This is a genomic window from Geomicrobium sp. JCM 19039 (assembly GCF_000698145.1).
In the GTDB taxonomy this organism is placed as follows: Bacteria; Bacillota; Bacilli; order Bacillales; family Marinococcaceae; genus Geomicrobium_A.
This window is the reverse complement of sequence record NZ_BAXB01000016.1, coordinates 1-89,647: the sequence shown is the minus strand read 5'-3', so window position 1 is coordinate 89,647 and position 89,647 is coordinate 1. Positions and strand designations below refer to the sequence as shown.

Here is an 89,647-nt window from a genome sequence, read left to right as displayed (position 1 = left end):
TGTCGCTGTTTTGGCGACTTTTCTATCTTATCACTTTCACCGCCCGGTGTCAACGACTTTGTTTAATTCTTTTTTCGTTGTTTTCCACCATTTCTTGCGGGCGTTATCTAATTTATCATGTGTTCCGTTACACCGTCAACTACTTTTTAGAAGTTAAGTTTTGAGTGTTTTTGCGTGCGCTGTTTTAGCGACGCTTAATAATTTACCATGAGCTTCTACAATGAGTCAATGATTTTTTAGAATTAATTTTCAAACGTTCATATTCCTTTCACTCCGTCGCCACACTCTTATATGATATAATCAAATGGACAAATTGTGAATACAAGCCAGGAGGTATTATTGGTGGCGAAGATTAACCGAATTCGTACATTTGCAATGGCGCTTATATTTATTGGGATCTTCATTATGTACATTGCGATTTTTGTGTTTAGAGAAAATCCAATCTTAATGTCGATCGCGATGATTATCGGCTTCTTATCTGTGATGTCGAGTGCTCTTGTTTACTTATGGATTGGCATGCAGTCGATGAAAACCATTCAAGTCACATGCCCTAGCTGTGAAAAAGATACAAAAATACTCGGACGGGTAGATGCCTGTATGCATTGCAATGAACCTCTCACCGTTGACAAGTCTCTTGAAGGCAAAGAGCTCGATCCAAGATATAACCGCAAATCATTTCAACCCAAATAAAAAGAAGGAGCTCGAATCGGGCTCCTTCTTTTTTATTTGCATCTAACTATGAACGACATTCTGCTCACTTCTACATTGCGGGCATTTCCCATATATCTCCATGCGATGAGATTTCACTTCAAAATTCGTCACATGTTCTGCAAGTGTTTCTACTTCATCTAACGCAGGATAGTGGAAGTCTACAATCTTCCCACAATCATTACAGATAATATGGTAATGATTGTTCGTAATTGAATCAAATCGGCTCGAAGAATCTCCATATGTGAGTTCCTTTACGATCCCCGCTTCTTTAAACACTCGCAAATTATTATATACTGTGGCTACACTCATGTTCGGGAACTTGCCCTCAAGCGCCTTGTAGATTTCATCAGCTGTAGGATGCGTCATTGTCTCAAATAAGAATTCTAAAATAGCATGACGCTGCGGTGTCATACGAACTTTTGTCTTCTTTAATGACTCAACCGCGTGCTGAAGGCGTTCGTTTGTCATCGCCTGCACCCACTTTCATAGACCAGTTATTACATTGTAATTCTTATAATTTAGTGTAACGGACACTAAAAAACTTGTCAACACAAGGGTTTTATGCATTATTAAAGCGGGAAGCCCACTCTTCATTTTGAGAAGCATTCATGATAAACGACGTGTAGCGATACTTGCTATTCACATCTATTTTCTTTTTCTTCTCTAACTCTTCGCATGCTTTTTGCATCGTTTTGTTCAGCTCCTGTAAGTCTTGATCTTTAAAACCAATCAGGAACGTTGTATTGCCCTTTCGGAGAATCCACCACTGCTGGCAAGTTCGGTCACTCGATAACCCGCTTTTTGCAATACTTTTTCTAAGTGGTCTCTGTAAACATCATTAATGATGCAAACGAGCAATTTCATAACACAACCTCCATTCTACTGTCCGTCCAATCATTCTTTCTTCTATTATATCAAAAACGCTCATTAATAACCTTCATTAATATTTACTTCATTCCGCCATAATCCTTCTCCGGTTTCAAAGACATGAAGGTTGTGAGTAAAAATCGGCAACAGTCTTTCAACATAATGTTCAGATATGCCTGCTAAGTGTGGGGTAATACGCACTCGTTCATGTTGCCAGAAAGGGTGCTCTTTTGGTAATGGTTCTTCATGAAACACATCCAAATATGCATGCGCAATTGACTGATTGTTAACTGCACTTACCAAATCTTCCTCCACGACAGTCTTTCCCCTACCAAGATTAATAAAGACTGCTGAAGATTTCATCTGAGCAAAAAAGTCATGATCAATTAAACAAGTTGTGTTTTCCGTGAGCGGTAACAAATTAATAACAAAATCTGCTTCGCTTACGAGACGACCCGCTTTATTAAACCTCATAACGTCTTGAAATTCAGTAACTTGTTTACCGCTCGTATTCACACCACTACATGTCATACCAAAAGCGGTTGCACGATGAACAATCGCTTTTGCAATCGCTCCCGTACCGAGAAAAAGAACGTGTTTTCCGTAAAGTTCCATCATGTCAGGTTTTTGCCATAAACCTTCTGTTTGATATTGTACGGTTCTCTTTGCACTTCGTGCATAATCTAACATAGCATGCATCGCATATTCGCCCATCTGAACTTCATGAACTCCCTTGGCGTTTGTAACCTTCACTCCACGCTTTTGGAGTGCACGGAGGGGAAGTTGGTCAACACCTGCTGAAATCGTCATTAACCACTTTAGATTTTCTGCATCTTTAATGACGTCCTCAGACGGCCCCTTGCCTAAGGCAAACAAAACGTCAGCACTCTTCAATTCATTGTCCGCATCTTCTTGACTTTCAAACATAAGAAAATAAACTTCGGGAAACTTGTGTGTTAAATCATCGTACATAGCCTTCGGCAATGTCCCAGTGAGAACAACTTTTGTTTGGCCCCTCATTTTTGCACGGACTCTATAAACGCTTGTACGTCCGCTACATGATTCTTGACACGAACGTTACGCCATTCTTTAAGAATTTCTCCTTCAGGACTAATGACGAACGTGGAGCGCACGATGCCCATGTACTCTTTTCCAAAGTTCTTTTTCAATTGCCATACCCCGTATTTTTCTGCGGCCTGTTTTTCTGGGTCCGCTATTAATAAAAAGGGCAGGTCATGCTTTTGAACAAATTTCACATGCCGATCCACTGAATCAGGTGAGACGCCAAGAACGACAACCCCTGTATCATTTAATGCTGGAAGTGCATCCCTAAAGTCACACGCCTGGGTTGTACATCCTGGTGTCATATCTTTTGGGTAGAAATACAAAACAATGTATTTGCCTTTATAATCACTCAGAGATACACGTGTTCCATCATGTGCTTCAAGTGAAAATTCTGGTGCCGTTTGATTTGTTAAGTCCATGTTCAATCGCTCCATTCTCTATATAGTAACCTCTACCTCATATTATGATCTCGTTTTTCGTGTTTGTCGAATCATTGAATGGTAAACTAACAGTAGAACACATGTGGAGGTTGATCACGATGAACATTGAAACATCAAAAAAACATTATCAAGAAGCGAATGAACATATCGTCGGTGGCGTAAACAGTCCATCACGCTCATTTAAAGGGGTTGGTGGTGGCACACCCATTACGATGGAGCGAGGAGCCGGCGCTTACCTATATGATGTAGACGGAAATCGTTACATTGATTATATTGCCGCTTACGGTCCGCTCGTAACTGGACACGCACACCCTCATATTACAAAGGCGATCCAACTGCAGCGGAAAATGGCGTGTTATACGGGACGCCGACCGCTCTTGAGAACACTTTTGCAAAAAAGCTAAAACAAGCCATCCCTTCTCTTGAGAAAGTACGCTTTGTTAATTCAGGAACGGAAGCTGTAATGACGACGATTCGCGTCTCAAGAGCCTACACAGGAAGAAATAAAATCATTAAATTCGCAGGCTGTTATCACGGCCATTCTGACCTAGTTCTTGTAGCAGCAGGCTCTGGCCCATCAACGTTAGGCTCACCAGATTCGGCTGGTGTTACAGAGAATATTGCTAAAGAAGTCATTACAGTCCCTTTTAATGACAGCGTATCGCTAAAAAAAAGCGCTAGACGCTTTCGGAGATGATATTGCTGCTGTTCTCGTTGAGCCGATTGTAGGAAATTTCGGCATTGTAGAACCAAAAGAAGGTTTTCTAGAAGAAGTGAATCGTCTGGCGCATGATGCAGGTGCACTCGTCATTTATGATGAAGTTATTACGGCCTTTCGCTTTCATTACGGGGCCGCTCAAGACCTTTTAGGTGTAAAACCTGACTTAACCGCTTTTGGCAAAATTATCGGTGGCGGTTTACCGATCGGAGCTTATGGAGGCCGCGTCGATATTATGGAACAAATTGCTCCGAACGGACCTGCATATCAGGCCGGGACAATGGCTGGAAATCCCGCATCAATAAGCGCAGGAATTGCATGCCTTGAAGTATTAGAACTACCAGGGACCTATTCACATTTGGATCATTTGGGTAGACTATTAGAAGAAGGGATTCGAAACGCGGCAAATGATCATGGCGTCAATATCGTTATCAATCGACTCGTCGGGGCACTGACTGTATACTTTACTACCCAAACGAGCATCGAGAATTACGACGATGCTTCCAACACCGATACCGAAAAATTCTCAGCCTTTTTCCACGCTTTACTTAAACGCGGGGTACATCTAGCCCCATCAAAATATGAAGCTTGGTTCTTAACAACCGCTCATACGGAGCAAGACATTCAGGATACAATTGCGGTTGTCCATGAAGCAATGGGTGAATTAAAAACAAACTGAGAAGAGTGTGATGACAATGAACCAGATGACCAACGCCTTGAGTTTGACAAATCACTTCGGATGATGCGCGATCGACTTGTGCCAAAATTGCCTGCCAACATTAAACAAAAAGTGCTTCCAGAGATCGAAAAGCTGGAAGACCTACTCGTCGATACACGGCCTCCAAAGTTTGCAATCGTTGGCCGCAGAGGGGCAGGCAAATCCACACTCATTAATGCAATTTTTCAAGATCAAGTTGCGGATGTAGGCAGTGTAACTGCTGAAACTGAACGTGCTTCTTGGCATACGTATACAGATAAAACGAACGAGACTTTAATGGAAGTTTTAGATACGAGAGGCTTTGGCGAAGGAGCTTCTGACCGCTTTCAAATGAGCGAAGAACGAACGTGGGAAGAAGCGTTAGCAAACAAATATCCAGATGCAATTTTGTTTTTAATTAAAGCAAAAGAAGTTGACAGTCGCATTCAAGAAGACATCGTGCAACTAAAAGCACTACAACAGCAAATTAAAGAAAAGCATGATTACGTTCCACCGATCGTGGGAATTGTAACCCAAGTTGATGAATTAGATCCGATATACGATCATACTCCTCCATTTGGAGAGTCCAAACAGCGAGCGATTCAACAAGCAACAGCCCATTTAGAGAAGTTATTAGCCAATCAGTTTAACGACATCGCTGGCGTATTGCCTGTTTGCGCTTACCTAGCGTTTGAAAATGGAAGGATTGTGTATGACCGTAGATGGAACATTCCCCGTCTTATTGATTTTTTGCTCGAACAGCTGCCCAATAACACGTGGATGGAGTGGGCACGCATTACGAAAGCAAAATCTATACAAGTAAAAATCGCTGAGACGATCGGGAAAAGCGCTTCCGCTATTTCCTTAGGCGTAGGAGCACAACCGATACCCCTTGCTGACTTACCGGTCATTACGAGTATCCAACTGTCTATGGTCGCTTCTATTGCCTATATATCTGGTCGTAAGTTAAACCGAAAAACGCTCGTTGAGTTTCTTGGAGCTGTCGGAGCCAATGTCGGTACTGCCTTTGCTTTTCGACAACTGTCTAGATCCTTGAGTAAACTTGTCTTTCCTGTTGCCGGACACGCAGTGTCAGGAACTTTAGCCGCCACTGCGACTTGGGGGTTATCGAAAGCTGCCATCCTCTACTTCATAGAAAGGCAACCGGCAGAGGAAGCAAAGAAAATGTATGAAAAAAACGCTGAACATCCATTGGATTAGTTACGAAAGGAGCGCCGCTGCCTATGCGATTAGGCGCCCGGATCTTTAAAACAGGTTTAGCCATCATGCTCGCCTTGTATGCGGCGGAGTGGCTAGGGTTGGAACCTGCATTCTTTGCCGGTTTAACGGCAGCTTTTGCAATTCAACCTTCCATATATAAGACGTACCAGACCATCCTTGAACAACTGCAGGCAAATGTAATTGGTGCAATTCTTGCGATTGTATTTGGTTTAGCATTTGGTCACGAACCCTTTGTCATCGGTGTCGTCGTCATGCTTGCCATTGCCATCATTATGAAGATGAATTTGGAGTCCTCAACCATTCCAGTAACGTTAGTCACAATCATTATCATTATGGGCAGTGCTCCTAACGATGAATACGTATTGTATTCTCTCTCTCGCTTTGGTCTCATTATGGTTGGAGTCTTCTCTGCATTTCTCATTAACTTGTTGTTTATACCGCCGAAATACGAAGAGAAGTTGTACAAGAAAGTGTCTTCAATGGCGGAAAATACGTCGAGGTGGATTCGATTAACGACACGACATGACACAAACATTCAATCCAGAAGAAAAGACCTTGAAGCTTCAAAAGAAGAACTCGTTGAAATGGACCAGATGTATTTGCTCTACAAGGAAGAAAGAAACTATTTCCAAAAAAACAAGTTCAATAAAGCACGAAAGCTCGTCCTATTCCGGGAAATGATTAGTGTAAACAAAGAACAAATTGGCATCCTATCGTATTTGGACGACAGAGAGAACGCTTATCATCATTTGCCTGAACAGATGCAGCGACTTATTCAGCAACAATTAGACCATCTGACAAATTACCACGAACGCATATTGATGAGATATGATGGGAAAGTAAACACGCAAATGACTGAGACGATGGCCGAGGAAGTCGATGAAGGTAACATATCACTGACAGACTCTTTTATGGACTCTTACGATTATAAAGAAGTTAGTCGGGATGAATGGTTAAGCCTCCTACCGATTGTGTCTCACATCGTTGAATATAATCAGCGTTTGGAACACTTAGATCGCCTCGTTGAAAGCTTCTTCAGTTATCATAATCCTGATGACAATTAGCGATGCAAAAGAAATTGCTCGTACCAATGCTCAACGAATTGAGCCTGAAATGGTCCTTTACCTTGATATATCCATGATTTTAATTCCCCTACCCCTTCGGCAACTTTCTGTTCAATGTCGAAGGGGTATTTCATCAGTTTTCGATGTTCCTCGTATTCGTCCTCATCAAGGAGCTGCATGCTATTGTCTGGATATACTTTAATATCCAGATCGTAATCGATATATTTCAAAGCTTCTGAATCATAAGCGCAAGGTGTGCCGATATTGCAATAGTAATAAATTCCGTTATTGCGAATCATTGCGATGATATTGAACCACTTTTGATGATGAAAATAGAAAATCGCCGGTTCTCTCGTCCGCCACGCATGGCCACTACCTTCTTGGACAATAATTTTGTCGTTGCCACCGATAATTTCTTGTGATGTACTTTTTAAGACCGTCGATTGCTCCCAAACACGATGGAGACTTCCATTATGTTTATAACTTCTAATTTCTATTGTATCTCCTTCGATTGGCAACATTACATCTCCTCATTTCCAGTACTCTTATACTTCCCGATTATACACGGTCTGTCCCCTCTCATAAACATTAAAAAACGGGAGCCATCCGTAATGGACGCTCCCGTCTTCAACCTTATTGCTGTTGGTTGTTTTGTTGATTTTTTTGCTTAGATTTTTGGTTTTGTTGCTGAACTTCTTGCGCATCTGTTTCATTCGCAAATTCTTGTTGATAGTTTTGATTTTGTTGTTGCTGGTCTTGTTGTTTGTTGGTTTTGTTGTTGGTTTTGTTTCTTTGGCATAGCTATCACCTCCACACGGCTTAAGGTGCCCGTGTAGTAGTGTAATATACACATCTTTTAAAATTACATTAAAAGAGAAATCCCACCGTCGACAATAATCGTTTGGCCGCGAATCATTTCTGCTTCATCAGAAAGAAGGAACATCATCGTGTCGGTCAAGTCTTTTGGCTCAACAATTCGCCCTGCTGGCGTTTTCTCACCAGAACTAGAAAGTAATTCTTCACGATTTGGAAAGTGCTTTAACGCGTCTGTATCAACGACCCCACCTGACACGGCATTCACACGAATATTCATGGATGCAAATTCAGCTGCTAAGTATCTTGTGAGTGACTCCACCGCTGATTTAGATACACCGACGGCGGTATAGTTTTCTAACACTCGAATGGACCCTAATGATGACACGCTAACAATTTTCCCTCCACCTGTTTTCTGCATAAGTGGTGCCGCTTTTTGCGCACAGAATAGCATCGCTTTCGCGTTAATGTTCATCGTCCAGTCCCAGTGGCTTTCAGTAAGTTCCATAGCCGGCTTTAATACCCCTGACGCCGCATTGTTTACGAGCACATCTAACCTACCATAGTGCGCTTCAATTTGGTTAAATAAATCATCAATTTTTGTAGTATCGTTTAGATTCGCTTTCACCATCAAAACATCTTGCCCAATGGACTTTATTTCTTCAGCGGTTTGTTCAGCTTCTTTTTTACTTCTTGCGTAGTGAACGACCACATCGTATCCTGCTTTAGCTAATTGAATGGCTGTATACTTCCCAATTCCTCGACTTGATCCTGTCACAAGTGCTACTTTTTGTTCCATGTCCATCATCCTCCTCAGATTGATTATATATTGATTTTTAGATTAACGACATTCAAATATGGGTATTAGTGAACGAAACAACATTTATTGAGATGGGGTTTTCAACTATGGAACGAGAAAAATTCTACGTCACATTAGACCAAAGCATGTTGACGCTTTCTGACATTAAAGTGGATGATAATACAATTCAATATGAAGTCTTAGTCACTCCTGAAGAACGCCACAAGCTTGAATCAACACTGATTGCCATTCAAAACCACGATCTTGAAGGCGGAGATGTACTCACCTTTTTTAATGAAAGAAAGGCAGATCGTGATAAAGAAGCGACGGAAAACGAAATTGGCTCGTTGTACGCATTGCTCCAACAGTACGGGACGAAGGAAACGAAAGACTTATTAGCCGAGTTGAAAAAATAACCACTCTCGACGGCACATAACCTTCCCTTTTTGTGGCATAGTAACTGCTAATAAAAGGAGTGGTTAGTGTGGAGAAAACAACGTATTATGTGAACTTAAATCCGATTAGTATGGATGATTTAGCTGTCACTCATATTGAAGACAGTGGACTTATACAGTTCGAGATCGAAGCCAGTGACACAGAAGTTCAAGAACTTCGCACACTGTTAAAAGAAGTGCAAGCTCACGATATGGAGTTGCAAGACTTATTTACATTTCGACACTTTAATGAAAAATACACCGTTGATGATGGTGCGGAAATGCAACATGGCTTAAACGAAGTGTACAAGAAGATTTATGCTCTTGGCACCCATGAAACAAGAGAACAAATGGAGAGCATGAAGCCAACCTTAATGAGTAATGACGAATAGTATTATACACCAACGAAATGCTTTTTGATTTTTTGGTGCACGACTGGAAAGCTATACCGATGTAGTTCGTCTTTGTGTACCCACATTGCCTCTTTAGAACTGTAGGGTATATCTCTTTCATCTATATAACCAGTAAAAGGGGTAACCGTCCAGATGAGGTGTGAGAACACGTGCCGAAACGTTTCTTCCTCTTTTTGCAGTTGTGGTTTTAATCCGTAACGCTCTTCTAAAAAAGCGGATAACGATTTTTCTTCCTCAACAGACGGGAACTGCCATAAATCGGCAAGCAACCCTGTAGACGGTCGTTTTTCAATCAACACTCGATCATTCTCGTCAACAAGAATTGCACTATGAATACCGGATTGCCGTGGCTTCGCCTTTTTCGCTTTTACTGGAAGTTCATGAACCGTTCCTGTTTGAAGAGCTCGGCACTCGGTTGCTACTGGGCACACTGTACAATCAGGGTTTCTCGGTTTGCATACGAGTGCTCCTAATTCCATTAATGCTTGATTAAAGTCTGCAGGCGGCGCTGTTTCTAACATTTGCTGAACGATTTCTTCAAATTTCTTACGTGTTTTTTGTTTACTGATGTCCTCATGTATATCAAATACACGAGCGAGCACGCGCATCACATTTCCATCAACTGCCGCCACTTTTAAATCATAAGCGATACTCATGACAGCCCCTTTCGTATAAGGGCCTACGCCTTTGAGTTGCTCAAATTCAACAGGATCGTTTGGAACAACTCCGCCGTAGTTTGTACGGACTTCACGCACTGCTGACTGTAAATTTTTCACTCGAGAATAATAACCGAGCCCTTCCCAAGCTTTGAGTACATCTTCTTCATCAGCATTAGCAAGTTCCGTCACGGTTGGGAATTTAGAGATGAAGTTCTCGTAGTAAGGAATGACAGTATCGACGCGCGTCTGCTGCAACATGATTTCCGAAACCCAAATATGATACGGGTCTCTTCCTTCACGCCACGGTAACGTGCGCTTCTCTCTTTCATACCATGATAACAATGCGTTGTTAAATGCTCCAACATTAAATTCATTCATTCTAAAGCCTCTTTTCATTAAAAGCCCAACAGTTTATCGTTTCTAATGGTTTGTGTATGTGGGCTGCAAGTTGACCAAATACAGGATGATCACGGTCTCTACGTTCGCTTTTTATCCTCTCATAAGTCGCTTTGTTCGCGACTTCTAACCACTCCACGTATAGACCTGGCTGGTCAGCTGCTTGAAACCAACGATGATGACTCGCGTCATATGCCGTTAGTAGCTCCTTAGATATTTGTTGCATCAGTATTTCGTATTGCTCCGGGCGGTTCACGACTTTGTATTCAATAAAAACACTTACATTTTGTTTCATTGTTAGTAAACACTCCTGAATGATAGTTTACGGTTTTCAGTTTTTTTGCTAGTGTAAAATATGATAATGGCTTTCAAAAGGAGGAAATGCCGGGTATGGACTCAGCTACGCACGTGGTCATGGGGGTTGGACTTTGCGGACTTGCCACGCTTGACCCAGTCGTTGCACAAGATCAAGTGACATTTGGAGCTGCCGTTGTCGGCATTATGCTCGGCTCTCAAGCACCTGATTTAGATACCGTCTTAAAGATGAGAAACAATGCAACCTATATAAAAAACCATCGTGGGGCTACCCACTCGTTGCCTGCAGTTTTATTGTGGTCGGTTTTGATCTCGGTTGTGATATTTACTTTTGTACCCGCTGCCAATCTGCTTCATCTTTGGATTTGGACGCTCATTGCTGTAGGTGTTCACGTTTTTGTTGACATCTTTAACGCTTATGGTACGAAAGCACTCGCTCCAATTAAGAATAAGTGGATTGCATTAGGTGCCATTAATATTTTTGATCCATTTTTATTCGGCGCCCATTTGCTAGGAATTATACTGTGGATGTTCGACGCTCACCCAGGCATAACATTCTTAATCATTTATGCGGTACTTGTCATTTATTACATGTGGAGAATTCATGTCCGAAACCGCATTGTACGAACAGCACGGAAACGTCACCCACATGCGAGCCATGTGTTTATCTCCCCGACCATTCGTTGGTCCGAGTATCACTTGGTCATTCGTACGAGAAATCATCTGCATGTTGCTACGTACAAAAACCGCAATATCCGTTATTTAGAAAGTTATCCTTTTGAACCGATCCCTCAAGATCGTGTTCTCGTTGCCGCATTGAAGGACAAAAACCTCATCGCTTTTCTTAGTTTCTCCCCAGCTTATCGCTGGAATGTGAAAGAAAAGCCTTACGGATATGAAGTCGAATTCACAGACCTTCGCTATCGTTCAGGCGGGTATTATCCATTCGTCACGGTTGTAAGATTAAATGAACAACTAAAAATACTTGGCTCATTTACTGGATGGATTTACAACCAGAATAAACTTGAGAACAAGCTGCAACAATCAACGAGAAAGAATCAAAAGAAAGCAGAATTAATTAATGTAACGTGAGTGGCCAAGTGCCACTCACGTTTCGTTTCGTATTAACAAAGAGATGGGAATCGCTGTCATTTCTGTTTCCCCATCACGGTACCCCCACGCAAAAACCCCTTTTAAATACGAAATTAATAAACGACTCTCTTCTTCCCCTTCAATCCGGTAACGTTGTCCAGGTACATATTGCTTTTTATCTAACAAATAAGATTGTGCAATTAGTTTCTTTCGTGCATGGACGGCAAATTCACTAACCATCCCTTTTTGTTCTGCTTTTTGGGCGCGTTCATTTAAGTCTGCCACTTCCCTTAATAATTCTTGACGGGTCATATCTCCATATCTTTGCTCCATGACTATTCCTCCATATCGGTTTGTTTATTTAGATACGCTTGAATCTCTTGATATTGAAATCCTCTTTGCATCAACTGTTGAGTGAATCTTTGCTCCAATTCCCGTCCTTCGTACTTACGTTGTAGCTTTCTTAACTGTTTCTCGGCAATCTTCTCTAGTGCCACTGTTTCGTCGCTTCGGTCCCAGTCAAATTGAGCGAGCGCTTCTTGAATAACATCAAAAGTGAACCCTTGCCTCGTTAGCCGGTCGGTATGCTTCTTCTTGCGCATTTGTATACTATCACGATCGACTCGGTCATTTTTATTTACGACAGTCCGGGCTGTCTCAAGCTGTTGATCGTACGTATAAATTTTCAACGCACGTTGAATCCATTGGTCTTTCACGCCTTTATCTTGGAGATACATCTTAATCCGATTCGGTCCTTTATAGGTTGTACTCATCGTATAGTTCACATAAGAACGGGCATATTCTTCATCGTTAATATACCGCGTTCCTTCATATAGGCGATCGCTTCTCCAATCATTTGCATTGGTACTTCTTGATCAACCAAAACGTTTTCAACTTCTGTTTCCGTACGCATTTTCCGGCTTACGTAAGATAATGCATACGACTTAGCAAATGCTAGTTGATCTTCTTCTTGAATTTCTTTCATCTGTCCATCTGTAAGTGTCGTCCCTTTTTGAAGCCGATGCTTAATAAGTACAGATTCGTGAACCCCAAAAACAAACTGCTCTTGTTGTCCGTTAAGAGAGCCGAAAACATTATAGCGTTCTTTATTGTTTTTTTGGATGGAAATCTTTGTTATTTTCATTTCTTCTCCTTTTTGAGATTAGAGTAGAAGCTATGAAGGGTAAAGGGACATATAACGATTCGTAACGTTTTAACATATGGGAGGTTGAGCATTTTGCACGTAGTCATAAGCGGAGGAACCGGGCTGGCCGGATCAATCCTCACGAGAAAACTAACCGAACAAGGACATGCTGTAACCATTTTAACAAGAAACAGCGAAAACAAACAGAACGAGCCATCCGTTCAATATGTGAACTGGTTAGACGGTTCTCACCCTGAAGAATCGTTGGAAAATGTGGATGCGATTGTAAATCTTGCTGGGGCTTCGATTAGCAAAGCGTGGACAAGGGATCATAAGAAAGCCATTCTTAACAGCCGTATTGACGCTACTCGTGAGTGCGTACGTATTATGAAAGCCTTGCCGAAAGCTCCTTCAGTGTTTTTCAGCACATCAGCCATAGGGTATTATGGCATCTCGGAAACAAAGACTTTTGATGAATCAAGCAGACCAGCGGAACCTTATTTCCTCCAAGAAGTTTGTATGGAGTGGGAGAAAGAAGCCCAAAAAGCGGATGACCTTACGAGGCTAGTTATTGGTCGAATGGGGCTTATCTTAGACAAGTCTACCGGTGCACTGCCGAAGATGATGCTTCCTTATCGTTTAGGTTTCGGGGGACCAATTGGGAATGGAAAACAGTGGTATTCTTGGGTGCATCATGAAGATGCTGCAGAAATGATTTTGTATGCACTTCTGAACGAACAGTGCCGGGGAGTCATGAACCTTACCGCCCCAGAACCCATGCAAATGAAAGATTTCGGGAAAACAATGGGAACAGTGTTAAAACGCCCTCATTGGTTACCGGTTCCTGGATTTATGTTGCGATTAATGCTCGGAGAAATGAGTGACCTTGTCGTTAAAGGGCAACGTGTCGTACCGACACAAACAGAACAATTCGGCTACACATACCATTACCCAACGTTAGAGAGCGCACTGCGAGATATTTTCAAGTGACAAAATGGTGCCTAGAACACGGACTTCTAGGCACCATTAGATTCAGGAAAGATACGCCCCCTAAATGAAAACTATAATCTTTAAAGTTCATTATATTTTTGTTTCACTATTGAGGCTTCGGTATTCGGATATTTTACTAACTGCAAATGCTGAGTACTTATGAATACAAACCGTTCCTCAACAGGCTTACGCTACACCCTCCTTTACCACAAACTACACAGATAAGTATTTCAAAAATCCCCACTTCCTAGATCGAGGCTTAACAATGTTGAAATGCGGATATATACCTTCTCACACTCTTCAATCGCCTCCAAAACGTTGATCAGCACCACAACACCTGGCAAGATCCGCCTTTCACAGCGATTTATTGGTGCATTTTGTCATAATCTTATTATACATATGAGCATTCTGTTCGAATCGGTAGCAATACGTATTGAACCATGAAGCGAGAGCACGCGATTACGCTTAAACGGAATTAATCGCTTCTCAGCACATTTAAAGCCGTTTGATCTTTTATCAGAACATACTTATCATTATAACGTAGGCAATTTGATACGTATCTAACAATACTTTTCCGCAATTGTTATCTAAAAAGTGGTTTAAACGACGCAGATATCGGTTATGGAAGAGCAGGTAGGTAAATTAAATTAGAAGGTGATGATAGAATATGGCTGTAACTCCAATTACGGAGAAAGAAGCCCTGGTTTTTTCTAAACCAACAGTAGAAGATGGCGCACGCATGTGGGAATTGGCTAAGAAGTTAGGGTTGGATTTGAATTCTTCTTATAAGTATCTGATGATGGCTGAATACTTCTCTGAAACATGTGTTGTCGTTAAAGAAAATGATGAACTTGTAGGATTTGTTACAGGTTTTATATTGCCTGAACGTCAAGATACAGTATTTGTTTGGCAAGTCGGCGTTGATGGTTCTCAACGTGGCCGTGGCCTCGCATCTAGAATGCTTAATGAAATGCTTGAACGTACAGCATGCTCAGAAGTTCAATATCTTGAAGCAACTGTAACCCCATCGAACGACGCTTCGCAAAAGCTGTTCCGGCGATTAGCGAGAAAGAACGACACAGCTTGTCACGTGTCGGAATGCTTCTCCGAAGACTTGTTCCCGGGAGACCAACATGAAGCAGAGCTTTCCTTCAAAATTGGTCCGATTTTGCGCGAGAAATAATATTGGTATAACTGAAAGGGGATCATACCCGCAATGACAACAAACACCATGAATGTATTTGAAGAACTAGAATCTGAGGTTAGAAGTTACAGCAGAAGTTTTCCAACAGTATTTCACAAAGCAAAAGGCTACAAACTTTACAACGAAGATAACAAAGAATATATTGATTTTTTCTCCGGTGCAGGTGCATTGAACTACGGTCATAACGATGACTATATGAAAGAGAAATTGATTCAATATATTCAAGAAGATGGAATTAGTCATTCCCTCGATATGGCTTCTAAAGCAAAGCGTGAATTTTTACAGACTTTCCAATCTTCGATTCTAGAGCCTAGAGATCTCTTTTATAAAGTGATGTTTCCTGGACCTACGGGGACGAACGCCGTCGAGAGTGCCCTTAAACTCGCAAGAAAGATTACAGGACGAACAAACGTCGTCAGTTTCACAAATGGCTTCCATGGAATGACACTCGGCTCTCTTGCCGTAACGTCAAATGACTTTAAGCGTAAAGGCGCAGGCGTGCCATTATCTAACGCAACCGTCATGCCATATGACCGTTATGTGGATGAGCCAGTTGAAACGCAAATAAAGTACATTCGTCGTTTCCTCGACACGAATGGGAGTGGCGTAGACGCGCCAGCTGCACTTATTCTAGAGACCGTTCAAGGTGAAGGTGGACTTAATGCGGCCAGCATCGAATGGCTCCAAGAAATTGAGAAAGTCGCAAAAGACATTGGTGCTCTACTCATTGTCGACGACATTCAAGCGGGTGTCGGGCGAGCAGGCTCATTCTTTAGCTTCGAGCCGGCAGGCATTAAACCTGATATTGTTTGTCTTTCCAAATCAATTGGAGGGTACGGCCTACCTCTAGCACTCACCCTCTTCCGCCCTGAACTAGACAAATGGGCACCAGGTGAGCATAACGGTACATTTAGAGGGAACAACTTAGCCTTCGTTACCGCAACAGCAGCGCTAGACTACTGGAAAGATCCAGCGTTCGAACAAGGAATCAAAGAGAAATCTGCGATGATTACAGACTTTTTAAGCGCGATGATAGAGAAATACCCTGCACTTGAAGGGAAGTTAAAAGGTCGAGGATTTATCCAAGGAATTCGAACGGACATTCCAGACCTCGCTTCCAAAGTAGCCGAAATGGCTTTTGAAGAGGGCTTAATTATGGAAACGGCTGGACCGAATGATGAGGTATTTAAGCTGTTCCCACCATTAACTATTGATAAAGAAGGACTTCAAAACGGGCTCGACAAACTAGATGTCGCCATCGAGAAAGCTTTGGCGTAACTCCATCTACTCAAGAAAGAGGAGATGATCTCCTCTTTTTTTTCATTTCTTAAATCGTTAGTTAATCAAGTCAAGGAGGACTCAACATGAAAGTTGTTAAGTTAGAAGATATTCTAGGTACAGATAAAGAAGTAGAAGGTGGGAATTGGGTAAGCCGTCGTCTCATCTCGAAAAAAGATGGCATGGGCTATTCTGTAAATGACACGATTATTCGTGCAGGTACAGAAACTCACATTTGGTACCAAAACCATTTAGAAGCCGTTTATTGCATTGAAGGTCACGCAGAAGTCGTCACGTTAAGCGACAACAAAGTGCATACAATCAAAGCGGGAACACTTTATGCTTTGGACGAGCATGATGAGCATTTACTACGCGGGATTGAAGACGCAAGAATGGTGTGTGTATTTAATCCTCCACTTAGTGGTCGTGAGATTCATGATGAAAACGGAGTCTACCCTGCTGATTTAGACGAATAAGTATTGCTATAAAAAAGGGGCTGTCCCTCAAGATCTCAGAATAGACCTTGGGCACAGCCTCTTTTTAGTCGATGAGAATTTGGAACTGGATAACCGAAATAGGTTGGGCTGTTGTGAACAAGTCGTGTAGATAGCACTACGCTTTTTTAATGACTTGGCGCTTTTCCATAGAAACTTTAGAGTGGCTCCTGACTATAGTAGGATTCTTTCCCTTTAGCAAGCCGAATTAGCTAAAATTTACCATTGTTTGTTCTATGGTGAGATTTCCAGTTTCTATGGTAGGATTTGCAACACTTCGGTGCGGAAAAGAAGAGAGATCTTACCATAGGAAGGTGATATGGTAAGATTTTAGCCCTCCCCCTTGCACTGTGCATAGCAAGGGGGAATTGTAAGGCGTACACTCATAATTTTGCTTGTTAAAAATTTAACATTCCTATCAACGGTTTTTTAATGGGAATTTTCTGCATTCGCACCACCGTAGTTGACGGAATCCCCGTGCGGAATGGACAACCTAGTTCCAAAGAGCACCGATTGGAATCAGATTCACTCATATGTGACCGTTTTGCCTCTTTCTGATTCCAATTGATCGGCATCTACTTCCAAACTTCCGTTAATGGAAGTAGATTCAGCACTTTAAAGAAAATGAACGGCAATCTAGTTCCAAAGCGAAGCTAACATTCGTCCATACAATGCCATGAAAATTGAGTCGCACTCCCTGCCCCGAACCCTGATTTGAAAACCCAAATTTTGTTGGCCCGAGTCACGCCGAATCGAGACCGATCGGTCGCAAGGTGTTGAGTTTAGTCCAAACTGCGCGCAAGTTTTACGAAATGAGCGCTAAAATCGCTAAAAAGCAACCTAGACGAACATTGCGAACCATACCCTGCCCCACCCAGTGTAAAAACCATTGGAGTAATTCCGCTTTTGTCAAACGATCCATTTGTATGAAATCACGATGGAATCTCTGCATCCTAGCATCCAATGAATTTCTTTCATTCATTCTATATAGATTTTATGACCTGCGAAGGCTCGTCCCGCAGAAGACACTACTTTTCGTTCCCATCAGTCGGAATGGCCCACAATGCCTTGCTCGTTAAAACGATATTCAGAAAGAGCATACATACAAAAATCGGAGTACAGATCGCTTTTGATCTATACTCCGATTTTACTTTAGAGACTTTTTAGACAGCCCGTTTTTCTATACTCTTAAACTAATTATTCGTTGAACTCACGCTCAACTCTGGTTTCTCCCAGGAGTCAGATGCGATCTCTTCAACATCCAGGTCGCCTACATCTTCCCATTCTAGACTTTGTAAATGCTCATTAAAAACGGTCATCTTCACAATCGTATCGAAGTCTCCAGGTCCGAATTCTGGTTCATAATAAAAATCCCATTGTAAGTGAATGAGATCAACATCTTCAATTTGAGAAAGCCTTTGAAGTACTCGAGCGGATCGATTGAGTGTTGATGAGCGAATTAAATCTGTCGTTACATTATCTTCGGTCGTTAACGTTGCATATAATTGCGTGAAATCTTCTTCTGAGTTCGTTACATAATCAAGGTCGCGAATCACTTCATTGTTATCTACGGTCACTTGCCCCAGCTCAGAAACGATATGCCATGTTGCCTTTTCTTCTACGGTTGAAAGGGAATCTGGTGTAGCATAAATGGTTTCGGTTGGCATAAATTCAGAACTGTCGGATGTAAAGAAGAACAAAAAGAACAAAGCGACTGCAGAAACAAAACTCACAGAGAAGAACTTCACGTGTTTATAGCGATTTTCTTTACGTTTTGGCCAAGTAACAAACATTAAAAACGTCGTATATGCGGTAAACACCCCTGCAATAAAAAAAGCGGTCAACAAAACAGTTGCCATTGGAAAATCCCCCAATTACAAAATTCCTAAACCCTGTCTGTTCTCTAGTGTACACGATGTGCAGAGCGAACTATACGGAAATATATGAACGTTTTTTGAATATGAGTGTTTTTTTGAACATCATTTCCTAAACTTACTAGCCAAGAACGTGTCCATCCTTTGATAGAATAGAGATTAGCATAATTATTGGAGGGATTTACTTGTCAATTGCTACTGACTTGGCAGCGATTAAAATTGTCGCTGATATTGAAAAAACAAATGACCAACCTAAAATACTAAAAAACACGGTCGATACACTTGTGGAAAGTGTGCAGTATATTCATTACGCCGCTCTTCATGTTTCAAACCACCAACCGTGATTGCATCTGATACGGACGGGGATGAATACATAGGGTCTTTAAGTTTCACACTTGGAAAAGAAGAAGACGACGGTAAGCTCGTCGTCAGAACAAAAGAAAATATTGCATTTGACGTCACGGATTTATCGAGCTACAAACGATTGCTGATCGTCTAAATACGCGCTTGTTCTCGCATTAATTAACGGGGATGATGAACGTTTGCCCGTTAGATCATCTAAACTTTTAAAGGTATACCCTTGTGCTTTTAGATCATCAATGACTCGACCAAGTGCAAGGGCATTATCTTCTGATACAGAATGAAGCAATACAATCGCACCGGGGTGTATGCGGTCCATTATTTTGTCGTACGCATATTGCTCACCTTTTGATCATCTGTATTCCAATCTACGTAAGCAAACGACCAAAAAACGTGTGTGTACCCTAACTTTAAGGCAGCATCAAGTGTACGCTCATTAAATGTTCCTCTCGGTGGCCTTACATAGTGCATGGCATTTCCAGTAAGCTCCGTATACGCATCCTCGACACGCTCGAGCTCAACTTTAATTTGTTCATCCGACAAATCGGGAAAATGGGGATGACTCCACGAATGATTGGCAACGATATGTCCTTCTTTAGCCATACGATTAATAAGATCAGGTTCAGATTGTACATAATGACCGGTAACAAAAAACGCTGCTGGAACGTTGCGCTCTTTCAACACATCCAAAATGGGTTCTGTAAACCCGTTTTCATACCCGTTATCAAACGTTAAATATAACTCTTTTTCGTCTGTATTGCCGATATAGTAACCTTTATATTGATTCAACCACTTTACATACAATGGCTCAGTCGATGGTGGCTCATTGTTTTTTGCAGGGTTAAAATTCCAACCAAAAGATTCTTCTGCGTGAACAGAAGAAGCGAGCATGACAAACCCAAACGCACCTAGAATCACTTGTTTCCATATATCCCGCATGACAAACACCCTCTCTGCCGAAATCACAATCCGCACAAATCTATGCTAAAATAGAACTGCTTTTTCTTTGACTAAAGTTCAAATCGTATAAAGGAGTCTTTTATGGTATTACAGAAAAATATCGCTATTACCCCGGAAAACGATCCGTGGGAAGCGTATCAAGACCGTATTGAATTTGGTAAGCCAACATTAACGAACATCGAGTTTACAACAACAACGTTATGCAATATGCGTTGTGAGCATTGCGCAGTTGGATATATGTTAAGCAAACGGGACCCTAAAGCATTGCCTCTTGACTTGTTGCTTCGTCGACTTGAAGAAGTACCCGATTTACGTGCATTAAGCATTACAGGCGGAGAACCGATGTTATCTAAAAAGTCGGTAGACGAGTACGTAGTTCCTCTGCTTCGTTACGCACATGAGCGTGGGGTGCGCACGCAAATCAATTCGAATTTAACGTTGCCGTTAGCTCAGTATGAACCCATTCTCCCCTACTTAGATGTTTTACATATCTCCCATAACTACGGCAGTGTGGATGACTTCATTTCCATAGGTTTTCAAGAAATGGAGAAACCACCTAGCATCGCTACACGAAAGCTGTTCTTCAACCGGATGGTGGAGAACGCAAAGGCATTGACAGACCGAGGCGTCCTTGTATCCGCTGAGACAATGCTGAATGCTCGCACATTGCCCCACTTAGAAGCCATTCACGATCAGATTGTAAACATGGGTTGCCAGCGACACGAGGTACATCCAATGTATCCGAGTGATTTTGCTTCAAAATTACCGATTGCTTCTCTGTCTGAAATACGAAGTGGCATTCATCGCTTACTGGATCATCGTAATGAAAACACATGGATGCTTTTTGGAACACTGCCTTTTTATGCTTGCAATGATGATAAAGATGACGTTGCACTTATTGAGCGATTGAATAAGAGCCACAATGTATCCGTTCGAAATGACCCTGACGGTAGAAACCGCTTAAACGTGAATATCTTTGACGGCGATATTATCGTCACAGACTTTGGGGATGAACCGACATTAGGGAATGTCCAACATACAAAGCTCGAGGATGCGTTTGATGATTGGCAACAAACCGCCTTGTCTAATTCCGTGTCTTGCCATTGTCCTTCTGTAAAATGTCTCGGTCCAAATGTACTCGTTAAAAATGCGTACTATCCCAATGTTGACTTCACAAAACGCACCAGTCACCTTTAGTTTTATCCGTTATGGTATTTCAACGTCACATAGTCTTTCACTGGAATCCAGCCATCGACTTGTTGTTCTTGAATGTTTTTAATGACAATTGCCGGCTTTGATCCTTTAATAGTCACGTATACTTCTCCGTAAGTGACCGTGCTGATCATGAACTGCGGGAACATAACTTGTGACAACACCTTTTTGATCTGGTTGTACTTGATACATCGGTCCTGCCGTTGTTTGATTTCCGATGTTAGCATGAAATGAAAGCGGTAGTGATGTTTTTTCAGTAGCCTTTATTCTCATCATATTTTGCACATCTTCTTGCTGTGGCACGGGACTAGACAGCTCCCCTTCCACGAGTTTATTTTCTGTCTGGGTATATGATAGCTTGCCGACGGTATCTCCACCGCGATTATCTAACTCGTTCGTGTTGATCAAGTCATACTCCCAGTTCATTGTCGTTTCATCGGACTCGTAAGTGAGCGCCCATGGACCTAAATAGATTGAAGCATTCACACCAAACGCAAGTTAGAGTCTTTAATCGACGATTCATTCAATAACGAAATAAGAGAAGGGTTATCGATGATCACATCACTCGTCTCTTGAAGGCGAGTTGTGAGCTCTGCCGGCTGTAAATATGGCAACTCCCTCGTCATATTTTCGTGCGTATTCTCTCTTGAAATACTGTATACGTACTCCGGTTTATCAAACGACTCGTCCTTTACATCTTCTGCAGCACTTGCAAGAGGTGCCATCACTACTGAACTTAGGATGACTCCAACTGCCGCACATAGAAAAGGTTTCATAGTACCCCTCCAAAAAGCTATATTTATCTATATTGTTTTCGAAGTGGTTTCGTTTTATCCATGAACATGTTTTATTTCTTTCCAAGTTAAAAGCCCCCAGATGCATATCGTAATCTGGGGGCAAAACTCACATTATTTACTTCTTTGCACCGTTATCGTTTCTTTTACTTCGATAGCTGGAGTAACGGATTGCACAATCGGGCAATTTTTTGCGGCAACATGCATCATTTTTTCTAACTGTTCCTCAGACGAATCATCCGTTATGACGGTGAAATGCAAGTGAACTTGTTGAACGTCATTCGGAGGCTCTTCATTCCTCGTTACGTCTGCTTCAACAATAAGATCAGCGAACTCAATCCTTCTTTTACGCAAGATCTTACGGTAAACACTAATGCTACAACCTGCAATTGCTGAGACGAGCAGCTGGTACGGGCGATACCCATACTCATCGTCACCCGATATGACAAGAGGTCCGTAGGGAACGTTTGTTTCAAATGCTTCTTCATCTTTAATTGTAAATTTCATTAGAAAATGCCTCCTCTTTCATCTTGACTCTATTGTAACCAGTGAATCGACGTTCGGACAACGAATTCACCTCTTCCTTTTCTGATTGCAATCCGTTACGATAACGAAGTAATGTTCGTTTAAACCGAGGTGCAACTTATGAAGAATCATCAGAATAATCAACCTGCTTTTCGATTTACGATGCTTATTATTATGGTATTTGTTGCAGGCTTTATCCAAGGCATGCTCTTACCTCTTTTAGCCATTCTTTTAGAAGATGCAGGGTACTCATCAGCGATGAATGGGTTAAATGCAATTGCGCTCTACATCGGTGTACTGATTGCCTCACCATTCATTGAACATCCTGTTCGAAAGTTTGGGTATAAACCGGTCATATCAATTGGTTTGATCTGTGTGATCATCACCCTTCTACTCTTCCCCCTTTGGCAAAGCTTTTGGCTTTGGTTTATTCTACGGTTAATAATAGGAATTGCCGATAACATGGTGCATTTTTCAACCCAAGTATGGATTACATCGACGAGCAGTAAAGCGGTACGGGGACGAAATGTTGCGATCTATGGCTTGGCGTTTAGCGCGGGGTTTGCAGGTGGGCCTCTCATGACTCACGTTCTTTCCATTGATGAGCGACTACCTTTTATTAGTGCGGCACTTTTTTGCGCGATTGTTTGGCTATTCATGTTAAAACTAAAAAACGAATGGCCGGACAATGCAATTGAAACTGCTCAACAATCTGGAACTTTAGGTCGGTATTGGCTCGTCATTAAGTGGGCTTGGTTTGCGTTTTTGCCACCGTTAACATTTGGATTTATGGAAGCTGCGATCCATGGGAGTTATCCTATCTATGCAATGCGGATGAACATCGATATTGAGTGGATATCACTCATATTGCCAGCCTTCGTTATCGGGGGCGTGGTCACGCAAATTCCACTTGGTATGGTGAGTGATCGCCTCGGAAGGAAACGGGTATTACTTATACTCGCTTTTTTAGGTGCGTTAATATTCCTTTCCATGCCTTTTTACGAACAGCACTTAGGAGCGGTCACATTGGCCTTTCTCCTTGCCGGTGGTTTGTTAGGTTCCTTCTATTCGCTTGGTCTCATGTATATGCTGACCTTGTTCCTAAACAACTTCTGCCGACTGGGAATGTGCTAATAGCCATCTCATTTAGTCTAGGCAGTATGCTAGGCCCTGTAACTGGTGGCATACTGATTGACTACGCAGGTCGTGGCAGCATTTATTATGCAATTGGATTTCTTCTCCTAGCGGTCGTTATCGCTGGAGGGGTATTCAAAGGCGTAAACGCCGAATCTTCAACTGGCTAGAAGCCGGTTTGCAATGTGGTTAAAAACTTTCGGAATTTATAAGAGAGTAAAGTTCCTCTCCTACCTCCTATAGGGGAAAGTTCGATAATATTGCCACGCGCGTGGGCGGGGCAGCGTGGGCGGGCAGCGTGGCGAAAATCTAACCATAGGACCATCTATGGTTAGATTTTCCTTTTGTTATGAGGCATTTTTTTAAAATCGTACCATAGAAGCTAGAAATCTTACCATAGGATCACCAATGGTAAGATTCAGCCTAATCCGTAATTAAATTAGAGGAAATCTGCCATTGTGGGTAACCATCCAAATGAAATTTCTTTATAAATCGAGACGCTACTTTTCGGCGCGCTGTGCATATGCTTAGCTACCGATGTCGTCCTTGTGCTCTGGAGTGTATAGAAAACACGGTGGCAGTTGTTTTGCCACCGATGTTGCCCTTATGCTCTGGAGTGTATAGAAAACACGGTGGCAGTTGTTTTGCCACCGATGTTGCCCTTATGCTCTGGAGTGCAAGCATCCGCCTGCAATGGAAAACAACAACAAACTGCGCAATTAGAAAAATGTTAAGTTTATTCTATATAGATCGTTTTTCACGATTTTCAGCACCGACACTCGCGACGGGTGCTCATGTTTGGGAATTTATAGGAGATTAGCGATCTAGATCGCTTTAGAACACCGCAGTTCACCTGGCATTCTCTACTCGTTGAACGTTCGTTTCTATACCTAAAGTTAACCCTGTGTATTCATATAACCTCAAGAGTTAGTAGCCATCGGTACCTCTGGTGCCGAAGATAAATCAATTGGACGTCGGCTCTCTCATGCCGACGTCTCGTTTTCCTTTGTAACAGAAAAGGGTCGTAGAGCTTTTTACACCGAACGAAAGGAACGGAGGTTTGATGCAGTTTCAACATCAAGAACGAATGAATTTCTTTAGTTTAACCTATATAGTAGCCACGCATTTCTAAAAACTCCAATGGCTCGTCTCTCCTTGTTTTGGTATAATTGTGCGTAATACTTCGATTAACGAATTAAAGCATCGGAGGAGAAAACTATGAATGAAAATAACGATAACCAACCACTCCAGTCCAATCGTCATAAATGGGGTGTATTAATTGCTGCATTGTTTGCAGGATTTACTGTCGTCTTAAATAATAGCCTGATGAACGTAGCCCTTCCCCACTTTATGCAGCTTTACACGTTAACTGCCGTAGAGGGCCAATGGATCATTACGGCATTCGCGCTAGGAATGACACTTGTAATGCCGCTAACCGGTTACTTATCAAAGCGAGTAGGGTCTAAGAAAATATTCTTACTCGGCACACTCGTATTTCTCGTCGGGTCTATTGCCGGACCCTTTTCATGGGATTTCAATAGTATGATTGGCTTTCGACTCGTTCAAGGCATAGGTGGCGGAATGATTATGCCGATTGGAATGATGCTCATTTTCAAGCATTTTTCCAAAAATGAACGAGGGTTTGCAATGGGGATTTGGGGAGTCGCCATTATGATTGCACCCACGATCGGTCCAACGGTAGGTGGAATTATTCTTGAGTACGCTTCTTGGGAAATGCTATACATAATGAATGTTCCGACGAGCCTCTTGTCACTCGTTCTTGCTATTTATTTTCTTACGAAAGACGGGGATTCCGAACGTGTAAGCTTCGATTGGCTAGGGTTTCTGCTTGTGAGTGGCGGAATCATTGGTCTGCTCGTCGGCGTAGACGCATTGCAAAGTACCCAAAATGGGTTTGTGTACTTTATGATTGGGTTAGGTTTTGCACTGCTTATTGGGTTTGTGCTTCATGAACTCCGCACCGATGAACCGCTTCTCGACATTCGTGTTTTAAAGAACTTTATTTTTACTTCCAGTTTGTTACTGCTCGCAAACAGTACGATCGCCATGTTTTCTGTACTCTTGCTCATTCCGATTCTTATTCAAGATATTTACGGTTTGTCTGCATTATACGCTGGGTTGCTTCTCTTTCCACAAGCGCTATCCATGGGCATCTCAATGACGATTGGTGGCAGAATTCTCGACAAAAAAGGGCCGTACCCTGTCATCATGACGGGAGTCGTTTTAATTTGTATTGCCACCTTCGGCATCGCTTACTCGTTGGGAGATTTACAACCAGCTTTTCTCATTGCTTTGCTCATCTTGCATGGCTTTGCAAACGGGTTCGTAAACACTCCCGTGACTACCGCAGGACTTAACGCTTTGCAGGCAAGTCATCTTCCTGCCGGAACCGCACTCAACAACGTAAGCCGTCAAATGATGAAAGTCATCAGTGTCGTGCTCTTATCCATGCTCTTTGAAGCTCGAAGGGCACATCACGTTGCCAACGGGAACGATCATCTCCTCTGGGTTACTTGCTGTTCAAGATGCTACATCGTTGTAGGGGTATGTTTGTTATTGTCCATTCCGCTCGTCTATTTACTTAGAAACAAATGGGGTAAAGGTTCATAAGGGTTTGTCGTTGCCAGAATATGCCTAAACTACATATAATGAAAACACTTAAGGAGGCATGGCATGAATGGGAATTGTTAAAACGATGATCCGCACGACTTGGGAGCAACGGTTATTCGATGTTGCCGCGCAGATGGCGTACTATTTTCTTCTCGCCTTCTTTCCATTGTTGCTCGTCATCCTTAGTTTGATTAGTTTTTTTCCAGTGAGTACAGAAGATGTGTTTCAATTTATCGCTCCTTACATTCCTGAGAATCTGTATTCTTTTATCGCAGTTACTCTTAGTGATGTATTGGACCAACAGCGGACGAACACACTTTCTATTAGTACACTAGCAACAATCTGGTTGACGATGCTCGGCTCCTTCGCTGTAATACGGGCTGTGAATAAAGCGTATCAACTTCCCCACCCTTCTCTAAAAAGAATGGTTGCTGTTGGTATTATCGTCGTTCTATCCTTGCTCATTGCATTGATTGTCTCGTTGCTTTTCCCTATATTCGGTGAACCCATTGGGGAATTTATCTTTTCAACATTAGGATTTGAAAGTTGGATTGCACCTGTTTGGTCCTTTGCTCGTTGGTCAATTGGTATTCTCATTGTCGGTATTGTTCTCATCATTTTGTATACGATCGTGCCGAGCAGACGCATAAGTTGGCGAGACACTTGGCCAGGTGCGCTATTCGCAACGGTCGGCTGGCAAGCTGCTTCATTAGGATTTTCTTATTATAACCAGTGGAATGACTACAGCATTATTTACGGAAGCTTAGGTACCATTATTGGCCTTATGATTTGGTTTTATTTAACCGGTCTTATGATCTTACTCGGTGCACAGTTAAACGCCATCCGTATGAATTTTCACGAAGGTGGGCCTGGAGGTGTGCAAGCTGAAAGAAAAACAACAGATTAGAGAAGACGTGTGGGAGGAACTGACGCGCACGAAGTCTGGTCGGTTTCCTTTCCCCCTTCATGGGAGAATCCCGAACTTTAAAGGGGCAGAAAGAGCGGCAGAGCAGCTATTCCAACTAGATATTTATAAAAAAGCAACCGTCGTGAAAGTGAATCCTGATTCGCCACAACTTCCAATTCGAGCGAGAGTCATCGCTGATCAAAAAACGCTACTCGTCCCCACACCTCGCCTAAAAGACGGCTTTATCATCGTCAGGCCAGGCAGTGTTCCAGCGGGCGATGAGCGAAAAGCGGCTAGTTTGAAACATATTAATGCATATGGTGAAATCATCCCTTTGCATCAACTGCCTGACATCGACCTTATGCTTATGGGTTCTGTTGCTGTTGATCATAACGGGCACCGTATTGGTAAAGGGGCTGGTTTTGCTGATCGTGAGTACGGAATCATTCGCGAGCTAGGCAACAGACCGGTGCCAGTCGTGACGACGATTCATCACTTACAACTCATTGATGATACGCTGCCGAGCGAAACGTTTGATGTGCCCGTTGATTGGATCATCACAGAAGAGAAAGCATTACACCTAACTGAACAAGTCAAGCCGTCAGGCATTGAGTGGAGCTCGATCTCAGATGATGACTATGTGAACATGCCCGTGCTACAGGAACTAAAACAATTACTCAAAAACAAAAAGGAGCAGCCGGATCATACGTGACCCGGCTGCTCTCTCTTTATTATCGTAAAGACTCTCCGTACACGGTGTTCAGGATTTCATGAGTCGGTTTCGACCCTAGATTCTTCTGCACTTTGCCACGGATTTTGCTGTCATCAATATGCTGTGTAAGCTCATCTGTCATTTCTTTTGATCCAACAAAATAAGCATCATCCAAATCTCTAGATTTCAGCTCCTTCGTTAAGATCGGGGCTAACTTCTTGTACCAGCGCTGCATATTCTCTTCAAAGCGACGATCAAATTCATCCGCTGCCGTATCCGCTCCGCCAGGCGCACTCGTATGCCCTGCATCACGCTGAACCCAATCATCAGTCTCAAAGTTCCAATGAAACTTCAGTTCATCACGCACTTCTCCTAACGCCGTATCAATGAGTAACACGTCCCGCTTTTGCGTTACGATGACTCCAGTTTCGGATACTCTTTGTAAAGTTCGTGCAGTTGGGTTAGCTCTGGCGTACGTTCCCAATGAAAGGCGCTCTCTACTGGAACTTGAAGCATGTGGCAGACCAGAGAGACGCGTCAGCCGATGCGATGATGACTAAGCTTCGTTGCATTTCTGCTTGCTTATCTTGAATGTACGTCTCGACTTCATCTAATAGGCGCTTTAGTTGCTTTACTTGCTCTTTGTCCTCACTCTTCTCCGCATATTCTACCAACCTTTTGCTACCGTTTTTCAGGCGAATCTTCCACTCACCACGGTGTTGGTTTTGATTGGCAAAATCTGTATTTAGATAAATCGTTAGGACACCTTCATCATTCGTTACCTGTTTTAGTTGTTTCATCTCTTCTGCTAGTGCCAAAAGAAACTCCTCCTTAGCTGCAATTATAGTATGTATTACCGCAGCTAGAGGACATTAAACATTCTTTTTCTCACCATTTTCTTTAGGCAGATCAAGTGGCGTTTCTTCTACTTGCTTTTGATGTTTGAATTCATTCGCAGCCGTTCTTGCTGTATCAATAAAGTCTGTCGCAGTCGTTTTTAAATGGGAGGTGTGTTTGGCTATTTCTTCTACGTCTGCGCTTGCAACGTTTACAAGTGCATTCACTTTATCGGTCGTTTCTCGAATAAGGGTACGAATTTCTTCTTGGTTATCTTTTACAAATCGACTCGTTTCGTCAACGAACTGCGCACCTTCCTTCACATAGGTGACGGTCTTTTCTCTCGTATTCTTATTCAACAGCACATAGCTCAATGCTGCTGAAATCCCTCCGATGATGACCCAAAATGTCCATTGCTTTTTGCTTTTTGTCAAGATGATCCCTCCGATTTAAATGAATTACTCCTATTATACATTACAAAAATTTGATTTAAACCATTCAAGTCTGAAGATTATTTCGTCAAACTTCTGTCATCATATCGCATTTTCTTCAAATTGTAACAATTTATCAATGTTTAAAGTAGAGAGAATAGGGTAAAATAATCTTACAAGAAGGAAAAACCTTCTTCTTTGAATATACTAATTAAAAGGACGGAGAACCATGCGCAGACCATTCCGAACTTCATTTTCAGAGCTTGTAGACCAGAATAAACAAGACCTTGAGAGAGATAGAGATATGTTAAATGCAATTGAACAACGTGTTGAAGATCGTCAATTGCGCCGCTTAAAGAAAAGAAGCTTTTCAAAGAAAGAAGCTTAATCATGCAAAAAAAGAAGAGGCCCATTATTAGTGCCTCTTTTTATTTTTTATTTCTCGAACGATTAATGAATAAACCATCTGTTTCATCGCTTCTGTTTCATTAAGCAATTGATGCTCCCCACCGTCAATGAGGATGATCTTCTTATTGGCAAACCTTCGGTCATAGAACTTCAAGTTATACTCCCAGCTCACGGTCCATCTTTTGTGCCTTGAAAAATGGCAATTGGCGTTGACTCTTTCTGAGAGCTGTCTTTTCGAAAAGATTTCTCCCAATCAACCAGCGCTTTGACCCAATCTAGAGGAATTCGATCTTCTTGTAAAGGGTCCGTCCGTTGCTTATCAACAAACCCTTCATCCCCTGAGTTCGTTCGAAACTTCCGTGAACATCGTCGCTAAAAAGATTGATAAACACACTCCCCACCTTCGTTGTAAACCAACCTTTCGTGCGCGCCAATGGCGCAACTAAGATTAACTTCTTAATACGAAAGCGTCGCTCATCATTCCATAAATAATTCGAAGCAATGCCTCCACCCGTACTATGGCCAATAACGATAGGGTCACCGTATCCTCTTTGAATGAGTTGTGCCAACCCTTCTTCTAACACTTCTTCATACCGATTAAAATCATCAATATGATAAAGATCCCCTTCTGAAAGCCGTGTCCTGGGAAGTCGATGGCGAGCACTCCTATATTTTCGTTAACTAATCGATGAAAAAATGGACCTTGAGGCCGATATGGTCCATAAACCCATGCAAAAACAAAACGAACTGTTCACACTTCTCTGGGAAGAAATATTGAAAGGCAATCTGTTTACCGTTAAGCAAAACCCGCTGAATTTCATGATCTACATCAGCGGGCAACTCATAATACTCGCGATACGCATTGGGATGGTCCAAGAAGTATTCTCGCGATAGTAATCTGGAATGTTCATTCATTCTACTTATCTTTGATCCTATTCTTATATTCTCCGTACCCAAACTCATCCAACTGATCATAAGGAATAAAGCGAATCGATGCTGAGTTGATGCAATAACGGAGCCCCTCTGGTCCCGGACCATCGGGGAATACATGGCCTAGGTGTGAATCTGCATCGTGGCTTCTCACTTCTGTTCTTCTCATCCCATGAGAAGTATCTACCTTCTCAGCCACAACCTTTTCATCTACCGGCTTCGTAAAGCTTGGCCAGCCACAGCTCGACTCGAATTTCTCTTTAGACGTAAACAAAGGCTTGCCAGATATGATATCCACATACAACCCTTCTTCAAAATGATTCCAATACTCATTTTGAAACGGAGGTTCAGTCGCATCATTTTGAGTCACTTCATACTGCATTTTCGTAAGCTTTTCTTTAAGGTTTTGTTCTTGACGATCCGTCATCATTCATTCCCCCAATGCTTTTGGATAAACCTTGCCTACCAGACCCTCTTTTGTACAATTGATAATGGAAAGGGTTTTTCAAGTGATAATCTTGATGCTCTTCTTCGGCATCATAAAACGGTGCTGCTGGACGAATCGGTGTGACAATCTCTCCTGTAAACGGACCTGTTTCTTGCAACTCTTTTCTTGATTGTTCCGCTAGTGTTTGCTGTTCCTCATTATGGTAGAAAACAGCTGTCTCATACGATTCACCACGATCGTTAAATTGTCCACCACCGTCTGTAGGATCAATGTTCTGCCAAAAAATAGTCAACAGACGCTTGTAACTGACCACGTCTTCATCAAATACAATTTCAATCGCTTCTACATGACCGGTTGTATCCGAACAAACTTCCTTGTACGTAGGATTTTTCGTATGGCCTCCAGTATAACCCGAGCGGACACTCATCACGCCATCTTCCGCTTGAAATGGACCTACCATACACCAAAAACACCCACCAGCAAAGGTTGCCGTTTGCTTTTTCATGCTGTTTAACCTCCTCGTTCAATGACTTATCATTATATTCCCTATCAAAACGTTTCCTCAAACATACGGCTACTTTCTACCATAGTCCGCTTTAATTTCACCCCAGGCTTTTGTATCCCATTTGAGTAACGTAAACGATGGATTATGGTCACGCAACCATTGTTCCGCCTCCTGCACGTCGTCCCAAATAGCAACACTCTTCTCATTTCGAACGAGCGTTGCTTTCGCTTTCTTCGCTTTCACCCACCCCATCGCCGTTTGTGAATCCGTATAGACCGGAACATTCATTTTGTTGTTATGCAAAAATTTAAATGCATGCACAATCGCAAGAAATTCAGCCATATTGTTTGTGCCAAGCGGATACGCTTCTTTCTTAAACAGAAGCTTTCCATCTTTTGTGTATACGCCTTGGTATTCTACAGGTCCAGGATTCCCATGGGTGCCTGCGTCTACACTGACACTTTCTTCTATAGGTGATGTGGTCGTTGTTGAGCGTTTAACCTGTCCACTAGATTTTGGACTTTGATACCCTTGTTTGTATTCTGCTTTTGCTTCTTGAAGTGACGGATACGATTTATACCTCGCCCCTTGATACCCTTTCACTTGCTTCTCACATTCCGCCCAGGTTTCATAGATGCCCGGTGAACGCCCTTTCCATACAACATACCATTTCTTTTTTTTTCACGAGGTCATCCCCTTCCTATCCGGACATATCATATCATGCCGCCACTCTCTTTAAAAAGAGAAAGAGCTGACCTAAAATCGGTCAGCTCTTTCTCTTACAGATGATTACATATCGTCGTCGTCATCTTCCATGTCGTCATCCATATCTTCATCTAAATCGAGATCGTCTTCTGTATCATCCATATCGTCCATATCATCGTCGCCCATGTCATCATCCATGTCGCCGTCCATATCGTCGTCACCTGGTTCTTCAGGTGCGCCGCCATCTCCGTTCATGTCATCGCCTGCTGGATCTTCTGCATCATCACCACATGCTGCTAACATTCCGACTGCAAAAACACTTGATAGTGCACCGTATACTAATTTTTATTCATGATTCATTTCCTCCTAAATAAAATACATAGATTTTTGTTTGCTTTGTTTTGCTCTAGTTATCATTTTTCCATTTTCAAACCGAACTAAACAAAAAAAACGGCTTTCACAAACTTTCACATCTTCCACCCATAGTCTATACAATTTGTGCGAAATTGTAAGACATTTAACTACTATTACGCAAAAGTGCCCCAGACTGTACATCTGGGACACTCTTATCCTATAACTTCTCACGTACAGAAAGATCTTGTTGTTTTTGCACGTCTGATGCTCGTTCTTCATCTTTATAGTATTCGTCTTGGTCTACAAGCCCATCAATTTCACTATCGGTAAAGTCAACTTGCTCTCCTTCTAAGAGATCCTTCACATGTTCATACACTTCATCTAACTGATCTTCTTTTAAACGATCGACGAGTTGGTGAATATCTTCCTTCGTTACTGCCATATTTATCATTCCTTTCTTATCAGTACACCCTTCCCTTTTTCAAGCACGTGTAACCTACCTTCTCTTAATAAGGTGAATCAAAGTCATGATGCTCACCACGACTACGAGAATCCAACACGTCATTGAAATGATCTCAAACCCTTCGGCGCGTTCAATACCAATGCCGATATATGCCCATATAAAAACGAGCGGGTAAACCGCATCTTTGCACCTGTTCATGAATGTTATGGCGAGTACAACCCCGATAATTAATACGATGATGGTCCACACTTGGCCTGAAACAATGATTCCTTCAATCGGGTCGACGCCATTGCTACAAGCACAATACCAACATTTAAAATTGTTGCAATTGATACCCAACCGATATATACAGAAATTGGAAATAAATCAAAAGGACCACGATCTCTTGCATTTGAAATTAACCAATGTAAACGTATGAGTGAAAAAAGCAGCAACAACATAAACAACATCGTCACGTAGAACCATTCATAATGGAAGCTAATTAGCCACCCAGCATTTCCGATCGCACTTCCTAGAAACGGGTACAATAGTGCCGGAGCAAATGATTTCCTCCGCCCATTTGACGTCATGAATTTAGCTAGCCAGATGAGAAGAAGCACATAAATAAGTCCCCATATCGAAAATACATAACCTGGCGGAATGAACAGTAAACCGATCTGATCGGCAATTTCACCTGTCGTTTGTCCATTGATTGGCAATCCATTTGCCATCGCATTTACAACAACGACGACGACTAGCGCGAAAAACATGACAAAGACTGCTGATTTAGATAACGTTCGATTCAATTTTCTCACACCCTTTAATGAGGTTGTTATTTAAATAATTTCCGTTCATCTCACAGAATACATTGCACATAACAAAATCCCAGCATAGACACCTATGAGGGATTTTGACAGATATAAAGTAAAAGTGCAAAAAAAGCCTGTCATTTACGCTTTCTTTAATGACAACAACTGATCAATGTACAAATAAATCATAAACATTACGAAAAATGAAAACGTTCCACCGACATAAAAGCGAATAATGCCATTTCGGCCCGAGTCAATAATTCCCGTTGTTAACCAACCGATGACAGCAGCTACAGCCAATAGAACCGCTGCGACAATGCATTCTACTTTACGCGCGGATACGTGATGGACAATTTCCTGGACATTATCCATCACAATTTGCTTAAGTACAGTCACGACTCATCACTCCTTATTTTCAAATTAGTATATCATAAATATACGCCGATACGTGCAAACATTCGCGACCTTCTATACAATAGATGATAGATGAAGGAGGATGTTTTTATGATTTTTGTTGATAATGCAAACACGACAGATCCACGAATAAACTTAGCAATCGAAGAGTACATCCTTACACATTTTGACGAACATGATGTGTATTTGCTTTTTTACATTAATGAACCTTCCATTATAATCGGTAAAAACCAAAATACGATTGAAGAAATAAATCGTGACTACGTGAACGACCATAACTTGCACGTCGTACGCCGGTTATCTGGTGGTGGTGCTGTCTATCATGATCTTGGAAACTTAAACTTTAGTTTCATTACAAATGATGATGGGAATAGTTTCAGTAACTTTAAAAAATTCACCGAGCCCGTTGTGGAAGCACTCCAGCAAATGGGCGTACCTGCTGAGTTAAGCGGTCGAAATGATTTACACGCAGACGGCCGGAAGATTTCTGGTAATGCCCAGTTTGCGACGAAAGGGCGAATGTTTAGTCACGGCACATTGATGCTGGACTCTGAAATTGAGAATGTCGTGTCTGCTCTAAATGTAAGCGACGAGAAGATTCGTTCAAAAGGAATTAAATCCATACGTAGCCGCGTCGCGAACATTAACGAGTTTATTCAGAAACCTTTAAGCATGGAAGACTTCAAGGAACGTCTTCTCCAATCAATTTTTGCAGGGGACGCTCATTTTTCGCGCTACACGTTAACGGATAAAGATTGGGAAAAGATCCAGCAAATTTCTGAAGAACGGTACCAAAAATGGGAATGGAACTACGGGAAATCCCCTTCTTACGATATTAAGCGTTCTAAAAAGTTCCAAGCTGGGCTCGTGGATTTTCGTTTTAAAGTGAAAAAAGGGGTCATCTCGGAGATGAATATTTTTGGTGATTTCTTCGGCACTGGAGAAATAGAAGAAGCTGAGGCACATTTTGTTGGCACCCGCTACAAAGAAGAAGACATTCGAGTTGCTGTTGAGCAGTTAGACACCAAAAAATATTTTGGTGCCATTGACCGAGAAGATCTCATTACGTTAATTACGAGCTAATCATGTTGGGAGAGAGTATCGAATGAGTGCTTATGTATATGGGAATACGCCATGTTTTTTAGGAGCTAAATGGGCAATTGACAAAAATATAAAAGACACGGATGTCGTCGTATACGGCGTTCCTTGGGAAGGAGGCGTTACGTGGGGAGACTACACTGGGGTCGAGCTCGGTCCAAAATCGATGCGCCTTGCTTCTGCTAGGTATAGCGGTTATTTACCTGAACTTGACGATATTGATGTGTTTGAACACCTCAAGCTATCAGATATGGGTGATGTGGATGTCATTCCAGCTGAAGTTGAAAACACGATGCAACGGATTACGTCCTTCTCCAAACATACTTGGGAGCAAGACGTCTTCCCAGTCGCTTTAGGTGGGGATCATAGCATTACCTATCCAATTCTAAAAGGCTGGGCTGAGACGAACCCCGGCAAAAAGCTCGGCATCATTCATCTAGATGCTCACTATGACAACATGCCTGATTTCAATGGTGATTTGTATGCACGAAATACGCCATTTGCCCGTCTATATGAGCTTGATGCGGTAGAGAATACTGCACTCGTTCACGCGGGAATTCATGGACCACGAAATAAGCCAGAAAGTGGAAAGTTCGCCAAGGAAGCTGGGGCAATCACTCGCACTGTGAATGAATTTAAAGAAACAAAGGATTTACGTCAACTAGCTAGAGATATGTATGAGCAAGCATCAAAAGGTACAGATGCTGTATATCTTTCCATATGTAGTGATGTGTTAGACCATGCGTACAATCCAGGTGGACCGGTTGATACTAACGGCCTTACCTCCTATGAGTTGCTCACTGTGATCCATGAGCTAGGCAAACAAGGGCTATGCGGAATGGACTTCGTGGAAGTTTATCCACAGCAAGACCAAACAGATTTCTCTTCCCATCTCGCTTCCACCGTTGTATTGTATGTACTGGCTGGGCATGCACAATCGTAACAACTGATGAGAGGGGTTTGAACTTGGCATTCAAAACCCCTCTCATCTATTTGTCTCAATTGTAAGGATTAACCTAACGTCTGCTTACATATAATAAAAGATGTACAAGCCAGATGTTGCATCCGTTATCTTGATATGTAAAGTTTTGATATACTAGGTGTCCATCCCTTGTTTAGAAAGGGCGAACAGACAATGACTAAAGAACAAGCTTGGATTTCATTGCGAGCAGTAAGTGTAATTTTGATTGCCATTCTCATCATCTTAGTAAGTGCTTACCTTTTCACAATTACCTACCCTTTTGTAATTGCTGCACTGATCGCTTGGATGTTTGCACCGCTTTTACGACTATTAAAGATCAGGCTCAAGTTTCCATCAACGCTCGCATCACTAACGACTGTGTTGATTGGTATTTCTGTACTTGGTGGTGTAATTACTGGGATTACGTTCCTTATCATTTATATCTTCCAGCAAATTTCACACGAGTTACCGGGTTGGATTGAACAAGGCGCAGCCCAGCTTCAAGAAATGTTTAACAGTTTCGTACTACCGATTTGGACAGAAATGAATTGGTTCATTGATAACTTAAACGTTGAACAGCAACAAACCCTTCAGCAAGGAATTACAGAACTAGGAAACCAACTAGGGAACATTATTGGTAACGTTGCACAATCACTTGCAAACGGACTCACAAATGTTGTTTCCGGAATCCCTGCATTTTTATTTGCATTTATTTTCGTCATCCTTGCTGTTTACTTCATTGGTAAAGATGTAGGAACGATGAAAGCAAGTTTGCAAAGTAGAGTGCCTGTTGGCATCCAAACGAAATTCACGCTGTTCGTTCAGGAAGTTAAGACTCGTGTTTGGGGATTTATTCGAGCTCAATTAATCTTAATGATTATAACGACAGTCGTCGTTCTCATCGGGCTATTAATCCTCGGCGTTGAGAATGCGATAACGATGGCTTTGATTACCGGGGTTGCAGAAATCCTTCCCTATTTAGGAACAGGAACGATTCTCATTCCTTGGGGGATCTATCTGGTAATTTCTGGAGAAATCTTCTTAGGCATTTCGATACTCGTCTTATACGTTGTCGTTGTCATCGTTCGACAATCGTTAGAGCCAAAAGTCCTGTCCGTAAGTATGAATTTGAACACGCTAGCGGTTCTATTCTCTCTCTTTGTCGGGTTTCAAATTCTCGGTGTAATCGGCTTATTCCTTGGTCCAGCACTACTTGTTGTGCTTACGATCTTAAAAGATATTGGCGTCATTCAAGATATCGAACAGTTTATTAAACACGGGTTTATCGATGACGAACCTCCTCGAAACAACACGTCGTGATGAACGGTCGTTCGACTTCGCTCCCCTTCGTTCCTCAAAACCTTGTAAAAAGCGGGTATGTTACGCATATCCGCTTTTTTTGAAAGATAGATTTCCCTTATTACAAGGCCGTTTCAATCCGGTTAAAAAGTAGCAAACCCTCTTGTGTCCAGAAGTGAAAGCTTGCTAGGATGCTAGTTGTAGGTACACACACCTAAAACTAACGAACGCAATGAGGAGGAGTTTGCTTCATGAAGAAAATGCAAACACCAAATGTGGTGAAACATTTTAGTATGACTGCCTTAGCCGCCGGATTTGTTTTCGCTTTCCTACCTATTACTGCAGACGCCAGTGAATTTGGAAGTGAAAAGTTAAGTGATGGGACTGAGCACGAAGAACATGTAGAACTTCTGCAAGAGTTACTCGTTGAAGAAGAGTACTTAGAAGATGAGTCCATAAATGGAGTTTTTGATGAGACGACAGAAGAAGCTGTTACAGTTTTCCAAGAAGACGCGAGCCTGCTCATTGACGGCATTGCCGGACCGCAAACACTAGGTGCCCTTTCGGTATTAGAAAAAGATGATGAAAACGTGCTCGTAGAATATTTACAAGAAGACTTGAAATCCTTTGGTTATTATGGAGGATCCATTGACGGAATTTTCGGACCACTAACAGAAGATGCCGTTAAAGGCTTCCAATCAGATGCGGGCATTCACGCTGACGGTTTGGCAGGACCTGCCACCTATTCTGCGATGATGAATTTTACAGCACCACAACCAGAAACAACTGTTGAAAGCGAACCAGCAAATGAAGCCGCCTCCGAAGACGCAACTGAAACGACGGAAGAAGCGACGGCCTCTGCAGAAACGACAAGTGAATCAACCAGCTCAGCTCCAGAAGGCACCACAATTTCAATGGAAGCCACTGCGTACACTGCATACTGCAACGGTTGCTCCGGTATTACTGCAACAGGTATTGACCTTAGAAATGACCCACATGCCAATGTAGTTGCTGTTGATCCAAACATCATCCCTCTCGGTAGCCGCGTATATGTTGAAGGATACGGTGAAGCAATTGCTGGTGATACTGGTGGCGCGATTAATGGCCATAAAATCGACCTGCATATGGCGACCAAAGATGAAGCATTAAATTTCGGAAGACAACAAGTGAACGTCACGATCCTTAACTAAATCCATCCACCCCGATCTTCTAAGCTAGAAGATCGGGTTTTTTTACGTTTTTGATTAGTACGAATCTCATCACACAGGCATGAAAATCCGGTCAGTAAAGCGATTGTTACCAATTGACTTCTACTCGTTTAACTCTCTCCCTCCCCCACAATAGCAACATACTCCTGCCTACTTTTGTCAGAACAATTATTTTTTTCTAAAAAACTGTTGCAACACAACGATCGTTGTTATATATTAATTAACATAAAATTAATACTGTTATAATACAAAAAGGGAGAGGATTTTCATGAGTTTCCAAACTGAAGTAAAAGCATTAAACGATCAATGGAAAGATGACAACCGGTGGGACGGTATCAATCGCCCTTATTCTGCAGAGGAAGTCATCCGTTTGCGCGGTTCTTTGCAAATTGAACACACGCTTGCCAAAACTGGCGCCAACAAGTTGTGGGCTCAGCTACATGATATGGATAAAGTTCATGCTCTTGGTGCATTGACCGGAAACCAAGCTGTTCAACAAGTAAAAGCCGGATTAAAAGCCATCTATTTAAGTGGGTGGCAAGTAGCAGCCGATGCAAACCTGTCAGGTGAAATGTATCCTGATCAAAGCCTATATCCTGCGAACTCCGTTCCCCAAGTCGTAAAGCGGATTAATAATGCACTGCAACGAGCAGATCAAATTCAGCATATGGAAGGCAATGACGAGACCGATTATTTTGTTCCGATCATCGCTGATGCAGAAGCAGGGTTTGGTGGTCAGCTTAACGTTTTTGAATTGATAAAAGGGATGATTGAGGCAGGTGCATCAGGCGTTCACCTTGAAGACCAGCTCGCCTCAGAGAAGAAATGTGGGCATCTAGGGGGTAAAGTATTGTTACCAACAAAAAACGCGATCAAAAACTTAGTCGCGGCCCGTCTTGCCGCTGATGTTTCCGGTGTCCCAACCGTAATTATCGCTCGAACAGATGCCGATGCGGCCGACTTGATTACGAGTGACATTGACTCAGAAGATCATAAGTTCATTACAGGTGAACGTACTCCAGAAGGTTTCTATCGTACTCACGCAGGCCTTGATCAAGCTATTGCTAGAGGGCTAGCTTACGCCCCGTACGCTGATTTAATTTGGTGCGAGACGTCAAAACCTAGCCTCGAGGAAGCTCAACAGTTTGCCGATGCCATTCATGAAAAATTCCCTGGTAAAATGCTTGCGTACAACTGCTCACCTTCTTTTAATTGGAAAGCGAATCTTGATGAGCAAACGATTGAAGAATTTCAAGATCGGCTAGCAGACATGGGCTACCGTTTTCAATTTGTTACTCTCGCTGGTTTTCATTCTTTAAACTACAGCATGTTTGACCTTGCTTCCAAGTACAAAGACCATGGGATGGCTGCCTACTCTACATTGCAACAAGATGAGTTTGATGCGGAATCTCGTGGTTACACAGCTACTAAGCACCAACGAGAAGTAGGTACCGGATATTTTGATGAAATTGCACAGACGATATCATCTGGTACCTCCTCCACAACTGCACTTGCAGGTTCAACAGAAACCGAACAGTTTTAAATGAACCGCCGAGGATGAGAGCTCTCATCCTCATTTTATATGAACAAAAAAAGCCGCCAACATTGGCAGCTAAAGTCGTTTTATTCATGTTCAACATTTCTAAGACACCGTTCACATTGGGTGAAAAATGAATCATTTGCTGCGGGAAGTACCTCACCACAATCTTGACAACATGTTGGCATTGCAGATAATTCAGTCATTTTCACAAACTCCATAAGAACCCTCCTCTTTGTGTCGTATTCACATTGTACTATAACAATTAAAATAAGTAAACATCTGTTATATAAGAAATAAATATCAATTGATAACGAATCGCTTTCACGTTATATGAGAAACACGTAATCTTATTGGAAAGATTTGCTACGAGCTGCAACCGTAGAGAAATCATCACGTCAAGCACGAACGACAAGCTGTGCAAATAAAGATTTCTCCATTGAAAGACCGGTGGTACGCTTTTCAACTTAAATGATTAGCTCCTAGGTAGTCGTTCACATTTCGTCAACCTTTTTCGCTTGTTATCTCATTTACTCACGGTACGCGACTAGAGCTAGTCGTTACAACACCTTAGTACGTCGTTCAGAGATTCATGTACATACCGCACATAAAAAAAGACCGACACCAGGTCGTGTCGATCTACATTTCAATCGCTTTTTCAGATCGTTTCGCATCTACCATCAGAAGGGTTGCCGATATGGCGTGCATAATCATACCAATGACCGGGATAAATGCAACAAATGCCGTAACAATACCGAGAATGCTTCCGTGTTTCTTCTTCCCGTCATTCACACTCATTACAAGCGTTAAAATGTGTAAACCGAGCATGATGATCATTGGCGTCGGACCCATTCCCCAATAAATAAAAATACCTAAAACTGGTATCGCAAGCACCGCTTCCAAACCACCAGATATCCACTTCAAAATTGATGATCCATTCATGATATCATCTCCTTGTACAATTCGACCAAATTCGTTAGTACTATCCTACACTATTTTTACGTATCATTGCATCAATGGTTTCATTTATTCTACAAATGATGGATCAAGACATTTTAGCGTACATAAACATTCGCAGTCCACAATCGTGCATTGCCCTGTGCGAACGAGCAACCAATCACTGTTTTGCACAATTTGATTTAAAGGGACGTCAGCCACACCAGCTGGTATCTCCAATTCAGGATATGGCCTCAGCAACTCTAAAACCGCACAATTCCCATCTACACTGTCTACCCTAAAAAATACAGTAATAAACGATTCACCTTCACGTGTATTACCTAAAGCGTATAATAACCGATTCGTATTCGTCGTAAAAATTAATGGAACGGTATCATAAACAGGTTCTGGATTTAACAACTTTTCATAACAACCGTTGCCACATGACTTCCGTACACGATCTTGTTCCTTGGCGATCCCTTTTAATGTTTCGCATACGCAAGTACACGTATTTTTGCTACAAGACGAACATGAATGACAATGAAAACTTTTCATATTTCCCCTCCTCTCCATACTTATTTTATTCAGTAACACAACGCTTGTATGGTCAGTCTCATAGAACATTCGTCAAAATTGATTGAAAAATCACCGGATTCCTTTATAATTAAAATTAAGAAAAGATTGAATACGATGCATAGAAAGGTTGATTCAGCATGAATCCAGGTGCACTAGTTGCCATTCTCTCAATTTCACTTGTTATGGTTGCGGTCAGTGCCGCAATGGCTCTTGTCTTTTTAATTCAATCCTCTAAGCGTGACGTATAAACATCTTCCACGAACAAAGTGCAGAGAGCTCTACTCGCTCTCTGCACTTTGTTATGTGTGAATCATATTGATTATTGAACTTGCCATCGTTCGGCCTCAGTAGCTATAAACGAAAAGATTTTCACCTACATAAGTGTACTTATCACATTCACTAGTTCTTGAAGTTGTAACTGCATCAACCGTCCGTTCCATACGCTCAGGGTAAGAGATTCCTCTTTTCTGTCACAAGGCTAACGAGACGTCGGCATGAGTCATGCCGACGTCAATTCGGTGTATCATCGGCACCGGAGGCGCCGATGGTTGCAAGCACTTGAGATTTATATGAATAAACGGGGATGAACTGCACGAGGTGTTCTAAAACGATCTAGATCATCAAGAAAACGATCTATATAGAATGAACTTACCATTTTCCTAATTGCTCAGTTTGTTGTTGCTTTCCACTGCAGGCGGATGCTTGGAAGTCGGGTGTTCATGCTAGCGTGGCTCGCTCAGCTCAATACCGAGGCGAACATGACGGGTTGTGTGATTTTTGTTACATGAGTATGTTAAGTTCAACATACATCGTCCATTGGGATAACAAGAGCACAACTCTTGCGAGCACTGCATTTTCATTTCCTCGTATTTCTACTGCTAAAATGTCGTTCGTTCCCAATCGCTACGCAAGCTCGGGTACCTTTACCTAGTTGGTCCCGTTTTCACTCTTACGTCGATTGATTGTACCGTAAGTTAGCGTGGAACGAGCTGTGTGATGCTTCCGACCAGAGAACGTACTGCACCCGTGCGTAATTTCAGCGCTAATTAAACACGAATCCGACACTTCTGTATTATTACGAATACGTCTGTTTGCTTAGCTCGTCGAGAAAGTGGGCTTGAAAAGTGCCAATCCCAGCGTACTGACTCGTCTCATATGCCCGCTCGGCAGCAATTGTATAGTCTCGTACTGCTTCTGTAGTTAACACTGTAGCATCATCTTTTTTCACACTCACATAACTTGCAATGACGGCCCCGAGCAGGCAGCCAGTCCCAACAACTTTTGTTAGCCAAGCGTGACCTTGGGTCAATACCGTAGTTGTTGCGCCATCACTGACGGCATCTGTTTCTCCAGTTACACAAACAATCGTTTGCAACTTATATGCCGTTTGCTCTGCTAGTGTTGCAGGGTCTAAATTACTCATCCCCTCAACGCCTTTAATCTCAGAATGGGCGCCAAGAAGCGAGGCAATTTCACCGGCGTTCCCGCGGACAACTGTCATGTCCACTTCCTTTAGTAGTCTTTCAACGCTCTCTGTGCGATACGTCGTTGCCCCAACAGCGACTGGGTCTAGGACGATTGGTACACCATGTTTGTTCGCCGATTTTCCGGCGATGATCATCGCTTCTAATTGTGCATCGGTGAGCGTACCTGTATTGAGTAACAAGCCATTGGCTGCGGCTGCAAGCTGTCCTGACTCATGCGCATTTTTGCTCATGACCGGTGACGCCCCAATCGCTAATAAGCCATTTGCTGTAAAATTTGTTACCACATCGTTTGTCATACAATAAATTAACGGTTGAAGTTCGCGTAATCGCGTATTCATCATCATCCACTCCTAAAAACATCATAACGAAAAAAAAGACTTGGTGAAACACCAAATCTTTCTTCTCTTATTACGCATGTGAGGAATTAAATCTTCCTAAGAAAGACTTCAACCGGTCACTCGTTGGATTTTCAATAACGTCATGGGGGGTTCCATGCTCTGCAATTAAGCCATTATCTAGGAACAATACACGATCAGCCACATCTCGGGCAAAGTCCATCTCGTGAGTGATGAGCATCATCGTCGTTTCTCCCTCTGCGGCAATATCTTTAATCACTTCCAATACCTCTCCTACTAGCTCAGGATCAAGCGCTGCAGTAACCTCATCAAATAACAACACTTTCGGCTGCATGACAAGTGATCTCGCAATTGCAACTCGCTGCTGTTGGCCACCTGATAACTGCGATGGATACATGTCGACCTTATCGCTAAGTCCTACCTTCTCAAGCATTTGTTTCGCTCGTTCGGTCGCTTCTTCTTTGGATAAGCCGAGCACATGAATGGGCGCTTCAGTGCAATTGCGAATAATGCTCATGTGAGGAAATAAATTGTACTGTTGGAACACCATCCCGATCTTCCCACGCACTTTTCGCAAGTGTTTTTCATCTGCTGGCTCTAATTTTCCATTCACTTCTTTATGCCAAAGCATTTCTCCATCTACTTCAATCGTTCCCTCTGTTGGTTCTTCCAACGTCATGAGCATACGAATAATTGTCGTTTTCCCAGACCCTGAAGGACCGATGAGTGCCACCTTCTCCCCTTCGTGTACATTTAAGTTCAAATCATTCAAGACGACATTGTCCCCAAACGCTTTCTTTACATCTCTATAACGAACGATAACTTTACGATCGTTTTGTGCATGATCAACTTCAGTCATTATGCCTTCACTCCTTTTTCAGCGCTTCCAGGTAACTGTCCTGATTTTCTTTCCAAGTATCGTATAAACAGTGCACACGGGTAACTAAGCACGAGGAAAATAAAGCCAACAATCGTAATCGGTTCTAGGAAACGATAACTTTCTGCTCCAATGGAACGTGCAATCATCATCATTTCCATTACATAGATACCCATTAGAAGAGGCGTTTCTTTGAACAAGACAATCAAGTAGTTTCCGAGCATCGGAATGACCGGAGGGATCGCTTGAGGTAAAACAACCTTCTTCCATGTTTGCGCCTTTGAGAAGTTTAGTGCTTTACTCGCTTCCCATTGACTCTTCGGTACCGAATTAATCCCTGAACGGTATACTTCGGATACATACGTACTATAGTGAACACCGAGTACAATCGCCCCTGTTAGAAATGGTCCCATATCAAAAGCAAAATACACGAAAAATAGTTGCACGAGCGGCGGGGTTACACGGATAAATTCAATGATCCCCGCAACGAGTAGAGATAACGGCTTAAAACTTGAGCGTCTTAAAAGCGTCAGCACAAGCCCGAGCGTTAACGAAATCGCGTAGGCAGCAACGGTCGCACCAATCGTTATCCAAACACCTTCGAGGATTCGCGGAAAGATTTCAAATGCAAATGCCCAATCCCATGTCATACTGTACTCACCCCTTTAGAAGCACGCTTTTCAAGCCACCTCGTTAAAAATACGAGCGGTAAGGCCAAAACGAAATACGTTAACAATAAGTACGTATAGATTTCAACTTGAGCAGAAAGTGATGTGTTAGAACTTCTTAAGATATTCGCATTGAACGTCATATCTGCAAGTGATATGAAATAGACGAGTGACGTTCCTTTCAACAGTTCAATCGCATTATTGCCAAGTCCAGGCAACATAAGCCGTACCGCTTGTGGCAAGATGACTCTTCTCATCGTTTGGAATTTCGACATGTTTAAGGAAATGGCCGCTTCCGTTTGCCCTTTTGGTACGGCGAGTACAGCCCCTCGAACGACTTCAGAGGCATACGCACCGTAATTCAGACCTAATGCTAGACCCCCTGCAACAAATGCCGAGACGGTAAATGGCATAAGTGAAGGAAAAGCGTACGCGAAAAAGAACATTTGCACGAGCAAAGACGTTCCTCTAAACAATTCCACAAATACCGTTGCAAAACCTCGAACAATGGCTAATCGACTCGTTCTCGCTAAACCCATGACGAGGGCAATGGAATACGCAAGCACTGCACCAAATAAAAATGCTTGTACGGTCGTTGAGAGACCGCCTAAAATGTAAGGCAAAAACGTATCGATGTTCGTGAACATCTTCATTCTCCTCTACAACTGACATGTGTGCTACGTAATGTAAAAAAACACGGCGGCATTTAACGTCCACCGTGCTTTATCAAAACGTTATCGATGCTTTAATTACTCTTCATTGTCTTCTTCGTCTTCAGCGCCAGCACCACAACGCTCTTCAGTCGTCACACCTTCAACGACGTTGTCTTCACTAAAGCCGAATTCTTCAAGAATGGCAACAAACTCATCGGTACCTTGTAATTCTGCAAGTGCTTCGTTATACGCCTCACGTAGATCGTCATCATCATCTCTAAATAAAGCAGCACCGTAAGCAATTTGTTCTTCGCCACCAATGACAGGGTTTGTGAAGTTCTCCGGTTGTTCAATCAAATCCGCGTTCGCTGTCTCCATCGCAGAGTTCATTGTTGCATCTGTCATAACCGTCACGTCGGCATCACCAGACTCAACTGCAGCAATGTTTCCAGGAATATCATTTGCGGGCAGAATATCGAGATCAGCATCCGGGTCTAGACCTTGTTCTTCGGCAATGTCTTCAAGAAATCCAACTTGGTTCGCACCAGACATTACCGAGATGGTTGCTCCTGCTTCCACTGCATCTTCATAACTGTGTAAGTCCATAGGATTTCCCGCTGCAACGGCCATTCCTTCACCGTAGCTGTATTCAAGCTCACCGAAAGAGGCGTTATCACAACGGTCTGGTTGAACATCCATCCCCGCTGTAACAACATCATAGTTTCCTGCATTCAAACTTGGGATCAAGTTATCCCAGTCTGAAACTTCAGCATCTACAACTTCAACATCCATTCGTTCAAAGACCGCTCTTGCAATTTCAGCACTAGCTCCTGTTGCTTCATCCGTACTAGTATCTATGTATCCGTACGGCTCCTCATTCGCTACACCAAGCGTAACACCATTGTCTTGATAGTCTTCAAGAGAAGAGCCACCACATGCGGCAAGGATTAACGCTGAAAATGCAGTGACGCTCACAACTCCGAATTTTCTCATTCGTCAATTTCCCCCTAAGATTCTTATTATTTCTACTATACGTTATCACTACGCAGTCATTCGTCTGAATATGCAAATGACCGTAGCTTTTACTTATCTTATCACATATAAAAAATGGTTCAAACTTCCTTATTCTTTGATATTATCGCAACATTATTCGACATTAACGAAAAAAAGCCGTATTAAGAAATAATATCAGAGTATCTTACGATTGATCCTTATATCTCTTATATACGACCTTTTGTCAGAATTTATTACAAGCTACGTTCTTTCATCATCCTCTTATGCCTTGAATGCACGTTAAAATTTACGATAATTAACGCAAGCGGGTAAATGACAGGTAGCGCAAGCGCTTGTTCATCGACATTGATTACATCAAACTCTTCTAAAAGTCCGATGACAATAAGCGCAATTCCAACGAACCACAAACTTACCCGAAAGCTCACTCGGTAGTCATGGTATGACTCTGGCGCGATGGTTTGTTCAAAGGCTAGCAATTGGCGGTACTTTGGAATAACCATCGCAATGATCGGCCGCTTGCTCGCCCCTTCAATGATTGCCCAACCAATAAAGATAACCCCTAATAGTGGAACAGCGACAGAAAATACCATCACATCAAAAGCGAGTAAGTACAAAAAATAAGCCACTGTGAATAGCACACTCACAATAGCGTGATCCCACTTCTTCCATTTTAAATAGTCATTTGTTTCCATCATACTAAAGCGTCCCCTTTAATTGTTCCTGCTGCTCAATCCACGATGATTTAAGAAGACTGTATTGATAAAGGTCATGGTAATGGTCATACAGCCATTCGCCCTCTCTTACAATCCTTCTAGTTCAAACCCTAGGCGTTTTGGGATGCCTTGACTCTCATAATTCTCTACACCACAGTTAATTTGGATTCGATTTAATTGATATTCAGTAAACAAAATGTCGGTACATTTCGCCACTGTCTTCGTCATAATGCCATTGCCTATCGCATCTTTTTCTAGCCAGTAACCTAGGGTCGTCTTTTTGCTTCCCCAATCGATGTCATGCAAACCGACCATCCCGACAAACTTACCGTGATGACGAATAGCGGCATTAAACCCCCGACCTTCTGCGAACTGCTGGAGCCAGGCAGTTATAATGGCTCATAATCATACGCACTCTTTACTTGATCAACCACGGAAGCCAGCGTCTCAAGTGACCACGGGCGCGCTGCACACACGCATACAAATCATTGGCATGGTGCATCTCAATGAGATGCAGATGGAGGTTCTTCTCTACTTCAACTTGAAACAATCTCATTCACCGCTGCCTCTCCATTAGATAATATGTACATTCAACATAAAAGAAAAGAAGCGGCTATATTCTTGCAACCGCTTCCATCCAAGTTCGTATTCTATTGACGCACAACGTTAGCCGCTTGTGGGCCTCTGTCGCCTTCAACGATTTCAAATTCTACGGTTTCTCCGTCATCTAGTGTCTTAAAACCTTCCGTTTGAATGGCAGAAAAATGTACGAATACATCGTCTCCATCTTCACGTTCAATAAATCCAAATCCTTTTTCTGCGTTAAACCACTTTACTGTGCCTTTCATTTTAAAGGCTCCTTACTATTAAATCTCAAGTGAAACGGTGTGAAACAACTATCCAGGATCTACTGCATATCCAATATATCTAAGCAGAGGCCTTTCAAATTCCAACACTGCCATCACTCAATCACCTACAAATTACCACGTTTCTTCCTAAATTGCAACTATATTTTTCTAAAAATTTCATTGATTCGGTGAAATCCACTTTCTTTTTTAATGAATTATAAAAATTCTCTATATATTTTAACAGATTGCCTTTATACTAATGGCAAGCGCTTACACATTTTAATAAAGGGAGTGATTGCTTTGCCGGGTATCGTACTTGCGCTCATCGGTATGGTCGTTTTTGCATTAGGTTATCGGTATTATTCTAAATTTATTGCAGAGCGTATTTACCGCCTAGATCCGAATTTTCGAACACCTGCGCATGAGTTTAATGACGGTGTTGACTTTGTGCCGACGAAGAAGTCAATTGTTTGGGCTCACCACTTTACATCCGTTGCCGGTGCTGCCCCAATCTTAGGACCAGCGATCGCAGTGTATTGGGGATGGCTTCCTGCTTTTCTATGGGTCGTGCTTGGCACTGTGTTTGCAGCAGGTGTGCACGACTTCGGTTCCTTAGTGTTATCTGTGCGTAATAAAGGACAATCGATTGGCACCATTGCTGAGAAGTTAATTGGGAGACGAGCGAAGCTTTTGTTCCTTTTCATTATTCTTATACTCGTCCTCATGGTTAACGCTGTTTTTGCTTGGGTTATCGCCAACCTATTCGTCACTTTCCCAGCAAGCGTATTGTCGATCTTCATTCAAATCCCTCTCGCACTTATTATAGGGATTTACATTCATCGCAAAACGAAAAGCATGTTGCTCCCGTCTATTGTTGCTCTTGTCATCATGTATGGCTCCGCCGTGCTCGCGAGTGAAATTCCAGCGTTGCAGATTGATCTTGTCCAATACTTTGGTGGAGAAGGTGCAACGTTTGTGTTTGGAATGGACGCTGTATCCCTTGCGTTTCTCATCTGGATTGGCATATTAATGATTTACGTCTACATAGCTTCAACACTGCCAGTGTGGAGATTACTTCAGCCTCGAGATTACATTAACGCACAACAGCTCGTCATCGGTCTTATTATTTTGTACGCAGGACTTTTTATTACTAACCCAACAGTCACTGCTCCTGCTACACGTACAGTCGACGATGTTTCTTGGTTGCCTCTCCTCTTTATTACAGTAGCTTGTGGGGCGATTTCAGGTTTCCACTCACTCGTCTCCTCCGGGACGTCATCAAAGCAATTAAACAACGAAAAAGATGCGAGAGTCGTAGGTTACCTAGGAGCCGTTGGTGAAGGGGTGCTCGCACTCATTTCCATCATTGCGGTTGTTACACTCTTCTCATCTGCCAATGAATTTACAGCTGCATATAGCAGTTTCAATGTAGCAAATGCCGATGGTTTAACGAACTTTATTATGGGTGCAGGGGTGTTAGCTTCAGGTCTTGGTATTCCTGAGGGAATTGCGCAAACCATTGTTGCGGTGATTGTCATTAGCTTTGCAGCAACAACGCTAGACACAGCTGTTCGGCTCATGCGTTATATCATCTCTGAAATTGCAGCAGAGTATAAAGCCTATGCACTAACGAAGAAGCATGTAGCCACTTCCATCGCGGTCGGTTCAAGTGCTTTACTCGTTATTATGCCAGGAGATGACCGTGGATTCGGAGCAGGAGGGTATCTACTCTGGCCATTGTTTGGTACGTCTAACCAATTGCTAGCGGGTATCGCTTTACTATTAATCACCATTTGGTTACGAAGACTTGGACGGAATTATCTCGTCACACTCATTCCGATGATCTTCTTGCTCGTTATGACAATGTATGCAATGATTCTACAAATCACAACCGAATGGCTATTTACAAGACCCGATGGAGACCTACTCTTATTTGTTCTCGGTTCAATCATCTTCGTGTTTGCTGCCTGGATATGTATTGAGGCAATTACACTATTTAAAAACGAAAAACCTCGTCGAGACCTCGACGTATAGAGGGTGATTTTATGACTTTTGTTTCGAAGATGAAGCAAGCATTCGCTTGGTATGACGAAGTACTACAGTTTCCCCATCGAGCTGAAATTAAACGTGAGTTGCGCGAAGAAGATGACCTTTTTCATCTTCTTTGCTTCTCAGAGTTACTTGGCTTGCCGAATCCCGTCTCGTATTACACACTGGAATTATATCCTGAGATGATTGAGAACTTTCATGAATGGCACTTACGTATGGGAATGGAAAAGTCTCCCTTGGATAACATTCGGTGCTGCTAAACAGAGATAGAGGTGAAAGTGATGTCAAACGATCAGATCATTTTCTTTGGAGGGAAAGGTGGCGTTGGGAAATCAACGTCATCTTCTGCGTATGCATTGGCGAGAGCTGCAGCTGGCGAACGCGTGCTTCTTGTTTCCACAGATCCAGCCCACAATTTACAAGACTTATTTAACAAACCGATCGGGAACACGATTACACCCCTTGAAGGCAAGTTGTTCGGTTTGGAAGTCCATGCCCCAACCGAAGCAAAACGATATATTGCAGGTGTAAAAGAAAATTTAAAAAACCTCGTTCATTCTCATCGAATCCCTGAGGTTCATCGACAAATTGATTTGGCTGCAGAATCGCCAGGCGCAGACGAAAGCGCACTGTTTGACCGGTTAGTGTCGATCATTTTAGAAGAAACAAAGAACTTCGACCGCATTGTTTTTGATACGGCACCGACTGGCCACACCCTACGGTTGCTCACGTTGCCAGACTTGATGAGTGCCTGGATTAATGGAATGCTTAAACGCCGGAAAACGGTGACTGATAACTATAGCAATTTGCTCAATGACGGCGAACCGGTGGAGGATCCGATATATCAAACCCTTATGGAAAGAAAACAGAAGTTCTCTTCAGCACGGACGATTCTTCTTGATCGGACAAAAACCCAATTCGTCTATGTGCTTACACCAGAGAAATTACCCATTGAAGAGACGACGAGGGCTGTTGAACAACTCGCTCAACATCAAATGAATGTACATACCATCGTCGTCAATAAATGCATGCCTGAAGGCGTGGATTTACCCGCCTTTTTCTCAATCGAAAAGTGCAAGAGGATTATTATCGCTCGCTAATCGACGATCGCTTCAAAAGCCAAACACGCATTTACGTTCCCTTACAAGGTTCAGACATTTCATCAATCGAAAACCTAAGACAAATCGCTCATTATTTCCCTTAAAACAAACACCCCAAATGCATGTGTGAAACACAACATTTGGGGTGTTTGTCTTTCATTTTAATGAGGGGGATTTGTACCCGTTTGCATCTTAGTGTTACTCGTCGTAAAGCTACTAAGCATCTGATTCATATCTTGACCATTCAGTTTAGGTACTTGGTAATATCCGTGTTTATTTTGATATAAGAAGATATCATACGCCATCTCAATAAGGTCTGGCACGCTATCTGCGATGACTCTTCGAAATACCGGATTCGTTACTTCCGGAGCTGCCATAGCAAAAAGCGAACTCGTTGACTTGATCAGCCCAAGCATGTGGGCAGAAACACCCGTTTCTTTCACTTCACTCAAGTTGGCATTAGGTTTTTGGGGGCAGACGGTGTGATGCCATACGTAACCGTATGAGATTGTGTCATCGCATAAGACTGAATGTCTGTTGTTGGTTTTTGACCGGTAGAAAAAGCTTCTACCATACGGTTATACTGCGCTGTTAAATAGTCATACTGCTGCTCAAGAATATCAAGTAATTGTTGATCTTTGACGTATGGTTTAAAGATCATATACTGATCCAACACGTTAATCATGCCTGCCAGCATTTCATGTCCATCAAAAAGTTCATGACCACCATGGTTAGTCATGGCCGATGTATCGTTTGGCTGTTGTTCATTTTGCATTAAAACGCCTCCTTCTCATTTCCTTATAGTATGATGAGAGGCGAGCTAATTCATGCACAATTTTATGATTTAAGCACAGCAATGACATACGTGCAACCATTCGGACCAGCTTTTGAAGAGTGAGGCGTATTTCTTTTTAACGAGAGTCGATCGCCTTTAAAGCAAGTAAAGGGTTCACCATCAATATAAAACGTGATCGAACCACGAATTACATGGAGCAATTCATCACACGGGTGCGTATGGGGCTCGTGTTCGTGATGAGGTATGTCTCGCTGAACTTCTACCGAACCTGTTTGACAAGATGGCAAAAGATCTGAAATTACATGATCAAGCTTAACGACTTCCGTAGCTGTTTTCATTCACGCTTCCCCCTTTATAATGAAACGGACATTTGCTTTTTCGTTCTCGATTGTCTTCTCCAAGAAAATACTGCTTCCATTCTCTTCCTCCAGGTTCTCCGTACCATTTTAAGTCTGGATGAGGTAGCGTCTCATCATAGTTTTCAAGGTGGTGCCGCACAAGACTTTGAATATGACGCCCTCGTTTCGTCGTGCCATCGATGTCATCAAATACCCACCTCGGCTGAAAAGTAAGCATAAACGTTTTTGCTGATCTGCTTTTTCTTTTCACATGGCAGGTGTATTGCAAACGACAAACAGTGGTTCACCTGCGTAGCTAAACTCCCATAAAGGTTCACTCGGATGAACATCAACCTCTTTTGGCCATTCGCAATCGTCAATGATATGCAGACGTTGCAACACATTCCAAAACTCTTCTTCGTATTCAGCGAGATTTTTCGTTTGTTCACCTGGCTCAAAAAACGCAACAAAGGATGTGTTTCTACCATACGTACGACTCGATTGAACGTAATGAGCCAAACGAGAGGCTAAATGCGTCAAGTTGTGACGATCATGATGAGGAACAAAACAAAATTCCAATTCGCCCATTTTCAACCCATGTACACCGAGTACACACGGAAACACCCTCTCATCGTCGAGAAGATCCCCGCAAAAGCCACGAAATACCTCGCGCTCCCACCCCGATGCCGATTTGTCTAGGTAATAATCTTCTGCTTGCTGTACGGTAGACAGCTGAATAAGACCTACCTCCATTCTTTCGGTAATCCATACATATGTACGGCAATATTTATAACTTATGTATTGACAAGCCTCTTATTTCATACATTGATACATAGGGACAAGGATATAGGGAGGGAAGTCAATGGAATTGTTTCTCGTATTCAAAATGATGATGCTCGGGGTAAGTTTAGCGGCACCGGTCGGCCCAGTGAATATTGAAATGATTAAACGAGGCATTCATGGAGGGTTTTTCCCTTCTTGGTTAACAGGGTTAGGTGCAATGACCGCTGATTTATTGTTTCTCGTATGCATCTACTTCGGCATGACTGCATTTATTTCGCAACCAGCGGTAGAAGTTACGATTACACTCATCGGCGTCGTGTTATTGTCCTACTTGGCGTGGTCAGCATTTGCGACAGGTATGAGAGGGAATATTCTTCACAGTATGCAACAACGACACATCGGCGGGTCTTCCTCGTTTTTCACTGGGTTTGGAATGGCTTTATTCAATCCGATCAATTTCGTGTTTTGGTTTGGAATCTTCGGTTCGACATTATCTGGCATCGCCCATTTTTCGTTACCAGAAGTTTTGCTTTATAGTTTTTTTATTATATTTGGTGTGATCCTCTGGAATTTAAACATTGCACTAACCGTACATTTCTCCCGACATTTAATCAATGATCGAACCCTTCGCGGACTTATGTTTGTGTGTAGTTTTGTGCTCGTTTACTTTGCTGTTGACATGACGCTTCGCCTCATTTAACTGCCCAAAAATCAACAACCTCTCAGGAAGTACGACAATATACTAATATTCGACAAAAAAACACTAAAATTTCCTATTATTTATTACAAATTCTAATTTTTTTCTACGGTTATATTATTTAGAATTAAGAAAAGAACTTGAAAGGAGTACAAGCCATGGAAGACAAACTCTCAAAATTCGAACGAATTGCCAAAAGAAGAACGGAGGAAACCGTAAAAAAGATCCGCTTAATCGGTAACCTCTCCAACCGCAATAATTATGAATATACTGAGGAGCACTTGGATCGAATTTTTGCCGCACTTGAGAATGAACTAAAAGCAGCAAGACGTAAATTCCAAGGTCATACAAGTTCACCAGACTTTCAAATGTCTTTCGATCGGCAAGCTCGCAAAAAAACGAGCTAGTTATGAATGATTAAACCCTTGATTATCCACATTTGGAGATCAAGGGTTTTTATCTGTTCTCAAACGTTAATGTTGAACGACGCTAGGCGAAAACCTGATGCGAAACCGCGAATAAGAAAATAGTAAAAGTCCTACCCAGATCATTGCGAAAGAAATGAGTTGAATCGTACTAAATGGCTCTTGAAAGATAAATACACCGATGATGAGCATAAACGTTGGCGCAACATACTGTAAGATACCAATTAAAGAAAAGGTAATTCGTTTCGCCCCGACAGCAAATAATAGTAAAGGAAGTGCTGTTGCTAACCCCCCACCAATTAATACAATCGACAACATCGCATCCGTTGTCATAGAAAAACTACTCGTTCCTTGATATGAAAACCACGCCAATAAACCTAAAGCGAACGGGGTCACAAGTAATGTTTCAATCGTTAATCCACTGAGTGCACCTATTGGCACAAGCTTTTTGATGAGTCCGTAGCCACAAAAACTTAAGGCAAGAACAAATGCAGCCCAAGGAAAGTAACCATAATAAACGGTCATGATTAAGACGCCAACGACTGCGAAGAGAACCGCGATGATTTCTTTCTTTGCTAATTTTTCATGTAGGAAAACTGTAGCGAGCAATACATTCATCAATGGATTTATGTAGTAACCAAGACTTGCCTCAATGACACGGTCTGTGTTGACAGCAAAGATAAATACAAACCAATTTATTGAAATCAGTATTGCTGCTGCACTAATGGCAATCGCAGTTTTCTTTTTACGAAACACTCCGGAAATTTCTTTCAACGTAGTCGTTCCTTTACCTATTGCCAAAAGTAAGATCACCATAAAAAGTAGCGCCCATACGACTCGATGAGCAAGGGTTTCAATCGGGGCAGCTGCTTCTGTCATCTTCCAGTATAACGGCAAAAGTCCCCACAATACGTAGGCGACCAATGCAGATCCTGCACCTAATGCTGCTTCTTTGTTGTTATGCATCTCATCCTCCCCATTCCCCTACCCATTTTACGCTTATTTCAAAGATTTGCACACAACCACCCTCCCCTTTTTTTCTATTTCAAACGATTTCTAACATGAAGGAGGTGATACGAATGCAACCTGCAAATACAATGGTGGAACTACGGTTTCTAGAAGACTTTACAGAAGACGGTGAAGAGATTCACTTCGTCCGTCGCATGAACAATGTCAAAGCTTCTGCAACAGATGGAGCTGTTCGTTCAGTCATGTTATCTTTTTCAGAGCTTACCGAACTGCCTCTCGTAGCAGCTATTCGACGAAATGATTACGATTTATTGCAACAACATCATGATTAATAAAAGCTAATTTGAAAGGAGAGTACGTAATGACTGAAAATCTTGAATTGCGATTTCGCAACAGCGAGAACCGCATGAGCACGTTGTCCATTCCTGAACCCGCGCACACCTTAACAGCCGAGCAGTTAGAAATGACAATGAATACGATCATTGAAGAAAACGTATTTACTTCTAGTGGCGGGGATTTGACTACAATTGTTGATGCACGAATTGTGACAAGAACAGTGGAACCGTTGTTCGAAGCGAACAACGAGCAATAGAAAGGAAATAGAACGATGGATGAATGGCTCCCACTTCTTTTAAACCATGGATTTGCGGCAGTAGTCGCATTTTACTTGCTGCATCGAATGGAAAAGAAACTAGACCTATTAATCTCCGCAGTATGTAACTCCTCGTAAAAAGTGGCTCCCCACTATTTAAGGGCCAGATCATAAAAAAACGGATGACCCGTAACTGGGCATCCGTTTTTTAGCGTGTTCACAGACATCTCAGACCACCACTAGAAATAATGGTATCCTTAGTAAGAAGAAGACACTCTCCCGCCCACTCCTAGTTAACCAATGTCTTGTTTAAAAGACTACGGGAGTTCGGTATATTTTCGGCACCGGAGGTGCCGATGGTTTCTTGCGCTCTAGGTTTATGTGAGTAAACAGAGTTGAAGTTCGGTATTGGTCGCTGTTAGTCACAGATAAGCGGTAATGTTTTTGAGGTGGTCCAGATCGTTTCGGAGGGTGATCTAGATCGTGCGTCTCCTAATCATCCCCAAATATGAGCCATCAGTTCCACCACCGGTGCTAAAATCAGTTAAAAATGATCTAGATCATCAAGCATACGATCTATATAGAATGAACTTAACATTTTCCTGATTGCGTAGTTGGGTGTTGGGTTAGAGGGGAGCGCGGTGCTATTTTGCGCGCGAGTTTCCCCATCTGCGCGCAAGTTTGTCTAGTTTAACGATTTTGGCGCTCATTCCGCTTAACTCCTGCGCAGTTTGTTCCAACTGGAACGCAGATTCCAGGCTTAAGTGCCAACGACACGTCGGCCCCGGCGGGACCGAAACGAAACCGCACTCGGTTCGCGCGAACCGCGCCGACGTCTTGTAGGTACTTCGGGGCGGGGATGTACACATGACCCGGTGATCTGTTACCGAGTTTGCTCATTCTGTTACCTAGTTTAGGAAAATATATCGCTTTTCCTGCGATTTTCCTAAACTTGAGAACCGTTCGGTCGCAACTCGAGCACAGTTTCCACTTTACCAAGCTACCCATTGGTTCTTAAAGAAATTCTTTAGTTCAACATATACAGATCGAGCGTATCCTAAAATTCCCCAAATGTTTTTTTCTAGTCGTTAAAGGTAGCGTTGTATTATTTTTTCCCTAAATCTCTAAAGTTCCTCATGTATAGAGCGACTTCGATCTGCCTACCTTACACGCGCTTTCAAACCGCACTTAGCTTTTACAGTGACAAGATTCAACTACGACGAAAAGCCTAACAGAGCTCATGGCTCTGTTAGGCTTTTTCTCTATTCCTTACATGTGTTTAGCTTAGAGCGACACTCCTGCAGGGGCATCTTTGACGACCACGATCACTGCGCCTTTGTCTAGTTCACCTTCTAGGTTGTTAGCTTCGGTTTCTGAAAAACCTAGTTCTTGGAATTGCGCACGTAATTCGTCACCTTTTTTGCGGAACACATTCTTTACAGAAGTAGTTAATCCGGTTTCGCTCATGCCTACAGTTTCGGCATCGGCACGATTAGCGACACGCTTTGTATGATCGTCGTCGTGGGTGAGTACATATATTTGGTCTTCTTCTACTTTCTCTTTGAGTTGATCAATTGCTTTTACTGCTTCATCATCATTCATAAATTCTTTATATACCGGTGCTGCCATTGTTATCATCTCCTTAGTACAACTCTTTCCCACTGAAACCCATTCTAAAACATATAAAAAAGCAGGATTTTTTTCAGCGATCAAGAAATTTACAGGTGGTAAAAAAAAAACGACAAAAGGTGACAATATGTTTTCTTTTCCAAAACCGAGTTATGAACAGTTTTTCCATACGTATCCGATCCAAACGTTCGCAGTGTCTCGCGATGAACAGCAGTTAATGTACTCAACAAATGTGAGCGGTTCATACGAAGTTTGGCGTATGAATTTGTCCAATGGCTTCTCTCAACCGATCACTTCGATTGGTCAAAGCAATTTTGGCATGACGTTTTCTAAAGACGGACAGTCGTTAATTACGTCATTTGATAACGACGGAGATGAAAATGCACAAATTTATGCGCTCCCCGCAAATGGTGGAGAACTCCTTCCTCTTCTTACTGGTGAAAGCGACCGGTTTATGATTGGGGAATTAACAGACGACGGCAACACCTTATACTATACAACATCGAAAGACAATTCAACGTTTCTAAACATTTGTTCATATGATCTCGTTACGGGTCATCAAAACGTCATGATTGAAGGTAAAGATGCAGCTCACATGTTTCTTACCGCCTCGAAATCCGGAAAAGTCGCGTACATGAAATTATTTGCAAACAGTCACTCCCCAGGCTTCATTCTTGCTGATGGTAAAACCATTCCGCTTGCAAATGACAATGAACAATCGCATAACGTATCGGGTGGGCAATTCATCGGAGAAGATACTTTTTATTACTTAACGAATGAAGGGTCTGAAACGAGTGAACTTGTGAAGATAGACGTTACGACCGAAAAGATTGAGAAGTTAACCGATGAGCCTCATGAAGATTTTACTTCTATGAGCTATGACAAACAAAAGCAATTGCTTTATCTCGTATCTAGCTCTGGCGTTGAAGATACGCTTTACGTGTACGATATTCAAACAGGCACGCTCGTCCAAACCGAATTGCCTGTAAGCATCGTCGAAAAACTGCACATCGGTGAGTCTGGGGCAATCTATTTGCTCGGACGCGGGGCAACGTCACCATTTAATTTGTATAGAAAACGTGAGAATGAAAAGTGGGTACCTCTGACGGAGTTCAGTATCCCAGGTATAGACCAGAAGGAATTGAGCGAGCCTGAAATGATTACATACCGTTCATTCGACGATACAGAAATCGAAGCACTGTATTTTAAAGCTCACCGTGAGAACAACAATGGAAAGCTTGTCTTATGGCCACACGGCGGTCCGCAAGCTTCAGAACGAAAATCATTTCGAGCGATGTTTCAAGCGATGACGTATGCTGGTTTTTCCATTATCGCTCCGAATTTTCGCGGATCATCTAATTATGGAAAACGTTCATGAAGCTTGTGGAAGGTGATTGGGGTTACGGTCCACGCTTAGATAACGTTCACTGTCTTGATTATATGATTGAGGAATACGGCTACAAAAAAGGAGAGACCTTGCTCGTAGGCGGAAGTTATGGTGGGTATATGGCTCTCCTTCTTCACGGTAGACACCCCGAATACTTTAAAGCTGTCGTTGATATATTTGGTGTTTCGAATTTGTTTAGTTTCTATCATTCTGTTCCAGATTTTTGGAAACCGATTATGAAAACATGGATCGGCGATCCTGAAACCGACAAGGAACGGTTTACGAGAGACTCACCGATTACTTATTTATCTTCTATGACAAAGCCAATGTTAGTCGTACAAGGGGCAAACGACCCTCGCGTCGTACAAGAAGAATCAGACCAGATTGTGGAAGCGTTGCGCGCGCAAGGGTCTGAGGTAGATTATCTCGTTCTTGACGATGAAGGACATGGCTTCTCGAAGAAAAAGAACGAAATTAAAGTCACAAAAAAGATCAACGAATTTCTACTAAAATTCGTGTAACTACTTTAACTCCATGAAAATACAGTGAACAATTCGTTTACGACTTCTCCACACCTCCGAGATAAGGTAAGATAATGCTGAGGTGATGGTGTGTTAAAAAGAACAATACTCGTTTTGACAATTGGACTGCTTACGGCTTGTAGTCAAGATACAGAAGAACAACCTGAGCTTTCTACCGAACCGATCGAAGTTGACGTGTTAAATGAAGCATCTGCGAGCGTTGGCGATGACGTAACTTTCCAAATTGAAGTAACACAAGCAGGTGACGGTGTGGAAGATGCCAACGAAGTCATCATAGAAGTGTGGACGGATGGCGAAAAAGAAAACAGTGCAATGGTGCCTGCAGAACATACAGAGAATGGCGTCTACACAGCTGATTTCACTTATGCAGAGCCTGCCCTCTACTATGTTCAACCACACGTAACTGCTCGTGGTATGCATTCGATGCCTGTTCATGAAGTGGATGTATCTGACAATTAAACGATACCGTGGACAACCTATGGCTTTGAGCGCTATGATGGAATGAGTTGGAACGTGTAGCAAGTGAGGATGATGGAACGATGCCGAAGCCAAAACGAAAATCAAAACGTCTGATCCTAATAGCGATTCCTGCTGTTTTCATGATTTTAGCAGTAGGGGCCATCAGTCTATTTTATTTCATCTCCAATGAGCAACAATTGGACCGCATCCTGAATGGTTCAATATCGGGGTTTGCGCCTAATGAAATTCCTGCAGAATACATTCCAATTTACCAAGAAGCTGCTGATGAATTTGACATTCCTTGGGAATTGCTTGCAGCCGTCCACCGGGTAGAGACGCGTTTCTCAACGATGGACCCGATGGTTTCCCCTGCTGGTGCTGAAGGGCCAATGCAATTCATGCCTTGCACTTGGTTTGGTTGGAGTCATCCGACATGTGAAGGAAATGGCGCTGGAGAGATCCCATCAAATGTACTCACCGATCCAGAACAAATTGAAATTCATGGTGGGTATGGCATGGATGTTCAAGATAAAGGGGTTGCTGACCCTTGGGATCATGAAGACGCCATTTACGCCGCCGCAAGATACCTCGCGTCCAATGGTGCAGCGAATGGCGAGATAGAGGAAGCCCTCTTCGCTTACAACCGTGCTGACTGGTACGTCGAGGAAGTGATTACGTACGTGGAGGCGTATGATAATGATGGCTATGAGGTCATCAATTAGTTGTAAGAAAGCGCAACAAAGATCCCGAGTAACGAGATGTTACTCGGGATCTTTGTTTTGTTAATTTGGTTTCACTTGTTTGAGCATATCTGCAGTCATTCGGTCCAAGTCATATTGAGGATTAAATCCGAACTCTTCTTTCGCAGCCGTCGGATCGATATGATCTGGCCAACTTTCTGCAATCGCTTGACGAATCGGATCTACATCGTAGCTCAGTTCGAACTCAGGAATATGCTTACGAATGGACGACGCAACTGATTCCGGGTCTACACTCATCGCCGTGACATTGTAGGCATTTCGGTGAATCAAATCACCAGACTCAGCTTCTAGTAGACGCATTGTTGCGCCAATAGCATCTGGCATATACATCATGTCCAAATACGTGCCTCGATCAAGAAATGACGTGTAGCTCTTTTTCTTTACAGCTTGATAATAAATATCTACTGCATAGTCTGTCGTCCCACCACCAGGTGGGGTCAAGTACGAAATAAGACCAGGAAAACGAAGACCACGTGTATCGACACCAAACTTCGTAAAATAATAATCACATAGAAGTTCACTTGCGACTTTACTCACACCATAAATTGACGTTGGTCGTTGCACGGTCACTTGTGGTGTATTGTTTTTAATCGTCGAAGGACCAAAAGCCCCTATACTGCTCGGAGTGAAAAACTTGCAGTTTTCTTCACGTGCTACTTCTAGACTGTTCATAAGGCCATTCATGTTGATGTCCCAAGCACGTTGCGGGTGCTTTTCAGCGTTAGCAGAAAGCATCGCAGCAAGATGAATAATCGTATCAATCTTGTGCTTCTTTACGATATCTAGTAGTTTTTGGCCGTCCATAATGTCTAACGTTTCAAAGACCGCACCCTCTCCAAATGCGCCCTCACTGTACCGAATATCTGTTGCAACGACATTGTCTGTACCGTACTTCTGCTGCAGTGCTGCTGTTAACTCTGATCCAATTTGACCAAGCGCACCCGTGAGTAGAATCTTTTTCATTTGTGATGCTGGGCAATCAACGTCCGACTGCCCTTCCCCCTTTACACGTTTAATTCTTTTCCTAGCTTTTCGTACACTTGGAGTGCTTCGTCCAACTGCGCCTTCGTATGAGCGGCGGTTGGCATATTTCTAACCCTTCCTGTTCCTCTAGGAACGGTTGGGAACACGATTGATTTTGCGTAGATGCCTTCTTCCATCAATCGCTTGCTAAAGGTTTGCGTCTTGTTCTCATCACCAATAATGACAGGTGTAATTGGTGTTTTTGTTTCACCAATCTCAAATCCGAGCTTTTTCAGCCCATCCTGCAAGTATTTGGCATTCTCCCAAAGCTTCTCTTGCAGTTCTTTAGATTCCGATAAGATGTCGATGGCCTTAATGCATGCCGACACATCAGCAGGACTTAGTGACGTCGAGAATAGGAACGGTCTTGATTGAACCTTGAGCCAATCAATGAGCGCTTGACTGCCTGCTACGTAACCACCAACAACTCCGATTGCTTTTGACAACGTGCCCATTTGCATATCCACACGATCAGACAATCCGAAATGCTTAACTGTCCCTTTTCCATCGCCAAGTACACCAGAGCCGTGTGCATCATCGACGTAAGAAATCAAGCCGAATTCTTCAGCAATCTCAACGATTTCAGGCAGCTTCGCTACATCCCCATCCATTGAGAATACGCCGTCAGTAATAACCATAACTTTATCGTATTCTTTCACGGCTTCACTTGCTTTTTGACGAAGATCTTCCATGTCACTATGATTGTAACGAATGATCTTCGCTTTCGATAAGCGGCAACCGTCAATAATGGATGCATGGTTCAACTCATCCGAAAGAATCGCATCGTTTTTATTCATCACTGCAGAAATTGCTGCCATGTTACAGTTGAAACCTGATTGATAGGCAATCGCCGCTTCTGTATGTTTGAACTGAGCCAACTTTTCTTCAAGCTCTTCGTGGATCTTTAGTGTGCCGTTAATCGTACGTACAGCACCAGAACCGACGCCAAACTGATCGACCGCGTTAATGGCTTCTTTTTTTAATCGCTCGTCTGTTGCCAACCCTAAATAGTTGTTTGAAGACAAGTTAATCATCTTTTTGCCATTCAGTGTAATCTCTGCGCCGTTTGCACCGTCCAACGGGTCAATGACATTATATAAGCCTTTTTCTTTCAATTCATTTAATCCTTCATTTAAAAACGCGTGTAACTTCTCGCTAGGCATAACTTCGCCTTCCTTTCTTAGCATATCCTATCCCTATCATACATGACTTCTTCCCAGGAATACACCGATTGTGTTCAATATTGTTCTTCCCTAAAATAATCATTCAATTCTTACACTGAAGAGCTGATTACTCGCCTTTCGCACATTCACTTGTTAGAATAACAGATGCGTACTTTTTATTTGAATCATCATACGTTAATAGTATAGATCTAATTTAGGTTGCAAATGAAGGAGTGTCTGACATGGACGATCATCTATTCCGTCGTGCGATGGCGAACTTTACAACAGGAATAACCGTTGTCACGACTGAAAATAACAGAGAGATTCACGGCATGACAGCGAATGCGTTTATGAGCATCTCATTAGAGCCCAAACTCATTGCCATTTCTGTTGATCATCGAACGAACATGTACAAAAAAATAACTCAGTCGAAACGATTTGCTGTCAATATTCTCGACAAGTCGCAAGAAGACATTTCGAAGTTGTTTGCAAATCAAGTTCCAGGTAAAGAGCAGTTTGCTTTTGCTGACTTTAACGGCTATCCCGTCATTCCAGAAGCGATGGTCCAACTCTTGTGCACCACATACGATGAGGTAGAAGCTGGCGACCACACGATCTTTATTGGCGAAGTTCAGAACATGCAGTTAAGCGACAAAGACGCTAAAGATCCACTCGTCTACTACCGAGGCGCATATCGTTCTTTGAATGAAAAACCACAGCAGTAGCGCTGTGGTTTTTCTATTTATCTTTGTTCTTGAATTGAAAGGTGAGCACAAAACCGATCGCAGCCAACACCGACGCGATAATAAACGTCATGTTCACACCGTAAATGAGTGATTCGACTTCGGTTGCGTAAGCGCTAACCGTGGCGGTCGTCATAATGGTGACAAACAGTGCCGTTCCAATTGATGAGCCGACTTGCCTTAGCGTATTATTCATCGCCGTACCATGGGGAATGAGTACTCTCGGTAAATCATTAATCCCTGCGGTTGTAATGGGCATCATCGCCATTGCAGTTCCGACCATGCGAATGGCATAACCTACACTCAAATATGTGGCTGACGTGTCTGCCTGCAAATTCGTGAACATGACAGACGAGATAAAAATGAGAAATAAACCAGGAATAGCTAAGTACCTGACTCCGATTTTATCGAACACTCGACCTGCAATCGGTGACAGGATCCCCATCATGATGGCACCAGGAAGAAGAATAAGCCCTGATTCAAACGCTGAAAAAGAATTCATATTCTGCATATAGATCGGCAAAATGGTTGCCGAGCTAATCATGGATAGAAAGATAATGATCCCGATGAGCACTGAGAACGTGAAGGTGCGTGATTGAAATACGCGAAACTCAAGAATCGGTTGGTCCAAACGGAATTGTCTTCTGATGAACACGAATAATGTTACCGCTCCGACGATGATTGGGACTAACACATGTAAACTTGTCCAATCGCCATCACCGGCAGAACTGAACCCGAGTAGCAATCCACCAAAACCGAAAGTTGAATAGATGATGGAGCGAATGTCCAGCTTCGGCTCACGAATGGTCGCAATATTTTTCAAGAAAAAATACGCAAGAATCGTATTCACAATACCGATAGGCAAAATGATCCAAAATAAGATTGACCAATGGTGGTCTTCAACGAGCCATCCAGATAAGGTGGGCCCGATTGCCGGAGCAAATGAAATGACGAGCCCTGCCATCCCCATCGCACTTCCTCGCTTTTCAATAGGAAACAATAAAAGAAACGATGTTTGCATTAACGGCAACATGATTCCGGCTCCCGATGCTTGAATGACTCTTCCAACCATAAGCGTTGAGAATACCGGAGAAAGCGCACAGACGAGCGTTCCGAACACAAATAAACCCATTGCTGTCAAAAATAATCGACGAGTGGAAAATTTCTCAATAAGAAATGCTGTAATCGGAATCATAATGCCGTTTACAAGCATAAACACCGTCGTCACCCATTGCGCTTCATTCTCTGTAATATTTAAGTCACTCATTAGGTGAGGCAACGCCGTTGTCAGTAAAGTCTGATTTAATATCGCGACAAAAGCACCGATAAGGAGAACTGTAACGATCGGTGCTTTTTTGATATGTTGCATTTGTTGATCTCCCATATGTAACTCCCCTCAACCGATACCATGAAGGCGCACCCTTTCGGGCTACGCATTCATCGAGTCGCTCGGTTCAGTTGGTTTTCTTTTGAGCAAAAAGGCAAGCAGCAATCCAACAACAGAGAGGGATCCTGCAAGTAAGAAGGCTAAATTCACGCCGCGGACGGCCCCCTCCATTGAACCGTCTGAAACGGCCCCTTGTGTCATTACTGTAACAAGGAGCGCGGTCCCAATGCTCCCGCCACTTGCCTCATCGTATTGTTCATAGCCGTCCCGTGGGGAATTAATGAGTTCGGCAAGTTGTTAATGCCCGCTGTTGTGACAGGCATCATACAAAGGGCGATCCCTAACATGCGCACAGTTGATACGAGCGTCAAGTATAGAAACGATGTGTCTGTCGAAAGTTGCGTGAGCATAAAGGTTGTCACTGTAATCATGCCGAGGCCAAGTAAAGACAACGTCCTCGCCCCAATCCGATCAAAAATTCGTCCAGTGATCGGGGACATAATTCCCATTAATATTGCTCCTGGTAATAGCATAAGGCCTGTTTCAAATGCGGTAAACTCATGCATATCCTGCATGTAAACAGGCAAGATGGTTTGAGATCCAATCATTGACATAAATACAATCATCCCGATGATGGTTGTGAGTAAAAATACTGGATAGCGAAATACCCGAAATTCTAACACCGGTTGCGGGAGCTTTAATTGACGGAGAATAAACAACGTCAATGTTACAGCACCTATCACAACAGGGATGAGGAAGGTCGCACTCGCCCACCCTGCAGTGCCCGCAGAACTAAACCCGTATAAAATTCCACCAAAGCCAAATGAAGACAAAATAATGGATGTGATATCTAACTTCGGGTTTTTAAGAATCGATACATTTTCTAATCGTATGGCTGCCGCAGCAATTGTAATCAATGCTAATGGAAGAATAATCCAAAATAAAATTGACCAATGGTAAATGCCGACGAGCCAACCAGATAATGTCGGACCAATGGCTGGTGCAAAGGCAATGACAAGGCCGACCATTCCCATGGCTGACCCTCGTTTTTCAACGGGGAAAATGAGCAGCAATACCGTTTGCATAAGCGGCATCATGATTCCAGCTCCACCTGCTTGAATGACCCTGCCAGCGATTAACACTCCAAACGTAGGTGCAATTGCACAGACGAGTGTTCCGACTGCGAACAACCCCATGGCGACAAAAAACAACCTTCTCGTTGTATATTTCTCAATGAGAAATGCGGTGATCGGAATCATCACACCGTTTACTAACATGAAGGCCGAGTTTACCCATTGTCCCATGTCTGCTGTAATCCCATAATCACGCATGATGTGGGGCAAGGCGGTCGTTAGCAACGTCTGATTTAAGATCGCCATAAACGCAGCTGCCAAAAGGATGGCAACCATAGAACGAGTGTTCGCTATTGATGACTGTGTACTCATGTTATTCCTTCTTTTCTTAAGTTAATACGGTCTACTCTTGAAAATGAGCGTGTTGTGCGGCAATGAGTTGTTGAAGGGTGTGAAGCTCTGACGATATCGAGACGGAGTCTGCGAGGTAGCGGCCTAAAGACTCAATCATAAACTGTCTTGGATTGTCGTGAGTTGCTTCCTCAGTAAGCTTCGCCGCGGCATCAATAAGTTTGGAACGATCCTTTGCCGACGCTTCTCTCTCGACCGTGTCTTGGATGTGCCAACATAACGTACGTTTATGTGCTTCAATGCCTTCAAAGTCTTCATCAAATCGATACGTTGCGTAATCATTCATCATCTCTTCAGAGAGCAATGCTTGATTGGTAAACTGCACAGGTGCAGCGGCTTCAACAAACTCGACGACTTTATGTGCAACGTCATGTGAGTTTAAGGATTTATGTTCGTCGACCATTAGACTTGTGTACTCTCGTAATGTCCCTTGAAACATGACAACAAGGTCCCATAAGTTTCCGCGATAATTTCCTTTATACATCTGTTCTAAACTGTCATAATGCCAATTCATCAGAAGCGCACGGGTCCGCTTGAACATCGACATAAGCTCAGCATTTTTCTTCGGCGGTGCCGTCCGCAAAACGAGGTGCATGAACGGGCGATGCTCTTTCGTCGACTCTAACTCAGAAACAATTTTTTCGATAAGCTGTTCTCTCGGTGATTTTTGTGGGTCAACTTGTAGCGTTGTTGCTCTCAGTAACATTTGCTCCAAGTTGTATTCAAACGCCTGAAGGAGCAGGTCTTCTTTCGATGCAAAGTACTTATACAGTGATGCCTTTGATATTCCACAATTCTGAGCAATGGATTGCATAGAGGTGTTGTAGTATCCGTCTATCGAAAACCGATGAAGTGATTCTTTAATAATTTTATCTTTCATCTTATCTCACTCATTCATGTGCTGACTTATCGGTTTTATGAAAACCGCTCAGTTTTAATGCTATCCTACACGGTGAACGGCTGTCAATTTATTTATTTCTACATACGAAGTAGTTTTTCTTCTACAAAAAACGGGAAGTGCGGATCAACATTGATCCACACTTCCACGCCTTTCGTTAAGCTTAGCTATATCACGATTCAATACGCTCGATCTCTTCATGAATGTACGTCGTTTTTGCCTCATGAGGGACACGCTTGCCTGACTTTTCTTTGTCGGACTTCGGAAACCCTAGATAGATAAATCCAACGATATTGCCGTCTTCAGAGAGGTTGTAGAAATCACGTACTTTCTTATGATACATTGGTTTGCCTGAGCGCCAAATCGCTCCTAGCCCGAGTGCGTGAGCGGCAAGCAACATGTTTTGGGCGGCTGCATGCGCAGCTGCATACTCTTCAATCTCGATCACTTTATCTTTCGCACTCGGTTCCACAGCAATCGTAACGACGATCGGTGCACGGAACGGTTTGTTCTCTGTGCTCTCAAGCTTCTCCAAATCTTTATCAGAAAGCTCGTCGTCCATTTTTTCTCGGGCAATGCTGCGAAGTACTTTCCCGAGAGAACGCCTTCCTTCGCCTGTATGCACGAAGAATTTCCACGGTTCGGTTTTATAGTGGGAAGGTGCCCAAGTTCCTGCTTCAAGAATTCGCTTTAACGTTTCCTTATCGACAAGTTCATGTGGGTCAACTTTCCCTACGCTTCTTCTCGATTGAATCGCTTCAAAAACATCCACACCGATTCCTCCTAGTAAGCTTCTTTCGCTGCATACGTGTCTTTAATTTGCGGCCAGCGGTTGCGCGGATGTTCTTTACATTCGCTCGAACAAGCCGCTTGTTCTTTTTCTTCACACGCTGTGCAACATACATATTGCCGGTTGCATTCAGGGTTGGAACAATTGATATAGCGATCTTCTGTTGTCCCACAATGGTGACAGCTCGCAATCACGACATCTTCATCGGTATGATTCGCTTGGACAGAAATTCTCTCATCAAACACGTACAGCTTTCCGTCAAACAAACGACCCTGAACCTCTTCATCTTGACTATAGTTCACGACGCCACCGTGCAGCTGTGACACGTCTTCAAACCCTTTTTCCATGAGAATGCCAGTCAGTTTCTCACAACGAATCCCGCCAGTACAATAAGTGACGACACGTTTATCTTTAAGATCAGCCAAGTTTTCATCAATCCACTCCGGAAATTCTCTCGAAGAATTCACTTCCGGTTTAATGGCGTTGCGAAAGTGACCGATTTCATATTCATAGTCATTACGCCCATCAATGACAATCGTATCTTCGTCAAGAAGCGCATCATGAAATTCTTTCGGACTTAAATACTTGCCCGTTTTATCATTAGGACTTACTTCAATTTTTTCATCTAAACGCCACGTAACAAGCTCTTGCTTCGGACGCACGAACATCTTCTTAAATGCATGTTCCTCGACGTCGTCTATTTTAAACCACATATCATGAAAACGTTCATCGGACTTTACGCGTTTCATATATTCATCCGTTTGCTCAACCGTACCCGATACGGTCCCGTTTATACCTTCAGGTGCGACGATTATTCTACCCCGCAACCCTAACTCTTTACAAAACTGTAAATGTTCCTCTGCATACGTTTCATAATCTGGCAGATCAACATATTTGTAATACAACAATACACGATAGTCTTTACTCATCGTTTTTCCCTCCGAATGTACATCTTGCAGTGATGTCATTGTACCCCTGGGTGGGGTCAAACCTGTATTATTATATCAGAAAACCCATCACAATTCATGACAAGCACCTCAAAAAGGGCATCACTCATTTCACGAGCTAAGAAGCTCACCGTAACTCGGACCGTGTTTCACACGTGTTCGCTTCATGTTCAGCCCATTTGTCACAATCCAGTGACATGCTAAACTAGGTGTACACAACAAAAAAATCCCTGAACGGTTTGTAAAGGAATTTTTTTCATCCATAGTCCATACATCCGTTATACAGGAGGAGACGCATTCGATAAATCTCTACCTCATTCCTGGTCGCATAACCTAACGGGTGTCGCCATGGACGATTCATACAAAAAATCTAACTACTATAGATTACCAGGGAGAGTGCTATGAATAAAAAAGCAGTCATATCGATCGTGCTCGTCGTCTGCTTTGCTGGATTATTATTTGGGTACAATGTAACGAGTGAACCGTAACCTGATCATATTACAGAACCTTACTTGTTTATTGAGTATAGCGATCAACCCGGTATGAGACACCCAGTGGATACTGTGCAAAATGAACATCTCCACGAAAAACACCCTATGGGAGTCGTATCTACATACGGCCAGATAAATCCAGATTCTGGTGAAGGAACGTTCTACATCTCCTATTCAACATTCAATGCGCTAGAAGAAGATTTAAATGATGTTCTATCCATATTGGACGAGGAGTTTAAAGACAGCGAATCTTGGTCGTATGAAATTGTCGCTGAGAGTGGAGACTAACGGAATTTAACTTACATGTCGAACCGCTATTCCCAATGAAAATCAGCATTTTCAATTTGCTTGATTAAATTATCATCGGCATCGGTCGCTACATAATTAGTATTCGAGATGAAATATACACCATTTTCATAGATCGTCCACAGAGTAGTTATATTATCTTCGTCGTTTCGAAACACAAATTCATATACAAGATCCCTTCTCGGTTCATCGGTGAGAATGATGTCTACATCACCAATCTGCTGTAGGAAATTGACCAGTTCCCCTTGATTACGTACACGCTTCCCTGAATCCATATCAATTAGTTGCACGTCGTCAAACGGGCCGAATGACTCTTCAATCTCCTGAAGTTCATCTGCGATCGTGCTCTGTCGATTCATATCCCAAAACCAAATATATATCGCTGACGCAATTAACAACACGATGAAACTGGGCGTTGCACGTTTGATAAATCGAATCATTTTACGACCTCCTGCGTCTAAAGATCGATGCATGTGCATAGTGCCAGTCCGCTCCTGCAATATTCTCCAAAATGAACCGCTAATCCTTTAAAATAATCATACGATGTAACGGAACTTCTGAGAAAACAAAAAGGGGCTATCCCATAAGGTCTTAGAATAAACCTAGGGCACAGCCCCTTTTTCTATGAATGAATATCACAACTTGAATCAGTTAAAGGATTCCGGATAGCTAAAACCAGTGTGGGTTATTCATTTCCATTGCAGGCGGATGCTTTCTCTCTGGAGTATAAGGGCGACACCGGTGGCCAAAAGACGGCCACCGTGTTTTCATTAATGAGAAGAAACCGATGAGCTCCTCAGTCTTACGACCATGTCGATGATAATTTGAAATTTGGAAAACCGAAATAGGTCGGGTGGTGTGTATGAGAGGTGTAGAAATTGCTACGATTTTTAGTGCCTTGGCACTTTTACATAGGAAACCTCGGAGTGGCTCCTAGCTATGGTAGGATTTCTTCCATTCCGAAAGCCGATTTAACTAAAATCTTACCATTGTATGTTCTATGGTGAGATTTTCAGTTTCTATGGTAAGGTTCGCAACACCCAGGTGCGGAAAAGAAGAGAAATCTTACCATAGGAGTTTCTATGGTAAGATATTAGCCCAACATCTTGCACGGTACATAGCATAGGGAAATTGGAATCCGTATACTCGTACTTTTGCTTGTTGAACATTTAAAATTCCAATCAACGGTTTTATGGTGGGTTTTCTACATTCGCAACGCCCTAGTTGACCGAATCCTCGTGCGGAATGGGCGGCCTAGTTCCAAAGATTACCGATTGGAATCAGATTCACTCAGAAGTGACCGTTTTGTCACTTTCTGATTCCAATTGATCGGCATCTACTTCCAAACATCCGTTAATGGAACCAGATTTAGCCCTTTAAAGAAAATGAACGGCAATCTAGTTCCAAAACGGCACTCACATTCGTCCACAACGCACCGCCATGAAGATTGAGTCGCACGCCCTGCCCCGAACCCCGATTTGAACACCGAAGATGCTGTCGACGCGAGTCGCGCCGAATCGAGACCGATTTCGGTTCGGTCCCGTTGAGGCCGACTGGTCGTAAGGGGTTAGGTTTAGTCCAATCTGCGCTCCAGTTGGAACAAACTGCACGCAAGTTTTACGAAATAAGCGCTAAAATCACTAAAAAGAGCAAGCTTGATCGCAGAAAGTGAAAACTAGCGCGCGCATTGCGGACCATGCTCTGCCCCACCCGGTATAAACACCATTGGAGTTATTCCACTTTTGTCATAACGGTCCATTCGTATGAAATCACGATGGAACCTCTACATTCTTGTATCCAATAAATGTCTTCCGTTCATTCTATAACCTGTGAGGACTCGTCCGCAGAAGGCACTCCCTTTCATTCCGATCAGTCGGAATGGTCCACAATGACTTGCTCGTCAAAACGGTATACAGAAAGAACATACATGCAAAAATCGGAGTACAGATCATAAGCGATCTGTACTCCGATTTTACTTTAGAGGCTTTTGAGACAACCCCTTTTCTCACATTATCGCTGTTCTTTCCCGACGACAGGAAGAACGGTTTTTGCGATTTGATCGTCAAGATTTTCATAATCGTAGTATTGAATGGTCTCGTACAGATCTGCTCTCGTTTGCATCTCGTCTAAGTGGTCCTTTTGTGTGCCATTTGCATAAATCTCAGCGAATACTCGTTCGTATGCTTTGGCGGCGACTCGCATCGATGTGACCGGATAGATGACCATTGAAAAGCCGAGGTTTTCGAACTGGTCCGCTGTGAAATACGGCGTCTTCCCAAATTCTGTCATATTGGCGAGCAACGGTACCGAAATATGATCCGCGTAATATTTGAAGTCTTCTTCGTTTACGAGGGCTTCTGGGAAGATGGCATCGGCGCCTGCATCGACGTATGCACGAATGCGTTCGAGTGCCTCTTCTTTTCCTTCAACAGCTTTTGCATCCGTTCTAGCGACGACGATTAAGCTCGGTGCAATTTCTTTTAGTGTTTTGATTTTGGCTGCCATGTCTTCTACACTAACGAGTTGCTTGCCGTTTAAATGTCCACACTTCTTCGGCAACGCTTGGTCTTCGATTTGTACAGCAGCAACCCGAGCTTCGACCATTTCTTTAGCCGCTCTTGCGACGTTAATCACACCACCGTAGCCCGTATCAATATCAACCAATACTGGCAAATCGGTTGCGCGAACGAGCTCTTGTGCACGGTCGGCAATTTCATTTGAGTAGATGAAGCCCACGTCCGGGAGCCCTTGGCTCGCCGCGAAAGCTGCACCTGAAAGATACAATGCCTCGAACCCCGTCTTCTTCGCCATGAGCGCACTCATCCCGTCATGAGCACCTGGCATTTGCAAAATCTTTTCTTGTTGGATGAGTGTCTGGAACCGTTCAGACAATTCTTGTTGACTACTATGATTGTTCACAACCCAACTCATGAAAACTCACTCCTATATCGTAAATTTCTCCATAAACTCATGCACGCCGAGCTTCTCAAACGAAGGATCTTGGAAAAGTTGGAAAAGTTCATCCGCTTGCTTTTGTGGGAAGCGGGTGTGAAGTGTATCTTTGTATTTGCTCTCAAGGAACGGAATGCTCTCTTCCCGGCGACGACGATGACCGAGCGGATACTCAATCGCGATGTCTTCTGTTTTCGATCCGTCTTTGAAAATGACTTGAACGGCGTTCGCGATCGAACGTTTCTCTGGATCAAGATAGTCTTTGCTGTATTGCTCGTTTTCGACAGTATACATCTTCTCACGAAGTGCATCAATTTGTGGGTTTGCTGCCACATCATCTTCGTAGTGATCTGCGGTTAGCTCACCATAAATGAGACCGATTGCTGTAATATATTGTAAGGAATGATCACGGTCAGCTGGGTTATGAAGTGGACCGGTTTTATCAATAATCCGGATCGCTGATTCGTGCGTTGTGATTTTCACTTCTTGAATGTCATCAATGCGATCTTTGATCTGAGGGTGAAGCTGTACCGCGGCTTCGGCAGACGTTTGCGCGTGAAACTCTGCTGGGAACGATACTTTAAACAAAATGTTCTCCATCACATAGCTCCCAAATGGACGAGCAATCGTTAATGAATTGCCGCTAAACAATACGTCTTGGAAGCCCCATTTTGGAGCGGTTAGCGCACTCGCATAACCCATTTCACCTTTCATCGTCATCAGTCCTAAACGAACGGCACGGCTCGTGGCATCACCTGCTGCCCATGATTTTCTAGAGCCGGCATTTGGTGCATGACGGTACGTACGTAAGCTGGAATTATCGACCCATGCTTGAGAAACCGCATCAGCAACTTGTGCTTCTGTACCACCGAGCATTGCCGTAGCGACAGCGGTAGACGCTACTTTTACGAGGAGCACGTGGTCCAAACCTTCACGGTTAAAGCTGTTCTCAAGTGCCAATACACCTTGAATTTCATGCGCTTTCACTGTCGCTTTTAGCACATCTTCCATCGTGAGCGGCTCTTCGCCTTTTGCCACTCGCGCGCGGCTAATGTAATCCGCAACAGAAAGAATTGCACCTAAGTTATCCGATGGGTGTCCCCACTCCGCCGCTAGCCACGTATCGTTGTAATCAAGCCAACGAACCATCGTTCCAATGTTGAACGCACCTTGTACAGGGTCTAACTCAAATTGTGTTCCTGGCACGCGAACCCCATTAGGTACTTGTGTTCCTTGTACGATCGGGCCAAGGTGTTTCGTCGCTTCAGGGTAGCGAAGGGAAAGAAACGCACATCCGAGTGAGTCCATGAGCACGAGCTTCGCCGTATCCATCGCCTCTTCACTTGAAATCTCTCCGTTAACGGCATAGTCTGCAATTTGTAACAATACCTCATCTACTAATGGCTTTTCATTTAGTTTAATATCCATTGATTACTCATCCTTTCAATGATTATGGGTGTAAGTTTCTTGGACCTGTATATTTCACACGCGGTCGGTATAGACGATTGTTGTCATGTTGCTCAATGACGTGTGCCCCTAAACCGACGGCACGTGCTGCAAAAAACACGGGTGTGTAGAGAGGGATTGGGATGTTAAGCAAATAATAAACAGGTGCTGCGTAATAATCTAAATTCGGGTACAGCCCTTTTTCCTCACGCAAAATATCTTCCCCACGCTGACACATCTCAACGAGGTCTTCACGGCCTCGCTCTTTTGCAAGTCGTTTTAACGCTTTTTTCATGAGCGTCGCTCTCGGGTCCATCTTCTTCATATACACGCGATGCCCAAATCCCATGATTCGTTCTTTATTCTTTAATTTGTCATAAAGCAGTTTCTCAAAACCTTCAGTCGTATTGCCTTCAAGCAACATGTGCATGACCGCTTCGTTTGCTCCGCCGTGAAGACTTCCTTTAAGTGAAGCAACAGCGCCAGTAAACGCCCCATACATATCGGCTTGTGTTGAAGCAATCACCCGAGCTGTAAACGTGGAGTTCGGCATTTCATGCTCACTGTACACCATAAGAGATTGGTCAAACACTTCTGCCTCAAGCTTTGTCGGCTCTTTTCCGGTAATCATATACAAGAAGTTGCTGCTAAATGGCAAATTCTCTAACGGTTCCACCGGCTCGTTTCCTTCTAGTTTGTGATAGCTATTCGCGACAATAGTAGGAATCTTCGCGAGAAGACGAAGCGACTTCTCCCGGTTCGCATCTGTGGAGCGGTCTTCGAGCTTCTCTTCAAAACCGGCTAAAGCAGAAATTCCAGTACGAAGTGCATCCATCGCATTCGTTTCTTTCGGCAAGTACTCATACAATTTCAAGAAATTGTCAGGAAGTGCATACGACTCCTTTAAAGCGCTTTCAAACTCCAGCCGCTCTTGGTCTGTTGGCAACTTCCCGTTAAACAATAGGTACGCCAGTTCAACATACGTAAGCTTTTCTGATAGCTCAATAAGATCATAGCCTTTAATGACAATCTCTTCTTGTTCTACATCAAGATAAGATACATCGGTTTCTGTTGCGATGACACCGTCTAAACCGGGAATCACTGTTTGTTCCTTCATCGTACTGCACCTCTTTCATCAGAATGAATGTGAAGATGAATTTGTTGCAATCGTCTCTTCAATCGTCTTCAAACTTCTTCGAATATGCGCACGCATGAGATCTTCGACTTCCTTACTGCTTTTCTCTTTAAGAAATTGCAGTATCTCAATGTGTTCTTCCAATGGAGTGTTCAATGCATATGCGGGGTTTTTGTACCCACTAATGCGCCGATACCGGTCCACCTTATTCTCCAATTGTAGAAGAAAGCGTTTGGCCGTATCGTTATGACTACACTCTTGGATAATTCCATGAAACTCTTCGCTGTGTTTTAAGAAATCTTGCGAACGCGCTCTCTCTACCGCTCGTTTCATGAGTTCGATCGTATCTTCCAACCGATACAGATCATCTTGGCTCATCCGCTCGGATGCTTCCTTTGCGACGAGACCTTCCATCATCTCACGAACGACAAACACTTCTCTCGCCTCTTCAAGCGTAACAGGGGTCACAATCATCCGTCCATTTGCTTGTTTATTCACCAAACCTTCAAGCTCTAGTCGGTACAATGCCTGCCTTAACGGCGTTCTGCTAATCTCTAGATCTTTCGCCAGTTGGTCTTCCAATAGATGCTCTGCTGGTTGATACTGGAGTTCAATAATTCGTTCTTTCAACACTTCATAAGCATAATCAGCAGCAGATAAACGCTTAGATGTTTTTTTCACAGCCGATGCTCCTTTGTGTACAACCACCTCAGTTCACTTGCTGAAGTATTATAATATAATTGTATACAAATTTAATTTTCTGTCAACATCTCTTTTCTTCTGTAAAGCACTACAAAAATTCGAGCTTTTCAGCTAAAATTGTACTAACCTTGTTTGTCGATGCTTCGTTACATGTTCAGAAAACTTCAACAACGAAAAGGCGTACATAACAAGAAATCCATTGAACAGACGTAGAAAGGATGTATCCTCATGAGTAAAGACAAAGATTTACGCATCCGCTCCCGCATTATTAGCGAAAGTCCGAATCGTGCGCCCAATCGCGCCATGCTAAGAGCGGTAGGATTTAAAGATGAAGACTTTAAAAAGCCGATGATTGGCGTGGCAAGCGCATGGAGTGAAGTCACTCCTTGTAATGTACATTTGGATAAACTCGCCATTTCTGCGAAGAGTGGTGCTGAGAATGGCGGTGCTCCGCTCATTTTCAATACGATAACAACATCTGATGGAATTGGCATGGGACACGAGGCATGTTCTTCTCCCTGCCAAGTCGTGAGGTAATTGCCGACTCCATTGAAACGGTCATGAATGCAGAGCGTCTAGACGGCCTCGTTGCCATTGGCAGCTGTGACAAAAACACCCCCGCTTGTTTGATGGCGATGGGTCGCATTAATGTCCCTTCCGTGTACGTGTACGGAGGAACGATTCAACCTGGGAAGCTGCACGGTAAAGACGTGGATATTGTGTCTGCATTTGAAGCGGTCGGCCAACATCAAGTCGGAAAGATTACCGATGAAGAGTTGCATGAAGTCGAGTGCAGTGCGTGTCCAGGTGCAGGTGCATGTGGTGGGATGTACACGGCGAACACGATGGCCTCAGCCGTTGAAGCGATGGGCATGTCCCTCCCTGGTTCTTCCTCTACCCCTGCCATTGCAGGAGCGAAAGAAGACGAAGCAAAACGTGCCGGCGAAGCGGTAAACTTGTTATTAGAAAAAGGCATTTACCCACGGGACATTATGACGAAAGAAGCGTTTGAAAATGCGATTACAGTCGTCATGGCACTCGGTGGTTCTACGAATGCCTTCCTTCATCTCATTGCGATGGCACATGCGTCGATGTGGACCTTGATTATGACGACTTTGAGCGTGTGCGTCAAAACGTTCCTCACATTGCCGATTTAAAACCGAGCGGTCGCTACGTCATGCAAGATTTGAATAACGTCGGCGGAGTTCCAGCGGTCATGAAGCTGTTGCTTGAAGCGGGTCTCTTGCACGGAGACTGCATGACTGTCACTGGAAAGACGTTGGCAGACAACTTAGCCGAAGCCGAGGCACTGCATGACGGGCAAGACGTCATTATGCCTCTCTCTAATCCGAAGAAGAAAACCGGTCCCCTCGTCGTCTTAAAAGGAAACCTCGCACCCGAAGGTGCGGTTGCGAAAATGTCGGGACAATCCATTACACGCTTCCAAGGACCTGCTAAAGTCTTTAATAACGAAGACAAAGCGACAGAAGCGGTCATGAACAATGAAATCGAAGCTGGAGATGTACTCGTCATTCGCTACGTTGGACCAAAAGGTGGTCCAGGAATGCCTGAAATGCTTTCCCTTACCGCTATGCTTGTTGGAAAAGGACTTGGTGGGAAAGTCGCTCTCCTTACCGATGGCCGTTTCTCCGGTGGGTCCCACGGCTTTGTTATTGGTCATGTGGCACCTGAAGCGCAAGTCGGTGGCCCAATCGGGCTACTAGAAAACGGTGACACGATCACGATTGATAGTGATGAATACCTTTTGCAAATGGAAGTAGACGAAAAAGAACTAGAAACGAGAAGAAGGAACTGGAAAGCACCAGAACTTCGCTACAAAACAGGCGTGCTCGCCAAATACGCCGCGCTCGTTTCCACTGCTTCCAAGGGGGCAATTACTGACGACTTTTCAAAATAACCGATAGAGTAAAATGGCCAACTGGTCATTTTACTCTTTTTCTCTACACGATTTATTCATATTGATTATTGTTTAAATATATTATATTGTGAATATTATACTAGGAGGAGGGCTTCATATGTTTAAGAAATATGCATCAACTTTTGCACTTGCTAGTGCGGCGCTAATTGTAAGCGCTTGCGGGAACGGCGATGACTCTGCTGACGGAGATGTCGATGACCTATTCGTAACCATAGCAGCTGGTGGGACATCCGGTGTTTACTATCCGATTGCTGGAGCAATGGCAAGTGTTTATGAAAACGCTGGACACGATGTTTCCGTTCAAGCAACTGGGGCTTCTGTTGAAAATGTTAACTTATTGCAAAGTGATCAAGCGGAATTAGCAATTGTGATGGCCGACACCGTAGAACAGGCATATGAGGGATTCGGTGCCTACGATGGTGAAGATCCACAAGACAACCTCGTCGCCATCGCTGGTTTGTACCCAAATGTTGTACAAGTCATCACGACGACAAATTCTGGCATTGACACGTTTGCTGACCTTGAAGGTCAACGAGTCGCTGTTGGGGATGCAAACTCCGGTGTAGAATTAAATGCGAGAATGATGTTTGAAGCGCATGACATGACGTATGATGACATTTCTGCGGATTATTTGCCTTACGGTGAAGCCATAGATCAAATGCGTAATGGGATGCTCGACGCTGCTTTCGTCACAAGTGGTGTGCCAAACTCTGCCGCGATGGATCTTGCAAGTACCCATGACGTTACCGTCGTTCCAATTGAAGATGACGCCATGGCTTACCTTCAAGACAACTACCCATTCTTTATTGAAGATACTGTACCCGCAGGTACGTATGATAACGAAGAAGACATTCAAACACCGTCAATTACGAACCTACTTATTCCTAACCCTGAACTTTCAGAAGATGAAGTTTATGAATTGACGCAACTTTTTTACGAAAATTTAGAACAAATTAAAAGTTCCCATGATGCAGCCCAAGATATTGAGATCGAAAACTTCCAAGAAGGGGTTAACATCCCATTACATCCAGGTGCAGAACGATACTTCCAAGAAGAAGGTTTGCTTGATTAACGTCAAACGTCCACTTATCATCGTCTCGTTGGTCGTTGTACTTTTTAGTGGGGTCGGTATGTTTCTTTTCACAAATAATAGTACCCTCACTTTATATCACCCGCGTACCGATGAGGTGTTTATGGAATTTCCCGTTCAACCTGGAGACGAATTCACGTTACGTTGGATTCATTCCGTAGAGAAAACCCCATGGGAAGAAACATTGCTCGTAAAAACGGATGGCTCCTTCTCATTAACCGAATCACGTTTTCAATCGTACGGTGCAGGCACGGCTGCATACGGTCGTGGTGATACGCGTGTTGAAGACGGATATATCGTAACAACCCATACTGAGGAGGATACGTACGAAACATACAATTGGTACCATTCTCACGATGCGCAATTTGCTTTGCACAAAAACGGTTCGTCCATTGTTCACTGGGCGGACCTTCCTCATCACCAACCGATTGAAATGGCAATTGAAGCTAAAGGAACGAGGTGACGTACGATTGACAAGCACTTTTAAAGAACAACCACTTGACGATCAGCAACAAGAAATTCTCGAGAAGTATGATACTGAATCAAGATTTCGAAGTTTTAAAAACAAATGGCTCGTCCTAATCGTGACCATTATTGCTGTAACTTTCTCTCTCTATCACCTTATTACCGCTTTTACAGGACACCAGTATACGTACTTGTCCACCGCGCCCTTCACGTTTCAGCGGTGCTTGTACTTATCTTTTTGTTATTTCCAGCAACAAAAAAAGCAAGTCGCAAAGCTTGCCGTGGTATGATTTGTTACTCGCACTCTTGTCGTTTCCTTCGACCATTTATTTATTTGTGAACTATACCGAAATTGTAACAAGGGGCGGGCTGCCAACAACGACCGATGTGATCTTTGGCACGCTATTAATCGCTCTCGTCTTTGAAGCTGGCCGACGTGTCACCGGCTGGGCATTGCCTATTCTTGCCTTTCTATTTGTCCTGTACGCACTGTTCGGTAGAGATTTGCCAGGGATATTCAGACATAGAGGGTATGATTGGGACGCGATTTCCAATCAGCTGTTTACGACGACCGAAGGCATACTCGGAACAGCAATTGGTGTTTCTGCTACTTATATTGTACTGTTCATCTTGTTCGGCGCATTTCTAGCCAAGACAGGCATGGGACAGCTATTTAACGACTTGGCACTCGCACTTACTGGGCACGCAAAAGGAGGCCCAGCAAAAGTTTCTGTCGTTGCAAGTGGGTTTTTAGGCAGCATTAACGGCTCGGCAATTGCAAACGTCGTTACAACCGGGGCATTCACCATTCCCCTTATGAAAAAAATCGGCTATAACAAGAACTTTGCAGGTGCAGTCGAGTCTTCCGCATCGGTCGGTGGGCAAATTCTGCCGCCGGTCATGGGGGCTGCTGCCTTTATTATGGCCGAAACCCTTGGTGTTCCGTACACCGATATCGTATTAATTGCGATATTGCCAGCACTCCTTTTTTACATTGGGATTCTTACACAAGTTCACATTCGGGCGACGAAACTGAATTTATCAGGAATTCCTCGTAGTGAACTGCCGCGTGTCATCGACGTGTTAAAAGAGCGCGGACACCTCTTACTGCCGATCATCTTTCTAATCTACATGCTCTTCTTTAGCGGAACGACTGTCATCTTTTCAGCAGCATGGACGATTATCGTCACAATTATTGTGAGCTTCTTCAGAAAATCGACGCGCATGAGTGTAAAAGACTTTATTGATGCGCTCGAAAACGGGGCACGCACCACGGTATCCGTCGCAATCGCTTGTGCTACGGTTGGCATTATTGTTGGGATTGCTACCATCACTGGGTTCGGGTTAAACCTTGCCAATGCCATTGTATCCATTGGTGGAGAAAGTCTATTCTTAACACTTCTCTTTACAATGATCGCATGTATTGTGTTAGGGATGGGGATGCCAAGTATACCTGCGTATATTATTACCGCAACGATGGCCGCCCCAGCACTCGTACAACTAGGCATTCCTCCAATTGTTGCTCACATGTTCGTGTTCTACTTTGGAATTTTTGCAAATATCACGCCACCGGTTGCTCTTGCCGCATTTGCAGCCGCCGGACTTTCTGGAGGCAGTCCAATGCGGACCGGGTTTATGGCAATGAAACTCGCAATTGCAGGGTTTATCGTTCCGTTCATGTTTGTGTATAACAACGAAATCCTCATGATCGGTACGACATTTATGGAATCCTTCGGGGTTATTATTACGTCTGTTATCGGAGTGGTTATGCTTGGCATTGCAGCAGAAGGTTATTTACTCGGTCGATTGAATGTTCTGTTCCGACTGATCATGGCAGGTGGGTCGTTGCTGTTTTTACATCCAGCGCTTATGACAGACGCAATTGCTGTCGTAATCCTCTTAGCCATCTTGCTTCTTCAATGGCTCATCAGATCAAAAAAGAAGCCACCACACACTGCAGAAGTTTAAAACACAAAAGCCCGCCTGTCAAGATGACAGCGGGCTTGTAATATGCGTCTTAGGATTCCGTATAATACGTAAAACCAATCGCACCTTCTCCAGTGTGGGTACTTATGACTGGAGTAGTCGTCTGAATCGACACGGAATGCTCTTTTAATTTATCGCGGAGTTTATGGGCAAGTTCCAGACCGTTTGCGTGTGAGATGCTAACGCCTTTTACTTTTTTGCCTTCGGTATCTTTGTTGAAGTGAGAGAGCAACGTTTGTACTACTTGCGCTTGTGTTCTTGCCTTTGTTACTGGCGTATACACTCCGTCTTCTAATGCAGCAATAGCTTTAATTTCAAGAGAGAGCCAATCCAAGCTTTCCCTCTTCCAATTCTTCCGCCTTTTAAAAGATTCTCAAGAGTGCTTACAACAACGAATAACTTCGAGTTATTTCTAATCTCTTCAATTCTCGCAACAATTTGTTGCAATGGTTTACCTTCTTTAGCAAGCTTCGCTGCCTCAACGACTTGAAACCCGAGTGCACTTGCAATATACGTCGAATCGATTACCTTTACATCAGCATTTGCCTGTTCGGCAGCCATGCTCGCTGCCCGGTACGTCCCACTCATGCCTGATGTCATATGAATCGACAAGATTTGACTGCCGTCTGCGGCTAGTTCTTCGTATTTGTTTATAAATTCACCGATTGACGGCTGTGAGGTTTTTGGTAGCTGTTCTGCTTTTGCCATCATCGGCAAAAAATCCTCTGGACTTAAATCTACCCCGTCAACAAAGGTTTGGTCATCAATATGAATGGTTAAAGGCACAACCGTAATCTTAAGCTCATCAATGATCTCCTTAGGAAGATCCGTTGTTGAGTCTGTCACAATTTTAATGTTTGTCATTCCTTCCACTCCTACCCTTTAGGACTACTTTCCTTAGTGTAACAGTAACAGGAGAATAGCGGAATATAAATGAGAAAAAAAGACTTGAGAACATGCAGATGTTCTCAAGTCTTTTCCATTATTTAGTGTTCACAATGACCCTATCATCTTCCACCGTAACGACAAGTTGGCTGTAATCTTCGGTGTTTAACATTAAGTCGGCAATACCGTCTTCGACATATTCCTCAATCACTCTTCGAAGAGGTCTTGCACCAAACGCTGGATCGTAGCCGATATTAACGATTTTTTCTTTCGCTTCTTTCATAACCTCTATACGAATCCCTTGTTCACTTGCGGACGCAATAACATCTTCAAGCATCAAATCGACAATGGAAACGAGATCTTTCTTCTGAAGATCGTTGAATTGGACGATTGCATCAAAACGGTTTAAGAACTCCGGTTTAAAATAATCTTTTAGGCCGTTGATTAACTGTTCATCGCCTTTCACATCATCTGCACCGAAGCCTACCGTCGGTGTTTTTACACCGGTACCTGCATTTGTCGTCATAATAATGACCGTATCTTTAAAACTAACGGTTCTACCTTTAGAATCGGTAAGACGACCGTCTTCCATGATTTGAAGGAACATGTGTTGAATGTCTGGATGAGCCTTCTCAATCTCGTCTAAAAGGATGATGCTGTATGGTTTTCTCCGCACGCGCTCTGTCAGCTGTCCAGCTTCCTCATAACCAACATAGCCAGGTGGTGAACCGATGAGTTTAGATGCGGCATGCTTCTCCATGTATTCGCTCATATCAAAGCGAATCATCGCATCTTTTTCTCCAAACAACTCGACAGCAATCTGTTTCGTCAGCTCCGTTTTGCCGACACCTGTCGGTCCAGCAAATAAGAATGAACCAATCGGACGTGTGCCTCGTCGTAAACCGGCTCGGTTTCGACGAATCGCTTTAGATACTTTGCTAACTGCTTGATCTTGCCCGATAACATTTGCATTCAGCCTATCCGGCAAATCTCTCATCTTTTGCTGTTCATCCGCTTGCAAGCGACGTACAGGGATGCCAGTTTTTGCTTCAATAAGCTGTTGAATGTCTTCGATATCAACAACTGCTTGTTGCCTAATACCTTCAGCTTTTGACTGTTGTTTGTCAATCAGTTGCAATTCTTCAGTGCGAAGCTCTGCTGCACGCTCATAATTCTCATCCGAAGTTGCTTGTTCTTTTTCTTTACGAATGTCTTCGAGACGCTCGGTAATATCGTCTGTGCTTAACTCGGATGTTTTCAGGTTCATCTTCGCACCAGACTCATCCATCAAGTCAATCGCTTTGTCTGGCAGAAAACGATCTTGAATATAGCGATCAGACAACATGACAGTGGCTTCAATTGCCTCAGGCGTATACGTCACTTCATGGTACTTTTCATAATAAGGCTTTAACCCGTTTAGAATTTTCAAGCTGTCTTCTCTTGTTGGCTCATCAACTATCACCGGCTGGAAACGTCGTTCAAGTGCAGCATCCTTTTCAATTTTGCGGTACTCATTAAGTGTCGTAGCGCCAATTAACTGCATTTCACCGCGAGCGAGCGCTGGTTTAAGGATGTTCCCTGCATCTGAAGAACCTTCTGCAGAACCTGCTCCAACGATTTGATGAATCTCGTCAATGAACAAAATGACGTCATCTCGCATTTTCATTTCTTGAATAAGTTGTTTCATCCGTTCTTCAAATTGTCCACGGACGCCTGTTCCAGCCACAAGCGATGTGACATCCAATAGATAAATCTGTTTATTTTTTAGCTTCTTCGGAACATCTTCGTTAACGATTCGAAGGGCTAGACCTTCCGCAATCGCTGTTTTCCCTACGCCAGGCTCACCGATGAGTACTGGGTTGTTTTTATTTCTCCGATTTAATGTTTCAATGACTCGCTCAACCTCATGATCTCGACCAATCACAGGATCAATCTGTCCATTTAAAGCGTCCGTTGTGAGGTTTTTCCCTAATTCATCTAATAAACCGCCACCTTGTTTCTCGTCTGTTGCTTCAGCACGAACGTGGTGATTAGTCGTATCACCATTCATGAAATTCATTGGAGAGGCACCTTGCCCTGAAGGTTGATGCATCTGATTTCGCAAATCTTGATAACAAGATTGGCAAAGACTCATTTTTCGTTGATTTCCATTAATGTTCATGCGCAATTGTACACGCGCTTGATTCGTTTGACAGTGATCACATCTCATCATTATCCTTCACTCTCCTTTGTGTATATCGATAATCTAATATTGACTTTGACTATATTTAACCTTTCCGTACTCCTATTATAATTTGACTATCTTTGACTTTCAAGTGTTTTTTTAATTTTATTTGAGAGAAAGGAACAATAATGAACGAAATGGATCATTATTACAACTGCAATTCTAATTCAAAAAAAGATGAAAATGCGTAGAAATAAGGAAGTTTCAATAGTACATACAAAAAAAGTTGTTCCACGGGGACTAATCCCTCGTGGAACAACTTTCAGCAATTATTCAGCGTCTTCTTCATCTTCTTCAGAATCTTCATCTGCATCTTCTTCAGAGTCTTCATCGTGCAACTCTTCTTCATGCTCAGCACCTGATTCTACATCTTCATCGTTCTTCAAATCAGCATCTTCGTTTTGGAAGTTTCCTGCAAGAACATCGTCAAGATTAAGTTGTACGAGACGGTCGTCGTTATCATGTCCGCTTGCACGACCATCCGTGTTGTGAGTAAGGAGGTACATTGAATCATCTGTAATCATTACGTCACGTACACGATCAAAGCCTGATACGATTTGCGTGATCTCACCTGTTTCAATGTTGTATTCGTTAACACCTAAACCTGCAAGTGCAGTAAAGTACAAGTTTCCATCAAGATAATCTACACCAGATGGTGCCAAGTGTTTTTACCAGCGTGAGCGAGTGGTGATTCCATGCCTTCTTCTTCACCGTCACCCCAGATTACTGGCCAACCGTAGTTGTTTCCACCTTCAATGATGTTTAACTCATCGTGACCTGTTGGTCCGTGCTCAGTCGCATACATCGTGCCATCCTCGCCCCAAGTTAGACCTTGCGGGTTACGGTGACCGTACGTATACACGTGAGAATCTTCTTCAAGGTTGCCTTCTGGTACTGAACCATCAAGGTTCATACGAAGAATTGAACCCGCATAGCTGTCTTCGTCTTGAGCAATCATCGCGCTTCAGTATCGCCTTCTTGACCGTGAATCTCATCGACGTCCCCAACACCTACGTAAAGAAGATCGTCTGGGCCAATAGCGATACGGCCACCACTGTGGATCCTGAATCCAGGGATTTCGTCAAGCAGTACGTCTTCTTCAGTCCATACGCCTTCTTCTTCATCAAAAGCGACGCGAGCAACTTTGTTGAAAGCCTCATCTTCATCACCATACGTGTAATAGATGAATGCTTCATTTGTTTCGTCAAAGTCTGGTGCTAGTGCCATACCCATGAGACCCGCTTCAATCTCTGTGTATAGCTCATCGCTGAATTCAACAGGGTAGCTTTCCTGAGCGTCTTCAGTGACATGAACGATTTCACCAGTGCTTCTTTCAGTGATGTAGAAAGTGCCGTCATTTTCTTCGATGTTCCAAGGTGTTTCTAGATCTTCTGCAAGAACCGTTACACCCTCGTCATTCTCATCTAAGACTGTGCTGCCTTCTTCATCATCACCTTCGTCATCGTCCATGTCTTCTGTTTCTTCTACAGTGTCTTGATCACTGTCATCTTGTGGCTCATCAGCTGTACCTTCATCATCGGTACCACAAGCTGTGAGTAACAAAAGAAAGCTGCTTGCTACTAACCATTTCTTCATCGTGCTTTACCCCTTTTCTGTACGTCTATGTTGGATTAGCTCGACAATTAATGTACACAGATAATACTATATTTATGCGTGAAATTGTATGGTAAACATCCGTTTATCTTAGAACTAAATACGCGAATTTTCGTCATCTGCTATGCACATTAAAACGTCGACCCAAGCATATATTGCCCGAACTTGAGTCGAAAGTCAATCATTTGTACCTGCCACTTTAATATAGCGAATTCAACTAATAATCTAATCATTGTAGCATATTTTCACTTTGTAAATTATTGTGACTTTCATTGTATTGTGAACCTATTTTCATTCTTTATATTTACCATTCTAATTTTAAAACTCCTTAATTATTCGTTATTTGATGATAAAACGTTTTTGCTCGGTTACTACGATAAACACTTTCACGATGGCACTGCCTGTCAAAACGAGACTCAAATAAATGGCTTGATAATCTACAGGAACGAACAATATTGGCAACAAAAAGAGTGCCGCTCCAACGAAAACAATCCCTACTTTGCGACTAATCACGCGAACATCTCGTTCTTTTATTAGCGCGGCTCTTCTTGGCCAAGAGTAATTACGATCGAGAATCGGAAGCAAGTTTCCAATCATCATATACAACCAAGCGACAAGAATCCCAATTATTGCAATTGGATTAGTGACGATTGCATATGCAAATAAAGTAATGACGATTTGAACACCTACTATGAAAAATGCAACTTGATTGAGAATATGCGTAAACATTTTCTCATGCTTACCTTTTATTTGCTTTGTTATAATAATATTTAGCACACTTAAAACCGCAATGATTGCTGGAAAGATGACCGCAACACCAAACTGATGAATCCAAACCGGCTCCCCAGTAAACATTGTGCCAACATGTTGTACACTTTCCCCAAATACAACGACGACTGTCATGACTATGACTGAACTTGCTAGCCATAAAAAACCCCACACTCTACTCATTTTTCCTCCCCTTTACTCATTTTTTGCAACCAAAGCATTGCTTCTTGCAACAACGTCATATTCAAGGAGTAGATAACATACTGCCCCTTTTTCTCCCGATAGACGAGGTTGGCTCCATGAAGAATGTTTAAGTGGTTTGTAATGCTTGGCTTGGACATGTTAAATACGGCTGCGAATTCTCCAGCAGAATGATTACGTTCTCTCAACATTTCAATCATTTGCCGTCTCGTATCGTCAGCCAAAGCTTTAAAAATTGCTGTTGGGTTCACTGTGCAACTCCGCCTTATTTAATTAGTTAATTATCTAATTATACACATCATACTTGTACTTAATCACAAATGCAACAAAAAGACGCAGATTTCATTTATCAGCAGATCTGCGCCTGACCTTGTACATGCTTATTTATAATTTGTTAGCAAGTACTCTAAACTATTCATCCAGTTTTCTTGAATTTGCTGAACGGCTACCGATTCATTCTTTTGTTGTATCGCTTCAATCATTCGTTCGTGCTCTTGATACGATTTTTCTTTTGGTGAATGATCATTAAAATAATGGTACTCAACCCGTACAATCTTATCTCTTAGCGGGGTTAAAATCTTAATTAATGTGTCGTTTTTTGCAATGTGCACAATCGCGCCGTGAAATGCCAAGTCAGCTTCCAGCGCTTCAATGGATTGTTTACGCTGAAGCGCTCGCTCATAATCAGCATTTAAATCAATAAGCGTTTTGATGTCTGTTTGATTGCAATGCTTCACTATTTCTCGAACAGCTAACGCTTCTAGCGATGCAACGATCGTATAGGCTTCCCTTACTTCTTCAAGGTCAATTGGCGCAACCATCGTGTAACTATTTGGCTTGCTTACAATAAAAGCTTCATCTTCTAAGCGCAATATTGCTTCCCTCACAGGGGTGCGACTAATGCCGAGTAATTCTGAGAGCTCGGCGTCACGAACCCGCCTTTCAGGTGCCAAGTCTCCAGTAATAATTGCCTGTTTAATCATTTCATACGCATGCAAACGCATCGAGCTTCGTTCAATTTTTTTCATAAGACCACCTTTACAGCACATATATTAATATGTAATATATCAATTATACTCTAAAAATTCAAGATTTCAGGTGATACGATGAGTGCAAAAACGATTAATGGGTTGCTGTTGTTCACAATTATTTGTATTTCATTGTCAGCTATCTTTGTACGGCTTTCTGATGCGCCTTCTACCGTGATGGTAATGTATCGGATGCTTCTCGGTAGCATGCTCATTATCCCGTTTGTCTTCAAAGAGCGGCACAGTTTCACAAAAATATCGGGCATGGACTGGTTGAGATTGTCATTTGCCGGCCTGTTCCTTGCAGGTCATTTTGGTTTATGGTTTGAATCTTTGAATCATACGACAGTAGCTAGTTCAACACTCATCTTATGTTTACAGCCTGCAATCGCCCTCATTGGCGGCCTCTTATTCTTTAAAGAACGAATCCATAAATCGACGATCGTTACATTAAGCATCGCCTTCATTGGCGTCATCATTGTTGCAGGTGGCAATGTGAACCTTGGACCTGGTGTGATGTACGGAAATTTATTGTCTTTCTTAAGTGTGTTTTCGGTCGTTTTGTATTTACTTATCGGACAACGAACGGTAAAATCCGTAAATCACTGGGTTTACAGCTTTATCGTCTTCATGTTTGCCGCACTGTTTATGGTTGGTTTTAACCTTGTACAAAATGTTCCGTTTACCGGATATACAAGTCATGATTGGCTCATCTTTTTGTTGCTCGCTATCTTTCCAACAGGTGCCCATTTAATCTACAATTTGTTGCTTAACTACGTAAACACAACGACGGTGTCCATTAGCACACTCGGTGAGCCAATTGGTGCATCGACACTGGCCGCCATCTTCCTCGGCGAAATGTTCACTACCGTTGAGCTGATCGGAGGGGTTCTAATCATCACTGGCATATATCTCTTTCTCCGAAGTCAGAGTAGCATGTACAAAATCAAAGAGCCAAGCTAGCCTTTTGCTTATGAAGATCAACGCACACTACG

Annotated in this window: 97 protein-coding genes and 11 pseudogenes; 44 read left to right on the top strand and 64 right to left on the bottom strand. The window is 42.9% G+C overall.

Annotated elements, in window-relative coordinates; all coding sequences use genetic code 11:
* Positions 1-342 precede the first annotated feature (342 nt).
* A complete protein-coding gene (locus tag JCM19039_RS15020; RefSeq protein ID WP_304413210.1) occupies positions 343-690 on the top strand; it encodes a DUF2614 family zinc ribbon-containing protein in 348 nt (115 codons plus the stop codon).
* A 42-nt stretch (positions 691-732) separates the two neighbouring features.
* On the opposite strand, the gene perR is transcribed toward JCM19039_RS15020, so the two are convergent.
* The 5 genes from perR to bcp form a co-directional block, all read right to left on the bottom strand.
* Complete coding sequence (gene perR, locus JCM19039_RS15015) at positions 733-1,179, bottom strand: peroxide-responsive transcriptional repressor PerR (RefSeq protein ID WP_042428627.1); 447 nt, start codon at positions 1,177-1,179, stop codon at positions 733-735.
* 91 nt (positions 1,180-1,270) lie between these two features.
* Complete coding sequence (locus JCM19039_RS26645) at positions 1,271-1,399, bottom strand: hypothetical protein (RefSeq protein WP_255343674.1); 129 nt, start codon at positions 1,397-1,399, stop codon at positions 1,271-1,273.
* 41 nt (positions 1,400-1,440) lie between these two features.
* The gene (locus tag JCM19039_RS25780; protein ID WP_238545081.1) at positions 1,441-1,575 is read right to left on the bottom strand and encodes a cyclic-di-AMP receptor; all 135 of its coding nucleotides are present in this window, start codon (positions 1,573-1,575) and stop codon (positions 1,441-1,443) included.
* Positions 1,576-1,638: 63 nt separating this feature from the next.
* Complete coding sequence (locus tag JCM19039_RS15005) at positions 1,639-2,550, bottom strand: NAD(P)-dependent oxidoreductase (RefSeq protein ID WP_255343677.1); 912 nt, start codon at positions 2,548-2,550, stop codon at positions 1,639-1,641.
* Between the two features lie 44 nt (positions 2,551-2,594).
* A complete protein-coding gene (bcp, locus tag JCM19039_RS15000) occupies positions 2,595-3,062 on the bottom strand; it encodes a thioredoxin-dependent thiol peroxidase (protein WP_042428625.1) in 468 nt (155 codons plus the stop codon).
* Positions 3,063-3,181: 119 nt separating this feature from the next.
* Here bcp and JCM19039_RS22375 point away from each other — a divergent pair.
* From JCM19039_RS22375 to JCM19039_RS14980, 3 genes and pseudogenes are all read left to right on the top strand, one after another.
* Positions 3,182-4,480: pseudogene (locus tag JCM19039_RS22375) on the top strand (glutamate-1-semialdehyde 2,1-aminomutase).
* A 63-nt stretch (positions 4,481-4,543) separates the two neighbouring features.
* Entirely contained in the window at positions 4,544-5,719 is a 1,176-nt protein-coding gene (locus JCM19039_RS14985) for a GTPase (RefSeq protein WP_193744261.1), read from the top strand.
* Positions 5,720-5,742: 23 nt separating this feature from the next.
* Positions 5,743-6,804, top strand: coding sequence for an aromatic acid exporter family protein (locus JCM19039_RS14980; protein WP_042428617.1), 1,062 nt, complete (start codon positions 5,743-5,745; stop codon positions 6,802-6,804).
* Here JCM19039_RS14980 and JCM19039_RS14975 read toward each other — a convergent pair.
* Positions 6,801-7,325: a DUF402 domain-containing protein gene (locus JCM19039_RS14975; RefSeq protein ID WP_042428613.1), complete on the bottom strand. Its 525-nt coding sequence runs from the start codon at positions 7,323-7,325 to the stop codon at positions 6,801-6,803. The genes JCM19039_RS14980 and JCM19039_RS14975 overlap by 4 nt on opposite strands.
* 341 nt (positions 7,326-7,666) lie before the next feature.
* The gene (gene fabL / locus JCM19039_RS14970; protein ID WP_042428611.1) at positions 7,667-8,416 is read right to left on the bottom strand and encodes an enoyl-[acyl-carrier-protein] reductase FabL; all 750 of its coding nucleotides are present in this window, start codon (positions 8,414-8,416) and stop codon (positions 7,667-7,669) included.
* Positions 8,417-8,523: 107 nt separating this feature from the next.
* On the opposite strand from fabL, the gene JCM19039_RS14965 reads away from it, so the two are divergent.
* Positions 8,524-8,832, top strand: coding sequence for a hypothetical protein (locus tag JCM19039_RS14965; RefSeq protein WP_042428609.1), 309 nt, complete (start codon positions 8,524-8,526; stop codon positions 8,830-8,832).
* 68 nt (positions 8,833-8,900) lie between these two features.
* A complete protein-coding gene (locus tag JCM19039_RS14960) occupies positions 8,901-9,242 on the top strand; it encodes a hypothetical protein (RefSeq protein WP_042428607.1) in 342 nt (113 codons plus the stop codon).
* A gap of 2 nt (positions 9,243-9,244) precedes the next feature.
* Here JCM19039_RS14960 and mutY read toward each other — a convergent pair whose 3' ends face one another.
* Both mutY and JCM19039_RS14950 read right to left on the bottom strand, forming a co-directional pair.
* Entirely contained in the window at positions 9,245-10,300 is a 1,056-nt protein-coding gene (gene mutY / locus JCM19039_RS14955; RefSeq protein WP_238545080.1) for an A/G-specific adenine glycosylase, read from the bottom strand.
* A 1-nt stretch (position 10,301) separates the two neighbouring features.
* On the bottom strand, positions 10,302-10,613 hold the full coding sequence (locus JCM19039_RS14950) for a hypothetical protein (protein WP_042428601.1): 312 nt from the start codon (positions 10,611-10,613) through the stop codon (positions 10,302-10,304).
* 95 nt (positions 10,614-10,708) lie between these two features.
* Here JCM19039_RS14950 and JCM19039_RS14945 point away from each other — a divergent pair, with 95 nt between their 5' ends.
* Positions 10,709-11,725 (top strand): metal-dependent hydrolase, encoded by a 1,017-nt coding sequence (locus JCM19039_RS14945; RefSeq protein ID WP_042428599.1) that lies wholly within the window; start codon positions 10,709-10,711, stop codon positions 11,723-11,725.
* A gap of 15 nt (positions 11,726-11,740) precedes the next feature.
* Here JCM19039_RS14945 and JCM19039_RS14940 read toward each other — a convergent pair whose 3' ends face one another.
* From JCM19039_RS14940 to JCM19039_RS14930, 3 genes are read right to left on the bottom strand one after another with little or no spacing between them, the layout of a single operon-like run.
* Complete coding sequence (locus JCM19039_RS14940; protein WP_042404092.1) at positions 11,741-12,058, bottom strand: YfhH family protein; 318 nt, start codon at positions 12,056-12,058, stop codon at positions 11,741-11,743.
* A 2-nt stretch (positions 12,059-12,060) separates the two neighbouring features.
* Positions 12,061-12,498 (bottom strand): RecX family transcriptional regulator, encoded by a 438-nt coding sequence (locus JCM19039_RS14935; RefSeq protein ID WP_042428598.1) that lies wholly within the window; start codon positions 12,496-12,498, stop codon positions 12,061-12,063.
* An 8-nt stretch (positions 12,499-12,506) separates the two neighbouring features.
* The gene (locus tag JCM19039_RS14930; protein WP_042428595.1) at positions 12,507-12,869 is read right to left on the bottom strand and encodes a hypothetical protein; all 363 of its coding nucleotides are present in this window, start codon (positions 12,867-12,869) and stop codon (positions 12,507-12,509) included.
* Positions 12,870-12,962: 93 nt separating this feature from the next.
* On the opposite strand from JCM19039_RS14930, the gene JCM19039_RS14925 reads away from it, so the two are divergent.
* The 4 genes from JCM19039_RS14925 to JCM19039_RS14910 all read left to right on the top strand — a co-directional run bounded on the left by JCM19039_RS14925 (position 12,963) and on the right by JCM19039_RS14910 (position 16,817).
* Entirely contained in the window at positions 12,963-13,859 is an 897-nt protein-coding gene (locus JCM19039_RS14925; RefSeq protein ID WP_042428592.1) for a TIGR01777 family oxidoreductase, read from the top strand.
* 667 nt (positions 13,860-14,526) lie between these two features.
* Positions 14,527-15,042, top strand: coding sequence for a diaminobutyrate acetyltransferase (gene ectA, locus JCM19039_RS14920; RefSeq protein ID WP_042428589.1), 516 nt, complete (start codon positions 14,527-14,529; stop codon positions 15,040-15,042).
* A gap of 33 nt (positions 15,043-15,075) precedes the next feature.
* The gene (gene ectB / locus JCM19039_RS14915) at positions 15,076-16,341 is read left to right on the top strand and encodes a diaminobutyrate--2-oxoglutarate transaminase (RefSeq protein ID WP_042428586.1); all 1,266 of its coding nucleotides are present in this window, start codon (positions 15,076-15,078) and stop codon (positions 16,339-16,341) included.
* A gap of 86 nt (positions 16,342-16,427) precedes the next feature.
* Positions 16,428-16,817 (top strand): ectoine synthase, encoded by a 390-nt coding sequence (locus JCM19039_RS14910; protein WP_042404076.1) that lies wholly within the window; start codon positions 16,428-16,430, stop codon positions 16,815-16,817.
* 1,211 nt (positions 16,818-18,028) lie between these two features.
* Here JCM19039_RS14910 and JCM19039_RS14905 read toward each other — a convergent pair.
* Entirely contained in the window at positions 18,029-18,694 is a 666-nt protein-coding gene (locus JCM19039_RS14905) for a hypothetical protein (RefSeq protein ID WP_042428584.1), read from the bottom strand.
* A 200-nt stretch (positions 18,695-18,894) separates the two neighbouring features.
* Between JCM19039_RS14905 and JCM19039_RS24520 the strand changes: the two genes are divergently transcribed.
* Positions 18,895-19,053 (top strand): hypothetical protein, encoded by a 159-nt coding sequence (locus JCM19039_RS24520; protein WP_193744259.1) that lies wholly within the window; start codon positions 18,895-18,897, stop codon positions 19,051-19,053.
* Between the two features lie 122 nt (positions 19,054-19,175).
* Here the strand turns inward: JCM19039_RS24520 and pdaA are convergent.
* A pseudogene (pdaA, locus tag JCM19039_RS14900) lies at positions 19,176-19,960 on the bottom strand (delta-lactam-biosynthetic de-N-acetylase).
* 150 nt (positions 19,961-20,110) lie between these two features.
* On the opposite strand from pdaA, the gene yfkAB reads away from it, so the two are divergent.
* Positions 20,111-21,226, top strand: coding sequence for a radical SAM/CxCxxxxC motif protein YfkAB (gene yfkAB, locus JCM19039_RS14895; RefSeq protein ID WP_042428581.1), 1,116 nt, complete (start codon positions 20,111-20,113; stop codon positions 21,224-21,226).
* 2 nt (positions 21,227-21,228) lie between these two features.
* Here yfkAB and JCM19039_RS25770 read toward each other — a convergent pair.
* Both JCM19039_RS25770 and JCM19039_RS14885 read right to left on the bottom strand, forming a co-directional pair.
* A pseudogene (locus JCM19039_RS25770) lies at positions 21,229-21,867 on the bottom strand (YfkD family protein).
* 282 nt (positions 21,868-22,149) lie between these two features.
* Positions 22,150-22,542 (bottom strand): OsmC family protein, encoded by a 393-nt coding sequence (locus JCM19039_RS14885; protein ID WP_042428579.1) that lies wholly within the window; start codon positions 22,540-22,542, stop codon positions 22,150-22,152.
* A 138-nt stretch (positions 22,543-22,680) separates the two neighbouring features.
* Between JCM19039_RS14885 and JCM19039_RS14880 the strand changes: the two genes are divergently transcribed.
* The 5 genes from JCM19039_RS14880 to JCM19039_RS14865 all read left to right on the top strand — a co-directional run bounded on the left by JCM19039_RS14880 (position 22,681) and on the right by JCM19039_RS14865 (position 27,944).
* Positions 22,681-23,694, top strand: coding sequence for an MFS transporter (locus JCM19039_RS14880; protein ID WP_238545079.1), 1,014 nt, complete (start codon positions 22,681-22,683; stop codon positions 23,692-23,694).
* Positions 23,688-23,864, top strand: coding sequence for a hypothetical protein (locus tag JCM19039_RS25765; RefSeq protein WP_238545078.1), 177 nt, complete (start codon positions 23,688-23,690; stop codon positions 23,862-23,864). The genes JCM19039_RS14880 and JCM19039_RS25765 overlap by 7 nt, the downstream gene beginning before the upstream one ends.
* Before the next feature lie 1,048 nt (positions 23,865-24,912).
* Complete coding sequence (locus tag JCM19039_RS14875; protein ID WP_042428575.1) at positions 24,913-26,325, top strand: MDR family MFS transporter; 1,413 nt, start codon at positions 24,913-24,915, stop codon at positions 26,323-26,325.
* Between the two features lie 67 nt (positions 26,326-26,392).
* Entirely contained in the window at positions 26,393-27,232 is an 840-nt protein-coding gene (locus JCM19039_RS14870) for a YihY/virulence factor BrkB family protein (RefSeq protein ID WP_042428573.1), read from the top strand.
* Positions 27,201-27,944: a 5-formyltetrahydrofolate cyclo-ligase gene (locus JCM19039_RS14865; RefSeq protein WP_307190276.1), complete on the top strand. Its 744-nt coding sequence runs from the start codon at positions 27,201-27,203 to the stop codon at positions 27,942-27,944. Before JCM19039_RS14870 ends, JCM19039_RS14865 begins: the two co-directional genes overlap by 32 nt.
* Positions 27,945-27,963: 19 nt before the next feature.
* Here JCM19039_RS14865 and JCM19039_RS14860 read toward each other — a convergent pair whose 3' ends face one another.
* The 3 genes from JCM19039_RS14860 to JCM19039_RS14850 are packed head-to-tail and all read right to left on the bottom strand — an operon-like array spanning position 27,964 to position 29,215.
* Positions 27,964-28,428, bottom strand: a complete 465-nt coding sequence (locus JCM19039_RS14860; protein ID WP_042428571.1) for a VLRF1 family aeRF1-type release factor — start codon at positions 28,426-28,428, stop codon at positions 27,964-27,966.
* A 13-nt stretch (positions 28,429-28,441) separates the two neighbouring features.
* Positions 28,442-28,762, bottom strand: coding sequence for a hypothetical protein (locus JCM19039_RS14855; RefSeq protein WP_042428569.1), 321 nt, complete (start codon positions 28,760-28,762; stop codon positions 28,442-28,444).
* A gap of 54 nt (positions 28,763-28,816) precedes the next feature.
* Complete coding sequence (locus JCM19039_RS14850) at positions 28,817-29,215, bottom strand: hypothetical protein (RefSeq protein ID WP_042428566.1); 399 nt, start codon at positions 29,213-29,215, stop codon at positions 28,817-28,819.
* A 226-nt stretch (positions 29,216-29,441) separates the two neighbouring features.
* Between JCM19039_RS14850 and JCM19039_RS23910 the strand changes: the two genes are divergently transcribed.
* The gene (locus JCM19039_RS23910; RefSeq protein ID WP_152549014.1) at positions 29,442-29,600 is read left to right on the top strand and encodes an FbpB family small basic protein; all 159 of its coding nucleotides are present in this window, start codon (positions 29,442-29,444) and stop codon (positions 29,598-29,600) included.
* 27 nt (positions 29,601-29,627) lie between these two features.
* Here the strand turns inward: JCM19039_RS23910 and JCM19039_RS24515 are convergent, their stop codons facing one another.
* The 10 genes and pseudogenes from JCM19039_RS24515 to JCM19039_RS14800 form a co-directional block, all read right to left on the bottom strand.
* The gene (locus JCM19039_RS24515; RefSeq protein WP_193744257.1) at positions 29,628-29,774 is read right to left on the bottom strand and encodes a hypothetical protein; all 147 of its coding nucleotides are present in this window, start codon (positions 29,772-29,774) and stop codon (positions 29,628-29,630) included.
* A 121-nt stretch (positions 29,775-29,895) separates the two neighbouring features.
* Positions 29,896-30,240, bottom strand: a pseudogene (locus JCM19039_RS28050) (alpha/beta hydrolase); the annotation flags it as partial.
* 61 nt (positions 30,241-30,301) lie between these two features.
* On the bottom strand, positions 30,302-30,535 hold the full coding sequence (locus tag JCM19039_RS23905) for a hypothetical protein (RefSeq protein ID WP_152550227.1): 234 nt from the start codon (positions 30,533-30,535) through the stop codon (positions 30,302-30,304).
* Position 30,536: 1 nt separating this feature from the next.
* Positions 30,537-30,977 (bottom strand): peptide-methionine (R)-S-oxide reductase MsrB, encoded by a 441-nt coding sequence (gene msrB, locus JCM19039_RS14830; RefSeq protein ID WP_042428552.1) that lies wholly within the window; start codon positions 30,975-30,977, stop codon positions 30,537-30,539.
* Positions 30,949-31,503 carry a peptide-methionine (S)-S-oxide reductase MsrA gene (gene msrA / locus JCM19039_RS14825; protein ID WP_081834554.1) on the bottom strand — a complete coding sequence of 185 codons (555 nt, stop codon included), beginning with the start codon at positions 31,501-31,503 and terminating at the stop codon, positions 30,949-30,951. Before msrA ends, msrB begins: the two co-directional genes overlap by 29 nt.
* A 69-nt stretch (positions 31,504-31,572) precedes the next feature.
* Positions 31,573-32,163 (bottom strand): annotated as a pseudogene (locus JCM19039_RS14820) (viroplasmin family protein); the annotation flags it as partial.
* A gap of 129 nt (positions 32,164-32,292) precedes the next feature.
* Positions 32,293-32,511, bottom strand: a complete 219-nt coding sequence (locus tag JCM19039_RS14815) for a hypothetical protein (protein ID WP_052398849.1) — start codon at positions 32,509-32,511, stop codon at positions 32,293-32,295.
* A gap of 268 nt (positions 32,512-32,779) precedes the next feature.
* Positions 32,780-33,004, bottom strand: a complete 225-nt coding sequence (locus JCM19039_RS14810; protein WP_042428546.1) for a hypothetical protein — start codon at positions 33,002-33,004, stop codon at positions 32,780-32,782.
* Between the two features lie 248 nt (positions 33,005-33,252).
* Positions 33,253-33,810 carry a tryptophan-rich sensory protein gene (locus JCM19039_RS14805; protein ID WP_052398847.1) on the bottom strand — a complete coding sequence of 186 codons (558 nt, stop codon included), beginning with the start codon at positions 33,808-33,810 and terminating at the stop codon, positions 33,253-33,255.
* Between the two features lie 144 nt (positions 33,811-33,954).
* Entirely contained in the window at positions 33,955-34,209 is a 255-nt protein-coding gene (locus tag JCM19039_RS14800) for a hypothetical protein (RefSeq protein ID WP_042428543.1), read from the bottom strand.
* A gap of 108 nt (positions 34,210-34,317) precedes the next feature.
* On the opposite strand from JCM19039_RS14800, the gene JCM19039_RS14795 reads away from it, so the two are divergent.
* From JCM19039_RS14795 to aceA, 5 genes are all read left to right on the top strand, one after another.
* Positions 34,318-35,310, top strand: coding sequence for a lipoate--protein ligase (locus JCM19039_RS14795; protein ID WP_042428540.1), 993 nt, complete (start codon positions 34,318-34,320; stop codon positions 35,308-35,310).
* Positions 35,311-35,332: 22 nt separating this feature from the next.
* Complete coding sequence (locus JCM19039_RS14790) at positions 35,333-36,268, top strand: agmatinase family protein (protein ID WP_042428535.1); 936 nt, start codon at positions 35,333-35,335, stop codon at positions 36,266-36,268.
* Positions 36,269-36,460: 192 nt separating this feature from the next.
* On the top strand, positions 36,461-37,606 hold the full coding sequence (gene ytvI / locus JCM19039_RS14785) for a sporulation integral membrane protein YtvI (RefSeq protein ID WP_042400323.1): 1,146 nt from the start codon (positions 36,461-36,463) through the stop codon (positions 37,604-37,606).
* 230 nt (positions 37,607-37,836) lie between these two features.
* Positions 37,837-38,775 carry a peptidoglycan-binding protein gene (locus JCM19039_RS14780; RefSeq protein ID WP_042428532.1) on the top strand — a complete coding sequence of 313 codons (939 nt, stop codon included), beginning with the start codon at positions 37,837-37,839 and terminating at the stop codon, positions 38,773-38,775.
* Between the two features lie 286 nt (positions 38,776-39,061).
* A complete protein-coding gene (aceA, locus tag JCM19039_RS14775; RefSeq protein WP_042428531.1) occupies positions 39,062-40,336 on the top strand; it encodes an isocitrate lyase in 1,275 nt (424 codons plus the stop codon).
* Between the two features lie 633 nt (positions 40,337-40,969).
* Here the strand turns inward: aceA and JCM19039_RS14770 are convergent.
* From JCM19039_RS14770 to JCM19039_RS14725, 10 genes and pseudogenes are all read right to left on the bottom strand, one after another.
* A complete protein-coding gene (locus JCM19039_RS14770) occupies positions 40,970-41,272 on the bottom strand; it encodes a hypothetical protein (protein WP_042428528.1) in 303 nt (100 codons plus the stop codon).
* An 84-nt stretch (positions 41,273-41,356) separates the two neighbouring features.
* Positions 41,357-41,821, bottom strand: a complete 465-nt coding sequence (locus tag JCM19039_RS14765; protein WP_042428525.1) for a CotY/CotZ family spore coat protein — start codon at positions 41,819-41,821, stop codon at positions 41,357-41,359.
* Positions 41,822-42,917: 1,096 nt separating this feature from the next.
* On the bottom strand, positions 42,918-43,667 hold the full coding sequence (gene thiM, locus JCM19039_RS14760; protein WP_307190275.1) for a hydroxyethylthiazole kinase: 750 nt from the start codon (positions 43,665-43,667) through the stop codon (positions 42,918-42,920).
* 70 nt (positions 43,668-43,737) lie between these two features.
* Positions 43,738-44,544 (bottom strand): ectoine/hydroxyectoine ABC transporter ATP-binding protein EhuA, encoded by an 807-nt coding sequence (ehuA, locus tag JCM19039_RS14755; RefSeq protein WP_042428520.1) that lies wholly within the window; start codon positions 44,542-44,544, stop codon positions 43,738-43,740.
* Positions 44,544-45,212 carry an ectoine/hydroxyectoine ABC transporter permease subunit EhuD gene (gene ehuD / locus JCM19039_RS14750; RefSeq protein ID WP_042428518.1) on the bottom strand — a complete coding sequence of 223 codons (669 nt, stop codon included), beginning with the start codon at positions 45,210-45,212 and terminating at the stop codon, positions 44,544-44,546. The genes ehuA and ehuD overlap by 1 nt, the downstream gene beginning before the upstream one ends.
* Positions 45,209-45,877 carry an ectoine/hydroxyectoine ABC transporter permease subunit EhuC gene (gene ehuC, locus JCM19039_RS14745; protein WP_042428516.1) on the bottom strand — a complete coding sequence of 223 codons (669 nt, stop codon included), beginning with the start codon at positions 45,875-45,877 and terminating at the stop codon, positions 45,209-45,211. The genes ehuD and ehuC overlap by 4 nt, the downstream gene beginning before the upstream one ends.
* Positions 45,878-45,979: 102 nt before the next feature.
* On the bottom strand, positions 45,980-46,876 hold the full coding sequence (locus JCM19039_RS14740) for a transporter substrate-binding domain-containing protein (protein WP_042428513.1): 897 nt from the start codon (positions 46,874-46,876) through the stop codon (positions 45,980-45,982).
* Positions 46,877-47,130: 254 nt separating this feature from the next.
* Positions 47,131-47,592, bottom strand: coding sequence for a hypothetical protein (locus tag JCM19039_RS14735; protein ID WP_042428510.1), 462 nt, complete (start codon positions 47,590-47,592; stop codon positions 47,131-47,133).
* A gap of 1 nt (position 47,593) precedes the next feature.
* Positions 47,594-48,160 (bottom strand): annotated as a pseudogene (locus tag JCM19039_RS28045) (GNAT family N-acetyltransferase).
* 100 nt (positions 48,161-48,260) lie between these two features.
* Positions 48,261-48,458 carry a cold shock domain-containing protein gene (locus JCM19039_RS14725; RefSeq protein ID WP_042400300.1) on the bottom strand — a complete coding sequence of 66 codons (198 nt, stop codon included), beginning with the start codon at positions 48,456-48,458 and terminating at the stop codon, positions 48,261-48,263.
* Between the two features lie 300 nt (positions 48,459-48,758).
* Here JCM19039_RS14725 and JCM19039_RS14720 point away from each other — a divergent pair, with 300 nt between their 5' ends.
* From JCM19039_RS14720 to JCM19039_RS14710, 3 genes are read left to right on the top strand one after another with little or no spacing between them, the layout of a single operon-like run.
* The gene (locus JCM19039_RS14720; RefSeq protein WP_042428507.1) at positions 48,759-50,492 is read left to right on the top strand and encodes a carbon starvation protein A; all 1,734 of its coding nucleotides are present in this window, start codon (positions 48,759-48,761) and stop codon (positions 50,490-50,492) included.
* An 11-nt stretch (positions 50,493-50,503) separates the two neighbouring features.
* Complete coding sequence (locus tag JCM19039_RS14715) at positions 50,504-50,767, top strand: cory-CC-star protein (protein WP_042428503.1); 264 nt, start codon at positions 50,504-50,506, stop codon at positions 50,765-50,767.
* Between the two features lie 21 nt (positions 50,768-50,788).
* Positions 50,789-51,607, top strand: coding sequence for an ArsA family ATPase (locus JCM19039_RS14710; RefSeq protein ID WP_238545077.1), 819 nt, complete (start codon positions 50,789-50,791; stop codon positions 51,605-51,607).
* A 161-nt stretch (positions 51,608-51,768) separates the two neighbouring features.
* Here JCM19039_RS14710 and JCM19039_RS28040 read toward each other — a convergent pair.
* The 3 genes and pseudogenes from JCM19039_RS28040 to JCM19039_RS25750 form a co-directional block, all read right to left on the bottom strand.
* Positions 51,769-52,382 (bottom strand): annotated as a pseudogene (locus JCM19039_RS28040) (spore coat protein).
* Between the two features lie 62 nt (positions 52,383-52,444).
* Positions 52,445-52,741: a cupin domain-containing protein gene (locus JCM19039_RS22350; protein ID WP_052398844.1), complete on the bottom strand. Its 297-nt coding sequence runs from the start codon at positions 52,739-52,741 to the stop codon at positions 52,445-52,447.
* Positions 52,716-53,329 (bottom strand): annotated as a pseudogene (locus JCM19039_RS25750) (YqcI/YcgG family protein). The gene JCM19039_RS22350 and the pseudogene JCM19039_RS25750 overlap by 26 nt, the downstream one beginning before the upstream one ends.
* 274 nt (positions 53,330-53,603) lie before the next feature.
* Here JCM19039_RS25750 and JCM19039_RS14685 point away from each other — a divergent pair.
* Together JCM19039_RS14685 and JCM19039_RS14680 are read left to right on the top strand one after the other, a co-directional pair.
* Entirely contained in the window at positions 53,604-54,224 is a 621-nt protein-coding gene (locus JCM19039_RS14685) for a LysE family translocator (protein WP_052398841.1), read from the top strand.
* 155 nt (positions 54,225-54,379) lie between these two features.
* A complete protein-coding gene (locus tag JCM19039_RS14680; RefSeq protein WP_042400292.1) occupies positions 54,380-54,628 on the top strand; it encodes a hypothetical protein in 249 nt (82 codons plus the stop codon).
* 66 nt (positions 54,629-54,694) lie between these two features.
* Here the strand turns inward: JCM19039_RS14680 and rarD are convergent, their stop codons facing one another.
* Positions 54,695-55,612 carry an EamA family transporter RarD gene (rarD, locus tag JCM19039_RS14675; RefSeq protein WP_042428499.1) on the bottom strand — a complete coding sequence of 306 codons (918 nt, stop codon included), beginning with the start codon at positions 55,610-55,612 and terminating at the stop codon, positions 54,695-54,697.
* A 113-nt stretch (positions 55,613-55,725) separates the two neighbouring features.
* Between rarD and JCM19039_RS14670 the strand changes: the two genes are divergently transcribed.
* From JCM19039_RS14670 to JCM19039_RS26640, 3 genes are read left to right on the top strand one after another with little or no spacing between them, the layout of a single operon-like run.
* Positions 55,726-55,947: a DUF1659 domain-containing protein gene (locus JCM19039_RS14670; RefSeq protein WP_042428495.1), complete on the top strand. Its 222-nt coding sequence runs from the start codon at positions 55,726-55,728 to the stop codon at positions 55,945-55,947.
* 29 nt (positions 55,948-55,976) lie between these two features.
* Complete coding sequence (locus tag JCM19039_RS14665) at positions 55,977-56,207, top strand: DUF2922 domain-containing protein (RefSeq protein ID WP_042428492.1); 231 nt, start codon at positions 55,977-55,979, stop codon at positions 56,205-56,207.
* A gap of 15 nt (positions 56,208-56,222) precedes the next feature.
* Entirely contained in the window at positions 56,223-56,345 is a 123-nt protein-coding gene (locus JCM19039_RS26640) for a YvrJ family protein (RefSeq protein WP_081834551.1), read from the top strand.
* A 1,146-nt stretch (positions 56,346-57,491) separates the two neighbouring features.
* Here the strand turns inward: JCM19039_RS26640 and JCM19039_RS14660 are convergent.
* Entirely contained in the window at positions 57,492-57,836 is a 345-nt protein-coding gene (locus tag JCM19039_RS14660; protein ID WP_042428486.1) for a general stress protein, read from the bottom strand.
* A 127-nt stretch (positions 57,837-57,963) separates the two neighbouring features.
* Here JCM19039_RS14660 and JCM19039_RS14655 point away from each other — a divergent pair, with 127 nt between their 5' ends.
* From JCM19039_RS14655 to JCM19039_RS14645, 4 genes are all read left to right on the top strand, one after another.
* Complete coding sequence (locus JCM19039_RS14655; protein WP_307190274.1) at positions 57,964-59,214, top strand: S9 family peptidase; 1,251 nt, start codon at positions 57,964-57,966, stop codon at positions 59,212-59,214.
* On the top strand, positions 59,211-59,744 hold the full coding sequence (locus JCM19039_RS27440; RefSeq protein ID WP_307190273.1) for a S9 family peptidase: 534 nt from the start codon (positions 59,211-59,213) through the stop codon (positions 59,742-59,744). The genes JCM19039_RS14655 and JCM19039_RS27440 overlap by 4 nt, the downstream gene beginning before the upstream one ends.
* 90 nt (positions 59,745-59,834) lie before the next feature.
* On the top strand, positions 59,835-60,224 hold the full coding sequence (locus JCM19039_RS14650) for a FixH family protein (protein ID WP_052398840.1): 390 nt from the start codon (positions 59,835-59,837) through the stop codon (positions 60,222-60,224).
* A 47-nt stretch (positions 60,225-60,271) separates the two neighbouring features.
* Entirely contained in the window at positions 60,272-60,946 is a 675-nt protein-coding gene (locus tag JCM19039_RS14645; RefSeq protein ID WP_307190272.1) for a lytic transglycosylase domain-containing protein, read from the top strand.
* A gap of 60 nt (positions 60,947-61,006) precedes the next feature.
* Here JCM19039_RS14645 and JCM19039_RS14640 read toward each other — a convergent pair whose 3' ends face one another.
* Both JCM19039_RS14640 and JCM19039_RS14635 read right to left on the bottom strand, forming a co-directional pair.
* Positions 61,007-61,948: an NAD-dependent epimerase/dehydratase family protein gene (locus JCM19039_RS14640; RefSeq protein ID WP_042428483.1), complete on the bottom strand. Its 942-nt coding sequence runs from the start codon at positions 61,946-61,948 to the stop codon at positions 61,007-61,009.
* A gap of 41 nt (positions 61,949-61,989) precedes the next feature.
* Positions 61,990-63,171, bottom strand: coding sequence for a glycine C-acetyltransferase (locus tag JCM19039_RS14635; RefSeq protein WP_042428481.1), 1,182 nt, complete (start codon positions 63,169-63,171; stop codon positions 61,990-61,992).
* Between the two features lie 242 nt (positions 63,172-63,413).
* Here JCM19039_RS14635 and JCM19039_RS14630 point away from each other — a divergent pair, with 242 nt between their 5' ends.
* The gene (locus tag JCM19039_RS14630) at positions 63,414-63,896 is read left to right on the top strand and encodes a flavin reductase family protein (RefSeq protein WP_042428475.1); all 483 of its coding nucleotides are present in this window, start codon (positions 63,414-63,416) and stop codon (positions 63,894-63,896) included.
* Between the two features lie 13 nt (positions 63,897-63,909).
* Here JCM19039_RS14630 and JCM19039_RS14625 read toward each other — a convergent pair whose 3' ends face one another.
* The 5 genes and pseudogenes from JCM19039_RS14625 to JCM19039_RS14605 all read right to left on the bottom strand — a co-directional run bounded on the left by JCM19039_RS14625 (position 63,910) and on the right by JCM19039_RS14605 (position 69,402).
* On the bottom strand, positions 63,910-65,298 hold the full coding sequence (locus JCM19039_RS14625) for an MDR family MFS transporter (protein WP_042428472.1): 1,389 nt from the start codon (positions 65,296-65,298) through the stop codon (positions 63,910-63,912).
* A gap of 45 nt (positions 65,299-65,343) precedes the next feature.
* Positions 65,344-66,746: pseudogene (locus tag JCM19039_RS14620) on the bottom strand (MDR family MFS transporter).
* 31 nt (positions 66,747-66,777) lie between these two features.
* On the bottom strand, positions 66,778-67,665 hold the full coding sequence (locus JCM19039_RS14615) for a TetR/AcrR family transcriptional regulator (RefSeq protein ID WP_042428470.1): 888 nt from the start codon (positions 67,663-67,665) through the stop codon (positions 66,778-66,780).
* 190 nt (positions 67,666-67,855) lie between these two features.
* The gene (locus JCM19039_RS14610; protein WP_042428466.1) at positions 67,856-68,455 is read right to left on the bottom strand and encodes a nitroreductase; all 600 of its coding nucleotides are present in this window, start codon (positions 68,453-68,455) and stop codon (positions 67,856-67,858) included.
* 11 nt (positions 68,456-68,466) lie between these two features.
* Complete coding sequence (locus JCM19039_RS14605) at positions 68,467-69,402, bottom strand: rhodanese-related sulfurtransferase (RefSeq protein ID WP_042428463.1); 936 nt, start codon at positions 69,400-69,402, stop codon at positions 68,467-68,469.
* Positions 69,403-69,974: 572 nt separating this feature from the next.
* Between JCM19039_RS14605 and JCM19039_RS14600 the strand changes: the two genes are divergently transcribed.
* Positions 69,975-70,199 (top strand): hypothetical protein, encoded by a 225-nt coding sequence (locus JCM19039_RS14600; protein ID WP_042428460.1) that lies wholly within the window; start codon positions 69,975-69,977, stop codon positions 70,197-70,199.
* A gap of 26 nt (positions 70,200-70,225) precedes the next feature.
* Here JCM19039_RS14600 and JCM19039_RS14595 read toward each other — a convergent pair whose 3' ends face one another.
* The 5 genes from JCM19039_RS14595 to JCM19039_RS14575 all read right to left on the bottom strand — a co-directional run bounded on the left by JCM19039_RS14595 (position 70,226) and on the right by JCM19039_RS14575 (position 76,431).
* Positions 70,226-70,657 carry a hypothetical protein gene (locus JCM19039_RS14595; protein WP_042428457.1) on the bottom strand — a complete coding sequence of 144 codons (432 nt, stop codon included), beginning with the start codon at positions 70,655-70,657 and terminating at the stop codon, positions 70,226-70,228.
* Between the two features lie 1,570 nt (positions 70,658-72,227).
* A complete protein-coding gene (gene prpB, locus JCM19039_RS14590) occupies positions 72,228-73,148 on the bottom strand; it encodes a methylisocitrate lyase (protein ID WP_042428453.1) in 921 nt (306 codons plus the stop codon).
* Positions 73,149-73,160: 12 nt separating this feature from the next.
* The gene (locus JCM19039_RS14585) at positions 73,161-74,597 is read right to left on the bottom strand and encodes a bifunctional 2-methylcitrate dehydratase/aconitate hydratase (protein WP_042428450.1); all 1,437 of its coding nucleotides are present in this window, start codon (positions 74,595-74,597) and stop codon (positions 73,161-73,163) included.
* A gap of 22 nt (positions 74,598-74,619) precedes the next feature.
* A complete protein-coding gene (gene mmgD, locus JCM19039_RS14580; RefSeq protein WP_042428447.1) occupies positions 74,620-75,732 on the bottom strand; it encodes a citrate synthase in 1,113 nt (370 codons plus the stop codon).
* A gap of 18 nt (positions 75,733-75,750) precedes the next feature.
* Positions 75,751-76,431 (bottom strand): GntR family transcriptional regulator, encoded by a 681-nt coding sequence (locus JCM19039_RS14575; protein WP_042400257.1) that lies wholly within the window; start codon positions 76,429-76,431, stop codon positions 75,751-75,753.
* A 324-nt stretch (positions 76,432-76,755) separates the two neighbouring features.
* Here JCM19039_RS14575 and ilvD point away from each other — a divergent pair.
* The 5 genes and pseudogenes from ilvD to JCM19039_RS14555 all read left to right on the top strand — a co-directional run bounded on the left by ilvD (position 76,756) and on the right by JCM19039_RS14555 (position 81,914).
* A pseudogene (gene ilvD, locus JCM19039_RS14570) lies at positions 76,756-78,370 on the top strand (dihydroxy-acid dehydratase).
* 118 nt (positions 78,371-78,488) lie between these two features.
* Positions 78,489-79,463 carry a TAXI family TRAP transporter solute-binding subunit gene (locus JCM19039_RS14565; RefSeq protein WP_042428442.1) on the top strand — a complete coding sequence of 325 codons (975 nt, stop codon included), beginning with the start codon at positions 78,489-78,491 and terminating at the stop codon, positions 79,461-79,463.
* The gene (locus JCM19039_RS22335) at positions 79,456-79,944 is read left to right on the top strand and encodes a DUF1850 domain-containing protein (RefSeq protein WP_052398839.1); all 489 of its coding nucleotides are present in this window, start codon (positions 79,456-79,458) and stop codon (positions 79,942-79,944) included. The genes JCM19039_RS14565 and JCM19039_RS22335 overlap by 8 nt, the downstream gene beginning before the upstream one ends.
* A gap of 7 nt (positions 79,945-79,951) precedes the next feature.
* A complete protein-coding gene (locus JCM19039_RS25745; protein ID WP_238545074.1) occupies positions 79,952-80,236 on the top strand; it encodes a hypothetical protein in 285 nt (94 codons plus the stop codon).
* Complete coding sequence (locus JCM19039_RS14555; protein WP_238545073.1) at positions 80,223-81,914, top strand: TRAP transporter permease; 1,692 nt, start codon at positions 80,223-80,225, stop codon at positions 81,912-81,914. Before JCM19039_RS25745 ends, JCM19039_RS14555 begins: the two co-directional genes overlap by 14 nt.
* Before the next feature lie 49 nt (positions 81,915-81,963).
* Here the strand turns inward: JCM19039_RS14555 and JCM19039_RS14550 are convergent.
* The 8 genes and pseudogenes from JCM19039_RS14550 to JCM19039_RS14525 all read right to left on the bottom strand — a co-directional run bounded on the left by JCM19039_RS14550 (position 81,964) and on the right by JCM19039_RS14525 (position 88,652).
* Positions 81,964-82,796, bottom strand: a pseudogene (locus JCM19039_RS14550) (DegV family protein).
* Positions 82,797-82,914: 118 nt separating this feature from the next.
* On the bottom strand, positions 82,915-85,026 hold the full coding sequence (locus JCM19039_RS14545) for an ATP-dependent Clp protease ATP-binding subunit (RefSeq protein ID WP_042428629.1): 2,112 nt from the start codon (positions 85,024-85,026) through the stop codon (positions 82,915-82,917).
* A gap of 284 nt (positions 85,027-85,310) precedes the next feature.
* Positions 85,311-85,703: a hypothetical protein gene (locus JCM19039_RS22330; protein WP_052363744.1), complete on the bottom strand. Its 393-nt coding sequence runs from the start codon at positions 85,701-85,703 to the stop codon at positions 85,311-85,313.
* Positions 85,685-85,999: a sorbosone dehydrogenase family protein gene (locus tag JCM19039_RS26635; RefSeq protein WP_052398838.1), complete on the bottom strand. Its 315-nt coding sequence runs from the start codon at positions 85,997-85,999 to the stop codon at positions 85,685-85,687. Before JCM19039_RS26635 ends, JCM19039_RS22330 begins: the two co-directional genes overlap by 19 nt.
* On the bottom strand, positions 85,996-86,637 hold the full coding sequence (locus JCM19039_RS26630; protein WP_052398837.1) for a sorbosone dehydrogenase family protein: 642 nt from the start codon (positions 86,635-86,637) through the stop codon (positions 85,996-85,998). Before JCM19039_RS26630 ends, JCM19039_RS26635 begins: the two co-directional genes overlap by 4 nt.
* 357 nt (positions 86,638-86,994) lie before the next feature.
* A complete protein-coding gene (locus JCM19039_RS14535; protein ID WP_042428439.1) occupies positions 86,995-87,606 on the bottom strand; it encodes a hypothetical protein in 612 nt (203 codons plus the stop codon).
* Positions 87,603-87,875: an autorepressor SdpR family transcription factor gene (locus JCM19039_RS14530; protein WP_081834549.1), complete on the bottom strand. Its 273-nt coding sequence runs from the start codon at positions 87,873-87,875 to the stop codon at positions 87,603-87,605. Before JCM19039_RS14530 ends, JCM19039_RS14535 begins: the two co-directional genes overlap by 4 nt.
* 129 nt (positions 87,876-88,004) lie before the next feature.
* A complete protein-coding gene (locus JCM19039_RS14525) occupies positions 88,005-88,652 on the bottom strand; it encodes a GntR family transcriptional regulator (RefSeq protein ID WP_042428436.1) in 648 nt (215 codons plus the stop codon).
* A gap of 78 nt (positions 88,653-88,730) precedes the next feature.
* Here JCM19039_RS14525 and JCM19039_RS14520 point away from each other — a divergent pair, with 78 nt between their 5' ends.
* Positions 88,731-89,615 carry a DMT family transporter gene (locus tag JCM19039_RS14520; RefSeq protein WP_042428433.1) on the top strand — a complete coding sequence of 295 codons (885 nt, stop codon included), beginning with the start codon at positions 88,731-88,733 and terminating at the stop codon, positions 89,613-89,615.
* Positions 89,616-89,647 lie beyond the last annotated feature (32 nt).

What these genes read in the sequence shown, in the direction of transcription:
- perR (WP_042428627.1), bottom strand. Translation starts at nt 1,179, where the DNA reads ATGACAAACGAACGCCTTCAGCACGCGGTTGAGTCATTAAAGAAGACA.
- JCM19039_RS26645 (WP_255343674.1), bottom strand. Translation starts at nt 1,399, where the DNA reads ATGCAAAAAGCATGCGAAGAGTTAGAGAAGAAAAAGAAAATAGATGTG.
- JCM19039_RS25780 (WP_238545081.1), bottom strand. Translation starts at nt 1,575, where the DNA reads ATGAAATTGCTCGTTTGCATCATTAATGATGTTTACAGAGACCACTTA.
- JCM19039_RS15005 (WP_255343677.1), bottom strand. Translation starts at nt 2,550, where the DNA reads ATGTACGATGATTTAACACACAAGTTTCCCGAAGTTTATTTTCTTATG.
- bcp (WP_042428625.1), bottom strand. Translation starts at nt 3,062, where the DNA reads ATGGACTTAACAAATCAAACGGCACCAGAATTTTCACTTGAAGCACAT.
- JCM19039_RS14985 (WP_193744261.1), top strand. Translation starts at nt 4,544, where the DNA reads ATGCGCGATCGACTTGTGCCAAAATTGCCTGCCAACATTAAACAAAAA.
- JCM19039_RS14980 (WP_042428617.1), top strand. Translation starts at nt 5,743, where the DNA reads ATGCGATTAGGCGCCCGGATCTTTAAAACAGGTTTAGCCATCATGCTC.
- JCM19039_RS14975 (WP_042428613.1), bottom strand. Translation starts at nt 7,325, where the DNA reads ATGTTGCCAATCGAAGGAGATACAATAGAAATTAGAAGTTATAAACAT.
- fabL (WP_042428611.1), bottom strand. Translation starts at nt 8,416, where the DNA reads ATGGAACAAAAAGTAGCACTTGTGACAGGATCAAGTCGAGGAATTGGG.
- JCM19039_RS14965 (WP_042428609.1), top strand. Translation starts at nt 8,524, where the DNA reads ATGGAACGAGAAAAATTCTACGTCACATTAGACCAAAGCATGTTGACG.
- mutY (WP_238545080.1), bottom strand. Translation starts at nt 10,300, where the DNA reads ATGAATGAATTTAATGTTGGAGCATTTAACAACGCATTGTTATCATGG.
- JCM19039_RS14950 (WP_042428601.1), bottom strand. Translation starts at nt 10,613, where the DNA reads ATGAAACAAAATGTAAGTGTTTTTATTGAATACAAAGTCGTGAACCGC.
- JCM19039_RS14945 (WP_042428599.1), top strand. Translation starts at nt 10,709, where the DNA reads ATGGACTCAGCTACGCACGTGGTCATGGGGGTTGGACTTTGCGGACTT.
- JCM19039_RS14940 (WP_042404092.1), bottom strand. Translation starts at nt 12,058, where the DNA reads ATGGAGCAAAGATATGGAGATATGACCCGTCAAGAATTATTAAGGGAA.
- JCM19039_RS14935 (WP_042428598.1), bottom strand. Translation starts at nt 12,498, where the DNA reads ATGAGTACAACCTATAAAGGACCGAATCGGATTAAGATGTATCTCCAA.
- JCM19039_RS14930 (WP_042428595.1), bottom strand. Translation starts at nt 12,869, where the DNA reads ATGAAAATAACAAAGATTTCCATCCAAAAAAACAATAAAGAACGCTAT.
- ectA (WP_042428589.1), top strand. Translation starts at nt 14,527, where the DNA reads ATGGCTGTAACTCCAATTACGGAGAAAGAAGCCCTGGTTTTTTCTAAA.
- ectB (WP_042428586.1), top strand. Translation starts at nt 15,076, where the DNA reads ATGACAACAAACACCATGAATGTATTTGAAGAACTAGAATCTGAGGTT.
- JCM19039_RS14910 (WP_042404076.1), top strand. Translation starts at nt 16,428, where the DNA reads ATGAAAGTTGTTAAGTTAGAAGATATTCTAGGTACAGATAAAGAAGTA.
- JCM19039_RS14905 (WP_042428584.1), bottom strand. Translation starts at nt 18,694, where the DNA reads ATGGCAACTGTTTTGTTGACCGCTTTTTTTATTGCAGGGGTGTTTACC.
- yfkAB (WP_042428581.1), top strand. Translation starts at nt 20,111, where the DNA reads ATGGTATTACAGAAAAATATCGCTATTACCCCGGAAAACGATCCGTGG.
- JCM19039_RS14885 (WP_042428579.1), bottom strand. Translation starts at nt 22,542, where the DNA reads ATGAAATTTACAATTAAAGATGAAGAAGCATTTGAAACAAACGTTCCC.
- JCM19039_RS14880 (WP_238545079.1), top strand. Translation starts at nt 22,681, where the DNA reads ATGAAGAATCATCAGAATAATCAACCTGCTTTTCGATTTACGATGCTT.
- JCM19039_RS14875 (WP_042428575.1), top strand. Translation starts at nt 24,913, where the DNA reads ATGAATGAAAATAACGATAACCAACCACTCCAGTCCAATCGTCATAAA.
- JCM19039_RS14870 (WP_042428573.1), top strand. Translation starts at nt 26,393, where the DNA reads ATGGGAATTGTTAAAACGATGATCCGCACGACTTGGGAGCAACGGTTA.
- JCM19039_RS23910 (WP_152549014.1), top strand. Translation starts at nt 29,442, where the DNA reads ATGCGCAGACCATTCCGAACTTCATTTTCAGAGCTTGTAGACCAGAAT.
- JCM19039_RS23905 (WP_152550227.1), bottom strand. Translation starts at nt 30,535, where the DNA reads ATGAATGAACATTCCAGATTACTATCGCGAGAATACTTCTTGGACCAT.
- msrB (WP_042428552.1), bottom strand. Translation starts at nt 30,977, where the DNA reads ATGACGGATCGTCAAGAACAAAACCTTAAAGAAAAGCTTACGAAAATG.
- msrA (WP_081834554.1), bottom strand. Translation starts at nt 31,503, where the DNA reads ATGAAAAAGCAAACGGCAACCTTTGCTGGTGGGTGTTTTTGGTGTATG.
- JCM19039_RS14815 (WP_052398849.1), bottom strand. Translation starts at nt 32,511, where the DNA reads ATGTTAGCAGCATGTGGTGATGATGCAGAAGATCCAGCAGGCGATGAC.
- JCM19039_RS14810 (WP_042428546.1), bottom strand. Translation starts at nt 33,004, where the DNA reads ATGGCAGTAACGAAGGAAGATATTCACCAACTCGTCGATCGTTTAAAA.
- JCM19039_RS14795 (WP_042428540.1), top strand. Translation starts at nt 34,318, where the DNA reads ATGATTTTTGTTGATAATGCAAACACGACAGATCCACGAATAAACTTA.
- JCM19039_RS14790 (WP_042428535.1), top strand. Translation starts at nt 35,333, where the DNA reads ATGAGTGCTTATGTATATGGGAATACGCCATGTTTTTTAGGAGCTAAA.
- ytvI (WP_042400323.1), top strand. Translation starts at nt 36,461, where the DNA reads ATGACTAAAGAACAAGCTTGGATTTCATTGCGAGCAGTAAGTGTAATT.
- JCM19039_RS14780 (WP_042428532.1), top strand. Translation starts at nt 37,837, where the DNA reads ATGAAGAAAATGCAAACACCAAATGTGGTGAAACATTTTAGTATGACT.
- aceA (WP_042428531.1), top strand. Translation starts at nt 39,062, where the DNA reads ATGAGTTTCCAAACTGAAGTAAAAGCATTAAACGATCAATGGAAAGAT.
- JCM19039_RS14770 (WP_042428528.1), bottom strand. Translation starts at nt 41,272, where the DNA reads ATGAATGGATCATCAATTTTGAAGTGGATATCTGGTGGTTTGGAAGCG.
- JCM19039_RS14765 (WP_042428525.1), bottom strand. Translation starts at nt 41,821, where the DNA reads ATGAAAAGTTTTCATTGTCATTCATGTTCGTCTTGTAGCAAAAATACG.
- thiM (WP_307190275.1), bottom strand. Translation starts at nt 43,667, where the DNA reads ATGAATACGCGATTACGCGAACTTCAACCGTTAATTTATTGTATGACA.
- ehuA (WP_042428520.1), bottom strand. Translation starts at nt 44,544, where the DNA reads ATGACTGAAGTTGATCATGCACAAAACGATCGTAAAGTTATCGTTCGT.
- ehuD (WP_042428518.1), bottom strand. Translation starts at nt 45,212, where the DNA reads ATGACATGGGATTGGGCATTTGCATTTGAAATCTTTCCGCGAATCCTC.
- ehuC (WP_042428516.1), bottom strand. Translation starts at nt 45,877, where the DNA reads ATGTTCACGAACATCGATACGTTTTTGCCTTACATTTTAGGCGGTCTC.
- JCM19039_RS14740 (WP_042428513.1), bottom strand. Translation starts at nt 46,876, where the DNA reads ATGAGAAAATTCGGAGTTGTGAGCGTCACTGCATTTTCAGCGTTAATC.
- JCM19039_RS14735 (WP_042428510.1), bottom strand. Translation starts at nt 47,592, where the DNA reads ATGATGGAAACAAATGACTATTTAAAATGGAAGAAGTGGGATCACGCT.
- JCM19039_RS14725 (WP_042400300.1), bottom strand. Translation starts at nt 48,458, where the DNA reads ATGAAAGGCACAGTAAAGTGGTTTAACGCAGAAAAAGGATTTGGATTT.
- JCM19039_RS14715 (WP_042428503.1), top strand. Translation starts at nt 50,504, where the DNA reads ATGACTTTTGTTTCGAAGATGAAGCAAGCATTCGCTTGGTATGACGAA.
- JCM19039_RS14710 (WP_238545077.1), top strand. Translation starts at nt 50,789, where the DNA reads ATGTCAAACGATCAGATCATTTTCTTTGGAGGGAAAGGTGGCGTTGGG.
- JCM19039_RS22350 (WP_052398844.1), bottom strand. Translation starts at nt 52,741, where the DNA reads ATGAAAACAGCTACGGAAGTCGTTAAGCTTGATCATGTAATTTCAGAT.
- JCM19039_RS14685 (WP_052398841.1), top strand. Translation starts at nt 53,604, where the DNA reads ATGGAATTGTTTCTCGTATTCAAAATGATGATGCTCGGGGTAAGTTTA.
- JCM19039_RS14680 (WP_042400292.1), top strand. Translation starts at nt 54,380, where the DNA reads ATGGAAGACAAACTCTCAAAATTCGAACGAATTGCCAAAAGAAGAACG.
- rarD (WP_042428499.1), bottom strand. Translation starts at nt 55,612, where the DNA reads ATGCATAACAACAAAGAAGCAGCATTAGGTGCAGGATCTGCATTGGTC.
- JCM19039_RS14670 (WP_042428495.1), top strand. Translation starts at nt 55,726, where the DNA reads ATGCAACCTGCAAATACAATGGTGGAACTACGGTTTCTAGAAGACTTT.
- JCM19039_RS14665 (WP_042428492.1), top strand. Translation starts at nt 55,977, where the DNA reads ATGACTGAAAATCTTGAATTGCGATTTCGCAACAGCGAGAACCGCATG.
- JCM19039_RS26640 (WP_081834551.1), top strand. Translation starts at nt 56,223, where the DNA reads ATGGATGAATGGCTCCCACTTCTTTTAAACCATGGATTTGCGGCAGTA.
- JCM19039_RS14660 (WP_042428486.1), bottom strand. Translation starts at nt 57,836, where the DNA reads ATGGCAGCACCGGTATATAAAGAATTTATGAATGATGATGAAGCAGTA.
- JCM19039_RS14655 (WP_307190274.1), top strand. Translation starts at nt 57,964, where the DNA reads ATGTTTTCTTTTCCAAAACCGAGTTATGAACAGTTTTTCCATACGTAT.
- JCM19039_RS27440 (WP_307190273.1), top strand. Translation starts at nt 59,211, where the DNA reads ATGAAGCTTGTGGAAGGTGATTGGGGTTACGGTCCACGCTTAGATAAC.
- JCM19039_RS14640 (WP_042428483.1), bottom strand. Translation starts at nt 61,948, where the DNA reads ATGAAAAAGATTCTACTCACGGGTGCGCTTGGTCAAATTGGATCAGAG.
- JCM19039_RS14635 (WP_042428481.1), bottom strand. Translation starts at nt 63,171, where the DNA reads ATGCCTAGCGAGAAGTTACACGCGTTTTTAAATGAAGGATTAAATGAA.
- JCM19039_RS14630 (WP_042428475.1), top strand. Translation starts at nt 63,414, where the DNA reads ATGGACGATCATCTATTCCGTCGTGCGATGGCGAACTTTACAACAGGA.
- JCM19039_RS14625 (WP_042428472.1), bottom strand. Translation starts at nt 65,298, where the DNA reads ATGGGAGATCAACAAATGCAACATATCAAAAAAGCACCGATCGTTACA.
- JCM19039_RS14615 (WP_042428470.1), bottom strand. Translation starts at nt 67,665, where the DNA reads ATGAAAGATAAAATTATTAAAGAATCACTTCATCGGTTTTCGATAGAC.
- JCM19039_RS14605 (WP_042428463.1), bottom strand. Translation starts at nt 69,402, where the DNA reads ATGAGTAAAGACTATCGTGTATTGTTGTATTACAAATATGTTGATCTG.
- JCM19039_RS14595 (WP_042428457.1), bottom strand. Translation starts at nt 70,657, where the DNA reads ATGATTCGATTTATCAAACGTGCAACGCCCAGTTTCATCGTGTTGTTA.
- prpB (WP_042428453.1), bottom strand. Translation starts at nt 73,148, where the DNA reads ATGAGTTGGGTTGTGAACAATCATAGTAGTCAACAAGAATTGTCTGAA.
- JCM19039_RS14585 (WP_042428450.1), bottom strand. Translation starts at nt 74,597, where the DNA reads ATGGATATTAAACTAAATGAAAAGCCATTAGTAGATGAGGTATTGTTA.
- mmgD (WP_042428447.1), bottom strand. Translation starts at nt 75,732, where the DNA reads ATGAAGGAACAAACAGTGATTCCCGGTTTAGACGGTGTCATCGCAACA.
- JCM19039_RS14565 (WP_042428442.1), top strand. Translation starts at nt 78,489, where the DNA reads ATGTTTAAGAAATATGCATCAACTTTTGCACTTGCTAGTGCGGCGCTA.
- JCM19039_RS14545 (WP_042428629.1), bottom strand. Translation starts at nt 85,026, where the DNA reads ATGAGATGTGATCACTGTCAAACGAATCAAGCGCGTGTACAATTGCGC.
- JCM19039_RS26635 (WP_052398838.1), bottom strand. Translation starts at nt 85,999, where the DNA reads ATGATTGCTCAAGACGAAGACAGCTATGCGGGTTCAATTCTTCGTATG.
- JCM19039_RS26630 (WP_052398837.1), bottom strand. Translation starts at nt 86,637, where the DNA reads ATGAAGAAATGGTTAGTAGCAAGCAGCTTTCTTTTGTTACTCACAGCT.
- JCM19039_RS14535 (WP_042428439.1), bottom strand. Translation starts at nt 87,606, where the DNA reads ATGAGTAGAGTGTGGGGTTTTTTATGGCTAGCAAGTTCAGTCATAGTC.
- JCM19039_RS14525 (WP_042428436.1), bottom strand. Translation starts at nt 88,652, where the DNA reads ATGAAAAAAATTGAACGAAGCTCGATGCGTTTGCATGCGTATGAAATG.
- JCM19039_RS14520 (WP_042428433.1), top strand. Translation starts at nt 88,731, where the DNA reads ATGAGTGCAAAAACGATTAATGGGTTGCTGTTGTTCACAATTATTTGT.